83 protein-coding genes and 1 pseudogene are annotated in these 88,846 nt (G+C 67.4%); 31 read left to right on the top strand and 53 right to left on the bottom strand.

Going from position 1 to position 88,846, the window contains the following annotated elements; translation table 11 throughout:
- The first annotated feature begins 203 nt into the window (after positions 1–203).
- Positions 204–2,444 carry an MMPL family transporter gene (locus tag ACLQ3I_RS23105; RefSeq protein ID WP_425805127.1) on the top strand — a complete coding sequence of 747 codons (2,241 nt, stop codon included), beginning with the start codon at positions 204–206 and terminating at the stop codon, positions 2,442–2,444.
- Positions 2,445–2,627: 183 nt separating this feature from the next.
- Here the strand turns inward: ACLQ3I_RS23105 and ACLQ3I_RS23100 are convergent, their stop codons facing one another.
- Positions 2,628–3,248, bottom strand: a complete 621-nt coding sequence (locus ACLQ3I_RS23100; protein WP_425805124.1) for a LysE/ArgO family amino acid transporter — start codon at positions 3,246–3,248, stop codon at positions 2,628–2,630.
- Positions 3,249–3,328: 80 nt separating this feature from the next.
- Between ACLQ3I_RS23100 and ACLQ3I_RS23095 the strand changes: the two genes are divergently transcribed.
- Positions 3,329–4,246 carry a LysR family transcriptional regulator ArgP gene (locus ACLQ3I_RS23095; protein WP_425805122.1) on the top strand — a complete coding sequence of 306 codons (918 nt, stop codon included), beginning with the start codon at positions 3,329–3,331 and terminating at the stop codon, positions 4,244–4,246.
- Here ACLQ3I_RS23095 and ACLQ3I_RS23090 read toward each other — a convergent pair.
- The 3 genes from ACLQ3I_RS23090 to ACLQ3I_RS23080 are packed head-to-tail and all read right to left on the bottom strand — an operon-like array spanning position 4,239 to position 8,078.
- Positions 4,239–5,558 carry an MFS transporter gene (locus ACLQ3I_RS23090; RefSeq protein ID WP_425794572.1) on the bottom strand — a complete coding sequence of 440 codons (1,320 nt, stop codon included), beginning with the start codon at positions 5,556–5,558 and terminating at the stop codon, positions 4,239–4,241. The two genes, ACLQ3I_RS23095 and ACLQ3I_RS23090, sit on opposite strands and share 8 nt — an antisense overlap.
- A gap of 44 nt (positions 5,559–5,602) precedes the next feature.
- Positions 5,603–7,087, bottom strand: coding sequence for a flavin-containing monooxygenase (locus tag ACLQ3I_RS23085; protein WP_425805119.1), 1,485 nt, complete (start codon positions 7,085–7,087; stop codon positions 5,603–5,605).
- A 34-nt stretch (positions 7,088–7,121) separates the two neighbouring features.
- Positions 7,122–8,078, bottom strand: a complete 957-nt coding sequence (locus ACLQ3I_RS23080; RefSeq protein ID WP_425805116.1) for a Ku protein — start codon at positions 8,076–8,078, stop codon at positions 7,122–7,124.
- 51 nt (positions 8,079–8,129) lie between these two features.
- Between ACLQ3I_RS23080 and ACLQ3I_RS23075 the strand changes: the two genes are divergently transcribed.
- Positions 8,130–10,502: an ATP-dependent DNA ligase gene (locus ACLQ3I_RS23075; protein ID WP_425805114.1), complete on the top strand. Its 2,373-nt coding sequence runs from the start codon at positions 8,130–8,132 to the stop codon at positions 10,500–10,502.
- A 30-nt stretch (positions 10,503–10,532) separates the two neighbouring features.
- Complete coding sequence (locus ACLQ3I_RS23070) at positions 10,533–11,288, top strand: dienelactone hydrolase family protein (protein WP_425805112.1); 756 nt, start codon at positions 10,533–10,535, stop codon at positions 11,286–11,288.
- A gap of 49 nt (positions 11,289–11,337) precedes the next feature.
- Here the strand turns inward: ACLQ3I_RS23070 and ACLQ3I_RS23065 are convergent, their stop codons facing one another.
- The gene (locus ACLQ3I_RS23065; RefSeq protein ID WP_425805109.1) at positions 11,338–12,192 is read right to left on the bottom strand and encodes an SDR family NAD(P)-dependent oxidoreductase; all 855 of its coding nucleotides are present in this window, start codon (positions 12,190–12,192) and stop codon (positions 11,338–11,340) included.
- 148 nt (positions 12,193–12,340) lie between these two features.
- On the opposite strand from ACLQ3I_RS23065, the gene ACLQ3I_RS23060 reads away from it, so the two are divergent.
- Positions 12,341–13,099 carry a metallophosphoesterase gene (locus tag ACLQ3I_RS23060; protein ID WP_425805107.1) on the top strand — a complete coding sequence of 253 codons (759 nt, stop codon included), beginning with the start codon at positions 12,341–12,343 and terminating at the stop codon, positions 13,097–13,099.
- 121 nt (positions 13,100–13,220) lie between these two features.
- On the opposite strand, the pseudogene ACLQ3I_RS23055 reads toward ACLQ3I_RS23060, so the two are convergent.
- The 20 genes and pseudogenes from ACLQ3I_RS23055 to ACLQ3I_RS22960 form a co-directional block, all read right to left on the bottom strand.
- Positions 13,221–13,835: pseudogene (locus tag ACLQ3I_RS23055) on the bottom strand (carbonic anhydrase); the annotation flags it as partial.
- Between the two features lie 136 nt (positions 13,836–13,971).
- A complete protein-coding gene (locus ACLQ3I_RS23050; protein WP_425805104.1) occupies positions 13,972–14,982 on the bottom strand; it encodes a YdcF family protein in 1,011 nt (336 codons plus the stop codon).
- A gap of 158 nt (positions 14,983–15,140) precedes the next feature.
- A complete protein-coding gene (locus ACLQ3I_RS23045; RefSeq protein ID WP_425805101.1) occupies positions 15,141–15,569 on the bottom strand; it encodes a DoxX family protein in 429 nt (142 codons plus the stop codon).
- A 218-nt stretch (positions 15,570–15,787) separates the two neighbouring features.
- Positions 15,788–17,284, bottom strand: coding sequence for an NAD(P)(+) transhydrogenase (Re/Si-specific) subunit beta (locus ACLQ3I_RS23040; protein ID WP_425794657.1), 1,497 nt, complete (start codon positions 17,282–17,284; stop codon positions 15,788–15,790).
- Between the two features lie 26 nt (positions 17,285–17,310).
- A complete protein-coding gene (locus ACLQ3I_RS23035; protein ID WP_425794582.1) occupies positions 17,311–17,616 on the bottom strand; it encodes an NAD(P) transhydrogenase subunit alpha in 306 nt (101 codons plus the stop codon).
- Positions 17,616–18,698, bottom strand: a complete 1,083-nt coding sequence (locus ACLQ3I_RS23030; protein WP_425805098.1) for a Re/Si-specific NAD(P)(+) transhydrogenase subunit alpha — start codon at positions 18,696–18,698, stop codon at positions 17,616–17,618. The genes ACLQ3I_RS23035 and ACLQ3I_RS23030 overlap by 1 nt, the downstream gene beginning before the upstream one ends.
- Positions 18,699–18,927: 229 nt before the next feature.
- Complete coding sequence (locus ACLQ3I_RS23025; RefSeq protein WP_425805096.1) at positions 18,928–20,496, bottom strand: hypothetical protein; 1,569 nt, start codon at positions 20,494–20,496, stop codon at positions 18,928–18,930.
- A gap of 154 nt (positions 20,497–20,650) precedes the next feature.
- On the bottom strand, positions 20,651–22,231 hold the full coding sequence (locus ACLQ3I_RS23020; protein ID WP_425805093.1) for a molybdopterin-dependent oxidoreductase: 1,581 nt from the start codon (positions 22,229–22,231) through the stop codon (positions 20,651–20,653).
- 51 nt (positions 22,232–22,282) lie between these two features.
- Entirely contained in the window at positions 22,283–23,758 is a 1,476-nt protein-coding gene (locus ACLQ3I_RS23015; RefSeq protein ID WP_425805090.1) for an FAD-binding protein, read from the bottom strand.
- A gap of 341 nt (positions 23,759–24,099) precedes the next feature.
- Positions 24,100–26,382 (bottom strand): heavy metal translocating P-type ATPase, encoded by a 2,283-nt coding sequence (locus ACLQ3I_RS23010; protein WP_425805087.1) that lies wholly within the window; start codon positions 26,380–26,382, stop codon positions 24,100–24,102.
- Positions 26,383–26,386: 4 nt separating this feature from the next.
- Positions 26,387–26,533 (bottom strand): hypothetical protein, encoded by a 147-nt coding sequence (locus tag ACLQ3I_RS23005; RefSeq protein ID WP_425794589.1) that lies wholly within the window; start codon positions 26,531–26,533, stop codon positions 26,387–26,389.
- Positions 26,530–26,733 (bottom strand): heavy-metal-associated domain-containing protein, encoded by a 204-nt coding sequence (locus tag ACLQ3I_RS23000; protein ID WP_425794590.1) that lies wholly within the window; start codon positions 26,731–26,733, stop codon positions 26,530–26,532. The genes ACLQ3I_RS23005 and ACLQ3I_RS23000 overlap by 4 nt, the downstream gene beginning before the upstream one ends.
- Positions 26,734–26,850: 117 nt before the next feature.
- Positions 26,851–27,144 carry a metal-sensitive transcriptional regulator gene (locus ACLQ3I_RS22995; protein ID WP_161060733.1) on the bottom strand — a complete coding sequence of 98 codons (294 nt, stop codon included), beginning with the start codon at positions 27,142–27,144 and terminating at the stop codon, positions 26,851–26,853.
- Between the two features lie 135 nt (positions 27,145–27,279).
- Entirely contained in the window at positions 27,280–28,356 is a 1,077-nt protein-coding gene (locus ACLQ3I_RS22990; protein ID WP_425805084.1) for a hypothetical protein, read from the bottom strand.
- A gap of 239 nt (positions 28,357–28,595) precedes the next feature.
- Positions 28,596–29,465 (bottom strand): alpha/beta fold hydrolase, encoded by an 870-nt coding sequence (locus ACLQ3I_RS22985; RefSeq protein ID WP_425805081.1) that lies wholly within the window; start codon positions 29,463–29,465, stop codon positions 28,596–28,598.
- A gap of 57 nt (positions 29,466–29,522) precedes the next feature.
- The gene (locus tag ACLQ3I_RS22980; protein ID WP_425794594.1) at positions 29,523–30,410 is read right to left on the bottom strand and encodes an alpha/beta fold hydrolase; all 888 of its coding nucleotides are present in this window, start codon (positions 30,408–30,410) and stop codon (positions 29,523–29,525) included.
- Between the two features lie 37 nt (positions 30,411–30,447).
- Positions 30,448–32,088, bottom strand: coding sequence for an L-aspartate oxidase (nadB, locus tag ACLQ3I_RS22975; protein WP_425805078.1), 1,641 nt, complete (start codon positions 32,086–32,088; stop codon positions 30,448–30,450).
- Positions 32,089–32,195: 107 nt separating this feature from the next.
- Complete coding sequence (locus tag ACLQ3I_RS22970) at positions 32,196–34,280, bottom strand: heavy metal translocating P-type ATPase (RefSeq protein WP_425805076.1); 2,085 nt, start codon at positions 34,278–34,280, stop codon at positions 32,196–32,198.
- 96 nt (positions 34,281–34,376) lie between these two features.
- Positions 34,377–35,186 (bottom strand): alpha/beta fold hydrolase, encoded by an 810-nt coding sequence (locus ACLQ3I_RS22965; protein ID WP_425805074.1) that lies wholly within the window; start codon positions 35,184–35,186, stop codon positions 34,377–34,379.
- Positions 35,187–35,208: 22 nt separating this feature from the next.
- Positions 35,209–36,252, bottom strand: a complete 1,044-nt coding sequence (locus ACLQ3I_RS22960; protein WP_425794598.1) for an NAD(P)-dependent alcohol dehydrogenase — start codon at positions 36,250–36,252, stop codon at positions 35,209–35,211.
- Positions 36,253–36,557: 305 nt separating this feature from the next.
- On the opposite strand from ACLQ3I_RS22960, the gene ACLQ3I_RS22955 reads away from it, so the two are divergent.
- The 3 genes from ACLQ3I_RS22955 to ACLQ3I_RS22945 all read left to right on the top strand — a co-directional run bounded on the left by ACLQ3I_RS22955 (position 36,558) and on the right by ACLQ3I_RS22945 (position 39,741).
- The gene (locus tag ACLQ3I_RS22955; protein WP_425805072.1) at positions 36,558–36,698 is read left to right on the top strand and encodes a hypothetical protein; all 141 of its coding nucleotides are present in this window, start codon (positions 36,558–36,560) and stop codon (positions 36,696–36,698) included.
- 56 nt (positions 36,699–36,754) lie between these two features.
- The gene (locus ACLQ3I_RS22950) at positions 36,755–38,128 is read left to right on the top strand and encodes an ABC1 kinase family protein (RefSeq protein WP_425794600.1); all 1,374 of its coding nucleotides are present in this window, start codon (positions 36,755–36,757) and stop codon (positions 38,126–38,128) included.
- A gap of 125 nt (positions 38,129–38,253) precedes the next feature.
- Positions 38,254–39,741, top strand: coding sequence for a DUF3068 domain-containing protein (locus ACLQ3I_RS22945; protein WP_425805069.1), 1,488 nt, complete (start codon positions 38,254–38,256; stop codon positions 39,739–39,741).
- 371 nt (positions 39,742–40,112) lie between these two features.
- On the opposite strand, the gene ACLQ3I_RS22940 is transcribed toward ACLQ3I_RS22945, so the two are convergent.
- Entirely contained in the window at positions 40,113–41,069 is a 957-nt protein-coding gene (locus ACLQ3I_RS22940) for an alpha/beta hydrolase (protein WP_425794602.1), read from the bottom strand.
- A 363-nt stretch (positions 41,070–41,432) separates the two neighbouring features.
- Between ACLQ3I_RS22940 and ACLQ3I_RS22935 the strand changes: the two genes are divergently transcribed.
- The 6 genes from ACLQ3I_RS22935 to ACLQ3I_RS22910 all read left to right on the top strand — a co-directional run bounded on the left by ACLQ3I_RS22935 (position 41,433) and on the right by ACLQ3I_RS22910 (position 50,457).
- The gene (locus tag ACLQ3I_RS22935) at positions 41,433–42,920 is read left to right on the top strand and encodes an amidase (protein WP_425794603.1); all 1,488 of its coding nucleotides are present in this window, start codon (positions 41,433–41,435) and stop codon (positions 42,918–42,920) included.
- Positions 42,921–43,048: 128 nt separating this feature from the next.
- Positions 43,049–44,710 (top strand): FAD-binding dehydrogenase, encoded by a 1,662-nt coding sequence (locus ACLQ3I_RS22930; RefSeq protein WP_425805067.1) that lies wholly within the window; start codon positions 43,049–43,051, stop codon positions 44,708–44,710.
- A 97-nt stretch (positions 44,711–44,807) separates the two neighbouring features.
- Positions 44,808–45,842, top strand: coding sequence for a Dyp-type peroxidase (locus tag ACLQ3I_RS22925; RefSeq protein WP_425805064.1), 1,035 nt, complete (start codon positions 44,808–44,810; stop codon positions 45,840–45,842).
- A 43-nt stretch (positions 45,843–45,885) separates the two neighbouring features.
- Complete coding sequence (locus ACLQ3I_RS22920) at positions 45,886–46,695, top strand: family 1 encapsulin nanocompartment shell protein (RefSeq protein WP_425794606.1); 810 nt, start codon at positions 45,886–45,888, stop codon at positions 46,693–46,695.
- 91 nt (positions 46,696–46,786) lie between these two features.
- On the top strand, positions 46,787–48,520 hold the full coding sequence (locus ACLQ3I_RS22915) for an ABC transporter ATP-binding protein (protein ID WP_425794607.1): 1,734 nt from the start codon (positions 46,787–46,789) through the stop codon (positions 48,518–48,520).
- Complete coding sequence (locus tag ACLQ3I_RS22910) at positions 48,517–50,457, top strand: ABC transporter ATP-binding protein (protein WP_425794608.1); 1,941 nt, start codon at positions 48,517–48,519, stop codon at positions 50,455–50,457. The genes ACLQ3I_RS22915 and ACLQ3I_RS22910 overlap by 4 nt, the downstream gene beginning before the upstream one ends.
- Before the next feature lie 29 nt (positions 50,458–50,486).
- Here the strand turns inward: ACLQ3I_RS22910 and ACLQ3I_RS22905 are convergent, their stop codons facing one another.
- On the bottom strand, positions 50,487–51,113 hold the full coding sequence (locus ACLQ3I_RS22905) for a hypothetical protein (RefSeq protein WP_425805133.1): 627 nt from the start codon (positions 51,111–51,113) through the stop codon (positions 50,487–50,489).
- A gap of 89 nt (positions 51,114–51,202) precedes the next feature.
- Here ACLQ3I_RS22905 and ACLQ3I_RS22900 point away from each other — a divergent pair, with 89 nt between their 5' ends.
- Positions 51,203–51,772, top strand: coding sequence for a YdeI/OmpD-associated family protein (locus tag ACLQ3I_RS22900; RefSeq protein WP_425805062.1), 570 nt, complete (start codon positions 51,203–51,205; stop codon positions 51,770–51,772).
- A 122-nt stretch (positions 51,773–51,894) separates the two neighbouring features.
- Here ACLQ3I_RS22900 and ACLQ3I_RS22895 read toward each other — a convergent pair whose 3' ends face one another.
- The 5 genes from ACLQ3I_RS22895 to rnhA all read right to left on the bottom strand — a co-directional run bounded on the left by ACLQ3I_RS22895 (position 51,895) and on the right by rnhA (position 55,687).
- The gene (locus tag ACLQ3I_RS22895; protein ID WP_425805060.1) at positions 51,895–52,686 is read right to left on the bottom strand and encodes an SDR family oxidoreductase; all 792 of its coding nucleotides are present in this window, start codon (positions 52,684–52,686) and stop codon (positions 51,895–51,897) included.
- A gap of 54 nt (positions 52,687–52,740) precedes the next feature.
- Positions 52,741–53,787, bottom strand: a complete 1,047-nt coding sequence (locus tag ACLQ3I_RS22890) for an aldo/keto reductase (protein WP_425805058.1) — start codon at positions 53,785–53,787, stop codon at positions 52,741–52,743.
- On the bottom strand, positions 53,784–54,251 hold the full coding sequence (locus ACLQ3I_RS22885; protein ID WP_425805056.1) for a MerR family transcriptional regulator: 468 nt from the start codon (positions 54,249–54,251) through the stop codon (positions 53,784–53,786). Before ACLQ3I_RS22885 ends, ACLQ3I_RS22890 begins: the two co-directional genes overlap by 4 nt.
- Before the next feature lie 63 nt (positions 54,252–54,314).
- Positions 54,315–55,229 (bottom strand): D-isomer specific 2-hydroxyacid dehydrogenase family protein, encoded by a 915-nt coding sequence (locus ACLQ3I_RS22880; RefSeq protein ID WP_425805053.1) that lies wholly within the window; start codon positions 55,227–55,229, stop codon positions 54,315–54,317.
- Positions 55,226–55,687, bottom strand: a complete 462-nt coding sequence (gene rnhA, locus ACLQ3I_RS22875) for a ribonuclease HI (protein WP_425794660.1) — start codon at positions 55,685–55,687, stop codon at positions 55,226–55,228. Before rnhA ends, ACLQ3I_RS22880 begins: the two co-directional genes overlap by 4 nt.
- 149 nt (positions 55,688–55,836) lie before the next feature.
- Between rnhA and ACLQ3I_RS22870 the strand changes: the two genes are divergently transcribed.
- From ACLQ3I_RS22870 to ACLQ3I_RS22860, 3 genes are all read left to right on the top strand, one after another.
- Entirely contained in the window at positions 55,837–56,607 is a 771-nt protein-coding gene (locus tag ACLQ3I_RS22870) for a methyltransferase domain-containing protein (protein WP_425805050.1), read from the top strand.
- A 316-nt stretch (positions 56,608–56,923) separates the two neighbouring features.
- Positions 56,924–58,186: a DUF4185 domain-containing protein gene (locus ACLQ3I_RS22865; RefSeq protein ID WP_425805047.1), complete on the top strand. Its 1,263-nt coding sequence runs from the start codon at positions 56,924–56,926 to the stop codon at positions 58,184–58,186.
- A 489-nt stretch (positions 58,187–58,675) separates the two neighbouring features.
- A complete protein-coding gene (locus ACLQ3I_RS22860; protein ID WP_425794616.1) occupies positions 58,676–59,206 on the top strand; it encodes a DUF1697 domain-containing protein in 531 nt (176 codons plus the stop codon).
- Positions 59,207–59,229: 23 nt separating this feature from the next.
- On the opposite strand, the gene ACLQ3I_RS22855 is transcribed toward ACLQ3I_RS22860, so the two are convergent.
- From ACLQ3I_RS22855 to ACLQ3I_RS22835, 5 genes are all read right to left on the bottom strand, one after another.
- A complete protein-coding gene (locus ACLQ3I_RS22855) occupies positions 59,230–60,615 on the bottom strand; it encodes a ClC family H(+)/Cl(-) exchange transporter (protein WP_425794617.1) in 1,386 nt (461 codons plus the stop codon).
- A complete protein-coding gene (locus tag ACLQ3I_RS22850) occupies positions 60,612–61,091 on the bottom strand; it encodes a hypothetical protein (protein ID WP_425794618.1) in 480 nt (159 codons plus the stop codon). Before ACLQ3I_RS22850 ends, ACLQ3I_RS22855 begins: the two co-directional genes overlap by 4 nt.
- A 71-nt stretch (positions 61,092–61,162) precedes the next feature.
- On the bottom strand, positions 61,163–61,699 hold the full coding sequence (locus tag ACLQ3I_RS22845; protein WP_425794620.1) for a hypothetical protein: 537 nt from the start codon (positions 61,697–61,699) through the stop codon (positions 61,163–61,165).
- Between the two features lie 98 nt (positions 61,700–61,797).
- The gene (locus ACLQ3I_RS22840; RefSeq protein ID WP_425805044.1) at positions 61,798–62,265 is read right to left on the bottom strand and encodes a MarR family winged helix-turn-helix transcriptional regulator; all 468 of its coding nucleotides are present in this window, start codon (positions 62,263–62,265) and stop codon (positions 61,798–61,800) included.
- A 75-nt stretch (positions 62,266–62,340) separates the two neighbouring features.
- Positions 62,341–62,709, bottom strand: coding sequence for a YybH family protein (locus ACLQ3I_RS22835; protein ID WP_425805041.1), 369 nt, complete (start codon positions 62,707–62,709; stop codon positions 62,341–62,343).
- Positions 62,710–62,806: 97 nt separating this feature from the next.
- Here ACLQ3I_RS22835 and ACLQ3I_RS22830 point away from each other — a divergent pair, with 97 nt between their 5' ends.
- Entirely contained in the window at positions 62,807–63,694 is an 888-nt protein-coding gene (locus tag ACLQ3I_RS22830; RefSeq protein WP_425805038.1) for a LysR family transcriptional regulator, read from the top strand.
- Here the strand turns inward: ACLQ3I_RS22830 and ACLQ3I_RS22825 are convergent.
- Positions 63,679–64,482, bottom strand: coding sequence for a hypothetical protein (locus ACLQ3I_RS22825; RefSeq protein WP_425805035.1), 804 nt, complete (start codon positions 64,480–64,482; stop codon positions 63,679–63,681). The two genes, ACLQ3I_RS22830 and ACLQ3I_RS22825, sit on opposite strands and share 16 nt — an antisense overlap.
- 22 nt (positions 64,483–64,504) lie before the next feature.
- Entirely contained in the window at positions 64,505–64,927 is a 423-nt protein-coding gene (locus ACLQ3I_RS22820; RefSeq protein ID WP_425805032.1) for a CoA-binding protein, read from the bottom strand.
- Between the two features lie 129 nt (positions 64,928–65,056).
- Here ACLQ3I_RS22820 and ACLQ3I_RS22815 point away from each other — a divergent pair, with 129 nt between their 5' ends.
- Both ACLQ3I_RS22815 and ACLQ3I_RS22810 read left to right on the top strand, forming a co-directional pair.
- Positions 65,057–65,728, top strand: coding sequence for a hypothetical protein (locus ACLQ3I_RS22815; protein WP_425805029.1), 672 nt, complete (start codon positions 65,057–65,059; stop codon positions 65,726–65,728).
- Between the two features lie 69 nt (positions 65,729–65,797).
- Positions 65,798–66,580, top strand: a complete 783-nt coding sequence (locus ACLQ3I_RS22810; protein ID WP_425805026.1) for a sulfite exporter TauE/SafE family protein — start codon at positions 65,798–65,800, stop codon at positions 66,578–66,580.
- Between the two features lie 497 nt (positions 66,581–67,077).
- Here ACLQ3I_RS22810 and ACLQ3I_RS22805 read toward each other — a convergent pair whose 3' ends face one another.
- The 3 genes from ACLQ3I_RS22805 to ACLQ3I_RS22795 form a co-directional block, all read right to left on the bottom strand.
- Positions 67,078–67,422 (bottom strand): hypothetical protein, encoded by a 345-nt coding sequence (locus ACLQ3I_RS22805; protein WP_425794629.1) that lies wholly within the window; start codon positions 67,420–67,422, stop codon positions 67,078–67,080.
- A gap of 266 nt (positions 67,423–67,688) precedes the next feature.
- Positions 67,689–69,011, bottom strand: coding sequence for an NAD(P)/FAD-dependent oxidoreductase (locus ACLQ3I_RS22800; protein ID WP_425794630.1), 1,323 nt, complete (start codon positions 69,009–69,011; stop codon positions 67,689–67,691).
- Between the two features lie 56 nt (positions 69,012–69,067).
- Positions 69,068–69,364 carry a hypothetical protein gene (locus ACLQ3I_RS22795; protein WP_267627024.1) on the bottom strand — a complete coding sequence of 99 codons (297 nt, stop codon included), beginning with the start codon at positions 69,362–69,364 and terminating at the stop codon, positions 69,068–69,070.
- A gap of 29 nt (positions 69,365–69,393) precedes the next feature.
- Here ACLQ3I_RS22795 and ACLQ3I_RS22790 point away from each other — a divergent pair, with 29 nt between their 5' ends.
- Positions 69,394–69,936, top strand: a complete 543-nt coding sequence (locus ACLQ3I_RS22790) for a hypothetical protein (protein ID WP_425794633.1) — start codon at positions 69,394–69,396, stop codon at positions 69,934–69,936.
- Positions 69,937–69,948: 12 nt separating this feature from the next.
- Here the strand turns inward: ACLQ3I_RS22790 and ACLQ3I_RS22785 are convergent, their stop codons facing one another.
- Entirely contained in the window at positions 69,949–71,442 is a 1,494-nt protein-coding gene (locus tag ACLQ3I_RS22785; protein WP_425805023.1) for a flavin-containing monooxygenase, read from the bottom strand.
- A gap of 119 nt (positions 71,443–71,561) precedes the next feature.
- Between ACLQ3I_RS22785 and ACLQ3I_RS22780 the strand changes: the two genes are divergently transcribed.
- Entirely contained in the window at positions 71,562–72,791 is a 1,230-nt protein-coding gene (locus ACLQ3I_RS22780; protein WP_425794635.1) for a PucR family transcriptional regulator, read from the top strand.
- A 113-nt stretch (positions 72,792–72,904) separates the two neighbouring features.
- On the opposite strand, the gene ACLQ3I_RS22775 is transcribed toward ACLQ3I_RS22780, so the two are convergent.
- A complete protein-coding gene (locus ACLQ3I_RS22775; RefSeq protein WP_425805021.1) occupies positions 72,905–73,996 on the bottom strand; it encodes an NAD(P)/FAD-dependent oxidoreductase in 1,092 nt (363 codons plus the stop codon).
- 128 nt (positions 73,997–74,124) lie between these two features.
- On the opposite strand from ACLQ3I_RS22775, the gene ACLQ3I_RS22770 reads away from it, so the two are divergent.
- Positions 74,125–74,688, top strand: coding sequence for a type 1 glutamine amidotransferase domain-containing protein (locus ACLQ3I_RS22770; protein ID WP_425794639.1), 564 nt, complete (start codon positions 74,125–74,127; stop codon positions 74,686–74,688).
- Between the two features lie 12 nt (positions 74,689–74,700).
- Here the strand turns inward: ACLQ3I_RS22770 and ACLQ3I_RS22765 are convergent, their stop codons facing one another.
- From ACLQ3I_RS22765 to ACLQ3I_RS22755, 3 genes are read right to left on the bottom strand one after another with little or no spacing between them, the layout of a single operon-like run.
- Entirely contained in the window at positions 74,701–75,186 is a 486-nt protein-coding gene (locus ACLQ3I_RS22765) for a PPOX class F420-dependent oxidoreductase (RefSeq protein WP_425805018.1), read from the bottom strand.
- Positions 75,187–75,226: 40 nt separating this feature from the next.
- The gene (locus tag ACLQ3I_RS22760) at positions 75,227–76,312 is read right to left on the bottom strand and encodes a dihydrodipicolinate reductase (RefSeq protein WP_425794642.1); all 1,086 of its coding nucleotides are present in this window, start codon (positions 76,310–76,312) and stop codon (positions 75,227–75,229) included.
- Positions 76,309–77,376, bottom strand: a complete 1,068-nt coding sequence (locus tag ACLQ3I_RS22755; protein ID WP_425794643.1) for a Rieske 2Fe-2S domain-containing protein — start codon at positions 77,374–77,376, stop codon at positions 76,309–76,311. The genes ACLQ3I_RS22760 and ACLQ3I_RS22755 overlap by 4 nt, the downstream gene beginning before the upstream one ends.
- Positions 77,377–77,492: 116 nt before the next feature.
- Here ACLQ3I_RS22755 and ACLQ3I_RS22750 point away from each other — a divergent pair, with 116 nt between their 5' ends.
- The 5 genes from ACLQ3I_RS22750 to ACLQ3I_RS22730 all read left to right on the top strand — a co-directional run bounded on the left by ACLQ3I_RS22750 (position 77,493) and on the right by ACLQ3I_RS22730 (position 81,752).
- A complete protein-coding gene (locus tag ACLQ3I_RS22750; protein ID WP_425794644.1) occupies positions 77,493–78,128 on the top strand; it encodes a TetR/AcrR family transcriptional regulator in 636 nt (211 codons plus the stop codon).
- A gap of 110 nt (positions 78,129–78,238) precedes the next feature.
- The gene (locus ACLQ3I_RS22745) at positions 78,239–78,559 is read left to right on the top strand and encodes a putative quinol monooxygenase (RefSeq protein ID WP_425794645.1); all 321 of its coding nucleotides are present in this window, start codon (positions 78,239–78,241) and stop codon (positions 78,557–78,559) included.
- A 175-nt stretch (positions 78,560–78,734) separates the two neighbouring features.
- Positions 78,735–79,928, top strand: coding sequence for a thiolase family protein (locus ACLQ3I_RS22740; RefSeq protein WP_425794646.1), 1,194 nt, complete (start codon positions 78,735–78,737; stop codon positions 79,926–79,928).
- Positions 79,921–80,565: a TetR/AcrR family transcriptional regulator gene (locus tag ACLQ3I_RS22735; RefSeq protein WP_425794647.1), complete on the top strand. Its 645-nt coding sequence runs from the start codon at positions 79,921–79,923 to the stop codon at positions 80,563–80,565. Before ACLQ3I_RS22740 ends, ACLQ3I_RS22735 begins: the two co-directional genes overlap by 8 nt.
- 38 nt (positions 80,566–80,603) lie before the next feature.
- Positions 80,604–81,752: an acyl-CoA dehydrogenase family protein gene (locus ACLQ3I_RS22730; RefSeq protein WP_425794648.1), complete on the top strand. Its 1,149-nt coding sequence runs from the start codon at positions 80,604–80,606 to the stop codon at positions 81,750–81,752.
- Positions 81,753–81,792: 40 nt separating this feature from the next.
- On the opposite strand, the gene ACLQ3I_RS22725 is transcribed toward ACLQ3I_RS22730, so the two are convergent.
- From ACLQ3I_RS22725 to ACLQ3I_RS22710, 4 genes are all read right to left on the bottom strand, one after another.
- Complete coding sequence (locus ACLQ3I_RS22725; RefSeq protein ID WP_425805130.1) at positions 81,793–82,515, bottom strand: dienelactone hydrolase family protein; 723 nt, start codon at positions 82,513–82,515, stop codon at positions 81,793–81,795.
- Between the two features lie 179 nt (positions 82,516–82,694).
- Positions 82,695–83,231, bottom strand: a complete 537-nt coding sequence (locus tag ACLQ3I_RS22720; RefSeq protein WP_425805016.1) for a nuclear transport factor 2 family protein — start codon at positions 83,229–83,231, stop codon at positions 82,695–82,697.
- Between the two features lie 34 nt (positions 83,232–83,265).
- Positions 83,266–84,117, bottom strand: coding sequence for an LLM class F420-dependent oxidoreductase (locus ACLQ3I_RS22715; RefSeq protein ID WP_425794664.1), 852 nt, complete (start codon positions 84,115–84,117; stop codon positions 83,266–83,268).
- Between the two features lie 2 nt (positions 84,118–84,119).
- On the bottom strand, positions 84,120–84,923 hold the full coding sequence (locus ACLQ3I_RS22710) for an SDR family NAD(P)-dependent oxidoreductase (protein WP_425805013.1): 804 nt from the start codon (positions 84,921–84,923) through the stop codon (positions 84,120–84,122).
- Between the two features lie 216 nt (positions 84,924–85,139).
- On the opposite strand from ACLQ3I_RS22710, the gene ACLQ3I_RS22705 reads away from it, so the two are divergent.
- Complete coding sequence (locus ACLQ3I_RS22705) at positions 85,140–86,291, top strand: serine hydrolase domain-containing protein (RefSeq protein WP_425794651.1); 1,152 nt, start codon at positions 85,140–85,142, stop codon at positions 86,289–86,291.
- A gap of 13 nt (positions 86,292–86,304) precedes the next feature.
- Here ACLQ3I_RS22705 and ACLQ3I_RS22700 read toward each other — a convergent pair whose 3' ends face one another.
- Positions 86,305–86,700: a YrdB family protein gene (locus tag ACLQ3I_RS22700; protein WP_425805011.1), complete on the bottom strand. Its 396-nt coding sequence runs from the start codon at positions 86,698–86,700 to the stop codon at positions 86,305–86,307.
- A gap of 48 nt (positions 86,701–86,748) precedes the next feature.
- Here ACLQ3I_RS22700 and ACLQ3I_RS22695 point away from each other — a divergent pair, with 48 nt between their 5' ends.
- Entirely contained in the window at positions 86,749–87,816 is a 1,068-nt protein-coding gene (locus tag ACLQ3I_RS22695; RefSeq protein ID WP_425805009.1) for an alpha/beta hydrolase, read from the top strand.
- Positions 87,817–87,855: 39 nt separating this feature from the next.
- Here the strand turns inward: ACLQ3I_RS22695 and ACLQ3I_RS22690 are convergent, their stop codons facing one another.
- On the bottom strand, positions 87,856–88,629 hold the full coding sequence (locus ACLQ3I_RS22690) for an IclR family transcriptional regulator (protein WP_425805006.1): 774 nt from the start codon (positions 88,627–88,629) through the stop codon (positions 87,856–87,858).
- Positions 88,630–88,846: the final 217 nt, after the last annotated feature.

Below are 88,846 nucleotides of genomic sequence, written 5' to 3'. Positions count from 1 at the left end.
CCGCCCTCACCGCCGACCACAACACCCGCACACAACCCGACACTCAAGCAGCCGCTTGACATAGGAGCTATGAGTAGACGACGAGCGCAGCGAGGAGTCGTATCGAGACCCCACTCACACCGACTGCAACGGATCCCGATCACGGTCGGCACTCCACGCTCCGCGCCCGATACGCTGGCTGTCACATCGATTGGGAGGTCGCCGTGGCGTTGTGGTTGTACCGGCTCGGGCGTTTCACGTTCCGGCACAAATGGTGGTTCGTCGGAGCCTGGCTCGCGGTGATCATCGCCCTCGGCGCGATCGTCAGCGCGGTCGCACCCAAGTTCTCCACCGATTTCGAGCTGCCCGGCACCGACTCGGACCGTGCGATGTCGGTGATGAAGTCCGATTTCCCCGCGATCAACGAACAGCAGCTCAAGGCGTCGACCAGCATCCTGGTGGCCGCCGACGACGGGCTCGCCAACCACACCCAGCAGATCGACGCGCTGGTCGCCAAGGCCCGGACCCTGCCGAAGGTCGTGGAACCGGAGACCGTGGTCAACCCGGTGACCGCTGCGCAGGAGAACCCCGCGATGGCCTCGGCCGTCCTCGGCGACAACGGCAAGGTCGGCCTGATCCAGATCCGTCAGGACATCCCCCAGCAGGACCTGACCGGTGAGGACATGCAGCAGTTCGAGGATCTGTTGGCCGAGTTCCGTGGCGACGGACTCCAGGTCGAGGGCACCGGTTCGCTGATGCAGGTGTTCGAGCAGGGCGGCGTGTCCGAGCTGCTGGGCTTCGCGGTCGCGTTCGTGATCATGATCGTCGCGTTCGGCGCGCTGATCGCCGCGTTCATCCCGATCGTCACCGGCATCATGGGCGTGGGGATCACCATTCTGCTGGTCACGTTGAGCGCCAAGATCATCGACGTCCAGCAGAGCGCGACCACGATCATCACCATGCTCGGCATCGCCGTGTCGATCGACTACGCGCTGTTCATCGTGTCCCGGTATCGATCCGAGCTGAATCTCGGCGGCAGTCGCGAGGCCGCGGTCGGACGGGCGGTGGGCACCGCGGGTTCGGCCGTCGTGTTCGCGGGCCTGACGGTGATGATCGCGGTCGCCGCGCTCGCCGTGGTCGGGATCCCGTTCATCACCCAGATGGGTGTCGCCGCGGCCGTGGCCGTCCTCGTCGCGGTGTTGGGCGCGATCACCCTCATCCCTGCGCTCCTCGGTGCCTTCGGGCGATTCGCGTTCAAGCCCCGCATCCCGGGTATCCGGCACGGCGACGAGCCCGACTCGCAGCCGTCGAACGGTTTGCGGTTCGCGCGGTTCGTCACCCGCTACCCGCTACCGGTGGCCATCGTCGGTCTCGTCCTCCTGGCCGTCGCCGCGATCCCGATGACCAAGATGGACCTCGGGATGGAGTCGACCACCGACAGCGAATACGCCGCCACCCAGCTGCTCAATCGAGGCTTCGGCGAGGGCGTGAACGGCCCCCTCCTGGTGGTCGTCAGCGACGCCGACGGCGGTGACGTGGCACCCGCGGCGACGGCGGCCGTCGAGAAGATGAAGACCCTCGACAACGTCGCCAATCCGGCCCAGATCACCTGGATCGGCAATGGCACCGACCCGGCGAATCCGCAGGCGGGCGCGACCGCGGCACTCATCTCCGTCACCCCGCAGCAGTCGCCGAGCGGTCCACAGACCCACGAATTGATGGAACAGATCCGTGACTACGGCGCGACCTCGCCCGACGGCGCCACCGTCAACGTCGGCGGACAGACCGCGATCATGTCGGACATCTCATCGAAGCTCAGTTCGGCACTGATCCCGTTCCTGATCGTCGTGGTCGGGTTGGCCTTCATCATCCTGACCATCGTGTTCCGGTCGTTGCTGGTCCCGCTGATCGCGACCATCGGGTTCCTGTTCTCGGTGTGCGCAACGTTCGGTGCGACGGTGGCGATCTTCCAGGAGGGCGACTTCGGCCTGATCGACCACACCAAACCGATCATCTCCTTCCTGCCGATCTTCCTGGTGGGCGTGGTGTTCGGCCTGGCGATGGACTATCAGGTGTTCCTGGTGACCCGAATGCGCGAGGAATACGTACACGGCGTCTCGGCCAAGGATTCCGTCATCGTCGGGTATCAGCACGGCGCCCGGGTGGTCGCGTCGGCGGCGGTCATCATGATCTCCGTGTTCGCGGCGTTCATGCTGGCTCCGGACACGATCGCGAAGATGATGGGCTTCGCGCTCGCGGCCGCGGTCTTCTTCGACGCCTTCATCATCCGGATGGCCGTGGTGCCTGCGGTCATCACGCTGCTCGGCGACACCGCGTGGAAGCTCCCCCGCTGGCTCGACCGCATCCTGCCCAACGTCGACGTCGAGGGATCCGCCATCCGCGAGATCCCGATCGAGACCCAGGTGGATCCGGATCTCTGGGAGCCCGAGCCGGCGAAGGTGTGACGGCCCACCTCGCCTCGGACGCCGCCCGATCCCTGAGGAGCGAGCCCGCGAGCGTCACCCGATCCCTGAGGAGCGAGCCTGCGAGCGTCACGAAGGGCCGCCCTTCGTGACGACCCCTCCGCGGGCTCCGGGTCTCTCAGGCTCCGGGTCTCCTCAGAGATCGAATCCCGGAAGGCCGCGTCCTCACACCGACGCGATCAGCATCGCCCCCATCGCGAGCATCACGACCGCGACGACCGCGTCGAGCACCCGCCACGATCTCGGTGACGCGAAGTGGCGGGCAAGCCTCGTGGCGCCCCCGCCGAGCGACGCGAACCACAGCAGGCTTGCGAGGCAGGCGCCGATGGCGAACGCCCACTTGGCATTTCCGTGGCTGTTCGCGATGGCCCCCATGGTGAGCACCGTGTCCAGGTAGACGTGCGGGTTGAGCCACGTGAGGGCCAGCGTCATCCCGACCGCCGCCCACCGGCTCACATTGTTCGCCTCGCCGGCATTGGTCACGATGGCCTCGCTGCTCCGCAGACACCGGCGCGCCGCCATCAGGCCGAGCACGACAACATATCCGCCACCGACGATCTTCGCGATCGTCACCACCGCCGGGTGAGTGGCGACCAGTGCGCCGAGCCCGGCGACGCCCGCGAGGATCAGCACCACGTCGGAGATCGCGCACACCGCGACGACCGGGATCACATGCGAGCGGGCCACGCCCTGCCGGATGACGAAGACATTCTGGGGCCCGATCGCGATGATCAGCCCGGCGCCGGTCAGCAAACCGGCGACGGCGGCAAGGACATACGTGCTCATGGCAACGACGGTAAAGACACATGCCACGACAATCCAGCGAATGTTTTTCACGAATCATTCACAGAACTTATGATTACCCGATGGAGATCAGCCAAGAAGGCCTGCAGACCCTCGCCGCGGTTCTCCGTGAGGGCACCTTCGACGCCGCGGCGACATCACTGCACATCACCCCGTCGGCGGTCAGCCAGCGGATCAAGGCCCTCGAGACCTCGGTCGGAAGGGTGGTCCTGCGCCGCACCAAGCCGGCCACCGCCACGCCCGACGGCGAGCTACTCGTCCGCCTCGCCAAGCAATGGGAGCTGCTGCGCGAGGAGACCCGCTCCGAACTGATGGGCAGTGGCACGGCCGATCAAGACTCCGCCCGCGTCCATCTCCCGATCGCCGCGAACGCGGACTCGCTGGCAACGTGGTTCCTCCCGGTTCTCGCGCGAATGCATCACGAGCACCCGGTCGCCATCGAGGTGGTGCGCGACGACGAGAGCCAGAACACCCGGTTCCTGCGGTCGGGAGAAGTGCTCGCCGCCATCACCTCCGACCCGCTCGGCATCCGCGGCTGCACCACCCGGGCACTCGGGTCCATGCGCTATCTGCCAGTCGCCACACCGGATTACGTGGCCCGCTGGCTCCCCGACGGCCCGACAGCCGCCGCGTTGTCCCGAGCCCCGATGGTGCTGTTCGACCGCAACGATTACATCCAGCGGGACGTGCTGACAACTCTTGCCGCGCAGCCAGTCTCGCCACCGATCAGCTATATCCCGGCCTCCACCGAGTTCCACCTCGCGGTGGAACTCGGTGTCGGCTGGGGTGCGGTACCGGAGGTACAGATCGCCGACGCGCTCGGCGCGGGGCGGGTGATCCCCATCGTCGACCACCACGTCGACATCCCGCTCTTCTGGCAGTATTGGAAACTCAGTTCGCCGATCCTCGACGCCCTGACCGACCTCACCGTCGCGGCGGCAGCCGAGCATCTCGTACCGCCGCCGGACCGGCTCAGGTGAGGACCTTGGGATTGTCGGTCACCTGAATCCGCAACGGATGGTCGATCTCGTCGCGCCACAGACGCGCCGCGAGGTAGAAGCACGCCGCGACCGGCACCGGCAGCAGACCGGCGACCACAAAGGTGGCGGTCAACCCGATCGCGTGACTGACCGGCGCGGCGATCGCCATCGACACGGGCATCAACGCAACCGACACGAAGAAGTCGAGGCTCGCGACCCGCCCGAGGAGCGCCGGTGGGACCCTGCGCTGTAACAGCGTGCCCCACAAGACCATCGGGCCGTCGAACAGCACGCCCATCAGGAGCCCGGCGGCCACGAACATCCACGTCCGGTCGGCGAAGCCCATGATCACCAGTGGCACGCTCGAGAAGCCCCAGATCGAGAACATCACCGTCAGATACCGTCGCGGCATCGGGATCGAAGCGAACACCAGCGACGACAATGCCGCACCGACGCCGAACGCCGCGAGCACCAACGAGTGGTCACCGGCGCCGCCGTGCACACGTTCCCGCAAGGCGAACGGCACCAGCACCTCGATCGGCCCCATGGTGGCGAGCACGAGGATGCAGGCGAAAAACAGGGTTGCCCACAACCACGGGGTGCGCCACATGTAAGCGAAGCCCTCGGCGATGTCGGTGACCACCGACCGGAACGGGTGCACCGTGATCGCGGCGGGTTCGCGCCGCACCCGGACCGGATCCATGGCGACATAGAACAGCGACGACGCCGCGCTCGCGACGCCCGCCAGCACGATCGAGGCGGCAGGTGAAGCGATCGAGATGACCCCGCCCGCCACCATCGGACCGAACGCCTGGAAGACCACCGGACGCAGAAAACCCTCGATCCCGTTGGCGGCCTGCAACTGTTCCGCCTCCACGATGCTGGGCAGCAACGCAGAGTATGCGGGGTAGTACATGCCCATGGTGACGCCGCCGACGAACGCCGCGACGATCAGGAAGGGCTGATTCAACACACCGAGCATCGCGGCGACACCCACGACGCCGAACGCCAGCAGCTTCACGATCTCCAGCGCGATCATGATGCGCCGCTGGGAGACCCGGTCGGCGAGGACTCCGCCGGCGAGGGTCGACACCACCATGCCGAGCGCAGCCACGCCGGTGACGGCCGAGAGTTGCCCCGGTCCGCCGCCCATACCGATGACCTGCCACACCACACCGACGGTCCACACGCCGTCGGCGAACATGGCCAGCACCAGACCGAGGACGAGTAACCGGTACTGCCGCAGCGCGAACGGTCTCAGCGTTGCGGGCAAACGACGGTCGGCCACGTGCCGATCGGAACCGGTGCTCACGTATCGAGCTTGCCGGATGATCACCGCCTCCGGCCAGCGATTATTCAGGCCGGACGCACGCCTACCCGAGGTTCGACCGTCCCGAACACCATCGCCTCGGTCACGTCGTACCGTCGCGCGTCGATGGCGTCGAGGACCAGATTGTGCCGGACGCGCCACGGTCGCTCCGACGACGCCTTGGGCAGCAGAGTCGCGGCCCGTCGTACGTATCCCGAGTCGAGGGCGAGCAGCAGTTCCTCCGGGAGGACCGCCGACCCGACCGTCGGATATGCGTGCGTGTACCCGTGCTCGTCCATGTGCGCGATCAGGTCCGCGAAGGCCTGGCTGGTCAGATCGACCCGAAGGGTCCACGACGCATTGGTGTAGCCGACCGACCAGGCCATGTTCGGGACGTCGTTGAGCATGTATCCGCGGTAGGCGAACTTGTCGTGCGGCTTGAACTCATGGCCGTCGATGCTCAGCGTCGCGCCGCCGAAGGCGATCAGTGCGAGTCCGGTGGCGGTGACGACGATGTCGGCGTCGAGTTCGCGGCCGGAGACGAGTCGGATTCCGCCCGAGACGAATCGATCGATCTGGTCGGTCACCACGTCGGCGTCCCCGTGGCGGATGGTGCGGTAGAAATCGCCGTCGGGGATGATGCACAACCGCTCGTCCCATGGCTCGTAGCGGGGCCGGAAGTGGGTGTCGACGTCGTAGCCCTTCGGCAGCGACCGGATCGCGATCTGGCGGAGGGTGCCGCGCGAGAGCTTCGGGAAGGCGCGGCAATAGAGGTAGAAGGCCAAGGTACCCAGCGCATTTCGCCACCGGATGAGGTGATGCGACCACGTCTTCGGGAGTGTCCGCCGCAGCACTCTGGTCATCGGATCCTGCCACGGGAGCGGCAACATGAAGGTGGGCGACCGCTGCAGCATCGTCACCTCGCCCGCGGATTCCGCCATGGCGGGGATCAGGGTCACCGCGGTGGCACCGCTGCCGATCACCACCACTTTCTTCCCCGCGTAATCGAGGTCCTCCGGCCAGAACTGCGGGTGCACGACGGTGCCGGAGAAGTCGGCCATGCCGGGGAAGTCCGGCAGGTACCCCTCGTCGTAGCGGTAATACCCGGTGCACATGTACAGGAATCGTGCGACGTAGGTCCGACGGGTCCCGGCGACCTCGGTGGTCACGGTCCAGAGATCCGTGTCGCTGTCGAAATCGGCTGCGGTGACCGACACCTCGAAGTCGATGTGCCGGTCGATCCCGAACTCGCGTGCGGTGTCCTCGAGGTAGTCGCGGATCTCGTCGCCCTCGGCGATGGTTCGGTCCTCGGGCCAGGGGCGGAACGGAAAGCTCAGGCTGAAGATGTCGGAATCCGACCGGACGCCGGGATAGCGAAAGAGGTCCCACGTCCCACCGATCCGGCTGCGCTGCTCGACGATCCGGTAACGCAGACCCGGGTTGCGTTCGGTGATCCGGAAGGCGGCGTCGATGCCCGACAGACCCGCGCCGACGATCAGCACGTCGAGCTGTTCGGATTCCCCGGTCACCACACCATCACTCCATCCGCCCGTCGCGACCACCGCACTAGGCCGACTTCTTCGCCGCCGCCTTCTTGGCCGGGGCCTTCTTGGCAGCGGTCTTCTTCGCGGCCGCCTTCTTCGCCGGGGCCTTCTTGGCCGGGGCCTTCTTGGCAGCCGCCTTCTTGGCCGGGGTCGACTTCTTCGCGTCGTCGTCCGACGACGAGTTCTCGGAGGCGCCCTTGTCCTTCACCGACGCGCGCAGCGCCGCCAGCAGGTCGGCCACCTCGGAGTCCTCGTCCGCCGAGGATTCTTCCTCGCTTTCCGGGAATGCCTCGGCGCCTTCGGATTTTGCTTCGACGAGTTTCGACAGCTCGACCTGATAGGTGTCCTCGAACTCGGCGGGGTCGAAGTCCTTGGCCATCGTCTCGATGAGCGACGCGGCCATCTCGAGTTCCTGTGGGCGGATCTCGGGTTCGTCTCCGAGGAAGTCGAAATCGGCGGCGCGGACCTCGTCCGGCCACAACAATGTCTGGAGGGTCATGACGCCGTCGACCACACGCAGGGCCGCGAGCCGCGTCCGGTTGCGCAGAGTGAAATTGGCGATGGCAAGACGGTCCGTCTTCTGCAGTGCCTGGGCCAGCAACGCGTAGGCCTTCGGGGACTTCGACGCGGGCTCGAGATAGTAGGGCTTGTCGAAGTAGATCGGATCGACCTGGTCGATCGGGACGAATTCGAGGATGGAGATCTCGGGACTCTTCTGCACCGGCAGCATCCCCAGATCCTCTTTGGTGAGGATCACGGTCTCCCCGGAGTCGGTCTCGTACGCGTTCGCGATGTCGGAGTAATCGACCTCGGTGTCCGTCCCCTCGCGGACGCGGCGATACCGGATCCGTGTGCCGTCCTTGGAGTCGACCTGATACGACTTCCGGTCGTGACTTTCCGTGGCCGAGTAGACCTTGACCGGAACGTTCACCAGGCCAAAGCTCAGATCGCCCTTCCAGATCGAGCGCATGGGGTTCATTGTGCCACCGGTTGCCCGAATCCTCGGCCCGGAATGTGGACAATGGTTGACATGGCGGGCGGTGAGAGTCTCGAGGTCGACGGTCGTCGCATCCCGATCACCAACCTCGAGAAGGTGCTCTATCCGGAGACCGGTACCCGGAAGTTCGAGGTCATCGACTATTACTCGCGCATCGCCGACGTCATGCTCCCGCACCTCGCCGGCCGCCCGATCACCCGCAAACGCTGGCCGAACGGCGTGGAATCGATGCCGTTCTTCGAGAAGGATCTCCCGGTGTCGGCGCCGGATTGGCTCGAGCGATTCGGCGAACAGCACAGCAAACGGGTGATCACCTACCCCCTCGCATCCTCGCAGGCCGACCTCGTGTGGTTCGGCCAGATGGCCGCGCTGGAATTGCACACGCCGCAGTGGCGTGTGCCGGCCTCCGACGGAACCGCGCCGAAAGCCGACCGTCTCGTCCTCGATCTCGATCCCGGGCCCGACGTCCCGCTCTCGCAGTGTGCTGAGGTGGCACTGATGATCCGCGACATGCTGTCGGCGGCCGAGCTGACCGCGTTCCCGGTGACGAGCGGCGGCAAGGGGCTGCACCTGTACGCACGGTTCGACCGCCCCGTCGCGCCGGACGCGGCCCGGACGGTCGCCAAGCAGATCGCCACCAGTCTGGCCGCCGCGCATCCCGACTCGATCACCGCGACGATGTCCAAGTCGATCCGGGCCGGCAAGGTCTTCATCGACTGGAGTCAGAACAGCGGCTCGAAGACGACGTTGGCGCCGTACTCGATGCGCGGTCGGGAACAGCCATGGGTGGCCGCACCCCGCTCTTGGGACGAGCTCGGCGACCCCGACATCGGCCAGCTGTTGTTCCACGAGGTACTCGAAAGAGTTGCCACCGACGGCGATCTGCTGCTCGACCTCGACGACGCACACGACTCCGATTCCGAAGAGCTCGACACCGACGCCGTCGTCGCGGCGGCCGCCACAACTGCCCCCGTCTCGAATCCTGTTGTCAGCCTTGGCGAGTATCGCCGTAAGCGGGATGCGGACAAGACACCCGAGCCGTTCGGCGACGAGGCGCACGGTGAACGTGGCGACGAGGAGACTTCGGCCGATCCGATCTTCGTCATCCAGGAGCATCATGCGCGCCGCCTGCACTACGACTTCCGGCTCGAGCGTGACGGCGTGATGGTCTCGTGGGCGGTCCCGAAGAACCTGCCCGACGACCCGGGTCAGAACCGTCTCGCGGTGCACACCGAGGACCACCCGATGGATTACGCCGACTTCGAGGGAGACATCCCGCACGGCGAGTACGGCGGCGGGCACGTGGAGATCTGGGACCGCGGCACCTACGAGACCGAGAAGTGGCGTGAGAACGAGGTGATCGTCCGGCTGCACGGTGAACGGCTCCAGGGTCGCTACGCGCTCATCAAGACGGGCGACAAGAACTGGCTCGCCCACCTGATGAGCGATGAGCCGCGGCCGATCCTGCCGGACAGTCTCAAGGATCCACGACCCATGCTGGCCACCGACGAGTCGATCGACAACCTCGACGGACGCGACTGGGCGTTCGAGGGGAAGTGGGACGGCTACCGAATCCTCTTGCGCTACATCGACGGCGACTTCCGACTGACGTCGCGGTCGGGTATCGACATGACCGCCGACTTCCCCCGACTGCGCTCCATCGCCGACGATCTCGGGCTCATCGACGTCGTCCTCGACGGCGAGGTGGTGGCCCTCGATGCGAGCGGTCGGACCAACTTCACGCTGCTCGCAGCGCGCAACACCACCGACGAGGACCTCACCGTCAAGCTCTACATCTTCGACGTGCTCTACCTGAACGGCACGTCGCTCCTGCGTCGGCCGTGGTCACAACGACGTGAGCTGCTCGAGGAGCTCGCCCCGGCCTTCGCGCACTCGCCCTATGCCCAGGTCCCGCCATTGCTCGACGGGCCGGGGCGCGCCGCGGTGGAGCACAGCCGCGAACAGGGGTACGAGGGTGTCGTCGCGAAGCGGCGGACCTCCACGTATCAGCAGGGCCGGCGCACCACGCAATGGCGCAAGCACAAGAACTGGAGCGACATCGAGGTCGTGATCGGCGGATACCGGCCCGGCCGCGGGAACCGGTCGGACACCATCGGGTCGCTACTGCTCGGACTGCCCGAGGAAACCGGGCTGCGATACGTCGGACGGGTCGGCACCGGCTTCACCGACGCCCAACTCCGTTCCCTCGCCGAAGAACTCGAGCCGTTGCAGATCAAGACCTGCCCATTCGTCGACAAGCTGGACCGTCCGGTCGCGTCGAGCGCGGTGTGGGTGTTGCCGAAGATCGTCGGTGAGGTCCGGTTCATGGACTGGACCTCCACCGGTCACCTGCGCCACCCCAGCTGGCGCGGCATCCGCCGTGACAAGCTACCCGGAGACCTCTGAGACCTGTCCGCCGTGGAAAGGAAGAAACCTGTGCCGAACGAGATGATCACGATCTCCACACCGGATGGCGTGGCCGACGCCTATGTCACGCGTCCCGACAACGCTTCGGGTCCGCTGCCGGGTGTGCTGTTCGCCATCGACGCCATCGGGCTGCGCCCGCAGACCAAACAGATGGCCGATCGGATCGCGTCATGGGGATATGTCGTGTTGGCGCCCAATGTCTTCTATCGCTCGGGTGCCGCCACCGATCTCGAGCCGAGCGCCGACCTCAGCGATCCGACGAGCCGCGCAGACTTCTTCAAGGAGGTGATGCCGCGGGTGCGGGCACTCACCGATGACCTCTCCGCGCCTGATCTGTCCGCCTACCTCGACACGCTGCGTGGGTTCGACGATGTCTCCGACGGCGACGTGGGGATCACCGGTTACTGCATGGGCGGACGCCTCGCGCTGCTGGCCGCGGCCACCCGCCCAGACGTGGTGGGCGCGATCGGCATGTTCCATACCGGCGGTCTCGTCACCGACGACGACAGCAGTCCGCATCGGCGGCTGCCCGACGTCCGCGCCGATGTGCTGGCCATCCACGCCGACGAGGACCAGTCGCTGCCACCGGAGGCCGTCGCCGCGTTCGAGCACGCCCTCACCTCATGTGGCGTCACGCATTCGGCGACCGTGTATCCGGGTGCCCAGCACGGCTACACGATGGCCGACACGGCGATCTACCACCACGAGGCCGCCGAGAAGCACTTCGCGGAACTGCACAAGCTGTTCGGACGCGCTCTCCACTGACCGCACACGCGCACGCCCAGCGGGCGCCGAATCCCGTCGAGCGTGCGCACTACAGGTGTTGCCGCTCCCGCTGCTGAGCGACGAACTTCGTCGACAGCTTCTGCATCAGTCCTGGCGCGACACGCGAGAAGCGCCACGCCATCCGGGCCTGCGCGGGCACCACCAGCAGCGGCCGGTTGCGCTCGACGGCGTCGAGGGCCTCGGTCGCGAGCCGGTCGGCGTCGTATGCGGTCCGCACTCCCTGCCCGGACAGGTAGAAGGTCCGGCCGGTGAATCCGCCGACACCGGGGGCATCGAGCAGCGGCGTCTCCACCGCGGCCGGGCAGAGCGCCAGCACGCCGACACCATGTACCGCGGCTTCCGACCGCAGCGCCAGCGACAGGCCGACGACCGCGTGTTTGGTCATCACGTAGCTGGTGAGCAATCCGGCAGCAGTGAGCCCGCCCATCGACGCCGTGTTCACGATGTGGCCGGACTGCTGACGGATCATGTGCGGATAAGCGGCCGCCACACCGTGGACCACACCGCGGATGTTCACGTCGATGATCGCGTTCCATTGGTCTGCGGTGAGCAGTTCGGTGTTGCCGCCGAGGGCCATGCCGGCGTTGTTGAACATGAGGTCGATGCGGCCCGTCGACGCCACCACCTCGTCCACCAGGGCTCGGACCGCATCACCGTCGGTGACGTCGAGGTGCGCGGCGCGGGCCGAGCCGGGTGCCGAACGCAGGCCCTCGACGACCCGTTGCGCCGCGTCGACATCGCGATCGGTACACACCACGTCGGCGCCGGCGGCGACGAGCGCTCTGGTGAGTGCCGCCCCGATGCCGGACCCGCCGCCGGTCACCACCGCGGTCGCACCCGCAAATCGAGTCGTGTCCCGGACCCCGCCACCTCGTCGTCTCATCCGCCGACTCTCATCTGCCCGGCGACAACTGTCAACACCCCGCTGCGCGCGGTCGACCGGGCGGGGCGCGCAGGGGATCCGGGGCCTTGTCGCGCCGTCCGTGGCCGATGTGACTAGCCTCAGGTGAGTCCGTCATCGAGGAGCGCGTGTGTTCGTCGTCGCCCACATCAGCGACCTGCATTTCAACGGCACGCGGTACAACCGCAGCCGCATCGAATCGACGCTTGGCTACATCAATGCCCGCGCCGACGGCCTCGACGCGCTCCTGGTGACCGGCGACATCACCGACGAGGGCAGCGAGTCCGAGTACCGCGAGGCCTATGGCGTCCTCTACAGCCCGCTGCCGATGCTCATCACCGCAGGCAATCACGACAAGCGGGAGGGCTTCAACGCCCACCTGATGGGCCGGCAGACCGACGAGCCGGTCAACCAGGCAGCACTGATCGGCGGCGTGCTGTTCGTGGTCTGCGACAGTTCCATCCCCGACCGCAACGACGGCCACCTCCCCGACGACACACTCGCCTGGATGTCCGCCGAAGTCGCGGCCGCAGGCCCGACGACGCCTGTGCTGATCGCTTTCCACCACCCACCAACCACGTTGGGGATGCCGTTCATGGACTCCATCCGGCAGACCGGCGAAGAGCGGCTGGCTGCGATGGTCGACCAGCACCCGAACATCGTTGCCTTTCTCTGCGGCCACGCCCACACCCCGTCGGTGACGACGTTCGCCGGCCGGCCGCTGGCGATCGCGCCCGGCGCGGCGTCCACCCTCAACCTGCCCTTCGAGGGCACCGAGATCGTCAATCGCGGTCAGCCGCCGGGTATCGCGTTCCACTTCCTGGACGGCCTCGGCGGCCCGCCCGCCGACTGGCGGCTGATCACGCACTTCCGTTCGGTGATGTTCTGAGCCTTGGGGGTGAGCGACTGTCCGCGTCACACACCCCGACTCGCTGAATCCACCTTGATACCGAACAATTGTGATGTCACCGAGTCGAGGTGGCGCGCGTTCCGCGGAACGCGCGGGACGATCAGGGCAGCAACGTCTCCGCACGCGCATCGGTGCCCGCGAGCCGGATCTCGATGCCGGTGACCTCGAAGACCTGCGCGGTCGGGATGTCGAAGAACAGCCCGACGACGCGCAACCGCCCGTCGGCGGCCGCACGACCGACGACGGCGTCGCGCATCAGGTTCTCCACCTGCTTGGCCACATTGACCACGGCGAGCTGGTCGACCTCGGGGAAGCCCGCCTCGGCGGCGGCCCGGCCGGCCGGGTGGCCCCGGCGGTAGGCTGCCAGGCTGGGGATGGCGTGGCCGAGCCAGGAACCGATCTTGCCGTCGCCCGCGTCGGCACCGGCGAGCATCGCCTTCATCGCGCCGCACGACGAATGACCGCAGACCACAACCGAACTCACCCCGATCTCACCGATGGCGAACTCGAGTGCGGCGGCCACCGACGTGTCCGTGGACCCGTCACCGGGGACCAGGTTGCCGACGTTCCGGACGGTGAACAGGTCACCGGGGCCACTCGCGGTGATGATGTTCGGCATCAGCCGCGAATCGGAGCAGGTCAGGAAGAGCGAGTCCGGGTCCTGACTGTGGGTGACATCGGCAGTGGCAGCTCGCAGGAGACCGGGGCGCGCCCTGCTTTCGTCGCGCCGATGAATCCTGTGAGACCGGCCAAGACTGCGGTGACGATGTGGGTCAGTTCACCCGGCGGTCCCACACCTGTGAATCATGCGTTGTTGCCTATGTTTTCGACGACGATCGCGAACCGATCGCTCAATTGGTCTCCGACGACCCCGTCCCGAGCAGGGTCTCGAGCAGCTTTCCGCCGAACTCGGTGATCAGTCCCGGCCCGGTGTCGGGGAGGTTCTGCGGCAGCGGCAGACCCAGTTGTCGGGTGGCCGGGATCTTCGCCGTGCGCGTCGCCTCGAGCCGAATACCCTTCTGCTGATCGCGGGTCAGCGGTGTGGCGTACTTGGCCAGATCGGTCGCGGTGGTCACCGTCGCCGCGGTCCGAAGTCCGGCCGCGGCGAAATCTGCTGCACCGCGGCGGATGTGGTTGGGCGAGGTGACGAGGATGACGTTGCTGATGCCCTGCCCGCGCAGGATCTCCGCGGTGTTCTGCGCGTTGGCGACCGTGGATCCGGACTTGCCCTCCTCGGTGATCCGGGCCGCGTCGACCCCGTTGGCGACCAACCACTTCTTCATCGCCGCGGCCTCGGTGACGCCGGCCTTGGGGACGCCGCCGGTCACGACGATCGGTGCGGTGGAGGTGGTCTCGGCCTGAGACTTGCCTGCGGTCACCCGCCGGACCAGTTCGGGTGCCATCTTGCCGTCACGGTTGAGCCCGAACCCGAGGACGACGATCGCCGCCCGGCCGGCAACGGTCTTGGGCGTGGTGTCGGGGACGATCTGCGCAGCCGCCGCGACCCCGGCGTTGATGTTGCGGGCCGCTGTCGCCAGAGTCGGATTGACCCCACCGAGCCGCGAGAGGGCGGCTTGTCGCGTGGCGGCGTCTCCGGCCTGATCTGACCAGATGGCCTGCAGAGCAAGAGCGTCCGGGTCTACCGGAATGATCGCAAGGGCCTGCTTGATCGCATCGAGGCCGCCCGGCACGTCGCCCGCGGCGAACTTCTGCTGCGCCGAATTGTAGAGGGTGGCCGGGTCGACGCTGGTCGCCGCGGGCGCGACCGATCGCTCCGATACGACGGGCATCGTGCCGGCGGCAACACCACCGATGCCCGCGAAGGCGATCACCGCCAGTGCGGCAGCACGACGTCGAGTCACTCTGGTCCCTTTTGTCACTTGCGCAACAGTAGGACGTCCGTGCAACACCCAGGCACCCGTGGCATCCCAGATCGGTAACGTCGTCCAGTGCCCGCTCACTCATTTCGTTCCCGCTCACCCGGGAGGATGAGCGGGAACGAAGTGGGTGAGCGCCAGACTCAGCGTCGCAACCCGACGACCTTCAGCAGTTCCGGGCGACGCAGGACCAGTCCCACCCACATCAGCACGCCGAGGTAGACGGCGAACAGGGTGGTGCTGACGAGCGGCGACTCGACCCGCATGTTGGCGGTGACCGCGCCGCCGAGATAGGCGGTGATGCCGAGCGCGCCGAGCACCGCGGTGCGTGGGATCGCGTACGCCACAAGGCAGATCAGCAGGACGGTACCCATGACGTAGGCCTGTTCGATCGGGAATCCGAGCTTGGCGGTGCCCTCGACGACGGCCTCGGGTTGCGTCAGCTTGCCGACGACGTCGAAGGCGAGGAAGGCGACGATCACGACGCTGATGACGACGCCCACGATCTGTCGCACGCTACGGGTGCCGGCGATCTCGCGGGTGGCGGACGGGGTTGCGGTTGCGGTGGCCATGACGGGCTCCTCGGGTGGCGGTGTGGTGGTGTTGTGCTGAGATAGACACCGCCCCTGCGGAAAACTCATCGGCCGCCGAGCGCCGTTCCCCAGCGACGTTCCCCAGCCACCCAGAAACGGTCAATCCACCTTGGTTCAGAACCAAGGTGGATTGACCAATTGCGTGTGCTTGCAGCGCGAGTGTTACAGCGCGGGTGTGTTTACAGCGCTGGGTATGTTTACAGCGCCTTGAGTTCCTCGATCACGCTGTCGACGCTCTTCTTGGCGTCGCCGAACAGCATGCTCGTGCCGTCGCCGTAGAACAGCGGGTTCTCGATACCGGCGTAGCCCGAGCTCATCGATCGCTTGAGCACGATGACCGAACGGGCCTCGTCGACGTTGAGGATCGGCATGCCGTGGATCGGCGAACTCGGGTCGTTGCGGGCGGCCGGGTTGGTGACGTCGTTGGCGCCGATGACGATGGCGACGTCGGTGCGGTTGAACTCACCGTTGATGTCGTCCATCTCCTTCATCGCGTCATAGGCGACGTCGGCCTCGGCCAGCAGCACGTTCATGTGGCCCGGCATACGACCGGCAACCGGATGGATCGCGTACTTGACCTCGACGCCCTTGCCCTCGAGCAGCGCCGCCATCTCCTTGACCGCGTGCTGCGCCTGCGCGACGGCAAGTCCGTAGCCGGGCACCACGATCACCTGGTTGGCGTAGGCCATCTGGATCGCGGCATCCGCGGCCGAGGTGGCCTTGACCGTGCCGCCGGCATCTCCTGCGGCACCCGCCGGTCCGGCATCGCCACCACCGAACGAGCCGAAGATGATCGCCGGGATGGACCGGTTCATCGCCTTGGCCATCAGGTTGGTGAGGATGGAACCCGACGCGCCGACGATCATGCCGGCCACGATCATCGCCTGGTTGTTGAGGGCCAGACCCGCGGCCGCAGCCGACAGACCGGTCAACGCGTTGAGCAGCGAGATGACCACCGGCATATCGGCGCCGCCGATCGGGAACACCACGAACAGGCCCATCAGCCCGGCGATCACCAGCAGCAGCACGATCCAGAACCACGGCGTCGCCGACGTGGAGTCCGCGCTGACACCGATGTAGACGGCGATCGCGACCGCCGCAATGGCCAGCACGATGTTGGCGAGCTGGAAGCCCTTGGCCGCCTTGACCAACGACTTCTCGAAGTTCTTGTTCAGCAGTTCCTGCAGCTTGGCGAACGCGACCAGCGAACCCCAGAACGACACGGAACCGATGATCGCCGCGAACAGCGACCCGACGATGACGTGTACGTCCGGGGTCTCGCCGACCGCGGTGAACCCGTCGGTCTCGATGTACTCCGCCCATGCGATCAACGCGACGGTGCCACCACCGACACCGTTGAACAGCGCGACCAGCTGCGGCATCGCGGTCATCTTCGTCTTGAGCGCCGGCGGGATGCCCAGCACCACACCGACGATCAGACCCACCACGATGAGTACCCAGTTGACGGTCGGCACCCCGGCATCGCCGGCGTTGTTGTAGACGCCCAGCAGGGTCGCGATGATCGCGATCCCCATACCGGTCGCCGCGATCCAGTTGCCGCGCACCGCGGTCTTGGGTCCGGTCAGACCCATCAGGCCGTAGATGAACAGCGAGAACGCGACGATGTAGAGGACGGTGACCCCGTAGCCGAGGCCCTCGGACACCTGGCCCGACGATTCCACCGCGAGGTTCAGACTCGTTGCCTGCAGGACAGGGGCGCTCACTTGGCGGCCTCCTTCTTACCCTTGAACATGCCGAGCATGCGGTCGGTGACGGCGAAGCCGCCGACCACGTTGAGCGTTCCGAACACCAGCGCGACGAACGCGATGATGCGGACACCCCAGTTGGCGTCGGCGGGCAACGAGCCCAGGACCACCAGGGCACCGAGCACGACGATGCCGTGAATGGCGTTGGTGCCCGACATCAGCGGCGTGTGCAAGGTGTTGGGGACCTTGGAGATGACGGCGAAACCCACGAATCCGGCCAGCACCAGGATCGCGATGTTCGCGAGAAGTTCGTTGTACATCAGGCCTTTACCTCCTCTCGCGTGACGCACGCTCCCGCGAGCACCTCGTCGTCGAAATCCGGTGCGAAACCGCCGTTGTCGTCGAGCATCAACTCGATCAGCGCAAGCAGGTTCTTCGAATACAGCTCGCTGGCGTGCTCGGGCATCGTGGCCGGCAGATTCAGTGGCGAGGTGATGGTCACGTCGTGCTTGACCACGGTCTCGCCCGGTTCGGTCAGCTCGCAGTTGCCGCCGGCCTCGCCGGCCAGATCGACCACCACGCTGCCGGCCTTCATACCTTCCACCGCGGCGGCAGTGACCAGCCGCGGTGCGGGACGCCCCGGCACCAACGCGGTCGTGATGACCACGTCGAAACTCTTGATCGCATCCTCGAGGGCCTGCTGCTGCTTGGCACGTTCGTCATCGGTGAGCTCACGGGCGTATCCGCCCTCACCGGCGGCGTCGATACCGAGATCGAGCCACTGCGCACCGACCGACCGCACCTGCTCAGCCACCTCCGGACGCACGTCGTACCCCGTGGTGCGACCGCCGAGGCGTTTGGCCGTGGCCAATGCCTGCAGCCCCGCGACGCCCACACCGAGCACCAGCACCGTGGCCGGTTTCACCGTGCCCGCCGCCGTCGTCATCATCGGGAAGTACCGGGTGGACAGATCGGCCGCCACGACGACCGCCTTGTACCCCGAGACGTTGGCCTGCGAGCTCAGCGCATCCATCACCTGCGCACGCGAGATACGCGGGATCGCCTCGACCGCATATGCCTCCACACCAGCAGATTTGAGCGCACCGATCTGGTTGTCGACGTTGCGCGGCGCGAGGAAGCCGATCAGCTTCTGCCCGCTGCGCAATCTACCGATCTCGTCATCCGACGGCGGCGCAACCCGCACCACCACATCCGCCGAATACGGATCGCCGATGGTGGCACCCGCCTCGACATAATGATCGTCGGGGATCAATGCCCCCAGACCGGCACCCGATTCGACGATCACCGAGACACCCTTACCGACCAACGAGCCGACCACCTTGGGGACCAACGCCACTCGGCGTTCGCCCGCGGCAGACTCGCGCACGACACCCACACTCATAGTTCTCACCCTGTCTGGTTCGCACCGGGCAGACCGGACCCCCCGCAGTCGATGCCCACACCACGAGACCGTGCCGGACCGCGATGTACCGGGGGCAGTGCATTGTCACCCGGCTCACAAAAACGTGCGACGAACATAGCATGACCTCACCTGATGGGGGCGACGCAGTCAGATTGGTCACTCACCTATTGACGAACACGCTACCCATCGGAATGGACACTTGTCCAGGCTACTGTCCAGCCGAGCTCGAGTTCGAGGACGCACCACCCGAGGTGCCGGACCCCGACTCCGAGTCCGTCGAGCCGCTCGATGGTTCGTCGTCCGATGAGGTGTCGTCCGATGAGGTGTCGTCGGATGAGGTGTCATCCGACATATCCGAGGTCTTGCCAGAGTGATCGTCTGCCTCGTCGGCGGTCGATTCGGACCGCGTGGCCTCGGTCTCCGGTCCCGACCCCGTCTCGGGCTCGGCCGTCTCGGGCTCAGCCGTCTCGGGCTCGGACACCTCCGGCGCCTCGGACCCTGTCGCCGCCGGTGACCCGGTATCCGGTGTGGCCGTATCCGGTGCGGTCGGAACCGCGGAAGCCGACTCTGCCGTCGTCTCCGTTGTTTTGACAGTCTCGGTTGTTTTGACAGTCTCGGTTGTCGCGGCAGTCTCGGTTGTCGCGGCAGTCTCGGTTGTCGCCGTGGACGAACCGGTCGCGCCCGCCGCGCGCTTGTCCAGCACATCGGGATCGGTTGCGGGGACCGTCCAGCCGAGCTTCTCGTAGATCTGTTCCTGGAGTTCCCGGGGCGTCGGAATCGCGTGGCCGCCGATCTCGGCCTGCTCTCCCGGCATCGGGACGGGGATCAGGGTGTTCAGCGCCTCGTCGAACTCCTTGGGTACGTCGATGCCGACGTCGCGCAGCATCATCCCCCACGGGTTGCCGCCGCCGTCGCCCTTGAGCACCACGTAGGTGGTGTTGCCGACCGTCTTCGGTTCTCCGACGACGGTGTAGTCGTTGACGTGGCTCTCCAGGAACGCGTGCGTATAGAAGCCCGGGATCAGGTAGAAGAAGGTGCCGATCGGGTCGGCGAACGGATTGCCCACCCCGCACGTGGCATCACCTTGGACGCAGTAGGAGATGACCTTGATGTCGCCGGTGTCGGCCGGATCCCGATCGCCATTGGTGTACATCCCGTCGATGAAGCTGGGGACGACGTTCTCCACGCCGGTGTTGGGGAATCGCGAGTCCGCACCGACCACCACGGCGACATTCTCGTCGGGGATGGCGCCCTCGACCCCGTTGACGTAGTCCTTGTGCAGTTCGTAGGCGATGTTCATCGCCACCGGACCGCTCTGGGAGTAGCCGTTGACGATGACCGTGCCCTGTTGCCTTTGTGTCTCCCAGGCCGCGTAGGCGTCCTGGACGCCGGTCGCAGTCCCTTTGTCGACCGACTCGTTGAACGTACCGACGCCCGCGAGGTCGATCTGAAGACCGAAGATCTTGAGGCCGAAGGCCGCCGGGTAGTCGACGGTGGTGATGTCCGGGTGATAGTCGGTGTCGTCGGGCGAATCGTAGAACCCGATCCCTGCGGTGCGGGCCATCTGATCGGAGCCGTCGTAGTCGGTGGTGCCCGGGACCAGGATCACCGAGGCGTTCTCGCCGAGGCTGGGCGGCAACCAATCCGGCTTCTTGCGGGTGAGTTCCTGGTCGCCGATCGAGACCGGCGGATCGATGTCGGGGAACTGGATGCCCCCGATCCCCAGTGCGTGGGCGGACCCGGGCTGGAAGCCAGGTTGGAGAAACAGACCGACCATGAGAAATACGGTCAGCGACAACAGAACTCGGCGCACAATCCCTCAACCCACTCGAACCCGACACGAAGTGAGCAGAGTTTAGCGGGTCACACGGACATCTGGTGGCGTAGTCGCCGATTTGTGAGAACTATCAGTCTCGTTTCACCTGTTCGTGCTACGTGATCGTGTACGTCCGGGAGTCGAGTCCCGTGGCCCCGTCCGGGACGGGCGACGCGTACGACTCGACCTGGGCGCGGCCATTCTTGTCGGTGGCGCGACAGGTCACGGTGTGGTCCCCGGGGGCGGCGTTCCAGGTGAACCGCCACTGCCGCCAGGTGTCCACCGAGTATTCTTCGGCGAGCTGCGCGGACTGCCAGGCTCCGTCGTCGATGCGCACGTCCACCGATGCCACCCCGGTGTGCTGCGCCCATGCGGTTCCGGCGATCACGACGTCCCCGCGCGCATGCTCCGACCGAGAGTCCGGTCGATCGATCCGTGAGGCCAGCTTGATCGGGCCGAGGGCCGACCATCCGCGCGTGGTCCAGTAGGCCTTGGCATCGGAGAATCGGGTGAGCTCCCAGTCGACGACCCATTTGGTCGCCGACACATAGCCGTAGAGACCGGGGATCACCTGCCGCACCGGGTATCCGTGCTCGACGGGCAGCGGAGCCCCGTTCATCCCGATGGCCAGCAACGCATCTCGTCCGTCGGTGGCCACCGACACCGGCGTGCCGCAGGTCCACCCGTCGGCACTCGTCGACAACAGCATGTCGACGCCGGGCTGCACGCCGGCCCGGTCGAGAAGGGTTTTCATCGGGACTCCGAGCCACCGCGCATTGCCGATCAGGTCACCGCCGATGACGTTGGACACGCACGTCAGGGTGACGATCCTTTCCGTCATCGGCATCGTCAGCAGCTCGTCCCAACCGATCCGGATCTCGTTGTCGACCATGCCGTGAATGCGTAGCGACCAATCCGCGGTCGTGAGACTCGGCACCTGCAGAGCCGTGTCGATCCGGTAGAAATCGTCGTTCGTGGTGACGAAGGGGGTCGCGCCGGGGACCTGCAGATCGGCCGCGGCGGGTACGGGCGGTGCCGCCGACCGCGGGATGGGCAGCAACACTTTGCTGCGGTCGGCGATGGTACGCGTGGTGTCGGCGAGGACCCGCCTACCGGCGACTCCGGCGGCCACGGCCAGGACGGCGATCCCGCCTGCGGTCAGGAGGAACCGACGACCAACACCCGAGGGTGACGGTTCGCCGACGTCGGCCGCGGTCGTACGGGCAACCGTGTCAACCGTGTCCTCGGCCTTGCGCAGCATGCCCACCAGGATTCGCAGGACGAGCACCGCGACGAGCCCCGCGAAGACCGACGGGATCGCGAAGGTCCACCGGGAGTCCGGACGGGCCAGCGCGGCGATGACACCGACCACGCCGAAAATGGCGACGACCACGGTGCCGGCCGGCGGTCGAAGGCGTTCGGCGACACCGCACGCCGCAGCGATCGCGACGATGATCAAGCCCATGCCGATGAAGAGCGCAAGCTTGTCGGACGTTCCGAAGGTGCCGATCGCCCACTCACGGATTCCGTCCGGTGTGTGGTCGACGACCGCGGAGCCGACGGCGAAGTAGGGCGAGGCGCCCGGAGCCACCATGACCGCGAAGAGTTCGCCGATCCCGAGCCCCGCGCCGACCGCGACGACGCCGGCCAGAGCGGCCGCCCAGAAGTGGGCGGATGGACGAGCGGTGGTGGTCACACCCCTTGATACCTCACGTGGCGCACGAATGGCCCCGCTCGGACCGGGACGTCATCCTTCGGTCACAACCTCCGAAAGGCGAGCGGCGTGCCGGCCGGCACGCCGACCGAAATACGAGCCCTCCCCGAGCTGTGTTCCGCTCGCATAGCCCTTGCCATCCTGAGCAAGATTGGCGGCGCAGGCACCCGCGGCGTAGAGCCCGGCGATCGGTGCGCCGTCGCCGTCCAGCACCTCGGCGTCGATCGACGTCGCCATCCCACCGATGGTGAAGCAGGAGTACATCGCCTTGCCGAGGCTGAGATCGAAGGCACCCCACGGCCCCTGATCCTGGGGTGCCAGGAATTCCGCCGACTTGTGGAAGTCCGGATCCTCGCCCTTCGCCGCGTTCACGTTGTAGTCGGCGAGCGTCTTCTGGAGTCGACCCTCGGGGATGCCGAGGGCAGATTCCATCTCGGCGACGGTCTCCCAACCGTCGATGAGGTTGATCAACGGGACCTCGGGGCGTTTCATATGCGCTTCGTCGACGATCAGGTACGCCGCCGAATCCGGTTGATCCATCACGAATCCCGAGGTTCGCGAGTGATACGAGTCCTCGGCGACAAAGCGTTCACCGTTCTTGTTCACGACGATGCCGGTGAGCAGGATGCTCGGCGGGTAGATCGGCGCGGTCACGAACGCCTGGTCCATGTGCTTGAGCGCCGCGCCGACCGATTCGCCGAGCCGGATGCCGAGCCCGTCGTCGTAGGTGCTTCCCAGCGTGAACGGCTTCTCGGCGACATGGGGCACGTAGCGCGCCACCATTTCCTCGTTCATCACGAAGCCCCCGGCGGCGACGACCACCGACCGCGCCCGGATGACACCCTCCTCGCCGGGGCGTTTCCACGTTGCACCGACCACGCTGCCGGACTCGTCGACCACGAGTTGTCGAGCGCCGGTCTCGTAGCGGATCTCGGCGCCGAGCTCGGCGAGACGTTTGACCAAGAGGTCGACGACCATCGAGGCACCGCCGGTGTCGCCGGGGACGGGCACCTTGTGCCCACGCGGAGCCGGCGCCGCGATGTTCTTGAACGGCCACACCTTCTCGTTACCGGTGAACATCAGCCCCTGCGTCTGCGGCTGGATGACGGCCTTCTCCGGGTAGAAGCTGCGCTCGAAACTGAACCCGAGGCCTTCGAGCCAGTTGAAGTGTTCGACGCTGTCGAAGCAGTAGGCGTGGATCTTGTCCGGCTCGGGTTCACGGGACACCGCGGTGATGTACTTCTCCATCTCCTCCGGGCTGTCGTCGTGCCCGGTGGCCTGCTGCACCGCGGTGCCGCCGCCCAGGTAGAAATGTCCGCCCGCCATACAGCTGGTGCCGCCGGCCGCCGCCGCGCGTTCGAGGACCAGGACCCTGGCTCCGGCCGCTGCTGCTTCCACGGCCGCGCTCCCGCCTGCGACACCACACCCGATGACCAGCACGTCGACGTCGTCGGAGAAGGACTCCACCGAGTCCAGCGCGATCGTGTCGGGGATCTCAGAACCTGCCATGCGCACAGAGTAGACGATGGACTAGAACCTGTTCTAGTTCTCCCCCGGTTCGTTTGCTCGATGCTGCTGCCCTCCCCCACAGATCCGGCGCAGCTTCGCCGATCGGGCGCAGCGTCCCGTCGATCGGGCACAGCGTCCCGTCGATCGTGCACACTGAGACCAGCCGGGTGGTCGGCAACGCACACTCGGCGGGATTCTGCGCACGGTCGGCGGGATTCTGCGCACGGTCGGCGGGATTCTGCGCACGGTCGGCGGGATTCTGCGCACGGTCGGCGGGATGGCGGTTGCCGTCGGCGGGATAGCGGTTGCTGTCGGCGGGATGGTGAGGTCTGCCGCGGCGGTCAGCGGGGATGCGGACGGAAGCGTCGCAGCCGGAGGCTGTTCGCCACCACGAACACCGACGACAGCGCCATCGCCGCGCCGGCGAGCATCGGATTGAGCAGACCGGCCGCGGCCACCGGGATCGCGGCCACGTTGTAGGCGAACGCCCAGAAGAGATTGCCCTTGATGGTGGCCAGCGTGCGCCGGGCGAGGCGGATCGCATCGACGACGGCCCAGAGGTCACCACTGACCACGGTCAGGTCGCTCGCCTGGATGGCCACGTCTGTTCCGGTGCCCATCGCGAGTCCGAGGTCGGCCTGCGCGAGCGCACCGGCATCGTTGATGCCATCCCCGGCCATCGCCACCGAATGTCCCTGCGCCTGGAGTTCTTTGATCGCCGACAGCTTGTCCGCGGGCGACACCTCGGCGATCACACGATCGATCCCGACCGCCCGTGCGACATGCTCGGCAGCACCCGCATTGTCGCCGGTGAGGAGAACGGGCGTCAGACCCATCCGTCGGAGTTCGGCGATGGCCGCGGCCGACGTCGGCTTGATCCGGTCCCCGACGATGACGACACCGACGGCGCGGCCGCCGAACGTCACCACCACCGCAGTGGCACCCGACCGGTGGGCACCGTCGACAGCACGGGAAAGCCGTTCGGGCAACGGATCTTCCAGCCGGCGCGGGTTCGTGACCTCGACGCGGACACCGTCTACGAGCCCACCCACGCCGGAACCCTCCGACGCCCGGAATTCGCTCACCGCCGGCAGCGACGCCGACGACCGCCGCGCGGCCCCCGCGACGATCGCGGCGCCGACCGGATGCTCCGAGCCCGCCTCGACGGCGGCCGCCGCGCACAGCACTCGATCCTCGTCGAGATGTTCGCCGGCATCCCCGTCGACGACGGTGACCGATTCCACGGTCATCTCGCCCGTGGTGACCGTGCCGGTCTTGTCGAGCACGATGGTGTCGACGCGTCGGGTGGTCTCGAGCACCTCGGGCCCCTTGAGCAGCACCCCGAGTTGTGCGCCCCGGCCGGTGCCGACCATCAGGGCCGTGGGCGTGGCCAGACCGAGTGCGCACGGACAGGCGACGATGAGAACCGCAACCGCGGCGGTGAACGCGAACGTGACCCCGCCGGACCCGCCCGACACACTGTCCACGCCGAGCCAGAAACCCAGGGTCGCAACGGCAATCGCGATGACGGCCGGCACGAAGAACGACGAGATCCGGTCGGCCAGACGCTGCGCGGCCGCCTTGCCGGCCTGCGCGTCGGCGACCATCTTCGCCATCTGCGCGAGTGCGGTGTCCGCCCCGATCCGGCTCGCGCGCACCACCAGTCGGCCGCTGGTGTTGACCGTTGCGCCGGTCACGTCGTCGCCCTCGGTGACCTCCACCGGTACGGATTCACCGGTGATCATCGATGCGTCGACTGCCGAGGCGCCCTGCACCACCACCCCGTCGGTCGCGATCCTCTCACCCGGCCGGACGAGGAACTCGTCGCCGACCGACAACTCCGACACCGGGATTCGTCGTTCCATCCCGTCCACCACGACGGCGACGTCCTTGGCTCCGAGGTCGAGCAGCGCGCGCAGCGCATCCCCGGCACGCCGCTTCGCCCGCTTCTCGAAGTACCTGCCCGCCAACAGGAATGTGGTGACGCCCGCGGCCGCTTCGAGATAGATGTTCCCCGCGCCGTCGCCGCGGGAGGCGATGAGGTCGAATCCGTGGCGCATCCCTGGCTCCCCGGCGGTCCCGAGGAACAGCGCGTACACCGACCAGGCGAACGCCGCCAGCGTGCCCATGGACACGAGCGTGTCCATGGTGGTGGCGCCGTGGCGCAGATTCATCCATGCCGCACGGTGGAACGGATAGGCACCCCACACCACGACCGGCGCGGCGAGGGTGAGCGAGAGCCACTGCCAGTAGGTGAACTGCCACGCGGGCACCATCGCGAGTGCGACCACCGGGACCGTGAGCACCGCCGACACGATGAGCCGCTGCCGCAATCCACGAAGGTCGCGGTCCTCGGGACCGTCCCGCTGCGCGTCGTCGGCGGCGTCCGGCCGATCCCCTGGGGCAGGGACCGGGGTCGCGTCGTAGCCGGCGCCGCGGACAACCGTCACGAGATCCGTGGAGTCGAGGGTGGACGGGAACTCGACGTGCGCCTGTTCGGTCGCGTAGTTGACCGTCGCGCTGACCCCGTCGAGTTTGTTGAGCTTGCGTTCGATGCGATTCGCGCACGACGCGCAGGTCATGCCGTCGATGTCGAGATCGATCCGCTCGATGGTGCTGGACATCTCGTCACTCCGTGTGTTGCTGGTGGACGCCCGGTGGTCCCGCCGGGGCATCACCGCCCCACGGGTCGACCGCTCGTCCGATCCCGAACGCGACGGCGAAAACCGCCGCCATCGCGATCAGGAAGCCGACGATCCGGGTTCCGGTGGTCATGTCAGTCGGTAGCCGGCCTCGGAGACAGCGGCCGCGACCTCGTCCCGGTCCAGCACCCGATCGCTGGTGATCTCGACGGCACCGGTGTCCAGGGACACCTCGACACGATCGACTCCGGAGATCTCACCGATCTCCTCTCGAACAGATGCCACGCAATGTCCGCAGGTCATCCCGCTGACGGTAAAGGTGCTGGTGGTCATGAAGAACCCTCCTTGCGGTGGTTGTCGCCGCCATTGTGTTTTTGCGATTGTGTTACCGCGATTGTGTTACCGCGATTGTGTTACCGCAGTTGCGTTACCGCGGTTGTGGACACCCGGTCAGGACCGGACCAGGCGCGTGATCGCCTGCATCGCCTCGTCGACCTTCTCCTGACCCGCGGCGTCGCTCTCCTGTGCCGCGTTCACGACACAGTGGTTCATGTGCTCCTCGAGGAGGCCGAGTCCGACCGCCTGCAGAGCCTTGGTCATCGCGGAGACCTGGGTCAGGATGTCGATGCAGTAGGCCTCCTCGTCGACCATGCGCTGCAACCCCCGAGCCTGGCCCTCGATGCGGCGAAGTCTCCGCAGGTAGTCGTCCTTGCGACCGATGTACCCGTGCTGTGCATGCTCCATCAGTGCAATCCTCTCGACGTCCTCGGGTTACCAGTACCCCCTACAGGTATACCATCCCGAGATGTATACCGGTACCCCCATAGGGTAACCAGAAGGCCGGCCGCGCGACATGTCTCGTCACCACGGGACGGAGGGCTATTCGTTACGCGATGCGCGCACCGCCGCGGCCAGGTTCTCCAGCGCGGCGGCGACCTCGCTCAACGCTGCTGCGAGATCGGCATCACCCCGGCCCGGCGCGGGGGTCGGCGAAGCTGCCTGCGTGGCAGCACCATGGGCCGATGTCGCCGACGATGCGGTCGGCTGCGACGTTGCGTGGGGCTTACGCTCCGGCTGCTCCGCCTGAGGCGGTGGCGAGGCGGGGGGTGGCGAGGCGGGCGGCGGCGAGGCCGGCGGAGTCGGCTTGGGCGGCGGACCGGCGGGCGATTGCGGCGATTGCGGCGATTGCGGCGTGCCGGAGTCTGCGTCCGGAAGCCGGTGACGACTGCCCGGCCGGGGCGCCGACGGCGTCGGAGGCTCGGCGTCGGTGGAGCGACGTCCCGGCCGATATCCGTCGTGCCGACCGCCCGCGTTCGCGTGGGCGCCGGGCACCGGGGCAGCGGGGCGCGAGGCCGGACGCCCGCCTGTTCGGGCCGCGTCCTGCGACGACGATTCCTGAGTGGCCGATCCCTGGGTGGCCGACTGCTGGGCGGCCGTCCGGACCACCGGGATGTGGGTGTCGGTCGTCATCCGCATCCGGTCGGGCTGGTGCGGGGCCTGCCCGGGATGCGCGGGTGGCGCGGGCGTCCGCGGCCCAGGAGGCCCCGGCCTGGGCATCGGCCGAGGGATCTCGCCGGACTGACCGGGGCCCTGAGTCGGCGTCTGGCCCGTCGCCGGATGGGGTCCGCGAATCTCGGTCGGCGCGTGACCGTTGGACGGCGCGAAGAAGTGCTGGCCGCCGTGGCTCGCGAAGTACAGGCACGCGGCGCCCTGTGGCGAACGCACCGAACACGGGTTGCGTTCGATGAGCGATTGCGCGTGGTCGTCGAAGTCGTTCCATTCCAGCCACAGTCGACGGTCGGCCCGTGGCCGGACGCTCGCGTCGGTCGCATGGTTGCCCTGATGGCCTGCCGCGAGCCGGCAGTGCAACAACCACTCGGATTGGCCCGTCAGCCCCAGCGCGGCACGCTCCGCGGGCGTGCATACGACCGTCGACCAGCAACCCTCGCCGTTCATCCGGCCTCTCCTTCGCGCTTCACGCGCATGTGCGATCGATCAAGACAACCTGCCCCCGCTTGTGACCATGCCGCGTACGAGACGACTGTCGGCCAACGGTACGTGCGCTCCCGATGCTTCCCCGCGGCCAGTCTACGAAGGAACCGACCGTCCCCGCCATAGACGCGGCCCATGTCGCCGGGCCGGATGTCGAGCGGGTGTCGAGCGGGTGGTCGGGGCGGGTGAACGGCGGGCACCGCCTAACGGTGTGCACCGATGAAGTCGAGGACGACCTGGGTGAAGGCGTCGTTGTCGTCGGCGGCGGCCGTGTGGGCGGCGTCCGTGAGTTCGATCACCTCTGCGGACGGGACCACCTCGCGGAACCCGGCGACCGCGTCCTCGGGGACGACGTCGGAGAGCTTGCCGCGGATCAACAGGATCGGGACCGTCAGCGACGCGAGCTGCTCCTCCAGATGCTCGGCCCGCACGAAGCGGTCGTCCCCCGGTTTCGACGCCACGAACGCCGGGTCCCAGTGCCAGTACCAGCGACCGTCCTCACCTGCACGCAGATTGCGTTTGAGTCCTTCCGGGTGGAAGGTCTTGGGTCGGTGCGGGAGATATGCGGCGATGGCCTCTGCCGCGTCCTCGAGTGTGTCGAATCCGCCGACGTTGGCCGTCATGAAATCGCGAATCCGGGCGCTCCCGGCCTGGTCGAAGCGCGGGACCACGTCGACGAGCACCAACCCGCGCGCCTTCTCGGCCCCGAGTTCGGCGGCTGCGCCGATGCTGCTGAGCCCGCCCATGCTGGCACCGACGAGCGTGACCGGCGTGCCGATCTGCTCGACCACCGCGACGACGTCGGCGGTGAACAGTTCCAGGCTGTACCGACCGCTCGGGGACCAGTCGCTGGCGCCGTGACCTCGCGTGTCGAGCGACACCACATGAGTGCCGGCGGCCGCCAGGAACTGACCTGTCTGCTTCCACGAGTGCCGGGTCTGCCCGCCACCGTGCAGCAGTACGATCGTCGGGCCGACCTCGTCGTCGGCCGGCCGCCACTCGTCGGCGCGCAGCGTGATCCCGTCGACGCCGGTGAACGAGATCTGATCGGGCTGGACGGCAGGGCGCGACATGGGGTCGATTGTGCGCCGGACCTCACCACCGGTGCGCCCCGGGGCGCCGACCGAGGTTCACGAACCGAGGAAGTCGACGACCCGGCGATGCACCGGATCGGGTCGATCCAGATGAACGAAATGGCCTGCGTGATCGATCCTGGCGACCTCGCTGCCCGCCGGCAGCAACTCGGTCAATCCGTCGGTGAAATCCACCTGCATGCATCCGTCCAGCGCGCCGTGCAGGTAGAGCAACGGTGTCCGGGGTGGCCGCAGCCAATCCGTGGCGTGGTCGGCATATCGGGCGCCGACGCGGGGGCGCAGCATGGCCCGGTAGTACCCGACGACGGCCGATCCGTGGGCGCGATTCGGCACCGTGGCCAGCGCGTTGTCGATGTCATCGACGTTCGGGAACGGCCCCCAGTGCCGCCAGAGCGTCGGGATGAGCCACCCGAGAACTCGCTCCGGGAGGAACGGGATCTGGTTGAAGCCGATATACCAGCTCATCGCCATCTGTCGTGGGATGAGGCGCAACCGCGCACGCACCGACGTCCCCGCGTGTCGCATCGCGGCGATCGGCGGCACCGCGACCGCGACGACGCGCCGGAACGGGTGGTCGTCGCGGGCGAGGATCGCGTGGGCGGTCAGCGCGCCCCAGTCGTGTCCGATCAGGACCGCCCGATCGTCGCCGCCGAGTTCGTGGTGCAGCGCCAGGACGTCGTGGGCGAGCGCCGCCACGTGATAGTCGCCGTCGGCCGGGATCTCGGACGGCGCGTAGCCGCGGGTGAACGGCGCGACCACCCGATACCCGGCCGACACGAGTTCGGGCGCGAGGTGTCGCCACGTCCACGCGGAATCCGGGAAACCGTGCAGGCAGATGGCGAGCGGCGCATCGGGCTCCCCCCAGGTGAGGGCATGCAGACGGATGTGGCCGAGGTCGACGACGACTCGTCCGGGCGCGGTCATGCTCGCCGACGTTACCGCTCCGGGTCGGGCCGACAGCTCAGGACACCAGCGCGTGGATGCCGGTGATGATCTCGCTGCCGTCGCACTCGGTGAGCTCGCCGTCGAGCCAGCCGAAACACCGCGTCCGCGCCGGCGGGTCGGTGTGCGGATGGTCGATCCGCGTGTGACAGCCACGCGATTCGGTGCGCGCTCGCGCCGCCTCCACGACGACCCGGGCAGTCAAGGTCAGCGCGGCGTCCTCGATGTCGGCGTCGGTGACCGCCGCCCGGTCCGGGAGGCTGCTCAGCGCTGTGGCGATCCGGGCCAGGCCGTCGGCGTCCCGGCGGAGCGCGACCGATCGGGACATGTTGTCCTGCAGCTCTTTCCGAGTCATCGCCGGATGCATCCCCAGCGTCACGGCGACGCCCTCGCTCACCCAGTTGCCCCGACGCCCGACCGCAACCTCGGCGGCCCGCCGGCCCATGACCAGCCCCTCCAGCAAGCTGTTCGACGCCAGCCGGTTTCCGCCGTGCAGCCCGGTCCGGGCGACCTCACCCGCGGCCAGCAGGCCGGGCACCGTGGTCCGACCGCCGACGTCGGTGAGCACGCCGCCGCACTGGTAATGCGCACCCGGCACCACCGGAATGAGGCCGGCGGACACGTCGAGTCCGGCGGCGGCGATGCCCGCGGTGACCGTCGGGAATCGGGTCGGGAAATCGGCGATCGACCGGACGTCGAGATAGACGCACGGGTGGCCGGAGTCGGCGATCCTCGCCTCGACGGCATTGGCGACCACGTCGCGCGGCGCGAGATCACCCATCGGGTGCACCTCGGCGGTCACCAGATCGCCGTCGACGTCCACCAGCCGGCCGCCCTCGCCGCGCACGGCCTCGCTGATCAGCGTGCGCCGGCCGCGTGCACCGTCGACGAACAGCATCGTCGGGTGGAACTGGATGAACTCCATGTCGGCGACGACGGCCCCGGCCCGCAGCGCGAGGGCGATGCCGTCGGCGGTCGCGCCGGACGGATTGGTGGTGGCGGCATAGAGGTGACCGCTGCCGCCGGTCGCGAGCAGGACGGTCGGCGCATGGACGACGCGGTCGCGCCCCTGCCGCCGGTAGGCCACTCCGACCGTCTGACCGTCGGCACGCAGGATCGCGGTGGCGACCGCGTCGTCGTGGCTGGTGATGGCCAGGGATCGGGAGGCGGCCCGCAGCCTGCGCACCAGCGCACGCTGCACCTGCGCGCCCGTCGCGTCGCCGCCCGCGTGGATGATGCGCCGCACCGAATGGCCACCCTCACGGGTTCGCAGCAGGTCGCCGCCGGGCCCCCGATCGAACTCGGCGCCCCAGCCGATCAGACCGGACACCGCGGGCCAACCGTCGTCGAGGATGGCCCGGGTGGATTGCGGGTCGGTCAGGCCTGCCCCGGCGGCCAGCGTGTCCGCCACGTGCAGGTCCACCGAGTCTTCGGGATTGCCGGGTTCGACCACCGCGATCCCGCCCTGCGCATAGAAGGTCGAGGTCGCCTGTTCTACCCGATCCGGATGCCATGCGGGCCCCTTGGTGAGAATCACCACGCGCAGTCCCGCCTCGGCGGCACGCAGGGCGGCGGTCAGTCCGGCCACACCGGCACCGACCACAACGAAGTCGGCACGCGTCTCGTCGCGCTGGTCACGGCTCATCTCATTCTGGGCCATCTCGCACCTCTCGCGGGGGAACGTCGATGTGAGGATCAACCACGCCGACCTGTTTTCGATTCCCAGTCGAAAACCATACCCCTCCCCCGTGCTCCGGGGGACGGCCGTCAGTGCACCGACAGATCCGCCCGTCGGAGCAACTGCGCGTTGAGCGCGACGACCACGGTCGAGACCGACATCAGGATGGCACCGACGGCCATCGGCAACACGAAGCCGACTGGTGCCAGCACACCGGCCGCGAGCGGGACGGCGAGCAGGTTGTAGCCGGCCGCCCACCAGAGGTTTTGCCGCATCTTGCGGTAGGCCTGCCCGGACAGGACCATCGCCGAGACCACGGTGCGCGGGTCGTCGCCGGCCAGCACCACCCCGGCCGATCCGATCGCGACGTCCGTCCCGGCACCGATCGCGACACCCACATCGGCACGCGCGAGGGCTGGAGCGTCGTTGACGCCGTCACCGACCATCACCACGGTGTTCCCCTCGGCCTGCAGGTCGGCGACGATCGACTCCTTGTCCTCGGGACGGACGCCCGCGTAGACGCGGTCGATGCCGAGTTCGACCGCCACCCGCTCGGCCACGTCGTGCGCGTCCCCGGTGGCCATCACGGAGGTCACGCCACGATCGGCGAGGGCTCGGATCGCGTCCGCCGATTCCGGACGGATCGCGTCGGCCAGGGCGACCGCACCGATGACGGTTCCGTCGTCGACGACGTAGAGCACGGTGTTGCCGCGGCCGGCCAGGTCCGCCGAGCCGTCCGGCTCGGAGAGTCCGCGCTCGTCGAGGAGCCGCGGACCCCCGACGGCGATCTCACGTCCGCCGACCTCGGCCCGCACCCCGACCGCGGGACTCGACGAGAAGTCCTGCGCCGCAGGGATGGTGATGCCACGGTCGACGGCGGCACGGACGATCGCGGTCGCCAGGGGGTGCTCACTGTCGGCTTCCGCGGCGGCCGCCACGGCCAGGATGTCGTCGCCCGACCTCCCGGCGGCGCCGACGACGTCCACCACGGCAGGCTCACCCTTGGTGAGGGTGCCGGTCTTGTCGAACAGCACCACATCGGCCTGCCGCAAGGTCTCCAGCGCGATCCGGTCGGTCACCAGCACACCCATCTTGGCCGCGCGTTCGGTCGCGATCGCGACGACCAGCGGGATGGCCAGCCCGAGTGCGTGCGGGCAGGCGATGACGAGCACGGTGATGGTGCGGATCACGGCGTTGTCGGATTGCCCGACTGCGGTCCACACGACCGCCGTGATCAGTGCCGAGGCCAGCGCGAACCAGAACAACCAGCCGGCGGCCCGGTCGGCCAGTCGCTGCGCACGGCTCGATGAATTCTGGGCATCGGACACGAGGCGCTGGATGCCCGCCAGAGCGGTGTCGCCACCGACCGCACCGACCCGGACCCGGATGGCGGTGTCCGCGCTGACCGTACCCGCGACCACTCGATCACCGACCGTGCGGCTCACCAGTGTCGATTCTCCGGTGATCATCGACTCGTCGAATTCTGCAGTGCCCGAGGTGATCTCACCGTCGGCGGGGATGCGCCCACCGGGTCGCACGACGACCAGGTCACCCACCCGCAGATCGGCAGGCGACACCGTCCGCACCACGTCGCCGTCCACCCGCTCGGCCTCGTCGGGCAACAGGGCGGCCAGTGATCGCAGCGCCGACGTGGTCTGCGATATCGACCGCATCTCGATCCAATGACCGAGCAGCATGATCACGATCAGCAGCGCGAGCTCCCACCAGAAATCGAGTTCATGGTGCAGCAGGTCCAGGGTCGCACCCCACGAGGCGACGAACGCGACACCGATGGCCAGGGCGATCAGAGTCATCATCCCCGGTGTCCGAGAACGCAATTCGCCGACCGCTCCGGTGAGGAACGGGCGCCCGCCCCAGACGAACATGACGGTACCGAGGACCGGCGACACCCAATCCAGCCACCCCCACGACGGCAACTCGTAGCCGATCAGGTCGGCGAACATCGGGCTCGCGATCACCACCGGGACCGCGAGCACCGTCATGACCAGAAAGAGCCGCCGGAACATCGCGACGTGGTCGCCGTGACCGCCATGACCGCGCGCATCACGATCCCCACCGCCGGAATGGCCGTCGTGGGGATGCGTGTGATGGGCGTGCAGGTCGCGATCGGGCTCGGCGACTCCGACCGTCGCGTGGTCGAGGCTGTGATCCATATTGTCCGTTTTATACCCCTAGGGGGTATCCGTCAAGGATGCGTCCGTCACCGCGAGCGGCGGAAGTGCTCGGCGACTATCGGTGCGACACAGCGTTCACAGAGCGGTCGCGAACGGATTGTCCAAGAACGCGGCAACCACCTGAGGCCAGGAACGGAGTTGATGCGGGGTGTCCGCGACCGTCAACCGGGCAGTCGGCAAGGTATCGGCCAGGAGTTCTCCGCTGCTCACCGGATGTGCGTGATCCCCGGTCCAGCTCAGCACGAGCGCCGGGATCCCCAGGGATGCCAGCACCGAGGGCGCCGGGAGATCCGATTCGGCGGCCCCGCGGAGCACCCAGGGAAAGATGGACGCGCGGACGGCGATCGGGGCGACGAATCGCCTGGCGTCGGCCAGGGCGGGCGAGACCGGTTCGTCCACTCCGCCCCGCTCGAAGGCGGCGAGACCGTGGCGATCGATCAGGTCTGCCGCCTCGAGGCGCTCCGTGGCCATCACCCGGCGAGTGCCCCAGATCGTCGGCGGAGTGACGAGGACGAGGCTCCGGAACCGATCCGGTTGGGCAAGTGCGGCGTACACGATGGTCGCGGCTCCCATCGACGCCCCGATCGCATCGACGGGGTCGCCCGGCGCGGCGACATCCAGCAAGCCCAGCAGATCGGCCCCCAGCTCTGGCCAGGTGTATTCGTGGGCCGCCGTACCGCCCGTCGACCGGCCGTGGCCTCGGGCGTCGTACCGGATGAGGCGTCGCGTCGAAGAGACCGCCCGCCAATCGAATTCGCCGGACAACTCCTGCCGGTAGGCACTCGAGCCCAGTCCGTGCGCCCAGATCGCCGCGGGCCCGCGCCCGGTTTGGTTCCAGGCGATGCGGGCACCGCGGACATCGTCGACCCGGAACGCCGGCGTCATCGGTGGTCGGTGGCCTCGACGGTCAGAGTGTCGCGGTGTCGATCACGAAGCGGTAGCGCACATCGCTCGCGACCACCCGCTCATACGCCTCGTTGATCTTGTCGGCACCGATCACCTCGATCTCGGCCCCGATGCCGTGCTCGGCACAGAACTCCAGCATCTCCTGGGTCTCGGCGATGCCACCGATCATGGACCCGGCAAAGCTGCGCCGGTTGGCCGTGACCGCGAACGCCGGCACCTCGATGGGGTGTTCGGGAAGGCCGAGCTCGACGAGCGTGCCGTTGATCGCCAACAGTCCCAGGTACTGCTTGATGTCGAGGTTGGCCGACACGGTGTTGATGATCAGGTCGAACTCGTTGCGCAGATGGTCGAAGGTGTCCGGGTCGCTGGTCGCGTAGTAGTGGTCGGCGCCGAGACGCAGGCCGTCCTCCATCTTCTTGAGCGACTGCGAGAGCACGGTGACCTCGGCGCCCATCGCGTGCGCGATCTTGACGCCGACGTGCCCCAGCCCGCCGAGCCCGATGATCGCGACCTTCTTGCCGGGGCCGGCCTGCCAGTGACGCAGCGGCGAGTAGAGCGTGATGCCGGCACACAGCAGAGGCGCGGCGACGTCGAGGTCGATGCCCTCGGGGATGCCGCACACATAGTTCTCGTCGACGACGATCCCGGTGCTGTAGCCACCGTGGGTGGGCTCGCCGTCGCGGCCGACGGCGTTGTAGGTGCCGGTCATCCCACGTTCGCAGTACTGCTCCTCGCCTCGGCGGCAGGGCTCGCACTCGCGGCACGAGTCCACGAAACAGCCGACGCCGACTCGATCTCCCACGCTGTGGCGGGTGACGTCGGAGCCGACGGCCGAGACGGTCCCGGCGATCTCGTGGCCGGGGACCACCGGGAACGCGGTCCGGCCCCACTCACTGCGCGCGGTGTGGATGTCGGAATGACAGATGCCTGCGTAGGCGATGTCGATCGCGACATCGTTCGCGCCGAGGTCACGGCGTTCGATGGTGGTGGGGCCGAGCGGCTGGTCGGCGGCGGTCGCGATGTAGGCGTTGACGGTGGTGGGCATGGAAGCTCCCTCGGTTCGACGTCGGATTCGCGGATCGGACTCCTGGTCCGTGACTCCGCTGCGGGTCGCCCCGCACTCCTCCAGTGTTCCGGAGAAGCGTCGGCACGTGGGGTGCCGCGCGAATAGATCACATTCAGGAATATTCATGTGCGCAGATGGCTCGTACGACACCACCAGGTCACTGGCGAGACTCGGCACGACTGGCGCGACACCCACCCAGATCCGGTATGACCGACTTGCCAGTTCGGGTGGTGGACGGTCGGCACCTCGACGATTGATTCGAGCGATTCCTCTCCGACATCGACGTGCCGCGGACCATCGCCTTCGACGGCATGGTGGTCGTGACACAGGGTGTGATCCTCACTTTGATCTACTTCTTCGCACCCCGAAACGGGCTCCTGACCAGGTGGATCGACAGTCGCCGGACGTCGATGAGCTCCGCCTGACGCGCCGCGTACCGGGTGCGGGGCATGCTGCGTCGTTACACTTGCCGATGGTGACGATGCAGAACTCCGCAAACGACGACCTACGCAGACAGCTGCCCACGGTGTCGCCGATCGCCGAGATCACCCGATTCGGCACGGCGACCGCCCACACGGCGGCGGGCGTCGGGCGCTTCGTGTTCCACACCCTCGACGACGCCGTCCACGGTCGTCGCCCGACCGCACAGCGCGTCGCCCACGAGATCCGGACCACGTTCGAACATCTCGGCCCCACCTACGTCAAACTCGGGCAACTCATCGCCTCGAGCCCCGGGGTGTTCAGCGACACGCTCTCGGCCGAGTTCGAATCCCTGCTCGACCGGGTTCGTCCCGCCGACCCCACCGACATCCGGCGACTGTTCATCGAGGAGTTCGGCCGCGGTCCCGAGGAGGTCTTCGCGGCCTTCGACGTCGAGCCGATCGCGTCCGCCTCGATCGCGCAGGTTCACACCGCGACCCTGCACACCGGCGAAGAGGTCGTGGTCAAGATCCAGCGCCCGGGAATCACCGACCGTCTCGCACCGGATGTCGCCCTGCTCGAGCGATTCGCGGGACTCGCGGAGATCTCCGAGTACGGCCGGATGCTGAGCGCCCGACACGTCGTCGAGGACTTCGCCGACGGCCTGTCGGCAGAACTCGACTTCCGCAACGAGGCGGACGCGATGCGGGAGTGGTACGAGTGCCTGCGAGACGGCCCATACGGTAGCCGCGTCCGGGTTCCCGAGGTCCACGACGAGTTCACCACCTCGCGAGTGCTCACGATGGAACGGGTGTACGCGATCCGCATCGACGACGCCGCGGCAGTCCGCGCCGCGGGCCATGACGGCGTCGCGCTGTGTCGCAATCTGCTGCTCTCCCTCCTCGAGTCGGCGTTCCACGGTGGCCTGTTCCACGGCGATCTCCACGCGGGCAACGTGCTCGTCGACGCCAACGGCACGCTCGTACTACTCGACTTCGGCATCGTCGGGCGGTTCACCAAACGGACGCGACGGATTCTCCGGCAACTCGTCGTCGACCTCATCGTGCGCGGCGACTACGAGTCGGCCGGCCGCGCGATCTTTCTGCTCGGGGCCGTCCACAATCCGACGTCGTCGACCAGCGAGGGCGCCGAGGACATCAAGCGCGTGGCCATGCCGCTGTCGTCGACCGATCTCGGCTCGATGTCGTACGGCGATCTCGGACGCCAACTGGCCGCGGTCGCCAAGGCACACGACGCCCGATTGCCCCGCGAACTCGTTCTCGTCGGCAAACAGCTCCTTTACGTAGAGAAATACATGAAGTTGCTCGCGCCGCGCTGGAAAGCCATGTCCGACAAAGAGATCTACGCATATATGGCCGGGATCATGAAAGAGGCCGAACGCGACAGACGGTCCGATCGCAGCCGGTCGGGCTGACCGTCGGACGGCTCGGGGGAGGCGTATGGCACGGTCGTTGCCAGGAATGTCCGAGACCTCCGTCGGGTTACGGCACGGCGCCGCTACTGTTGTGACGTTGAGTCCGGAGTACAGGAGTGGAGAGAATGAGACGACTTTGGCTGGCGCTGCCGGCGTTCCTCGGCGCCGCATGCATCGCCGCTGCCATAGCCATACCGCTGTTCCTCGTACCGCAACTGCGCGTGGTGCCACTCGACCTGGACATCACGTCGGTCGCCACCACAGTGCCCGAGGACGGATCCAGCGGTGACCGGTTCCCGGCCGAGATCTTCGATCGCTGTTCGGTGAGTGAGCGCAAGGCACGTGTGCTGGACGCCCATCTCACCCAGCAGCGCCGATCGGTCATCGTCGACCCGTCGGACAAGCGCCAGGCGACCCTGCAGTCGGCGCAGACCGTCCAGATCGACCGTGTTCGCGACGCCGCAGGCAACGAGACGGACCCGTCGATGGCAGGTGCCGACGGCGAGCGCAAATGCGACGATGGTCTGCTGACCGCGAACATCGACCGGGTGTCGGTGAATCGCAAGTCGTCGGTGCCGAACGGGACCGTCAGCTCTCTGCAGCTCGAGGCCGCACCCGAAGGGGTGAACCCGAAGGACGTCTCGGTCGACCTCCCCGATCGCAAGGGCTTCCAGTACAAGTTCGGCTTCGACGTCGGCAAGCGCGCGTATCTCTACTACGACACGAACACGCGCCAGGACATCCCGGTCAACTTCAAGGGCGAGAAGGACATCAACGGGGTCAAGACCTATGAGTTCGTCGGCGACGTACCGGAGACCGACGTCTCGGGCCTGCCGAACGCCCAGGGTGAGGCGGCGCTCGGCACGATGCTGACCATGCCGGCGAGCTGGTGGGGTATCAGCGGACGCGGCGTGAAGCCGAACGACAAGATCACGATGCACCGGTACGCCACCGCCACCCGGCATGTGTTCGTCGAGCCGGAGACCGGCACCATCATCGACGGTCTCGAAGATCAGCACCAGTACTTCCGGTCGCCCGACCAGAGCTCCGACACCCCCGCACCGGTTCGGGACTTTCAGATGGACGTACTCAAGGCGCGATTCAAGTGGTCCGATCAAACGGTCAAGAACCAGGCCGAGACGGCCGACCACTACAAGGGGCTGTTGACCCTCGGCAGCTTCTGGCTGCCGCTGATCCTCGGCATCGTCGGTGTGTTGCTGTTGGCTCTGTGGGGCTTCCTGATGTGGCGTGCACGCCGCAACCGGGACGGCGACGACACCCCGCCCGCCGACGACGAGACGGCTACCTGGGACGCCCCCGACGCGGCCGGCACCACCGCCGGGCGACACGAGGTCGACCCGACCGTTCCGGTGGCCGGCGCAGCTGCCGCCGGCGCAGGCGCCTCCCTCGACCCATGGGACCGGCCGACCGAGCAGATCCCCCGAGTGGACACGCCGGACGAGACTCCCGCCGACGACACTGCGACGCAGACGTTCACGCCGCCGCCGACGGCGGACGACTCCGCGACGCAGACGTTCCGGCCCACGGATGAGTTCCGCCCGTCGGACGACGACGACGAGACCCACCACTTCCGTCGTCCGCCCGGCGAGTAGCCCGCCGTAGTCCCGCACAAGGCTCCCACCACCCGCTCACTCCGAGCACGTGGTGGGAGCCTTGCTCGTTGGCAGGGCCACCCGCCACCGTCGCCCGCGCTGCCCCGCTCTGCCCTGACCTGCCCAGCCGATCGTGCGCAAAAGCTCGCCGAACGTGCGCAGATTCCCGTCGATCGTGCACGGTTCGCAGGGCATGGACCCCCATTGCGCACGGTCGACGAGCAAGTGCGCACGGTCGACGAGCAAGTGCGCACGATCGACGGGGTTCTGCGCACGGTCGGCGAGCGAGTGCGCACGATCGGCACGACAACAAACGCGGCCGGTGACCCTCAGGTCACCGGCCGCGTCGGTCGGAAGTCAGTCCGCAGCGATCAGAAGAACGCCGGGCGGAACGTGGTGGCCCACGACTGCTTGAAGTCGCTCTCCCAGTAGTCCCACCAGTGGACGCCGTCCGGGGTGATGTGCGTGGTCAGCTTGACGCCGGGGACCACGGCCAGACGACCGATGTAGAGCTGGCTGCTGGTCGACGCGGCGACCTCGAGCGGAACCATCTGCGCGAACTTGACCGGGTTGAAGTTGGCGCTGGCCGGGTTCACCGACGAGTCGTACTTGCTGCCGACGCCGGTGCCCGCCGACACGTAGACACGCTTGCCCGCGAGGTTGTTGGCAGTCAGGAACGGGTCGTTGGCGGCCCATTCACCGGCCGGCCAGAAGCCCCACATGTTGATCGGGTTGCCGCCCATCTCGGCGACCGACGCCTGGATGCCCTGGTTGAAGCCCGGCAGGGTGACCGTCGGGTAGCCGCTGTACGACGCGACCGCGCGGTAGAAGCCGGGGTGACGCGAGGCGAGGTTCAGCGCCGACGTGCCCGACATCGACAGACCGGCGATGCCGTTGCGGCGGTTGTCGCTGTTGTGGCGACGCTGCATGTATGCGGGCAGCTCGCGGGTCAGGAAGGTCTCCCACTTGTTGACACCCAGCTTGGGATCGGTGCGCTCCCAGTCGGTGTAGAAGCTGCCGCCGCCACCGAACGGGATCGCGACGTTGGTGCCCTTGCCGACCATGAAACGGTCGACATCGGTGTTCTGCAGCCAGCCGCTGGTGTTGTTCGGGGCGCGCAGGCCGTCGAGGACGTACAGGGTGGGCTTCGGGCCGCCACCGCCACCGTCGACGATCCGGACCGGGATGTTGCGGTGCATGGCCGCGGAGTAGACGTACTCGGTGTTACCGGCCGCCTGAGCGGTCGGAGCAGCAACCATGGTCACGCCCGTCGCGGCCACGACAGCCACAAGTCCGGCGACCAAGCGCTTACGGGCGCGTGTCAGCATTGATTTTTTCCTTATCGATCTCGACCACGAAGTGGGCCACATCATCTCACGGGGGTCATCTCACGGGATTCTATGGCTCGTCGGCCCTGCGCATACCCGTCGTGAGGCAGTGTAACGGCTCGATAACACACCGGCAAAGGCCAGGACGAAGGCCGTGACCGACGACAACCCGACATAACGCACCGGCGGATCGCACCACCTGCGCAAACCCGAGCCGGACCGGCGGCTGGATCGGACCCCTTACTGGGACGGTCGTACAGCGTTATGGCGCCGTTATCGCATTGCTCGATGAACGGTGATCATCACCGATTCGCCGCCCGAGATCCTTCCGGCCGGACACCCCGGCGCCGTAATGTTTGCCCGGTGAACCTGAGCGAGTATCGCCGCCTCGACGCCACCTCCCTCGCCGAACTGGTCACCCGAGGCGACGTCACCCCCGCCGAACTGCTCGCACTCGCCAGGCAACGCGCCGACGCGGTGAATCCCCGACTCAATGCGATCGTCCGTCGGATGGACGAGGAGGCCGACGCACGAGCGGCCGGCCCCGACCTGTCGGGTCCGTTCGCGGGCGTCCCCTTCCTGATCAAGGATCTGGCCCAGGAGTACAGGGGCTACCCGACGTCGAGCGGCTCGCGATCCCTGGCACACCACATCGCTCCCGAACACTCCAACGTGGTGCGCCGCTTCCTCGACGCCGGACTGGTGATCTTCGGCAAGACCAACACCCCCGAGTTCGGCGCGAAGGGCATCACCGAATCCGACCTCTGGGGTCCGGCCCGCAACCCCTGGAACACCGACCACACGCCGGGAGGTTCGTCCGGCGGTTCGGGCGCGGCGGTCGCCGCGGGCATCGTGCCCGCGGCCGGCGCCAACGACGGCGGCGGGTCGATCCGAATCCCGGCGGCCTGTAACGGGCTCGTCGGACTCAAACCGACGCGCGGGCTTGCCCCGTTCGGCCCGGCCACCGGCGAGGCGATGTTCGGGATGGCGGTCCAGGGGGTCGTGTCCCGCACGGTGCGCGACGCCGCCGCCCTCTACGACGCCATCGTCGGGCCCACGCCCGGCTCGGTCTACCCGACACCGACGCCGAGCACGCCGTTCGCCACCCGGATCGCGGACCCGCCGTCGCGGCTGCGGATCGGTTACTCGGCGTCGTCGGCGATCAATCCGAATCCGGATCCCGAGGCGGTCGCCGCCGTCGAACATGCCGCGAAGGTCCTCGACGAGCTCGGTCATCACGTCGAGGAGGTCGCACCGCCCTACGACGACGCCGCGCTGGCCCGCGACTTCCTCACCATCTGGTTCGCGGTGCTCGCGACCGAGGTCGACGAGACCCGCGCACTCACCGGTGCGACCGACCGCGACTTCGAGGCCGACACCCTGGCGATGGCGGAACTCGGACGGTCCGCCGGTGCGGTCGCGGCGTTGAGCGCACTGAACAAGGTGAACGACCATGTGATCTCCCTGGAGACGTTCCACCGGTCCTACGACTATTTCCTCACACCGACGCTCGCCACTCCTCCGCTGAAGATCGGTGCCACCACCACGCCCCCGCCACTACAGGCCGCCTCTCGGGTGATCTCCAAGCTGCACGCGGGAAACCTGCTGGCACGCACCGGAATCCTCGACGATCTCATCGAGCAGAGCCTCGGCTGGGTGCCCTACACGCAGCTCGCCAACCTGACCGGCCGCCCGGCCATCAGCGTGCCGCTGCACTGGACAGCTGCGGGCCTGCCGCTCGGCGTGCAGTTCGTCGGGCGCCTCGGTACCGACGGCGACCTGCTCGCGTTGGCCGCCCAGCTCGAACAGGCCGATCCCTGGGTGCATCGCTACGCCGACATCCGAATCTGAGAGCGTCGGGCGAATCTGAGAGCGTCGGGCGAATCTGAGAGCGTCAGGGGGTCACACAGGTCAAGTCGGGGTGCCCGTCGCGTGACGGGCGCTAGTCTCGACGTCAACGGAGAAGTAGGGAGGGCGCGGTGAGCCAGCAGCAAGCCGACGCGGTGGTGGTCGGATCGGGGTTGGCCGGACTGGTCGCGACCTACGAACTCACCCAAGCCGGGCGCAAGGTCATCGTCGTGGATCAGGAGAATCGCAACAACCTCGGCGGGCAGGCGTTCTGGTCGCTGGGTGGGCTTTTCCTCGTCGACACCCCCGAGCAGCGCCGGCTCGGTATCGAGGACTCGGCCGAACTCGCACTCCAGGACTGGATGGGGTCGGCCGGCTTCGACCGCGACGACGAGGATTTCTGGCCCCGGCAGTGGGCCCGCGCCTACGTCGACTTCGCCTCGTCCACGAAACGGCAGTACCTGCACGACCTGGGGCTACGGATCACCCCGGTCGTCGGGTGGGCCGAACGTGGCGGCGGATTCGCCGATGGCCACGGCAACTCGGTACCGCGCTTCCACCTCACCTGGGGCACCGGCCCGGAGGTCGTGCGGGTGTTCGCCGAACCCGTCCTCGAGGCCGAGAAGCAGGGACTCGTCGAGTTCCGGTTCCGCCACCAGGTCGACGAGATCGTCGTCGAGGGCGACGCCGCCGTCGGTGTCCGTGGCTCGGTACTATCCCCCACCGAGCTCGACCGGGGGGTCGCTTCCGCCCGAGACGTGGTCGGCGACTTCGAGATCCGGGCCGACGCGGTCATTGTCACCACCGGCGGCATCGGTCACAACCACGAGCTCATCCGCAAGAACTGGCCGACCGAGCGTCTTGGCCCAGCACCGAAGACGATGATCTCCGGCGTCCCGGCCTACGTCGACGGCCGAATGCTCGGCATCGCCGAATCGGCGGGCGCCAGTCTGGTCAACCGGGATCGCATGTGGCACTACACCGAAGGCATCCACAACTGGGATCCGATCTGGCCGGACCACGCGATCCGCATCATCCCGGGACCGTCGTCCCTGTGGCTCGATGCCAACGGAAATCGACTGGCCCCACCCAACTTCCCCGGTTTCGACACCAACTCGACGATGAAGGCGATCCTGTCCACCGGCCACGATTATTCGTGGTTCATCCTGACCCAGAGCATCATCGAGAAGGAGTTCGCGCTCTCCGGCTCCGAGCAGAACCCCGACATCACCGACAAGGACCTCAAGTTCGCCGCCAAGAGCCGCTTCGCCAAGGGCGCCCCCGGGCCGGTGGACGCGTTCACCCGACACGGCGTCGACTTCGTGGTGCGCGACAACCTGCCTGAACTCGTCGCCGGGATGAACGCGATCACGCGCGGCCCGAAGCTCGACCTCCAGCACGTGGAACGGGTCGTCTCCGCGCGCGACGCCGAGATGGGCAACAAGTTCTCCAAGGACGCCCAGTTGATGGCGATCACGAACGCCCGTCAGTATCTGGGCGACAAACTCGTACGCGTCGCGAAACCGCACCGACTGCTCGACCCCGCGCACGGCCCCCTGATCGCGGTGCGGCTCAACATCCTGTCGCGCAAGACATTGGGCGGACTGGAGACCAACCTCGATTCCCAGGTCATGCGACCCGACGGCACCGCGTTCGACGGTCTGTTCGCGGCGGGCGAGGTCGCCGGGTTCGGCGGCGGCGGGGTTCACGGCTACAACGCCCTGGAGGGCACCTTCCTGGGCGGCTGCATCTTCTCCGGGAGGGCCGCCGGACGGGCGATTGCCCGCGGCTGAAGCCGTCCGTCGGAGGCCTAAAAGGTTTGCCTCGCCAACCCATTCGGGGCGCGGGCGCTACGCTCACCGCCCATCGGTGGTCCGCTAGAGTGAACTGGTGCCGGTCCCGCAGACGATCCTGACGCGCAAGACGAAGGCGGCCCTGTTCCTCGTCCTCACCATCGACGACGGCGGCGAGGACACGGCCCGCGGTCTGTTGTCGGATCTCCCCACGCTGGCCCGCGCGGTCTCCTCACGCGCTCCCGAGGCCGCGCTGTCGGCGATCGCCTCCGTCGGATCGCAGGCATGGGACCGCCTGTTCGACGGCCCCCGGCCCGGGTCGCTGCGTCCCTTCGTCACCTACGAGGGTGAGGTGCACACCGCGCCGACCACCCCCGGCGACATCCTGCTCCACATCAAGGCCGATCAGCTCGATCTCTGTTTCGAGGTGGGCCGCCTGGCCATGGATGCGCTCGGTGACGCGGTGACCGTCGTCGACGAGGTCCACGGCTTCCGCTACTTCGACCTGCGTGACCTCATCGGATTCGTCGACGGCACCGAGAACCCGGTCGGCCAGGCGGCCATCGACGCCATCACCGTCGGCGACGAGGATCCCGACTTCGCGGGCGGGAGTTACGTCGCGATCCAGCGCTACGTGACCGACCTGGAGGCCTGGAACGGGCTCACCGTCGAAGACCAGGAAGCCGCGATCGGCCGCACCAAGACCGACAACGTCGAGATGTCCGACGACGTGAAGCCGACCAATTCCCACATCGCGCTCAACGTGGTCGAGGACGACGACGGCGAGGAGATCGACGTCGTCCGCGACAACATGCCCTACGGCGACGTCTCCGTGGCCGGCGAACGCGGCACGTTCTACATCGCCTACTCCGCGGGCCCGGATGTGACCGAGGAGATGCTGCGGAAGATGTTCATCGGCGATCCGCCCGGGAACTACGATCGGCTCCTCGACTTCACGACCGCGGTGACCGGCGCACAGTTCTTCACGCCGACGATCGACTTCCTCGAGGACCTGCCCCCGGCACCGGCGGAGCGCTCCGCATCGGACGAGCCCGCCGCGACCGACGAGACGCCGGAACCCACCGTCGCCCGATCATCCGATCGCTCACTCGGCATCGGATCCTTGCGTTGACCACCATCAGAACCCCGTACCGGCCGACCCCCAGGAGACACCAATGAGCAATCTGCATCGCGAACTCGCACCGATATCCGAGGCCGCCTGGGCCGAGATCGAGGAGGAGGCCACCCGCTCGTTCAAGCGCAACAGCGCGGGCCGCCGTCTCGTCGACGTCAAGGGCCCGCTCGGCAACGACGTCGCGTCGATCACGCTCGGGCATCGCACCAAGATCGACTCCCCCGCCGACGGCATCCTCGCGTTCGCCCGGCAGTCCCAGTCGCTGGTGGAGCTGAAGGTGCCGTTCACGGTCACCCGAGAGGCCATCGACGACGTCGACCGCGGCTCCAAGGATTCCGACTGGGACCCCGTTCGCAACGCCGCCGCCGAGCTGGCCCGCGCCGAGGACCGCGCGATCTTCGAGGGGTACCCGGCCGCCGGGATCAGCGGAATCCGCGCCACCGCGTCGGCCACGCCGATCGCGCTGCCCGAGGACGTGCGGGACTACCCGGAGGCGCTCGCCCAGGCCACCAGCGCACTGCGGCTCGCCTCGGTCGAGGGCCCGTACTCGTTGGCGCTGTCGGCGGACGTCTACACGCTGGTCAACGAGACCTCGAACCACGGCGTCCCGATCCGCGACCATCTCCAGCGACTTCTCGTCGCCGGCGGCGAGATCGTCTGGGCACCCGCGATCTCGGGCGCTTTCCTGCTCAGCACCCGGGGAGGAGACTTCGAGCTGAACATCGGCCAGGACGTCTCCATCGGGTACGACTCGCACGACGGCGACACCGTGACCCTCTACTTCAAGGAGTCGTTCACCTACCTGACGTACACGCCCGAAGCCGCGGTACCGTTCACATTCGCCGGCTGAGTATCGGGCCCGCCGCGGCCTGGCATCAGGGTCAGATATCCGGTCGCAGGCCGTCGGTCGGAGTTGCTAGCGTCATCGGGGTGATCTCGTCATGTTGAGTCGGCTGATCCGCACGTATCTGTCGAATTACCCCCGGAACATGGTCGCCGTCGTCGGGCTGCAGCTCGTCGCGACCGCGGCGATGCTCTATCTGCCGACGCTGAACGCCGACATCATCGACGACGGCGTCGCCCGCGGCGACACCGACTACATCCTGCGCACCGGCGGCTGGATGCTCGTCATCTCCGTCGTCCAGGTGATCTGCACCATCGTCGCCCAGTATTTCGGTGCGCGCGCTGCGCTCGGCGTCGGCCGCGACATCCGCCACGACCTGCTGCACCGGGTGAACACCTTCTCGGCGCGGGAGATCGGCGGGTTCGGCGCGCCGTCGCTGATCACCCGGACCACCAACGACGTGCAGCAGGTGCAGTTGTTGGTGGTGATGAGCACGGCGATCCTGGTGATGGCCCCGATCATGTGTGTCGGCGGCATCGTCATGGGTATCCACGTCGCGCCCGGACTGTCGTGGGTGCTGGCCATCGCGGTCCCGATCCTCGGCGTCACCATGGCGTTGATCATCGGACGGATGATCCCGGGATTCCGCGCCATGCAGGAGCGCATCGACGCCGTGAATCGTGTGCTGCGCGAGCAGATCACCGGAATCCGCGTGGTCCGCGCGTTCGTGCGGGAACCCCATGAGATCCAGCGCTTCTCCGTCGCCAACGACCGCCTCGCCGACGCGACCCTGCGCGTCGGCCGCCTGATGGCCCTGATGTTCCCCGTCGTCATGCTCATCACCAACGTGACCATCGTCGCGATCATCTGGTTCGGCGGGCACGCGGTGTCCGACGGCAGCGTCGAGATCGGCGCGCTCACCGCGATGATGAGCTACGCGATGCAGATCATGATGTCGGTGATGATGGCCTCGTTCCTGGCGATGATGGCGCCCCGCGCCACGGTCTGTGCCGAACGCATCTGCGAGGTCCTCGACACCGACACCTCGGTGCAACCTCCTGCCGAGGCGGTCGGGTTCGCCGGCGATCCCGCCACCGTGGAGTTCCGGGGTGCCGAGTTCCGCTACCCGGGCGCCGACGACCCGGTGCTGCGCGACATCCGCTTCCGCGTGGAACCGGGCACGACGACCGCGATCGTCGGGTCGACGGGCTCCGGCAAGACCACGGTCCTCGGGCTCATCCCCCGACTCATCGACGCCACCGACGGTGAGGTCCTCGTCGGCGGGACCGATGTCCGCCGGCTCGATCCGGACCGACTCCGCTCGGTCGTCGGACTCGTACCGCAACGGCCCTACCTCTTCTCCGGGACCATCGCGTCCAATCTCCGCCACGGAAAACCCGATGCCACCGACGACGAGATCTGGGCCGCACTGCGGATCGCCCAGGCCGAGGATTTCGTGTCGCGGATGCCCGACGGCCTCGAGACCACGGTCGCCCAGGGCGGCACCACCGTGTCCGGTGGCCAGCGCCAGCGACTCGCGATCGCCCGCGCACTGATCCGCAAACCCGCCGTCTACCTCTTCGACGACTCGTTCTCCGCCCTCGACCTGACCACCGACGCCCGGCTGCGTGCCGCGCTCCGTCCGGCCACCCGCGAGTCCGCGGTGATCGTGGTCGCGCAGCGGGTCTCGACCATCGTCGACGCCGACCAGATCGTCGTGCTCAATCGCGGCCGGGTGGTGGGGCTCGGTCGTCACGACGACCTCGTCGAGAGCTGCGAGACCTACGCCGAGATCGTCGAATCGCAGCTCGCGATCCAGGAGGCGTCATGACGCGCGGCGGCGGCCCGGCGCTCGCAGGTGCTCCGGCGGAGAAGCCCCGCTCCTTCGGTCCGTCGGTGAAGCGACTGATCCATCGGCTGCTCGCCTACCGGATCTTCACGGTGACGGTGCTGACGTCGATCGTCGTGTCGGTGATCCTCGCGGCGGTGGCGCCCCGGGTGCTCGGGCATGCCACCGACCTCGTGTTCGACGGGGTGATCGGGGCGACGCTGCCGGCCGGGCTCACCAAGGACCAGGCGATCGCCGGGATGCGCGAGAGCGGCCAGAACACCTTCGCCGACATGGTGAGTTCGATGGACGTCACGCCCGGTGTGGGTGTCGACTTCTCCGCGGTCGGCAAGGTGCTGCTGATCGTGCTCATCCTGTACGTCGGGTCGTCGCTGCTGGCGTGGCTGGCCGCGTATCTGCTGAACATCGTCGTCGTCGGGACCATCCGGCGCCTGCGCGCAGAAGTCGAGGAGAAGGTCCATCGGCTGCCGCTGCGCTACTACGACGCCTCGGCGCGTGGCGATCTCCTCAGCCGGGTCACCAACGATCTCGACAATCTCTCGCAGAGCCTGCAGCAGACCATCGCCCAGTTCCTCAACTCGGTGCTGACCGTGATCGCCCTGCTGGTGATGATGATCTGGATCTCGCCGCTGCTCGCGCTCATCGCGGTCGTGACGGTGCCGCTGGCGGTCATCGCCACCACCCAGATCGCCAAACGGTCCAAACCCCACTTCATCGCGCAGTGGTCGTCCACCGGGGCGCTCAACGCGCAGGTCGAGGAGGCGTTCACCGGACACGAGCTGGTCAAGGCGTTCGGTCGGCAGCACGAGATCGAGGCCACCTTCGACGACCGCAACGAGCAGCTCTACGAATCGAGCTGGCGGGCCCAGTTCATCTCCGGGATCATCATGCCGACCATCATGTTCCTGGGAAATCTGAACTACGTGGCGATCGCCGTCGTCGGCGGTCTGCGCGTGGCATCGGGCGCGCTGAGCCTCGGCGAGGTGCAGGCGTTCATCCAGTACTCGCGTCAGTTCACGCAGCCGCTCACGCAGATCGGGTCGATGTTCAACCTGATGCAGAGCGGTGTCGCCTCGGCCGAGCGGATCTTCGACGTCCTCGACGCCGAGGAGGAATCGCCCGACCCCACCGATCCGGAGTCGCCGACGCACGGCCACGGGCACATCGCCTTCGAGGGGGTGTCGTTCCGCTACACCGACGACAAGCCGCTCATCGAGAACCTCTCGCTGGTGGCCCAGCCAGGACACATGGTCGCGATCGTCGGGCCCACCGGCGCGGGCAAGACGACCCTGGTGAACCTGATCATGCGGTTCTACGACGTCGACGACGGCACCATCCGGGTCGACGGGGTCGACTCACGACGGATGACCCGCGACGACCTGCGGGAACGCACCGGCATGGTGCTGCAGGACTCGTGGCTGTTCGGCGGCACCATCTACGACAACATCGCCTATGGCGATCCGACGGCGTCGCGAGCTGAGGTCATGGAGGCGGCCGCGCTCAGCCACGTCGATCACTTCGTGCGCACGCTCCCCGACGGCTACGACACCGTCCTCGACGAGGAGGGTGGCGGCGTGAGCGCCGGTGAGCGACAGCTGATCACCATCGCACGTGCGTTCCTGGCGAAGCCGACGATCCTCATCCTCGACGAGGCCACCAGCTCGGTGGACACCCGCACCGAACTGCTCATCCAGAAGGCCATGGCCAACCTCCGCACCGACCGCACGAGTTTTGTGATCGCACACCGTCTCTCGACGGTCCGCGACGCCGACGTCATCGTCGTGATGGAGGACGGGCGGATCGTCGAGCAGGGCAATCACGACCAACTGCTCGCGGCGCAGGGTGCCTACTGCCGGCTCTACAACTCGCAGTTCGCCGGACCGGCGGAGGTCGAGGAAGAAGAGTCGGTGACCCCGTAGTACGTGATCCGGGTAGTACGGGTGCCGGGTCAGCGTTCCCGACCGGGTTCGAGCGCGGCCGCGATCCGGCCCTCGAGTTTCTCGCTCGCGGCCGGCGGGACCGCGATGAGGCCGTCGAGCTCGGAGCGCGCCTTCCGGTACGCGGCCTGGCGTTCGGCCGGTGTGGCGCCGCTGTCCGCGGCCACCGCCACCAGCCGCCGGGCGCGCTCGAGACGCTCCCGCTCGACCGGGGAGAAGTCGCCCTGCTTCCGACGGCGGGCCTCGCGCTCGGCAGCGTCGAATGCCGTCGCGTACTCACCGACGGCATCGCGGTACTCGGCGAAGACGGCGGGGTCGAGAAGTTCGCCGGCATCGGCGGGGCGCAGGTCGTCCGCGTGCACCTTGGCCCGATGGAAGGCCAAGGTCAGTGACTCACGCAGGTCGGTCATCATCGGATATTCGATCAGGGTGGCCAGATCGAGTTCATAGCCGAACCAGCGGGTATCGACGTCGTCGTGCCGCGTCAGCACCTTGGCGATCGACGCCTTGCTGGTCTGGGTGATCCGCAGCTGCTCGGTGTGTGCCGACGCCCTGATCCGGGCCAGCTCGATCTTGTCCTTGCGACGCTTCTCGTTGTAGGCGGCCACGCGCGCGGCCCAGCCGCCCGCCACACCCATGACCGGGAAGACCAGCCACCAGTGTCCGCCGATAAATGCGAAGACCTCGCCCACCCCTCAACTGTACCGAGGCCACCTAGGCTTCTTCCATGGCCGACCCCGACGCCGAACACCTCCATCCCGGCTCCCTCGACGAGTGGCACAGCTGGCTGCGCGAAAACCACGACAAATCGGGCGGAGTCTGGTTTGTGTTCTGGCGCAAGGAGTCCGGAAACCCGCCGCTCGACTATGACGAAGTGGTGCGCGAGGCGCTCTGCTGGGGTTGGGTGGACGGCCACACCCGCACCATCGACGACGCACGGCGCGGCATGTGGTTCACCCGCCGCGGACGCAACAGCGCCTGGGCGGCGTCGAACAAGGCGCGGGTCACCGACCTGATCGCCCAGGACCGGATGCAGCCCGCAGGCCGGTCGGTGATCGACGACGCGAAGGCGCGCGGCCTGTGGACCCTGCTCGACGACGCCGAGGCACTCGTCGAGTCCCCCGAACTCACGGCCGCGCTCGACGCCGTCCCGCAGGCCCGGGCGAACTGGGATGCCTTCCCGCCCAGCGCCCGCAAATTCGGGCTCAGCCAGCTCGCCTTCGCCAAACAGCAGGCGACCAAGCGCAAACGCATCGCGACCATCGTCGAGAAGGCATCGCGCAACGAACGCCCCTGAGCTGCACGCCCGCACCCCCACCGCCGATCGAGCAGCCCGCGCGCCCACAACCACCCGCCGGTCGAGTGGCCGCGAACGTAGTGAGTGGCGTATCGAGACCCCCCGACCCCGCCCCCCGCGACCTACAGATCCGGGATCGGCAGATCGAGATTGGGCGTGACGATCCCGCCGTCGACCTCGAGGATCTTGCCGGTGACATACGAACCCGCAGGCGAGGCGAGGTAGAGCGCCGCCGCTGCGACATCCTCCGGATCGCCGAGCCGGTGCAACGGGGTGGCCGCCTCGATCTCCGACCGCATCTTCTCGTCGTCGGCGACGATGTCGAGCGCCGACGTCAGGATCGCTCCGGGCGCGATGCCGTTCACCCGAATCCTCGGGTTGAGGTCCATCGCGGCCAGCCGGGTGTACTGCGCGAGGGCGCCCTTGGCGGTGCCGTATGCGGCATAGGCCCGCCCGGGCGACCGCCCGACCATGGACGTGATGTTGATGACCGACCCACCGTCGGCGTTGGCGAGCAGATGCGGCACCGCCGCGACGACCAGGGCGTGCGCATTCGAGACGTTGAAGTCGAACGCCTGCGAGAGGTGTTTGGGCTTGGTGTCCATCAGGGGCCTCGGCAGTGCCCCGCCGACGTTGTTGACGACGATGTCGAGCCTGCCGAACTCGTCGACGGCGGTCTGCGCCAGCCCGGCCGCGGCGTCGAGGTCGCTGAGGTCGGCGGCCACCACCTTCGCCCGTCGGCCGACCTCGCGGATACGCGCGGCGACCTTGTCGAGTTCGCCTTCGTTGCGGGCGGAGATCACCAGGTCGGCGCCCGCCTCGGCGAACGCCACCGCGATGGCGGCACCGAGACCGCGTCCGGCGCCGGTCACCACGGCCACTTTGTCATCGATACGGAATCTGTCGAGAATCACCACCCGAGGATGCCACCGATCCCGCAAAACTGGAACACGTTCTAGAAGATCCGTCTATCCCGACCGTCCCGACACCCACTCCATGTCCGGGTACCGCTCCCCCGCCGGACGCAGCGCCGCCAGCCGATCCAGCTGATCCGCCGACAACGTCAGTTCGACCGCACCGACGTTCTCGTCGAGATACCGGCGACGCTTGGTGCCGGGGATCGGGACCACGTCGTCGCCCTGGGCCAGCAACCACGCCAGCGCCACCTGGCCCGCCGTCGCCCCGACCTCGCGGGCCACGGCGCGGACCTCGTCGACGAGCGTCAGATTCGCGGCCAGGTTGCCACCCTGCCATCGCGGCAGAGTTTGACGGAAGTCGTTGTCCGACAACTCTGTCGGCGCCGATCCGGTGAGCATGCCCCGGCCGAGCGGGCTGTACGGCACGATCGCGGCGCCGATGTCGCGGGCGGCGGGCACGTCGTGGTCCTCGATGTCACGACTGAACACCGACCACTCCGACTGCAATGCCGCGATCGGATGGACCGCGGCAGCACGACGCAGTGTCTCGGCATTCGCCTCGGACAGTCCCAGCGCACGCACCTTGCCCGCTGCCACCAGCTCCGACATCGCGGCGACCGTCTCCTCGATCGGACGTGACGCATCCACCCGGTGCAAGTAGTAGAGGTCGATGACGTCGGTGCCCAGGCGGCGCAGTGACGCGTCGACGGCCGCCCGCACGTACTCGGGGGAGCCGTTCAGCTCGCCGGTCGGGTACCCGGTCTCCGGATCCGTGATGATGCCGAACTTGGTGGCGAGAACCACCTCGTCACGACGCCTGGCCAGCACCCGCGACAGCAGCTTCTCGTTGGCTCCGCCGCGGCCGTACATGTCGGCGGTGTCGAGGAAGTTCACGCCCGTGTCGATCGCGTGATCGAGGGTTGCGAGCGCTTCGGCCTCGTCGACGTCGCCGTACGCGAAACTCATTCCCATACAACCCAACCCGATGGCCGAGACGTCGAGATCGCCGATGCGTCGTCGCACGATCCCGCGGTTGTTCGATGCAGTGTTGTTCGATGCAGTGGCGTTCGATGCAGTGGCGTTCGATGCGGTGCTCATGGCTGCGTCTTCCCTCCGTAGGTGGCGATCTTGTATTCGGTTGCGGCCAGCGACAATGTCAGCTCCGCGATCTGCCGTCGAACCGTGTCACGGTGCTCGAGCAGCATCTCCAGCCGCTCGTCGACCGTGTCGTCGCCGCGGTCGACCAGTTCCACATAGTGCTGCAGGTCGCGGATGGCCATGCCCGACAACCTCATCCGAGTGAGGAAGACCAGGCGCCGAACTGCCGCGGCATCGTAGGTCCGGTTGCCGACGGCGTCGCGCGGAACGTCCACCAGGCCGATGCGCTCGTAGTAGCGGAGAGTGTGCGCGGAGACGCCGAGCAGGTCCGCGGCCTCCGCGATCGTGCGGACGCCGTCGATCTCGTCGGCCTCCACCAGTTGATGGATGACCTCGACGGACAGCGGTCCGTCCTGTTCACCCAGCGCCGCGAGCGCCTTCTCCATCAGGTGATCTGTGCTCATGGAGACGACGCTAGGCCTTCGAGCACACTCCAACGCAAGGCCGAGCCGGCGACAGGTGCGCGATCAGTAGTCGCTGCCCGGCGTGACAACCGCCAGGAGCTCCTCACCGGCCAGGAATCGCCGGATGTTCTCGGCCAGCCACGGCGCCATCGTGCGGGTGAGTCCCGACGACGGGTTCGCGACGTGCGGCGTGATGATGACGTTCGGCAGCGACCAGAGCGGGTCGTCGGCGGCGGGCGGCTCGGGGTCGGTGACGTCGAGTGCGGCCCCGGCGATCTGCCCCTCCCGCAGTGCCGTCACCAATGCGGCCTGGTCGACCAGTGGTCCCCGCGCGACGTTCACGATCCAGGCGTGGGAGGGGAGCGCGGCCAGCGACTCCGCGTTGATGACGTGTCGGGTCTCCGCGGTCGCCGGTGCCGCGAGCACCACGTGATCGGTCTGCCCCCACACCTCGCCGGTGCGGTCCGACGGCAGCGTCACGGTCGCACCGTCGACGGGACGTCCGGACCGGTTCACCGCGATGACGTCGGCACCGCACGCGGAAAGGCGCGGGATCAGCGACGCGGCGATCCCGCCCGCGCCGATGATCGCGACGGTCGAACCGTGCAGTGAGCGGACCGCGGTGTCGATCGGCTCTTTGTCCCAGTGCCGGAGCACCGCGGTGTTGACCTGACGCAAGCCGGCGAGCAGCAGGGTCAGCGCGTGCTCGGCGACGTTCTCGGCGTAGAAGCCGGATGCGTTGGTCCATAGCCGCCGGTTGTCGATGGCCCCGGCGGACACGAACTCCTCGATACCCGCGGTCTTCAGGGCCACCCATTCGACCTGGTCGGGCAGGTCCGGAAAGTCCGCGGCGGTGCCGATCCACACCAGCACACGCGCCTCGTCGATCCCGACCACCCGCCCGCCGGCGCCCTCGACCGCGGCCACCAGGTGCCGATCGGGCGTGGGTTCGACGGCTATCGGCAACGCCTCACTCATCGGCGCCCGTCGGCGATCTGCCTCGCGGCGGTCGTCGCGAGTTCGTCGGCGATCTCGTTGTAGTGGTCACCGGCATGGCCCTTCACCCATTTCCAGGTGACCTCGTGGCGCTTCTCCTCGTCGATCAGGCGCCGCCACAGGTCGGCGTTCTTGACCGGCTTCTTGTCGGCGGTCTTCCAGCCGTTCCGCTGCCAGCCCGCGACCCATTTGGTGATGCCGTTGCGGACATAACTCGAGTCCGTGTAGAGGATCACGGTCGACGGTTTGGTCAGCGCGGCCAGTGCCTCGATGGCGCCGGTGAGCTCCATCTTGTTGTTCGTGGTGTCCGGATCGGAGCCGGAGATCCGCTTCTCGTGCTCCCGGTATCGCAGGACCGCACCCCAGCCGCCCGGACCCGGATTGCCCAGGCACGCGCCGTCGGAGGAGATCTCCACGACGTCGGTCGAACCAGGCGTCACGGTGTCGCTCGGGGTCACGATCTGCGGGTCGTCGAACACGGCGTCTGTCACCCAACGAAGGGTACTGCACCCCTGTCCGGGGCCGGGTCGACCATGTTTGTCACCTTTCGACCCTGCTCGTACCCGCTCTCTCGCACTACCCTGGACCCATGCAGACCTGGGATCCGGACCGCTACCTGCAATTCGCCGATGACCGCGCGCGCCCATACCTCGACCTCATCGCCCAGATCCCGACGGCACCGGCGACGATCGTCGACCTCGGTTGCGGTCCAGGTCATCTCACCCGCCACCTGCGTGCACTCTGGCCCGATTCACAGGTCCTCGGCATCGACTCGTCGGCCGAGATGATCGACAAGGCCATCCGCGAGAACGCGGATGCGCTGGCCAACTACGACATCGCGGAAGTGTCCGGGTGGACACCGAATCAGCCCGTCGACCTCATCGTCTCCAACGCGATGTTCCAGTGGGTGCCCGACCAGTTCGACGTCATCGACCGGCTGCTGGGGCACCTCACCGACGGCGGCGTCTTCGCCCTGCAGGTGCCCGACAACGGCGACAATCCCACCTACCGGTCGCTCCTCGAACTAGCCGACGATCCACGCTTCGCCGAGCAGCTCTCCGCCGTCCGACGCGTGCCGCGCTTCGGTCCGCTCGAATATCTGACCTTCTTCACCGAGCGCGGCTTCTCGACGAATGCCTGGTCGACGACCTACCTGCATGTTTTGCACGGCGCCGACCCGGTGTACGACTGGATCTCCGGGACGGCCGCGCGTCCCTACCTCAGGGCCCTCGACGACGACACCCGGGAGGTCTTCGTCGCCGAACTCAAGGAGCGGCTGCGTGCGGCCTACCCGGCGGAGTCCTGGGGGACGGTGCTGCCGTTCCAGCGGACCTTCGCGGTGGCGGCGCCGTCGGCCTGAGCGACTCGGCGCGGGCCGTGCAACATCACCGGCCAACATCACCGTGCAACATCATCGCGCGGCAGGCCGTATCCCGCCGGCGGTGCGTGCGAGCAGATCCAAGATAAGCTCCGCCCTCGGATCGTCCGGCCACGTGCGCGATATGTCGGGCCGCCGCCACGGTGATCGCCGATCCCGTGAGTACCCGATCGGTGCCCTGATGCGACGGGAGAACTGGCCGGGTAACGCCTCCGTCTCGGTTCGGCCCACAACCTGTGGAGGAAGTGCGACTTCTGCAACACTGGCGACACTTGTCACAGGTCCCCAGGGGGTACCGATGTCCGGATGGCGGATGCTCATCACCGGGACGGCGGTCGCGGCGTTGGCGGTCACCGGTACTGCGTCGGTGTCCGCACCTGCCGATGCCTCGGTCTGTAGCGCAGTCGGATTCCACGGCGGCGATGTCGGCAGCACCGGAAGCGCCGGATCGAGTCAGATCGGTCTCGGCAGCATGGATTTCGGCAGCTACCGGGCGGGTGGCAAGAAGCCGCAGGGTCCTCTCGTCAAACTTCGCGGGGCGAGCACGGCGATCCAGTGGGTGACCGGGCCACGCAGCCCCAACCGCACCGACCAGCGGTTCTCCATCACCTCGACCGACGTCGGCGTGCCGTGGGACAACGGGTCCGGCCAGGTTCTGATGGCATTCGGCGACACCTGGGGCAGATGCGCGGGACAAATGGTGTGGCGGCACAACACGATGCTGCGCAGCAACGGCAGCTCGAACCTCGACAATGGCATCACGTTTCCGAACGCCATCCCGGGGGCCATCCGGTCCGGAGCTTCGGTGACGCCCGCGCACCCGACCTTTGCGCAACCCATGCTCAACGCGATCGCGATCCGCAACACCGAGGTCGGCAAGATCCCGACCGGCGGTATCTCGATCAACGGCGTCCAGTTCATGAGCTACATGTCGATCCATCAGTGGACCGGCCCCGGCCGGTGGGTGACGAACTATTCGGCGATCGCCGTCTCCCGCGACAACGGGCAGACGTGGACCACCGACAACAACACCGTCCGGGCCAACCTCGAACTGACCGTGCCGGGCATCACCCAACTCGCCCAGGGACACGGACGCTTCCAGATGGGCGCGTTCCTCCGCTCCGGCGGCTACGTCTACCAGTACGGCACACCCAACGGCCGGCTCGGCGCGGCCTTCATCTCCCGGTTCCGGCCGGCGGACATCCTGAACCTCAACCGCTACGAGTACTACCGGGGCGGCGGCGCGTGGTCCCCCCGCCCGATCGACGCCGTGCCCATCGTGCGTCAGCCGATGAGTGAGATGTCGGTCGCCTACAACGGGTACCTCAAGCGGTTCGTCATGCTCTCCGAGCGCGCCGGGAGCATCGTGCTCCGCACCTCCCCCACACCCGTCGGTCCGTGGAGTGGCGAGAAGGCGATCGTGCCGGCCACGCAGACACAAGGGCTCTACGCACCCTTCATCCATCCGCGGTCCACCGGCCGGTCCCTCTATTTCGTCGCGTCCCGCTGGGACGACTACAACGTCATGCTCATCCGGACCGATCTGGCGAAGGTCCGGTGACGCTGGATCGAGCTCGCCGTATTCGTCGACAAGATGCGGCTGCACGTCGCGCCTTTGGGCCGGGCCGGGCCGCGCCCCGGCCGGCGCGCGGCATCGTCAGGTCACACATCTCACGTATGCCGTGGCCCCGGTCGGGTCGGCGGCGTAACGTCGCCAGCAGTCGACTCGGCCGGTTCACCCGCTCCGGCGCCGGGTGGGCCGACCGCCATCACCGACGAGCAGTCCCGCTCAGTGAGGAGTGTGATCATGGGTCAGCCTGTCCCACCCCCACCACCGCCACCGGAGCCGGTTCCGGCGCCGGAACCGATGCCCGAACCAACCCCGGAACCGCCGATCCCGGTACCGGAACCCGAGCCGATCCCCCAGCCGGGTCCTGAACCCGGACCAGGACCACAACCCGAACCGGGTCCGAATCCCGGACCCCCGCAGCCGGATCCGCCGCCGCGACCGGTTGTCATCTGACCGAACGCCCGACCGGCGAGGAGAACGATGCCGCGACGAGTGGTGCTGATCCGTGCGATCAACGTGGGCGGGGCGAAGCTCCCGATGGTCGATCTCCGGGCCATGGCAGCCGAACTCGGCGCCACCAAGGTGTCCACCTACATCGCGTCGGGCAACCTGCTCTGTGATCCGCCCGGTGCGACCGACGAATTCGACCGGGCTCTGGAGGCGGCGATCACCGAACGCTTCGGCTATTCGCGTGAGGTGATCAGCCGGTCCCGCGACGACCTCGCCGCCGCCCTGGAGGCTCATCCGTTCACCGTCGTCGACCCGAAGTATTCGTATGTCTACTGCCTCACCGGCACACCCGACGCCGCGAAGATCACCGAGTTCGGGAAGCGCGCCTTCGGCGACGACGAGTTCACCGTCATCGGCGACGACCTCCACATCCGATATGACGGCGGCGCAGGCGTCTCGAAGCTGACCGCGCCCGTCATCGCCAAAGGCCTCGGAGTGCAGGGCACGGGCCGCAACCTCAAGACGGTCCGCAAGCTCATCGAGCTGGCCGACGAGGACTGAGCCGGCTCGGGCCCGACCACGTGTCAGGCTGTCGACGGCGGACGTTCTGGCACAGCGTGTTTCCGCAACATCCGCACCCGCAGCGCATCATAGATGGGCTGCGAGCGCAGCAACGAGGCGACGACCACCGCCATCGCTCCCGACATCAGCATCGGGATCGTGACGGTGGTGACCGCAGTCATCTCGATGACGAGCACGAGTCCGGTGAACGGCGCCCGCACGATCGATGCGAACAGTGTGGACATGCCGACCAGCGCGAACGCGACGGTCAGATCCGTGTTCAGTCCCGGCACCACGACCTCTGTCACGCGACCCGCGATGAGCCCCATCAGGGCTCCGAGCGCCAGAATCGGCGCGAAGATGCCGCCGGGAGTCCCTGCCGCGTACGACACCGGGCCCGCGACGAAGCGCACCGCGACATACAGGATCACGACGGGCAGCGCGAAACGCTGTCCCGCCAGGATGAGATCGGCGAGCCCGTCGCCACCGCCGACCACCACCGGCTCGGCAAAGAGCAGCGCGCCGACGGCGGCACCGATGAGTCCGGCCTTGACGATCGCGGGTACGCGGCGGACCCTGTCGAATCCGTCGAGGCACACCAGGATCAGCTTGTTGTAGACCACACCGAGCAGCCCCACGACGAGGCCGAAGACGGCGAAGATCGGCAGGGTCGTCAACGACGGCGTCTCGACCGATCCGACATGCGTGAAGTCCGGCTCGTTACCGAGGACCAGCCGACTGGCACCGACACCGATGGCGACCGCGACCATCGTCACGATCGCCTCGCGCAGCCGGAATGTCTTGGTGACCTCTTCGAAGATGAAGAACACCGCGCTGATCGGGGCATTGAAGGCGACCGCGAGTCCGGTACCCGACAGCACTGTCTGCAGCAGCCGGATCTCGTCCTGCGCACGGTGTGCGAGCCGTCCGGCAGCGGCACCGATCGCAGCCGCCATGTGCACCGTGGGGCCTTCACGGCCGAGGACCATCCCGGCCAGGCCGACCGAGAGCAGCCCGCCGACGAACCGGGCCGGGACCACCGACAGCGGCGGCGGGTCGGATTCCCCGCGGTCGACGGCCTCCACGTGCTGGATGCCGCTCCCCGCGGAGAGCGGCTGCCATCGGGCGATCGCCGCCGCTCCTGCCGCCGCGACGGCCGACACCGCGATCGGGATCAGCCACCCCCACCCCGAATGCCCGTGCGCCCAATCGACCATGTCGCCACGCCACTGCTCGGTGTGTTCGAGGAGCCACCGGAAGGCACCGCCCACGAATCCGGCGAGGGCGCCGGCGATCGCGGCGAGCACGAGGATGACCCAGAGCGTGCGGCCGGTGAGGATGTCCTCGGTGACTCCGGCGTGGGCTGACGGCTCGTGGTCGGGATCGCCCACATCGCGCTGTGCCGTCATGCGTCGACGAGGGCCGACGTCACCTTCTCCAGGTCGGCGAGCTGAGTCTCCTTCGGCGCCTCCCAGAGCTTCCGAGGGAGTTCTTCGAGTACCAGGATGGCCGATTCGGCGGCCTCCAGCCTCGCCGACCGATCCTCTTCATCGACCACCTCCGCGGTCGCGATCAGCTTGTCGTCGAGGTCGAACACGGCGTCGTCGAGGCGGTCCCGCGCCGCGACGAGGCTCTGGTCATGCGGTATCGCCGGATTGGCGTGCACATCGGCGATCGCATACCGCACGCGTTGATGCAGCAGTGCTTCCTTGGAGGTCGCCGACGTCCAAGCGACGGGTGCCCGTCCGGGCTTGCCCGGGATCAGATCGGTCGAGCGAGCGAACTTCTTGACCCGTTTGTCCGAATCCCAGGCGAACCATGCCGCGCCACCCAGGATGAACAGTGCCACCACGATGGTGACCACGATGACCAGGATGGCGATCACGCCGTTCACCTCGTCTCTGCGATCGTCGGCTCAGCCATGTGTCGACCTTAGCCGCCGGTCCTCGGACGACTTCAGCGGCGCGGCACCTGGCAGTACCGCTGGACCGGCAGCCACGGACCGAGCGATCCGAAGTCCGGCAAAGTGCTACTGGTGGTCAGGTAGCGGTTCTGGATGGCCAGCTTCGCACCGAGGAATCCGCCTCGCAGTCCCCAGAATTCGACGACGTGGGCGATTTCCAGGCGCGCGCGCCGGTCACCGGTCCACACGCTCGCTCCGCGGAACTGCACCGGCTTGCTCGGCAGGAGTTGCTGCCAGCCCGACCAGGTGGCGCCCGCCATCGGCACCGCCCGCCCGTTGATCAGGCGAATCGCACGGGTGCGGATGTTGGCACCGGGACTCCGATCGGGAGAGAGGACGGTGAAGGACGCGTCACGTGCGGTGAGTCCGTTCGGTGAGACGCGACAGTCGGCCTGTTTGGCCAACAACACCTGTCCGGTTTGACCGCGCTTGACATCGATCTGGGCGTTGGCGACAGATCCCGCTGCGAGCACTGTCGCGAGCAGAACACCGAGGGTGATCAGCATGGCACGGCATCGAGAGTTGCTCATGATTCGCCTCCTCGCGGCGATCGACGACAACTACTTCGACGCTAACACCGTCGGGCCCACCGCGTGACCTGTCTCGACGACCGTCCGGCGGCCTCGATTCACGGCCCTTCCGACTCGGCACGGAGAGCTGCGGCGTTCACCCGGGTGAGGACCGCATGCAGTTCCTCGAGGTCGGCCATGTCGACGCCGAGCGCGGAGACCACGGCCGGCGGGATGTCGAGCGCCTTGGTGCGCAGCTCGCGGCCGGCGCCGGTCAGTGCGACGTCGACATTGCGCTCGTCGTCGTCGCGACGCTGCCGGATCACCAGCCCGGACCCTTCGAGCCGCTTCAGCAAGGGCGACAAGGTCGCCGAATCCAGTTGCAGCACATGTCCGATGTCTTTGACTGCCCGTGGCGACGTCTCCCAGAGGGCCAACATCACGAGGTACTGCGGGTGGGTGAGACCGAGTGGTTCGAGCAGTCGGCGGTAGATCTTGAGGACCGAGCGATTGGCGACGGCGAGGGCGAAGCAGACCTGACGTTCGAGGAGCAGTTGATTCTCGTCGACCATCGCCCTGTCGGCCATTCGCCTCACCTCTCGACTGCACGTGCTCAGCCGAGTCTAGCAATTCGGTCGTGCGCGATCAGTTCGTGCGTCGCGTCAACTGGTCGGCGTCTGGAACTCGGGCTGGTCGATGATCCGCACCCACGAGCCGTCGTCCTGTCGTGCGACAACCTGCGCACGCGCACCCGCACCATCCCGCGGCGGAGTCGACGTCAAAGCCAGGTCGTCGCCGAAATACAGCGTCGGCAGGGGCGCTTCCGGGACGAATGTCGGATTGTGGGCCAGCACCGAGGCCCACAGCTCGCGGATGGCCGCGCGACCACGCGTGACCTCGCCCGGTGGGTAGGCCATCACGGCATCCGGGTGGTAAAGCGACGCCACGGCGTCCGCCTCACCGGCGTTCGAGAACTCGACGAACAGTCGAGTGATGTCCTCCGGGGTGGCGGCCCTGTCGGTGAAAGTCATTGTCTCCTCCTGGACTCGGGTGGTTCTGCTTCCACCATCGCGCGAACCCGATGAGAAGTACAACTGATTCTTTGTATCGGGACTATCATTCTTGGTTATGGAACTGCGCCAGCTCGAGTACTTCGTCGCGGTCGCGACCGAGTCGGGATTCACCACCGCGGCGGCGCGCGTGCGCACCACCCAGCCGAACATCAGCGCCCAGATCCGCGGGCTCGAACGTGAACTGGGCGCCGAGTTGTTCGATCGGTCGGGACGTCGGGTGACCCTCACCGGCGCAGGCCGCGCGGCCCTGCCTGCCGCCCGCGACGCGCTGGCCGCGGCCGAGTCGGTACGGCAGGCGGTGGCCGACGTGAACCAGGTGGTGCGCGGCCACCTCTCGGTCGGGATGGTCGACGGATGCACGGTCCGACCACTGTTCACCACGCTCGGGCTCTTCCGCGATCGCCACCCGGGAGTGGGACTGTCGCTCACCGAGGGCGCCTCGGACGGGCTGGTCGCGCAGGTACTGCGCGGCGAGCTCGACGTAGCGCTGGTCGGCTATGCCGGCGACCTCCCCGACGGTGTCGACGAACTGTCGGTGGTGCGCGAACGTGTGGTGGCGGCGCTACCCCGCGATCATCCGCTCTGTTCGAAAAAGGTGCTGTCCCTTCGTGATCTACGCGGTCACCCATTGGTGGGGCTGCCGCGCGGCGCCGGCATCCGGACCGCGTTCGACCGGGGGGCCGGCGACCTCCGGACCGCCTTGGCGGCGTCGTCGCCGGATGCCGTCGTCGAACTCGTCAGAAGCGGGTTGGGCATCGGGGTGCTGAGCGAGTCCATCGTCGCCGACCGCGCCGACGTCGTGGTCGGGCGCCCGATCCGCGGAGTGGACGATCCGGCCTCGCTGGGGTTCGTGTCGCGCACGCCCGCCGGGCCCGCGGTGCACGCCTTTCTCGACCTGGCCCGCCGGGAGTTCGGGTCGGGCGCCGATCAGGCCGTGTCCTGAACCGTGCCCGGGGTGCTCTGATCTCGACCCGCAGCGCCCGGATCTCCGCCGGCACCGCCCGGATCCTGGTCGGTCGGCCGGCCCGCGACGAGGTCCTCCACGTCGAGTCCCCATGAGCCATACCGGGCGTCGAATGTCGTCGCACGGGCGGTCGCCTTGGCCAGCTTCGTCGTCGAGTAGCGTCTGCGTGCCCATCGCGACCGAGGTCGCGCCAGGCGAATCGCACCGATCCACGCCACCGGTGCGATGAAGGCTCCGATGGCCGCCGTCGAGTACTTGCCTTTCGCGACGCACAGGAGCAGGCAGCCGATGGTGATCGGCAGGTTCACCGACAACACGAGGGGGCCGATCGAGACCTTGTCGTCGTCATCGGACTGCAGCGGGTTCACCCCGAGTACCGACAAACCCAGTGCCGCGATGGTGAGACACACAACCTGGACCGAGAGCTGCCCCTCGCGCGCCCAGTAGACGTCCTGCATGTGCAGGATGAGCGCGAACTCGTCGAGCACCAGCGACGTCCCGACGCCGATCAGTACGGCACTGATCTCGGCACCCGGCGAGGACCCGTCGACCGCCACCGAGACGAACGCGCCGCCCACGGTCAGGATGATGCCGGGCACCGCGTGGTGGATGTGGACCCCGCCCCGCACGTTGTTCTTGAACGGACCTCGACCGGCCCGGATGAGCCGGGTGATGAGACGCGTGACGAGGAAGGTGACCACGAACGACAGGAAGAGCAGGAACAGCGGCAGCCCCGCCCCGGTGATGTCTGCCGTGTCGAAATGCATCGCGATGCGGGGCGTGCGTGGGTCAGGACTTCGGCGCGACGAGGCCGGTGCGTCGTTGTTCGATGATCAGGCAGCGGTCCTCGACGTAGAGCAACCCGGCATCGTCGGCGATCGCACGGGCCTCCTCGGATGCGATGCCCAGCTGTAGCCACAACGCGGTCGCGCCTGCCGCGACCGCCTGCCGCGCAACCTCCGCGGCATCCTCGGACGGACGGAACACGTCCACCAGGCCGACCTCCTCGGGGACCTCGGCCAAGGTGCGATAGACCTTCTGGCCCACGATCTCATCGGCATGCGGATTCACCGGGATGATCCGCCATCCGTGCTCCGCCATGTACGCGGGAACCTCGTTCGCGGCCTTCGACGGATTGGCGCTCGCACCGACGACGGTGATGGTGTCGTAGGTACGCAGGATCTGTTCGACGACCTCGTCGGTTGTGCTCATGGGTCGAGTCTAGGAGTCACACCTCACGCCGAGGGGGTAACCGCAGTTCTCCGGTCCGCCTCGAGATCCCGACCGCCACGAACGGCGTGTTTCGAGCGTCGCCCTCTGCGGACAAATATTCTCGTTCCCGTGGCCGATACGCACGACAGTCCCGGCGAGCCCGCGGACATACGCCCCGACAACGAGCGCGTCATCCGCTGGCGCGAGACCGTGGCCGTCGTGGTCCTCTCGGTCACGGCGATCCTCACGGCGTGGAGCGGGTTCGAGGCGAGCAAATGGGGTGGCGCGATGTCGATCTCGTTCTCCCAGGCGTCGTCCGCGCGTATCGAGGCTGCGCGCGACGCCGGTGCGGTCAACGCGGCCAAGCAGATCGACCTCTCCTCGTTCAGCCTGTATGTCCAGGCCGTCGCGGAGAAGGACGTGGCGCTCGAGAAGTTCGTCGAAGAGCGCTTCACCGACCGCTTCCGCCCCGCGTTCGACGAATGGCTGGCGGCGAAACCGCTGCAGAATCCGAACGCGCCGAAGACCCCGTTCGAACTCGCATCGTATGTGCCACCCGGCCAACGGGAAGCGGCCGCGGCAGATGCGCGCGCCGACCGGTTGTTCCAGGTGGCGCTGCGCAACAACCAGCGCGGCGACAACTACACGATTCTCACCGTCCTCTTCGCTCTCGTCTTGTTCTTCGCGGCGTTCTCCGGCCGCTTCGAGACTCCGAGGCTCAGCTGGGCCATGTTGATCGGTGCCGTGGTGTTGCTGATCGTCGGGATCTGCTTTCTCGCGGCCTTCCCCAAGCTCGTCTGACATCGCGCGAAACGAGATAGCCGCACCCCGCCCTTCCGCCCTCGATGACCTCCGTGCACTCTCGACAGAATGACGACCTGGGAACTGCTCGCCGTGCTCGTGGCGGGCGTCGGAGCGGGAGCCATCAACGCCGTGGTCGGCAGTGGCACTCTCATCACCTTCCCCACCCTTGTCGCGTTCGGGGTGCCGCCGGTGAGTGCGACGATGTCGAACGCGATCGGTCTGGTCGCGGGTGGGGTGTCGGGCACCTGGGGATATCGACGCGAGTTGTCGGGCCAATGGCCGCAGTTGCGCTGGCAGATACCCGCGTCCTTCTGCGGGGCCATTCTCGGTTGCTGGCTACTGCTGCATCTGCCCGAGACCGTCTTCGAGGCGGTCGTGCCGGTGCTGTTGGTCGCCGCGCTGTTCCTGGTGGTCGCGCAGCCGCGAATCCAGAAGTGGGTCGGGCATCGTTCGATGGGCCCGGATCACCCGACCGTGAGCCTCACCGGTCCCCGGATCGCCGCGATGGTGACCGCCACGTTTGCCGTCGGCGTCTATGGCGGGTATTTCACTGCCGCGCAGGGCATCCTGCTGGTGGGCGCACTCGGCGTGATCGTCCCCGACGACCTGCAGCGGATGAACGCCGCGAAAAACCTTCTCTCGCTGGTGGTCAACGTGGTGGCCGCGGTCACCTACACCCTGGTGGCCTTCGACCGGATCGACTGGGCCGTCGCCGGGCTGATCGCGATCGGATCACTGTTCGGCGGCGTCCTCGGCGCGCGTTACGGGCGACGACTGTCGCCGACCGCACTGCGCGCGGTGATCGTCGTGGTCGGTCTCATCGGGTTGTGGCGGTTGCTGACGACCTGATCGCCGCGGGCTCACCGGGCGCGTTGAGTAGGTCGCCAGGAACGCCCGTGCCCACCCCATCCTGCTGGTTGAGTAGCCCGCGAGGAACGAGCGTGCGTATCGAAACCAAGCCTCCACAAACGCTGGTCAGCCGATCTTGTCGGTGCCCCCCGATATGTTCCAGTTGATGGTGATGCGGGCTTTTCGTTTCCTATGACGGGCAGATGTTGTTGGTGTCCTGTCGGTTTCGATCTGCAAAGGCCCCTGCTGTCGTGTTCACATGTGCTGATCCCGCTGCCGCTGATGCGGCCATCGCGTCGGCGTCATCGACCGACGTCGCCGCGGCCGCACGCGATCATCTACGCACGAGCCGCCAACACGAGGCCCGATCACTACTGAGCGCCTACCGACTGGGCCAATCGGTCTATGACGACATGCTGGTCTCGCTGTCGACCACCCAACAGATGACCGTGCGCAGGGCCGCCGACAAAGCCGCCGTCGGCGAGATCTCACTGCAGCTATCGATGCGTCGACGGGGCGCGCCCCAACAGCGACCACCAGTACTCCTCGGGGATCTCCTCACCCGCACGGAGCACCCTCGCGAGTCCGATTGCCATGAAGATCCCGAGAACCCCGAGCCACAAGCCGGACAGCGAGATCAGCGTCCACGCGATCGCGACCGCGAACGACCAGGGAGCCAGAATCAGCAGAATCGGCGCGAAGAAGAACCCGACCGCCACGAACCAGTACGAGCCCCAGCGGTCGCAACGCATGACGATCGTCAGCCAGCGTGGGCTCGATGCTGTCGGTGCGGCGGTGGGAACCGGGACAGGATGCCGGACAGGATGAGTGTGCGATGTCATGCGGACCTCCTCGATGCCGTACGTCCATCCTCCGGCGGGACCCTCGTCGGATCCACTACCTACCAGGTAATGAATCCGCATGACCGCCGTGTCGGCGCCGATCGAGCAACCACTTGGCCCCAACCGTCGCGACCGCTGTCCCCGATGACACCTCAGCGCAACGCCGAACCGCCCACCGACGTCGTCCCCCGCTCTGGTGTCATCTGGGACACGGCGGCTCAGCGATACGGGTAGTCAGAAAAACGGGTAGTCAGAAAAACGGGTAGTCAGCGATATGGCTGGCGAGCGGTCTCCGGGTCGCCGTAGGTGATGGCGCGTTCCTTCCGGGAGTCGGTCAGTAGCGTCGCGCTCCAATTCATCACAGTGCCCATACGGTTACGCATACCGGCGAGGAAGGCGATGTGGATGACGCCCCAGGCCAACCAACCGGTGTACCCGGACAGCTGCAATTTGCCGGCCTGCACCACGGCATGCCGACGAGCGATATACGCGGCGCTGCCCAGATCGCGGTAGCGGAATGGCGCGCGCTCGGTGCCGCCACCGGCGAGATGGGCGATCACCGCCCCGACGTGCCGTCCACCCTGCATCGCCACCTCGGCCACACCTGGCAACTCGTCGCGGGAACTCATGTCCCCGACCACCCACACGTTCGGATACCCCTGCACCGAGAGGTCCGCCGCGACCGGGATCCGTCCGCCGCGATCCTGCTCCACACCGAGTGCGCGGGCAAGCGCCCCGGCGAACGGCACCGCCTCCACACCCGTGGTCCACAGGGCGGTCTTCGCCTCGTAGTGGATGACCTTGTGTGGCTCGGACTTGCTGGTGGTCTCCACCTGGTCGGCGGTCACACCGGTCACATGGACGCCGAGGTGGGTCTCCACGCCGAGCTCGTCGAGGATCTTCTGCGCACGTCGCGACAAGGCAGGCGTGAACGACGGCAACACCCGATCTCCGCCGTGCAGCAGGAGGACTCGCGCCTCACCGGGATCGATGGTGCGGAACTCGTTCTCGAGCGCCAACGTCGCGAGTTCGCGGATCTGACCGGCGAGCTCCACCCCGGTCGGTCCGCCACCGGCCACCGCGAACGTGAGCCACGGACGCCTCTGGGTCACGTCCGGCAGGGACTCCGCCAGCTCGAAGGCCCCGATGATCTTGCGGCGGATGGCGAGTGCATCGTCGAGGGTCTTCATGCCCGGAGCGAACTCCGCGAACTCCTCGCACCCGTGATAAGCGGTACGCATCCCGGCCGCGACGACGAGGTGGTCGTACAGGATCGTCATGGTCGATCCGTCGGGGCGCTCGACCGCAACGGTCCGCGCGGCCGCATCGACGTTCTTGGCCTCACCCAGCACGACGTTGGCATTGCGTTGTCGTCGCAGCAGGTGCCGGATCGGACTGGAGATCGCCCCCTGGGACAGCAGCCCTGTCGCGCATTGGTAGAGCAATGGCTGGAACAGATGGCTCGTGCCGCGATCGACAACGGTGACCTTGACATCGGCCTTCTTGAGGCGCCGAGCGGCATGTAGGCCACCGAATCCGGCACCGATGATCACGACGTGGGTTCGGCCGTTCTCGCTACGAGTGCGCACAACTCACGATTCTTCCAGAACGCAGACCCGGGGATCGGCCGATCGGTGTTGTCGACTCACCCCTTGCGGGTCACCGCATATGTACTCGCGGCGGTAGCCGCCGTCACCGCGAACACTGACGGCCAGGCCCCGATCTTCTTCGCGAGCGGATGCGACGCACCGAAGGCACCCAGATATCCGGTCAGCAGACCCGCCGCGGCGACCGGACTCTGCCGTGCCCATTCCCGCGTGCACCAGGCGCCGGCAGCGGCAAGCACCACGCCACCGAGTTCGCGGCGACCGGTGAATCGCGCTGCGGCATAGCCACCGACGAGGCCGGCGGATGAGACCAGGACTGTTGGGTTGACGCTCATGGCGGCCAGAATAGGCCCACACTATGGTCATGACCGAACCAGGTGCCCCTGATCCGATCAGCCCGGGCAGCCCCGTGGACATTCCTTCACACATGGCGGTGAGTTACCTCAAGGAGCGCGTCTACGCAGCGTTCACCGGACTGGCGATCGTCCTCGTGATGTACCGAGGATCAGACCACTACAACCCCGCGTACGCGTTCGAGATCCTCGCCCTCGGCGTTTTCGCAGTGGTCCTGGCCGGTTTCGCCGCCGATGGCATCGCCTACCTCGCGGTGCACCGGCATTTTCCGGTCGGCGACGACCTCCGCATCATCGTCGGCATCGCCACCGGCGCTCTCGGCACACTGATCTTCCCGCTCATCCTGATCACCCTCGCGTGGCTCGACGTTCTGCAACTCGACACCGCGCTGCTCATCGCCGCCTACATCTACCTCGCGACTCTCGCCCTCATCGGCTGGCTGGCGGTTCGCAAGGCAGAGATCAGCTGGTGGCAGAAGCTGGCCGCACTGGTCTCGCTCGTCCTGATCGGCTTCGTGGTATTGGCGATCCAGGTACTGGCGCACAGCCACTGAGTCGCCCTCCGATCACACGCCGACCGATCTCCCCACACGATCGCGTGCACCGGAGAAGTGCAGGTGCTCATCCTCGACGTCACCGCGCAGCAGTCGACGATCGGCGTAGTAGCTCATCGACATCACCCATGGTGCCTCCGACCCCTGTTTGGGCAACGTCGCCAGCGCGCGCTGGACATAGCCCGCACCGAAGTCGAGGAGCGGCCTGGTCGGCATCGACGGGTCGGCGACGGCCCAGACGCTGTCGTATCCGTGGCCGTCCATGAAACTGAGCAGCTGGCAGAAGTACTCACACAGCAGCCCGATCTTGAGCGTCCACGACGCGTTCGTATAGCCGATGGCGAGCGCGAAGTTGGGAACTCCCGAGAGCATCATGCCGCGATAGACCACCGTATCGGGCAGCGAGACCGGCCTGCCGTCGACGAAGAGGTCGATGCCGCCGATGATCTTGATGTTGAGGCCGGTGGCGGTGACGACGATGTCCGCCTCGAGTTCCTCGCCGCTCTCGAGCAGCACACCTGTCTCGGTGAACGTCGCGACGCGATCGGTGACGATCGACGCCTTGCCCTTGCGGATCGTGCGGAACAGGTCGGAATCCGGCACGACACACAGTCGCTGATCCCATGGGTTGTACGGCGGATTGAAATGCGTGTCCACCGGATAGCCCTCGGGCAGCTGGGATGCGTTGATCTTGCGGATCATCCGGCGTGCGACGGACGGGAACCGCTGGCAGAGCTCGAAGAGCAAGCGCTGCTGCGCGACATTCTTCTGCCGGGTCAGCGCGTATCCGCGCTTGTCGCCGAGGGCCTTCTTGAGGGCGTTGGCGATGGCGTCCTCACGGGGCAGAGGGATGATGTAGGTCGGCGTCCGCTGCAGCATCGTGACGTGCTCGGCGTCGTCGGCCATCGCCGGGAGCAAGGTCACCGCGGTCGCGCCACTGCCGATCACCACGACGCGCTTGCCCGCGTAGTCGAGGTCCTCCGGCCAGTGCTGCGGGTGCACGATCTGACCCTGGAACCGCTCGCGCCCTTCGAATGCCGGGGTGAATCCCTCGTCGTAGTCGTAATAGCCCGAGCCGCAGAAGATCCAGCCGGCACTGATCCGGGTCCGTTCGCCGGTGTCCCCACGATCGATCTCGACGAGCCATCGCGCGTCGTCGGACGACCAGGCCGCCGACACCACCCGGTGCTGATACCGGATGTGCTCGGTGAGTCCGTTCTCGTCGATGGTCTCGTGGAGGTAATCCAGGATGCGCGGGGCGTCGGCGATGGCCTGCTTGTCGGTCCACGGCTTGAACTCGTAGCCGAAGGTGTACAGATCCGAGTCCGATCGGATGCCCGGATATCGGAACAGATCCCAGGTGCCGCCCGCGGCGGCGCGCGCCTCGACGATCGCGAACGACTTCGCCGGCTGCTCGGTGGTCAGATACCGGGCGGCGCCGATACCCGAGATCCCGGCACCGACGATGAGGACGTCGATGCTCTCGGTGGTGGTCGAAGTGGTCACCCGGTGCTCCCCTGGTCGCTCGCGGTCATGGTGCTCCTACCAGCATGCGCAGCCGCGCGGCCCAACGCCAGGGGCAAAGTGCAACAACGACCGGACGCGAGTGGTGCAGAATTGTGCACATGACAGTCGGTATGCCGGATTGGCCGAGACCGTCGGAGCGGATTCGAGAACTGCTGAGGCGGGGCGCCGAGACCGCCCTGAACCCGCCGGACGAGTGGATCGAGGAGATGCACGCGGCGGCGCTGGGCGGCGTCCGGATGACCACCGTCGCCGACGACCCGGTACTCGCCGAAGGTGCACGTCGCACCAACCTCGCCAACATGCTGCACTGGGCGGCCGCGAACATTCACGAACCCGGCCGACGGGTCCCGGTGAACCTCACCGCCGACATCCTGGACACCGCGCGCGACCTGGTGCGACGTGGCCTCGGTGAATCCTCGCTGGACTCCTACCGGACGGCCCAGACCGTGGCGTGGCGCCGCTGGATGGACATCTGTTTCGACCTCACCGACGATCCGGCCGAGCTCCGCGAATTGCTCGAACTGTCGTCGTTGTCGATCTCGACGTTCATCGACGACACCGTCGCGGCGATGTCGGCACGGATGGAGGCGGAGCGGGCGGATCTGACCAGGGGCACCCACGCCGAGCGCCGGGCGACAGTCGCATTGCTCCTCGAGGGCGCACCGATCCCGGCGAGCCGGGCCCAGACGCAGTTGGGTTACCGGCTCAGCGGTCCCCACACCGCGGCGGTGATCTGGAGCGACGCGGGCAGCGACGCCGCCCATGACCTCGAGGCCGTCGCGGACGCGGTGACCAAGGCGTCCGAACACCGGGACCGACTCACCGTCGTCGCGAGCGCCGCCGCCCTGTGGATCTGGCTGCCGACGACCGCGGTGCCGACAATCCGTACGATCTCCGATCACCCGCGGGTCCGGGTCGCGTTCGGACGGCCCGGCCACGACCTCGACGGATTCCGCCGCAGTCATTTCCAGGCGCTGGCCACACAGCGCCTGGTCGCGCAGTTGGCGTCGCCGCAGCAGGTGGCCCGTCACGAAGATGTCCGGCTGGTCGCCTTGCTGACCACCGACCCGACCGCCACCGAGGAGTTCCTCACCGACACCCTCGGCCACCTCGCCACCGCCGACATCGACGTGATCGAGACAGTCCGCACATGGATCACCGAACAGTGCAACACTTCTCGCACCGCCGAGCGTCTGTACGCCCATCGCAACACCGTCATCCGACGTCTGGCCCGAGCCGACGAGCTCCTCCCCCGACCGATCGGCGAGAATCTCGTCGACGTGGCCGCGGCCCTGGAAATCCTGCGCTGGCGCCCGAACGACCGCTGACGGCAACCCATTCCCCGCCGACAGCAACCGCCACATCGCCCACAGCAACCCATTCCCCGCCGACAGCAACCGCCACATCGCCCGCAGCAACCATCACTGCGCCGACATCACCATCACTCGGCCGCGCCCAACCGATCGTCGGCGGTGAATCCCGCCGGCACCCGCCCGGCCCGTACCGCATCGGCGCCGGCCGCCCCGATCACCGGCGCGTGCTTGAACAAGTTGTGACCCGCCACGGCGAAGATCCGGCCGGCCTGCCAGATCGCCACCCCGTCGTCACCCCAGGGCAGCGCGGTGACCCAGCAATGCACGACGTCACGAGGCGTCGGGTCCATACCCGGCAGCGCCCGCTCGACGTATTCGGCTGCGGCGGAGGCCAACCGAGTGAGACGAGGCCCGTCGTCGATGGCACCGTCATCGTGTGCCTCGACGTTCTCCGACAGTCCGAGTCCGTATCCCGAACGGTCCGGGTACGCAGCCGCGTACACACCCGTGGCACCGAACGCGCCACTCCCGTCCTGCAACGTCGGCAGGCGATCCACACGCCCGCGAGTCGCGAACGACACCCGCACATGTGCGCCCAGCCGCACCGGTAGTGCCAGGCCGACACCACGAGCCAGGGCAGCAGTACCACGACCCGCACAGATGACCACCGCGCCGTGGTCACCGAGCGTGGTCGGAGCATGCACCGTGACGCCGTCTCCGCGGTGATGAAGGGAGATCACCTGTTCGGCGACGATCCGGTCTGCGAATCGCGACCGCAGCGCCTCGATCGCCGCGCGGGTGTGGATGGAGCCGCCGCCCGGATCGATCATCGCGGCACCGTCGTAGTCGGCGAGCGCCGGAAGGAGTTCGCGTAGCGCCCCTCGATCGATCGCCTCGACCGGGACACCGGCCTGCCGGAGCAAGGCCAGCCGTCGAGGCACCGCACCACCGAGGGCGATGGCGCCGTCGTCGGACACGAGCTCGGTTCCGAACTCATCCGACCAACCGCGCCACAGCTCACGTGCCCGCACCGCCAACTCGATCAGACGCGGATCGTCGTGGGCGTGGCGAAAGATTCTCGACTGCCCGGCGGACTGACCTCGCCCCGGCACCCCGGACTCGTAGATGGTGACCGAAAGGCCTTGTTCGGCAAGGTGATATGCCGTCGACAGACCGATGATCCCGGCCCCGACGACGGCGACATCGGAGGTGACGGACATGGCGCCCACGCTACGCGCCCGGTAACGGGTGGACAGCCCGGACGACCGGGGTACGGTCGGATTCAGAAGGGTCTGTCCAACAGCGCGGCAGGCGGTCGGGTCTCTCCCACGCCGAAAGGACATCGCCCATGCCCGAAGAACTCAGCCGCATCACCGTCGCATTCCTGGTCGCGCCCGAGGGCACCGAACAAGTGGAACTCACCGAGCCGTGGAAGACCGTCGAGGCGACCGGCGGAACGCCGAAACTGGTCTCGACCGCGAGCGGAACCATCCAGGCGTTCGATCACCTCGACAAGGCCGACACCTTTCCGGTCGACGCGACAACCGACACCACGAGGGCCGACGAGTACGACGCACTGGTCCTGCCCGGTGGCGTGGCCAATCCCGACTTCCTGCGCACCGTCGACAGCGCGGTGGGATTCATCAAGAGCTTCTTCGACGCCGGCAAACCCGTCGCCGCGATCTGCCACGCGCCGTGGACGCTGATCGAGGCCGACGTCGTCCGCGGCCGGACTCTCACGTCCTACCCGAGCGTGCGCACCGACGTCACCAATGCCGGCGGCACCTGGGTCGACGAGGAGGTCGTGGTGGACAAATCAGGTCCGAACACGCTGATCACCAGCCGCAAGCCCGACGACCTGCCCGCCTTCAATGCGTCACTGGTGACAGAGTTCGCCAAGGCGCGCGCGTGACGGGGCCGCCACTCACCCGTCCTGCTCGTCGAGCTTCGTCGCGACGTCGGCCGGGAACCCGCCGGTGGCCACCGGGCCCCACCGGGTGGGCGTGATCCGGATCAGTGACTTGCCCTGCAACCGCATGGCGGCGCGGTATTCGTCCCAGTCCGGGTGCTCACCGGAGATGCTGCGGAAGTAGTCGACGAGGCCGTCCTCGGCCTCCGGCATGTCGAGCACCTCGGCGTCGCCGTCCACCTGCACCCACGCGGCATTCCACTCGTCCGACAGCACGCACACGCTGACCACCGGCGTGTGCCGGACATTGGCGGCCTTCGCCCGTCCCGGATAGGTGGCGACGACGATCCGGCCCTCGTCGTCGACGCCACCGGACACCGGCGACAGCTGTGGTGTGCCGTCGCTGCGAACGGTGCTCAGCACCATCCGATGTCGCGGGCGGATGAAGTCGAGGAGAGCGGAGCGGTCGACGGAATCGGAGGTCGCAACGGTTCTGGCCATGGTTCGACCCTACGCGGGGGTGTCCCCCAGAAGATGTTTCTCAGAGCTTGAACCGCCCGGCGAATCCCCGCAACGGCATATCCGCGCTGGTGAGGATTCCCGGTCCCGCCGCCACCACGGATCTGATGGAGTTCAGCGCGGGCAGACCGGTCACTGTCATGCCGATCGACGCGAACGAGGACGGATCGGACAGATCGACGCCGGCTTTCGGGAAGATCATGTGTTTGCTGTAGATCGACGGGTCGCCGGTGATCTGGGTGATGTAGCAGCCCTTGATGTCCCACGACGGATCGGTGTAGGGGGTCATCTGCCATTCCAGATGCGACTCGACCCGCGCGACGCCGTCGACCATGCCCTGGTACTTGATGTAGCTGCCGCCCAGCGATCCCTGGGGCAGGCTGTACCAGCCGAGATCGATGTCCTTGGTGCACGCCCCGAGTTCATAGCTGAAGGTCACCTCGTCGAGTTCGAGGTCGAAGCAGTCGGCCATCAAGTACACCGAATCGGCGAAGACCTCGGTGTACTTGCGCAGCGAGTCCGGGATCGACGGATCGTCCACCGGGCGTCCGTATCCGACCGCCTTCCATGTGTCGACCGAGTGGTGACACGAGACGTCGACCGACTCGGTGACCGTGACGTTCTCGATGTCGGCGACGTCCATCGATCCCACGATGCCCAACACCTGGCACGCGCCCGGATTCATGCCGGTCCCGTAGAACGTGGAACCGCCCTTCTGACAAGCCTCTTCGAGGATCTCGGTGGTCTTGCGGCCACTCGGGTGCGGATGGTTGGTGTTGCGGTGGAAGCCGGTGATCCAGTCCGCCGTGGTGACGATGTCGATACCGGCCTCGAGCACCCGTACATAGAGATCCTCGTCGGGAAACACACCGTGGAAGGTCAGCACATCGGGCTTCGCGGCGATGATCTCGTCGACCGATCCCGTCGCGATCACCCCGACCGGGTCGAGCCCGACGATCTCGCCGGCGTCGCGCCCGATCTTGTCCGCTGTGTAGCAATGCAATCCGACCAGTTCGAGATCCGGGTGATTCTGAATCCTGCCGATCATCTCGGTGCCCAGATTTCCGGTGGCCACCTGGAATACGCGGATCGTGTCGGGGGTACTCATCTGCTAATGCCTTCCTGTCGTGATGAAGACGCCGCGCGGACGGCGCCACTCTCGGGCCGTACGGGGTCGGGGCCGGCGGGTCCGCCGTCGGGGTAGAACTGTCCGGCCCACTCACGCAGCGCAGTGAAGCCTTGATACTCCTTGCGCGACAACGCCGGCGGGTCCGAGTAACGCTGGTGCGACCAGATGTGGACGTCGGCGGCGAACTGCTCGATGACGAAGTCGGCCATCGTCTTGCCGTACTCGGTCATCGGCCCGTCCTCATCGCCAGGCCTGCGGCCGATCCACACGGTGAACCGGATGTCCGAGGTGTACTCGTCAACCGGTGTCACCGCCGGCATGGTGCGGTTGTCGACCATGCCCCAGCTCTTGGTGACCGAGCAGCCGAGGCCGGCGTTGATCGATTCCACTCCACTGGTGGCGTTCTCGAGCGTGGCACCCTCGTCGAACGCGATGGTGAAGTCGACATAGGACACCGGCCCGGAGAAGTCGTGCCGGGTGAACTCCGGCATGAACGGCGTCTTGTGCACGAACTTGAAGTGCGCGAAGTCGACCCCGTTCTCCATCACGTACTGCGGGTGCATCTCGAGCCCCTCGCGGAGCAACGTCGCACCCGGCACCGGCGGGTAGTAATCCGCCGCCGTCCGCCCGTCGCCGAAGTCCGCGAAGATGTCCGGCACCTCGAAATACGGTGCGCCACCGTCGACGTCGTACCAGATCCACACGGCCTCGTTCCGCTCGACGGTGGGATAGCTGCGGATCCGTCGGCCCTTGTTGGGGCGGTTCTCGTACGGGATGCACACATTTCGACCCTCGCCGTTCCATTCCCACCCGTGGAACGGGCACACGAGGTTCTCACCCTCGACGTGGCCGCCGAAGCCCAGGTGGGCGCCGAGGTGTTCGCAGTAGGCGTCGAACACCGACACCACTCCGGACGCGGAACGCCAGGCGACCATCTCCCTGCCGAAGTACTTCATCGTGCGCACGTCGCGTTCGGTGATCTCCGCCGACCACGCAACCTGGAACCATCCCGTCGGCTCCATGGAGAGGGGCGGTTTCGCCATGTCGATCGTCCTTTCCAGCACGCCGAGGTCTGGGCATCCAAAATGGTAGTGGGTTCTACGAAAGAATGACAGGGGGTTCTACGAAAACATCGCGGACCCGGCTAGGATCGGCAGGCATGACCACCCGAGCGGGCGTCAGCGGCCGACGGACCAACCGCCGTGGCGTCGCCACCCGTCAGGCAATGCTCGACGCCGCGCTGAGATCTCTGGCGTCTGGCGGTCCCGGCTCGGTGTCCGCCAATCGCATCGCGAAGGACATCGGCGCCACCTGGGGCACCGTCAAGTACCAGTTCGGTGATGTCGACGGACTGTGGGCGGCCGTCCTGCAACGCAGCGCGGAACGACGTGGAGAACTCCCGTATCGCGAGAACAACACGGCGCCGCTGCCCCGACGTGTCGCGGAGATCGTCGAGATGCTGTTCGTCGGCCTGACGACGTCGGTCGACGCGCGCGCGCTCGAGAATCTGCGGGCAGCTCTGCCCCGCGATCATGCGGAGCTCGAACGTCTCTACCCGAACACCGCCGCCGAGCTCGCCTCGTGGAAGGAGAGCTGGGCGCGGTCCTGCCAGAAGGCGTTCGCGGACCTTGACGTCGACCCGGTCCGGGTCCGCGAGGTCGCCGCGTTCATCCCGGGCGCGCTGCGTGGCATGGTCTCCGAGGCGCAGCTCGGTACGTACTCGGATCTCGACGAGGCACGTCGCGGTCTCACCAACGCAATCGTCGCGTACCTCGAGCAGCCACGGAAGGACTGAAAACCTACTGTGGACAGGAGTTTTGGGGGAACTCCCCATCAGCACCGGCCGATGCCCTAACGTCGGACGGTGATCATCACCATCAAGATCTACCCAAGGAGCCGTCTCGCATGTCGCCAGTGATCGTCGTCGCCACCATCTCCCCCAAACCCGGTGAGGAGGCCGCCGTCAAGGATGCCGTTCTCGCCGCGATCCCCAAGGTCCACGCGGAACCCGGGTGCATGAAGTACTCGCTGAACGAGGCCACCGGCGACTCGACGGACCTGGTGATGATCGAGAAGTGGGAGTCGATGGACGCGCTGGCCACCCACGGCGGCGCACCTGCCCTCACCGAACTCGGTGCCGCGATCGGCAACCTGCTCGCCGGCCCGCTCGACGTGAAGACATTCACGGCGGTACCCGCCGGGGACGCAGACCGCGGCGCGGTCTAGCCCGAACGGTCTAGCCGTCTGACCACGCGAACGGAACCCGCGGAGGTATTGATTCCGCGGGTTCCGCCGTGCTAGACACGTAGAACGAGCGTTAGATCGGCGCCCTTCACCCTGTCTCGGCGCCGCGTGCATATCCGTGCATATCCGTGCATATCCGTATCCGGGAGGAACCCTCATGCCTGAAGCCGTCATCGTCGACGTCGTCCGCCTCGCCTCCGGAAAGGGTAAGCCGGGAGGCGCACTCTCCGAGACCCAGCCGGTGGAGCTGCTCGCCCACGTCCTCCGCACCCTCGTCGAGCGCAACGACATCGATCCGGCGCTGGTCGACGACGTCATCGGCGGCTGCGTCGGACAGGCCGGCGAGCAGGCCCTCAACATCTCCCGCACCGCGCTGCTGTCGGCGGGCTTCCCGGAGTCCGTGCCGGCCACCACCGTCGACCGCCAGTGCGGCTCCAGCCAGCAGGCCGCCCACTTCGCCGCACAGGGCGTCATCGCGGGCGCCTACGACGTGGTGATCGCGGCAGGCGTGGAATCGATGAGCCGGGTCCCGATGGGCTTCACCGTCGCCGGTCAGAACCCGTACGGCCCCAGCATCGCGGCCCGCTACCCCGACGGCCTGGTCGGACAGGGCATCTCCGCCGAGCTCGTCGCCGCCAAGTGGAAGTTCGACCGCGACGCCCTCGACGCCTTCGCGGCCGAGTCGCACCGCCGCGCGGCGCAGGCCGCGGCCGACGGTTTCTTCGATCGGGAGATCATTCCCATCGACGTCACCAACGCCGATGGTGAGACGTCCACCCACACCGTCGACGAAACCGTCCGTGCGTCCACCACTTCCGAGAAGCTGTCCGGACTCAAGTCGTCGTTCTACTCCGAGGAGTACGCGCAGCGATTCCCGGAGATCAACTGGCACATCACGCCGGGCAACTCGTCGCCGCTCACCGACGGCGCGTCCGCCGCGCTCATCATGAGTGACACGATGGCGTCCAAACTCGGCCTCACCCCACGGGCCCGGTTCCACTCGTTTTCCCTCGCGGGCGACGACCCGGTCTTCATGCTCACCGCACCCATCCCGGCGACCCGCAAGATCCTCGAACGGTCCGGTCTGTCTATCGACGACCTGGATGCCTACGAGGTCAACGAGGCCTTCGCGTCGGTGCCGCTCGCATGGGCACAGGAGTTCGGCGCGGACCCGGCCAAGCTGAACGCGCGCGGCGGGGCGATCGCCCTCGGCCATGCACTCGGATCGTCGGGCACCCGCCTACTCAGCACGCTCGTCAATCACCTCGAGGCGACCGGCGGCCGCTACGGACTACAGACGATGTGTGAAGGTGCAGGCATGGCGAATGCCACGATCATCGAACGTGTCTGAGACCTCGCCCGCGACCGGGGTGAACCCTGGGGATTGGCGCCAGATCGAGCCCATCGCCTTCCCGGTCACACTCGCGGCGGCGAAGGACGCCTTTCACGATCGGGGCTTCCACGGCACGTCGATCCGCGACATCGCGGCTCGCGCCGGGGTCTCGCTGCCCACTCTCTATTACCACCACGAGAACAAGCAGGGCATCCTGGTCGCGCTCCTCGAAGCGGGCATGAGTTCGGTCCTCGGCCGGGTCCGCGCAGCGATCAGCGACGCCGGCACGCCGCCCGAACAACTGTCGAATGCGGTCGAGGCCATCGTGCTGCACATGACGGCCGACCTCGAACTGGCAAGTGTCGCTCGCGAACTCCGGTATCTGGACCACGACAACCCCCACCGGCAGCACTATGTCGGGATGCGCACCGAGGTGGAAGATCTCCTCGAGGGCATCCTGCGACGAGGCATCGACTCGGGCGACTTCCAGGTCGCGGGAGACATCAAGGAGTCGCTCCGCTATCTGCTCGGCGCCTGCCAGGAGGTCACCACCTGGTACCACCCGTCCGGCACCCGATCACCCGCGGAGGTGGCGGCCTCCTATGCCGCGACCTCACTGCGCGCCGTCGGTGCCCGGCCGACCACCAACCCCTGACCATCACCCGAACCACACCGAGGAGTTGAGGTAACACCATGAAACGCACCGTCTTCGAGTCCGAACACGAGCAGTTGCGGGCGACCGCACGTGAGTTCCTGGCCCGTGAATGCGCCCCCAACGTGGAGAAGTGGGAGGCCAACGGACAGATCGATCGTGAGGTCTACAAGAAGGCCGGCGACGCCGGACTGCTCGGCTTCAACATTCCGGAGGAGTTCGGCGGCGGCGGCACCGACGACTTCCGGTTCAATGCCGTGGTGGTCGAGGAGTTCGCCCGCTTCGGCGGTGCCGCACCCGGATTGAGCCTGCAGAACGACGTCCTCGTCCCATACTTCCTGAACCTGGCCGACGACGAGCAGCGGAAGCGGTGGATGCCGGGGATCGCCACCGGCGAAACCATTCTCGCGGTGGCGATGACCGAGCCCGGTGCCGGCAGCGACCTCGCCGGGATCAAGACGTCGGCGAAGCGCGACGGCGACCACTACATCCTGAACGGCAACAAGACCTTCATCTCGGCAGGTATCAACTCCGACCTTGTCGTCGTGGTCTGCCGGACGAACGCCGATCCCGCCGCAGGCCACAAGGCGTTCTCGCTGCTCGTCGTCGAGCGCGGCATGGAAGGCTTCGAGCGCGGACGCAAGCTCGACAAGATGGGCCTCAGGGCCCAGGACACGGCCGAACTGCACTTCAACGATGTACGCGTGCCCGTCGAGAACCTCCTGGGCAAAGAGGGCCGGGGTTTCTATCATCTGATGGCGAATCTGCCGTCGGAGCGACTCTCCATCGGCCTCGGTGCGATCGCCGGCGCCCGTGCGGTCTTCGACGAGACCCTCCAGTACGTCAAGGACCGCAAGGCTTTCGGGCAACCGATCGGCTCCTTCCAGCACAATCGCTTCACCCTGGCCGAGATGTCCACCGAGCTCGACATCGCCGAGCAGTACATCGATCGCTGCCTGCGCGCGGTGGTCGACGGCGAGCTGACCGCCGTGGATGCCGCCAAGAACAAGTGGTGGTGCACCGAGCTGGCCAAGAAGGTCATCGACCAGTGCCTGCAGCTGCACGGCGGCTACGGCTACATGAACGAGTACCGGGTTGCCCGGGCCTACACCGACTCCCGCATCCAGACCATCTTCGGTGGGACGACGGAGATCATGAAGGACCTCATCGGCCGCGACATGGGACTGTAGGCACCCCGACCGGCACTCCAGGTCACTCCCGGGCCGGCGCTCATGTCAGGTGCCGGACGAAGAACCTGGCTGCGTCGTCTCCCGCGTACTGCGGGACGCCCGTGTGCCCGCCCATGTTGGCCTGCAGGGTCTTCTCCTGGGAGCCGAAGGCGTCGAACAGATCGAGTGCCAGTTGCCGGTCGTTTCCTTCGTCGTCCCACTGCAGCAGGACGTGCAGCGGAATCGTGATCTGACGGGCTTCGTCGATCATGGCGCGGGGGACGAAGCTCCCGGCGAAGAGGCCGGCAGCGGCGATCCGAGGTTCGACCACCGCCAGCCGGACACCGATCGCGATCACCCCACCCGAGTACCCGACCGGGCCGCGGATCTCCGGCAGTGAGAGCAGTTCGTCCAGGGCGGACTGCCATTCCGGGACCGCCGTCTCGACGAGCGGGAGCACGAGTCGGTCGACGATCTCGTCGACCGACTCCCCGGTCGCCAGCGCCCGGCGCAGGTCGGCGCGGGCCTGCTCGGCGTCGGCCGATCGAGGCCGGTCACCGCTGCCGGGAAGCTCGATGGTGGCCGCGGCGAAGCCGTTCGCCACCGAACTCCGGGCGCGGCCCGCCAAACGCGGGTACATCTTTCGCAATCCGCCGGGGTGGCCGAGCAGGATCAGCGGCGCTGGTGACGTCGTGGGTGTCCACAGGATGCCGGGGACCTCGCCCAGGGTGAATTCGCGCTCGAGAGTGCCGTCGTCGAGGCGCTTTTCGGAAGTGAAGTGCAAGTGCATGGTCGTGCCTTTCGGGAGTGCTCGTTGAACGGCACTCCTCAGGCGACCTATCGCCCGACCGTGACCCCGGAGAGGAGCACCCACGTCGATACGTTCACGGGTGATCACCTCCTCAGTTCTCTCGCACGGACCTCGGGAGAATAGCAGTGGGCGTCACGCCTACGCCACCGGATTCACGGATGTTCACCCCGGACTCCTGCACCGAGCAGCAGGTGGGCACGCTCCTGCCCGTCGAGTGCGCGGCTCGTCCGGCACCCGATCTTCCAGCCGTCGGCGGTCCGGTCGAGGGTGAAATGGTTGGCCGTCGCACGGTGGACCACAAAGCCGTGGTCCTGGTGCCGGATGAGCAGCGAATGGCACACCGCCACAGCACTGTTCCCGTCGACGTGGACGCGCACCGGGCCGAGGACATGGGCACATCCTTCGGCGATCAGTGCCTGATGGGGACGCGATCGCACCATCGCGGCGATGTCGTCGCGACCCGTCATCGACAGGCCGTCGACGTCATAGGAGCCGTGTCGGTCCCAGAGTTGCGCGACGTTCTCGGCGTCACCGTCGTCGACCAGCGGGCCGTACGAGGCGATCAGCTGCGCGATCTCCTCGGAATCCTCCAGTCGGCGCACCCGTGCCTCGAGTGCTGCCAGCCGGTCGTCCACAGCTCGATCTTCCACCGCTCGATCTTCCACGGCGATCTCCGTCCTGTCACTCACTCGAACCTGTCACTCGAATCCACGTGCCGACAACTCAATTCGTCCCGAACAACTCGGCCGTCGCCTCGAGCTGTTCGAGGTGGTGGTCGGTCGACGATGCCCGGATCGTCACGTCCACGATCGTCGCACCCGCTTCGACCGTGCGCGCCACGGCATCGCGCGCGGCCTCCGGCTCGGCGGTCGGATCGATCGAGCCGGCCGCCAGCACCACCTCGAAACCATCGGGGCGGTCCACGTCGCCGAGCATCTCACGCAACCTGTGGCGGCCGAGCCCGAACGGCACCCAGCCGTCGCCGAGTTCCACGGCCCGGCGCAACGACCTCACGGTTCGCCCGCCGATCCAGATCGGCACACGCGGCGCAACGGCGGCCGGCCGGACCACGACGTCGGCGAAATCATAGTGCGCACCATGGTATTCCGGACGTTCCGAGGAAAGAGCCGCCCGCAATGCACGCAGTGCGTCGTCGGCACGGGCACCGCGATCGTCGAACGACGCACCGAGCAGCTCGAACTCCTGCTCGAGTGAGCCGACCCCGACTCCCAGGACCAGCCTCCCGCCGCTGATCGCGTCGAGGGTTCCGTACCGCTTCGCGATCTCCAACGGGTGGTGGTACCCCAGCACGAGTACCTGTGTCGCCAGCCGAATCCGTTCGGTGCGGGCGGCCAGGAAACCGAAGGTGGCCAGCGGATCCCAGTAGGTGCCACCTCGCTCGTCGGCCACCGCGACGGGGACGGCCACGTGCTCACTGCACGTGAGGTGATCGAAGCCGAGACGATCGGCGGTAGCAGCGATCCGCGCGAGGTCTCCGATCCCCGCCTCCGTCTCCCAGTCCGAGTGCGCACCGGGGAACTGCGTCACGATGGGACTGTTGAGACCGATCCGCACCATCAGCGGCCCGACCGCTCACGCGGCAGCATCTGCCGCATCGCCTCGTCGGCACCGAGCACCAGAGCGGCACGGTCCGTGCCGTTACGCTTCTCGACGGCCCGTCCGTTACCGCCCGCGATCCACACCGGACCATCGGTCAGATGTGCCAGACCCTCGGCCGCGACATCGTCCGGTTCGGCCACCCGCATGCCCGGGATGTCGAAGTCGAGTCCGGCACGTTGCATCGCGGGTGTCCGGGTGACCCCGAGAATCAGCTCCAGGACGTCGATCCCGTAACCGCGGAGCTCCAGCCACAGCGACTCGGCGAAGATGCGCCCGAATGCCTTCACGCCGCCGTAGATGCTCTGCTCGCGTGAGCCCAGATAGCCACTCATCGAGCCCACCAGGATGATGCCGCCGCGTCCGGTATCGCGCATCCGCCGGCCGAACCGATGGACCAGCGCCAGCTGACCGGTGACGTTCAGGTCCAGAACCGAACGGAAGCCGTCGAGCTCACCATCGAGAAATGCCCGGCCGTAACTGTTCGCGCCGGCGTTGTAGATCAACAGGCCGACGTCGATATCGTCGGTCGCCGACGCGATCTCCTCGATCGACGACGGCTGGGTCAGATCAGCCGTGAGGGTGCGGACCTCGACTCCGCGCCCGCGCATCTCGGTCGCAGTGTCCTCGAGCGGTCCGGGCTTACGGGCGATGAGGACCAGATTCACGCCGGCGTCGGCGAGCTGCCGGGCGAATCCGGCGCCGACGCCCTCGGACCCGCCGGCAATCACCGCCCAGGGCCCATATCGGTCCACGTCGATCATTTGCGACCTCCTCATGTCCGGCGCCGGCGTCCGCAGCAGTGTCCGACGGCGGCTTCCCGGGATGACGGTACCGCCACCAAACAAATGCTTGGTCGGGACGTTACCGGACCGACGTGTGGCCCCGCGCCTGTCTCGCGATCCGACACCACAGACCGACCCACGGTTCTACAGTCAGTGCAGGTGTGGCGCCCCGCCACCACCGGCGAGGAGGCCGCCATGTCCGACACCGTCGAGGTCCACGGACACACGGATCCACGCTTCGACCGGGTGCGCGACGAGCTCGCCGCCCAACTCGCCGCAGGCGAGGAGGTGGGGGCAGCCATCGCGGTCGACATCGACGGCGACGTCGTCGTCGACATCTGGGGCGGCCACCGCGACGCCGCGCAGACCCTGCCGTGGGAACGCAACACGATCGTGAACGTGTGGTCGACGACGAAGGAGATCACCGCGCTGTCGGTGCTGATTCTCGTCGAGCGTGGGCTCGTCGACCTGCACGCCCCGGTCGCCACGTACTGGCCCGAATTCGCGCAGAACGGGAAGGAGTCCATCGAGGTGCGCCACATCATGGCGCACACCTCCGGCGTCTCCGGCTGGGAGAAGCCATTTGCCGTCGCCGACATGTACGCCTGGGACACTGCGATCGAACATCTCGCGCGCCAGGCCCCGTGGTGGGAGCCGGGTACGGCGTCGGGCTATCACGCACAGGACTACGGACACCTGCTCGGGGAGATCGTGCGACGGGTGACCGGCAAACATCTCAAGCAGTTCGTGGCCGACGAGATCGCCGGACCGCTCGGGGCCGACCTCCAGATCGGTGCCACCCCGGCCGACGACGATCGGATTGCCGAGATCATCCCGCCACCACCGTTGGAGATCGATGTCGCTTCGCTACCGACCGATTCCCCGATGTTCAAGACGTTCACCGGTCCGGCCGCGGAGGCGAGCGCCGCCAACACGATCCCGTGGCGCCGTGCGGACATGGGCGCCCTGAACGGTCACACCAACGCCCGCGCCCTGGTGCGCGTGATGTCGACGATCTCGCGCGGCGGAACCGTCGACGGTGTCAACCTGTTGTCGGACAAGACCATCGACCAGATCTTCGACGAACAGGCACGCGGCGTCGATCTCGTGCTCGGCGTGCCGTTGCGCTGGGGTATCGGCTTTGGGCTGCCCGAGCCCGCGACGTTGTCGTACCTTCCCGATGAGCGGATCTGCTTCTGGGGTGGTTGGGGTGGATCGATGACGGTGATGTTCCCCCTGCAGAAGATGACGGTCTCGTACGTGATGAACAAGATGGCACCGGGCATCATCGGGTCGGATCGTTCGGAGGCCTACGCGCGGGCGATCCTGGCGGCTGCCGGCGGCTGACCGCGACGTGGGGTCAGCCCCGCGGAGATCCGTCCTGCCCGATGTTGTGACGGTGGAACAACGGCTCGGAAACAGCCGCCACCCCGACGAAGATCAGCGCCGCGACGGGGGCCGCGCGATAGAGCGCGTATGCCGCGGCCAGGTAAATGACGGCCTTGGCCAGGTAATATGGCACCGGACGGAATCGACGCGGGGCCTTCGGTGCCATGAAGAGTGACCAGAAGGTGATCACGGCGACCAACAGGACCACTGTGACGACCCAGCCGAGTACGCCGGTCCCGCACCACGCCAGACCGAGCGACGCGAACGCCCCCAGGGCAACCAGCTCGATCAGGAACACGACCAATGCCGCCAGGTAGTACACGCTTTCGCCCTCCCGCGCATGCTGTGCCGCCGGACACGACGACATCCCACGTAGGATCGCACGACGTGACTGACTCGACGGTGGAACACACGCATGTTTGACGGCGTCCGCACCCTGTACCGGTTGACCCGCGGTGAACGCGTCGTCGACGATCAACCGACCCCGCACACACTCCTCGCCGACGGTCCGCATCGACGGCTGGTGCGATACGGGTCCGACGCCGACCTCGCCGCGGCGCGATCGGCCGGCCGACTGCCCGTGCTTCTCGTGCCACCACTGGCCGTCCCGGCCCGCTGCTACGACCTCGCCCCGGATATGTCGCTGGTCTCCTTCCTACTCTCCACCGGTCGCGTGCCCTATCTGGTCGACTTCGGCGAGATGCACTATGCCGACCGGCATCTCGGCTTCGCGGATTTCTTCGACGACATCGTGCCCGACGCGATCGGACAGGTGATCGCCGACTTCGCGGCGGAGACCGGTCAGGTCGACCTCGCGGCCTGGAGCCTCGGAGGCACAGTGGCGTTCCTGACCGTCGGCGCTCACCCCGAGTTGCCGGTGCGATCGATCACCGCCATCGGCACACCACTGAATTACTCTCTGGTGCAGCCCTATCCGCTGGTGAAGCGGATCATCCGGCCGATCGGTCCGGCGCCGGTCACGTACACGCTGAAGGCGATGGGTGGCATCCCGGCGCCGCTGGTCCGCGTCGCCTATCGGGCGACCGCATGGGAACGGGAGATCAAGAAGCCCGGCTATATTGTGCGAAACGCAGACAACACCGAGGCTCTGGCCCGGATGCAGGTCATCGACTGGTTCCAGGACGCGCTGCCGGGTTACCCCGGAAAACTGGCCGAACAGATGTGGGAGAATCTGGTCTATCGGGATGAACTCGCCTGTGGTGTACTCGATTTCGATGGCAGACAGGTCGACCTGACCTCTGTGGGAACACCGATCCAGTTGTTCGGCAGTCATCGCGACGCGATCGTCAGCTGGGCCGCCGCGCGGCACGGCGTGGAGATCTTCGCCGATTCCCCAGAGGTCCACTTCACCACTGTCGAGACCAGCCACCTCGGACTGATCGCGGGCAGCGACGCCGCGACATACACATGGCCGCGGATCGACGCGTTCCTCGGCGCACTGGACGACAGAGACGGGGCGTAGGCCGGTCGCCCGTTGTTCCCGAACTCGACGAAGTCATGCTCAAGTGCGGTCCTCGGCCGGCACCACCCCGTGCAGCGTGCGGCCCACACCTTGGGCGGCCACCTGTGCCGCAGCCACCAGACTGGCCCGATTGCGCCCCAGCGACGGGACCACCACACCCAGGGCGGCGACCACGTCCTCGCCGTTGCGCACCGGAACCGCGATCGAACAGGCGCCGAGCGTCATCTCCTCGGAGGTTGTCGCGTATCCCTGTTGCCGGATCTGGCGGAGCTGTCGGTCGAGCATACCCGGGGCGACGATGGTGTGACGGGTCATCGGCCGGAGGTCGGCCATCGCGGCCCGCCGGATCTCGTCGGGAGCGTGCGCCAGCAGAACTTTCCCGACACCGGTGGAGTGCAGTGGCAGTCGACTGCCGACGCGACTGACGACCGGGACCGATGCGCGGCCCGACAGTCGATCCAGATAGAGCACCTGAATCCCATCGCGGACAGCGAGGTGAACCGTCGCAAAGGTGGCGGCATAGAGGTCCTGCAAGAATGGCGCGGCCACCTCCCGGATACCGGACTGGATCGGCGCGAGCAGACCCAGATCCCACAACCGTCGGCCGACGACGAACCGGCTGTCGGGTCGACGGGTGAGCGCCCCCCAGGTCTCGAGTTCACGGACCAACCGGTGCACAGTCGGTACGGGCAGCTGAGCCCGCTCGGCGATCTCGGTCAGGGTGAGTGCACGGTGGAATCGGTCGAACGCCCCCAGCACTGTGAGTAGGCGCGCCGCGACCGACTGCCCCGGGGTGCCCGTGTTGCCTGCCATCACCACCATCCGATCTTTCACTCAGTGGAATTGAGTGTATTCCCCGATGTGTTTCCCGGGACCTCGACGAGGTTTACCCGCTCGTATGCTGGATTCATCCCGCCGAGGGAGTCAGAGCGCTCTGAACTGCATCGATCATTCTTGTCGGTGCGGTGTAATAGGTTGGTTGTCAGCGGAATCGAAGTGTTGATGTCGGATCAGCCCTGACGGGCGGGTC

This window comes from Gordonia sp. DT101, from assembly GCF_049844895.1.
Taxonomy (GTDB): Bacteria; Actinomycetota; Actinomycetes; order Mycobacteriales; family Mycobacteriaceae; genus Gordonia.
This window is presented reverse-complemented; position numbering and strand designations above follow the sequence as displayed.

What these genes read in the sequence shown, in the direction of transcription:
- ACLQ3I_RS22980 (WP_425794594.1), bottom strand. Translation starts at nt 30,410, where the DNA reads ATGACCGCGCCCGGACGAGTCGTCGTCGACCTCGGCCACATCCGTCTG.
- ACLQ3I_RS22865 (WP_425805047.1), top strand. Translation starts at nt 56,924, where the DNA reads ATGTCCGGATGGCGGATGCTCATCACCGGGACGGCGGTCGCGGCGTTG.
- ACLQ3I_RS23000 (WP_425794590.1), bottom strand. Translation starts at nt 26,733, where the DNA reads ATGACCACCAGCACCTTTACCGTCAGCGGGATGACCTGCGGACATTGC.
- ACLQ3I_RS23080 (WP_425805116.1), bottom strand. Translation starts at nt 8,078, where the DNA reads ATGAACCCCATGCGCTCGATCTGGAAGGGCGATCTGAGCTTTGGCCTG.
- ACLQ3I_RS22985 (WP_425805081.1), bottom strand. Translation starts at nt 29,465, where the DNA reads ATGTCGCGCCCTGCCGTCCAGCCCGATCAGATCTCGTTCACCGGCGTC.
- ACLQ3I_RS22810 (WP_425805026.1), top strand. Translation starts at nt 65,798, where the DNA reads ATGACGACCTGGGAACTGCTCGCCGTGCTCGTGGCGGGCGTCGGAGCG.
- ACLQ3I_RS22990 (WP_425805084.1), bottom strand. Translation starts at nt 28,356, where the DNA reads ATGAACGGCGAGGGTTGCTGGTCGACGGTCGTATGCACGCCCGCGGAG.
- ACLQ3I_RS22755 (WP_425794643.1), bottom strand. Translation starts at nt 77,376, where the DNA reads ATGGCGAAACCGCCCCTCTCCATGGAGCCGACGGGATGGTTCCAGGTT.
- ACLQ3I_RS22940 (WP_425794602.1), bottom strand. Translation starts at nt 41,069, where the DNA reads ATGCTGACACGCGCCCGTAAGCGCTTGGTCGCCGGACTTGTGGCTGTC.
- ACLQ3I_RS23100 (WP_425805124.1), bottom strand. Translation starts at nt 3,248, where the DNA reads ATGAGCACGTATGTCCTTGCCGCCGTCGCCGGTTTGCTGACCGGCGCC.
- ACLQ3I_RS22880 (WP_425805053.1), bottom strand. Translation starts at nt 55,229, where the DNA reads ATGAGTGAGGCGTTGCCGATAGCCGTCGAACCCACGCCCGATCGGCAC.
- ACLQ3I_RS22945 (WP_425805069.1), top strand. Translation starts at nt 38,254, where the DNA reads ATGAGACGACTTTGGCTGGCGCTGCCGGCGTTCCTCGGCGCCGCATGC.
- ACLQ3I_RS22795 (WP_267627024.1), bottom strand. Translation starts at nt 69,364, where the DNA reads ATGAGCGTCAACCCAACAGTCCTGGTCTCATCCGCCGGCCTCGTCGGT.
- ACLQ3I_RS23025 (WP_425805096.1), bottom strand. Translation starts at nt 20,496, where the DNA reads ATGGTCGGTCTGTTTCTCCAACCTGGCTTCCAGCCCGGGTCCGCCCAC.
- ACLQ3I_RS23005 (WP_425794589.1), bottom strand. Translation starts at nt 26,533, where the DNA reads ATGACCACCGGAACCCGGATCGTCGGCTTCCTGATCGCGATGGCGGCG.
- ACLQ3I_RS22740 (WP_425794646.1), top strand. Translation starts at nt 78,735, where the DNA reads ATGCCTGAAGCCGTCATCGTCGACGTCGTCCGCCTCGCCTCCGGAAAG.
- ACLQ3I_RS22920 (WP_425794606.1), top strand. Translation starts at nt 45,886, where the DNA reads ATGAGCAATCTGCATCGCGAACTCGCACCGATATCCGAGGCCGCCTGG.
- ACLQ3I_RS22905 (WP_425805133.1), bottom strand. Translation starts at nt 51,113, where the DNA reads ATGGGTGTGGCGGGCGGCTGGGCCGCGCGCGTGGCCGCCTACAACGAG.
- ACLQ3I_RS22745 (WP_425794645.1), top strand. Translation starts at nt 78,239, where the DNA reads ATGTCGCCAGTGATCGTCGTCGCCACCATCTCCCCCAAACCCGGTGAG.
- ACLQ3I_RS22775 (WP_425805021.1), bottom strand. Translation starts at nt 73,996, where the DNA reads ATGTCCGTCACCTCCGATGTCGCCGTCGTCGGGGCCGGGATCATCGGT.
- ACLQ3I_RS22805 (WP_425794629.1), bottom strand. Translation starts at nt 67,422, where the DNA reads ATGACATCGCACACTCATCCTGTCCGGCATCCTGTCCCGGTTCCCACC.
- nadB (WP_425805078.1), bottom strand. Translation starts at nt 32,088, where the DNA reads ATGGCCCAGAATGAGATGAGCCGTGACCAGCGCGACGAGACGCGTGCC.
- ACLQ3I_RS22730 (WP_425794648.1), top strand. Translation starts at nt 80,604, where the DNA reads ATGAAACGCACCGTCTTCGAGTCCGAACACGAGCAGTTGCGGGCGACC.
- ACLQ3I_RS22700 (WP_425805011.1), bottom strand. Translation starts at nt 86,700, where the DNA reads ATGTCGTCGTGTCCGGCGGCACAGCATGCGCGGGAGGGCGAAAGCGTG.
- ACLQ3I_RS22825 (WP_425805035.1), bottom strand. Translation starts at nt 64,482, where the DNA reads ATGCATTTCGACACGGCAGACATCACCGGGGCGGGGCTGCCGCTGTTC.
- ACLQ3I_RS22965 (WP_425805074.1), bottom strand. Translation starts at nt 35,186, where the DNA reads ATGACGCCGGCGTTCCGGGTCGACGATGTCCGCGGTGCCCGCATCGCC.
- ACLQ3I_RS22830 (WP_425805038.1), top strand. Translation starts at nt 62,807, where the DNA reads ATGGAACTGCGCCAGCTCGAGTACTTCGTCGCGGTCGCGACCGAGTCG.
- ACLQ3I_RS22765 (WP_425805018.1), bottom strand. Translation starts at nt 75,186, where the DNA reads ATGGCCAGAACCGTTGCGACCTCCGATTCCGTCGACCGCTCCGCTCTC.
- ACLQ3I_RS22995 (WP_161060733.1), bottom strand. Translation starts at nt 27,144, where the DNA reads ATGGAGCATGCACAGCACGGGTACATCGGTCGCAAGGACGACTACCTG.
- ACLQ3I_RS23045 (WP_425805101.1), bottom strand. Translation starts at nt 15,569, where the DNA reads ATGGCCACCGCAACCGCAACCCCGTCCGCCACCCGCGAGATCGCCGGC.
- ACLQ3I_RS23095 (WP_425805122.1), top strand. Translation starts at nt 3,329, where the DNA reads ATGGAGATCAGCCAAGAAGGCCTGCAGACCCTCGCCGCGGTTCTCCGT.
- ACLQ3I_RS22820 (WP_425805032.1), bottom strand. Translation starts at nt 64,927, where the DNA reads ATGAGCACAACCGACGAGGTCGTCGAACAGATCCTGCGTACCTACGAC.
- ACLQ3I_RS23075 (WP_425805114.1), top strand. Translation starts at nt 8,130, where the DNA reads ATGGCGGGCGGTGAGAGTCTCGAGGTCGACGGTCGTCGCATCCCGATC.
- ACLQ3I_RS23030 (WP_425805098.1), bottom strand. Translation starts at nt 18,698, where the DNA reads ATGAGTGTGGGTGTCGTGCGCGAGTCTGCCGCGGGCGAACGCCGAGTG.
- ACLQ3I_RS22910 (WP_425794608.1), top strand. Translation starts at nt 48,517, where the DNA reads ATGACGCGCGGCGGCGGCCCGGCGCTCGCAGGTGCTCCGGCGGAGAAG.
- ACLQ3I_RS22710 (WP_425805013.1), bottom strand. Translation starts at nt 84,923, where the DNA reads ATGATCGACGTGGACCGATATGGGCCCTGGGCGGTGATTGCCGGCGGG.
- ACLQ3I_RS23065 (WP_425805109.1), bottom strand. Translation starts at nt 12,192, where the DNA reads ATGAGACGACGAGGTGGCGGGGTCCGGGACACGACTCGATTTGCGGGT.
- ACLQ3I_RS23010 (WP_425805087.1), bottom strand. Translation starts at nt 26,382, where the DNA reads ATGTCCAGCACCATCGAGCGGATCGATCTCGACATCGACGGCATGACC.
- ACLQ3I_RS22915 (WP_425794607.1), top strand. Translation starts at nt 46,787, where the DNA reads ATGTTGAGTCGGCTGATCCGCACGTATCTGTCGAATTACCCCCGGAAC.
- ACLQ3I_RS22950 (WP_425794600.1), top strand. Translation starts at nt 36,755, where the DNA reads ATGCAGAACTCCGCAAACGACGACCTACGCAGACAGCTGCCCACGGTG.
- ACLQ3I_RS22860 (WP_425794616.1), top strand. Translation starts at nt 58,676, where the DNA reads ATGCCGCGACGAGTGGTGCTGATCCGTGCGATCAACGTGGGCGGGGCG.
- ACLQ3I_RS22695 (WP_425805009.1), top strand. Translation starts at nt 86,749, where the DNA reads ATGTTTGACGGCGTCCGCACCCTGTACCGGTTGACCCGCGGTGAACGC.
- ACLQ3I_RS22690 (WP_425805006.1), bottom strand. Translation starts at nt 88,629, where the DNA reads ATGGCAGGCAACACGGGCACCCCGGGGCAGTCGGTCGCGGCGCGCCTA.
- ACLQ3I_RS23015 (WP_425805090.1), bottom strand. Translation starts at nt 23,758, where the DNA reads ATGGCAGGTTCTGAGATCCCCGACACGATCGCGCTGGACTCGGTGGAG.
- ACLQ3I_RS22885 (WP_425805056.1), bottom strand. Translation starts at nt 54,251, where the DNA reads ATGAGCACAGATCACCTGATGGAGAAGGCGCTCGCGGCGCTGGGTGAA.
- ACLQ3I_RS23035 (WP_425794582.1), bottom strand. Translation starts at nt 17,616, where the DNA reads ATGTACAACGAACTTCTCGCGAACATCGCGATCCTGGTGCTGGCCGGA.
- ACLQ3I_RS22970 (WP_425805076.1), bottom strand. Translation starts at nt 34,280, where the DNA reads ATGGATCACAGCCTCGACCACGCGACGGTCGGAGTCGCCGAGCCCGAT.
- ACLQ3I_RS22835 (WP_425805041.1), bottom strand. Translation starts at nt 62,709, where the DNA reads ATGACTTTCACCGACAGGGCCGCCACCCCGGAGGACATCACTCGACTG.
- ACLQ3I_RS22845 (WP_425794620.1), bottom strand. Translation starts at nt 61,699, where the DNA reads ATGAGCAACTCTCGATGCCGTGCCATGCTGATCACCCTCGGTGTTCTG.
- ACLQ3I_RS22960 (WP_425794598.1), bottom strand. Translation starts at nt 36,252, where the DNA reads ATGCCCACCACCGTCAACGCCTACATCGCGACCGCCGCCGACCAGCCG.
- ACLQ3I_RS22855 (WP_425794617.1), bottom strand. Translation starts at nt 60,615, where the DNA reads ATGACGGCACAGCGCGATGTGGGCGATCCCGACCACGAGCCGTCAGCC.
- ACLQ3I_RS22900 (WP_425805062.1), top strand. Translation starts at nt 51,203, where the DNA reads ATGGCCGACCCCGACGCCGAACACCTCCATCCCGGCTCCCTCGACGAG.
- ACLQ3I_RS22705 (WP_425794651.1), top strand. Translation starts at nt 85,140, where the DNA reads ATGTCCGACACCGTCGAGGTCCACGGACACACGGATCCACGCTTCGAC.
- ACLQ3I_RS22840 (WP_425805044.1), bottom strand. Translation starts at nt 62,265, where the DNA reads ATGGCCGACAGGGCGATGGTCGACGAGAATCAACTGCTCCTCGAACGT.
- ACLQ3I_RS22870 (WP_425805050.1), top strand. Translation starts at nt 55,837, where the DNA reads ATGCAGACCTGGGATCCGGACCGCTACCTGCAATTCGCCGATGACCGC.
- ACLQ3I_RS22790 (WP_425794633.1), top strand. Translation starts at nt 69,394, where the DNA reads ATGACCGAACCAGGTGCCCCTGATCCGATCAGCCCGGGCAGCCCCGTG.
- ACLQ3I_RS22760 (WP_425794642.1), bottom strand. Translation starts at nt 76,312, where the DNA reads ATGAGTACCCCCGACACGATCCGCGTATTCCAGGTGGCCACCGGAAAT.
- ACLQ3I_RS22780 (WP_425794635.1), top strand. Translation starts at nt 71,562, where the DNA reads ATGACAGTCGGTATGCCGGATTGGCCGAGACCGTCGGAGCGGATTCGA.
- ACLQ3I_RS22770 (WP_425794639.1), top strand. Translation starts at nt 74,125, where the DNA reads ATGCCCGAAGAACTCAGCCGCATCACCGTCGCATTCCTGGTCGCGCCC.
- ACLQ3I_RS22750 (WP_425794644.1), top strand. Translation starts at nt 77,493, where the DNA reads ATGACCACCCGAGCGGGCGTCAGCGGCCGACGGACCAACCGCCGTGGC.
- ACLQ3I_RS22890 (WP_425805058.1), bottom strand. Translation starts at nt 53,787, where the DNA reads ATGAGCACCGCATCGAACGCCACTGCATCGAACGCCACTGCATCGAAC.